The organism is Mesorhizobium sp. WSM4837 (genome assembly GCF_055811435.1).
On record NZ_JBVVQE010000025.1, the window covers coordinates 1 to 94775 of the forward strand.

Here is a 94775-nt window from a genome sequence, read left to right on the forward strand (position 1 = left end):
CCCCGGATATCCACCAGCGCGACCCGCGGCTCGCGCCCGATGCGCTCGGCGATGGCTTTCAACGCCTCGGCGGCAAGACCAGGAGTGTCGAACAGCGGGGTCGGAGCGGGGCGGTTCTGGGCGCTGGCGGGATGCGCGCCGAGAAGAAGGATGAAAAACAGGGCGACAAGCCGATGGAGAAACCTGGCGTGCATCTGCTCCGACATCGGTACTTCCATTGCCTGATCCCAGCGTGGAGCTTAGCGCCGCTGGGGTTTGTTGACAACGACGGTGAGAGTAGCCAGCAGAGCACGATGCTGAATGCCTCCCCCGTATCGCGTCGAGGAGCGACGAGGCAGGCCAGCGGAGTGTGTCAGTTCGTCAGAGTCCTGAGGCACGCGATACCCGTTTGCAGGCGCATACGAGCGTGGGCGAATTCCATCCGGCTTGGATTGGGGCTAGGCTGCACGTTGCGGAAGACACCATCGTCGATGTCGAAGCATCCGGGCTCTGGCCCGGTAAGGTCGTGACCGAGGTGGTGCCGGTCAGCGATTTCTGGGAGGCCTAGCCGGAGCATCAGGACTACCTCGAGCGCTATCCCAATGGCTACACCTGTCATTTCCCAAGACCAAACTGGAAGCTTCCGAAGCGAGAGGAAATTCGCCGCGCGGGGTAGGCCGCTGCACTTTACAACTCCTTCTCGGCCAGTTCGCGGAATCCGTCGGGGACCGAGCACGGACCGTCCAGTGCTGTGGCGGCGTAGCCCATAGCGTCACGTCCAAAGCGGTCGCGAATAATTCACTGACGCTGCCGAGAACATGACAGCCCAAGCCCGCAGGTCGAGAGTCTCGTCTCAAATGCAGTTAATTTGAGAATCAGATCACCTGGATCCCACAATTAAATGCCAAGGCTCAACCAAATCGCCGCATTCTTACAATTAACTGCCAAGCGACAACAATAGCCAATGCTGGGTGATCCGATATACCGCATCGCTAACTATCGGTGCCGCGACTTGGTATCCCGGGAGTTGTCCATGACGATCTGACGCGCAGGCACAGCCGGGGTCCACGGTCATCGTCGCTGGTAGCCCGTCATCTCGAGATAGCCCTTGCCAGGGTGTGTGCCGGCCACCCGCACCGGACCTTCCCAATAGGGGATGCTGAGACCCATCCAAGCCTGAGAGTTGATCGCGCCGACGGTGACGTCGAGCGTACGGTCGGGCAAGACGAGACGCCAGCGCGTAGGAATTTCGCGCCCCTCCACCCAGCTCGTCTCCAGCGGGGTCGCAACGAGCTTGCCGTCGCCGTAGGGCGTCACGGCACCGTCCGCCGCGATCCAGGTGGCGGAGGTGAAGCCGCTGCCAGCGGCATCGCGCAGGCGGAAACCCATCAGCTTCTCGCCTGTGTCAAAGGAAAGCGAGAACCAATCCCAACCGTTTTGGTCGTCCGCCAGCGGCTGCGACGACCATTCGCGATCGAGCCACGCGGTGCCGCGCACCGGGATCTCACCTTCCGGCAGACTAATCTTTCCCTCAACTGAGAAAAAGGGCTGGGAATAGTAGTAGCTCGCCTGCCCTTTCGCCGACTTGACCGAGTAGCCGCCGGCGCCGTGGAAGACGAGCGGGCCTTCGGCATGCATCGCGATGTCGTAGGCGAAGTCATTGCCGGTCGCGCTGAGCTGAAGTCGGTCCAGGCTGTCGCCCTCCATCTGCCAGGCGTCGATCCAGGCCGCGAAGGGCTTGGCAATCACACCCGCCTGGCCGATGCCGCCGCGCGCGAAACGCTCCGTTGAGAGGTGGGTCGCGGCGCTGGTCACAGCGGCATGGCCGAACCACACCTGCGGGCTCTCCCATCCCTCGGCCTCGCCCGGCGCGAGCGCCGAGCGGAACAGCGTCCATTGCAGGCCGTAGTCCGCGCCGTCGGGCCCGGTGAGGTTCGCGGTCAGATACCACCACTCGATCCGGTAGTCCGGATGGGCTCCATGATCCTGCGGGAACTCGAACCGCTTGCCCGGTTCCGGAACGGCGAAGCCTTCGGCGTCTGTGCCGAGCCCGGCAAAGCCCTGGGCGAAGGCATTGCCGACACCCAGCAGCAGGAAAATGAGCGCCCTAGCGTTCATTGGCGAATATCCTCAGCAGCCCGGTCGGCTCCATGCGCGACAGCCGCCACGCTGGCCAGAGCGCGGCGAGCAGCGCGGCGGCGAGCGCGAAGAGCATCAGGCGGATGTATTCGACTGGAAACAGGTACATCGGCAGGCGCCAGCCGAACGCCTCGACATTGACAATGGCAAGCAAGACCCAGGCGAGCGCCAGGCCCAGCGGCAAGGCCAACACGGCCGTGATCGCGGCAAGCAGGACGGTACGCAGGATTTCTAGCCCGGCAAGCCGGCGCTGGGTGGTCCCCATCGCCCATACGGGCGCCATCTGCGGCAGTCGCATCGCCGCCAGCGTGAGCAGGCTCATCAGGATTGCAAACGCGGCAACCGCCAGCGTCAGCACGTTCAGCGCATCAGTCACGGAGAAGGTGCGCTCGAACACCGACAGCGAGAACGCCTTGATCGCCGCCTGGTCGATGATGCGCGCGGGTGGAACGTCGAACGCCTCCGTGAGCGCCCGGCGCAGGCCCTGAGGATTGCCGGTGCGAACGCCATAGCGGCTCGGCTCGATGGCTGGGAACGTCTGGCGAAACAGCGCCTCGCCGACGATGGCCTGGCCGATGGGATTTCCGTAATCGCCGACGACGCCCGCGACCGGCAGCGACAGCCCGGGGCCGAGCGCCAGCGTGTGGCCGACGTGCAGCGCGGCGCGGCGCGAGAGCTGCTCGTTGATTACGACCGCCCTGCCCGCTTCGATCTCGTCCCAGACGGCGGGGATTGCGTCGAGGAAGCGCCAGTTTTCGCGGTAGGTGTAGCCGACACGCACCCCGAAAATCTCCGCCGGCAAGCCGGCGAGCGTCGCTTCGACCGACATGATCGGCAGCACGGCGTCAGCGTGCGCTTCGAGAAAACGTTCCATAGCCGCCCGGTCCGCGACCGCGTCCGCATCGACGTACAGTTCGGCTGACAGGCGCTGGTCGAGGAAGCCGACAAAGGTCAGGCGGAAGCTCGAGACCATGGTGGAAACGCCGACATTCGCAGCCATGGCTAGCAGCAGGGCCATCAGTGCAAGCCCGAGGCCGGGCAGTTGCTGACGCGTATCGGCCCAGAACCATTGCGCCATGGCGCGAACGGCTTGTGCTTCGCCAAGACGAAGGATTGCCGCCAGGCAAGGCGGCAGTGCAAGTGCTGCGCCGAGCAGTAGACAGGCAAGCAGCGCGAAGCCGGCGGCCAGCCCGCCCCCAGTGACGGCCAGCACGCCCGCCGCCGCGAGCAGCACGACCGCGGCTGCAGCCTGGAGCGTTCGCGTCCGTCCCGAGCCCAGCGCCCAGGCGCGGCCGCCGGCGCTCGCAACGACTGGCATCCGCGCCAGCCGCCACAACGCGCTCGCGGCGGCGAGCAATGCGCCGCCGAGCGCCATGCCGATTCCCGAAAGCCACCATGCCCGGCGGATCTGCAGCGTGCCTGCAACGTCGGCGCCATAGAGGCCCCGTATCGTCGCGGCCACGTCCGGCAGCAGGAGCGCTGCGATGAGATAGCCGAGCGTGATGCCGAGCGCGCCGGCAAGCGTCGCCAGCACGACAAGCTCGGCGATCATCAGGACGACCAGGCGGCGGAGCGGCACGCCGAGGGCGCGCAGGGTGCGGATCATGCCACGCCGCTGCTCGAAAGCAAGGCCGATCGCACCGTGGACGATGAAGATGCCTACCGCGAAGCTGAGGAAGCCAAACGCCGTGAGGTTGAGATGGAAGCTGTCGGTGAGCCGGCCGACATCGGTCGCACCGTCCGCACGCTGGAGTAAGAGGTCCGGTGCGATATCCGCCAGCGGCTGTTGCCGTAAGGGCTGCTCCGGCAGGACGATCAGGCGGCTGATGCGCCCGGCGCGGCCAAGCAACTTCTGGACGACGCCGATATCGGCGAGCACGCTGCCCGGCGCGACCGCCTGATCGACCAGAACCGGGTTGGGCATGTTCGCCTCAAGGAGCGCGGCCATTTCCGGGCCGGCGACCAGCGTTTCCGCGCGCAAGTAGCGGTTGAGGTCGGTGCGGGCCAGTGCTTCGCTTGCAGCGGAACTCGGCGGCGCGGTCAGCGGATCGACGCCGACCAGCCTCACGGCGGTGCCGCCGACGCGCAGCCTTCCCTCCACCACCGGACTGACCAGCCAGCCGGCACGGCGCAACGCGACGAAAAGCGCCTGGGGCATGGAATCCCCCTCGCGCGGCATCAGCTGGTGGAACCGGCCTTCGGCCAGCGTAGCGGCAGCTGCATCATAGCTCGCGCGTGCCTCGGCGTTGATCGCCTGCACGCCTGACCAGAGGGCCGTCGCCAGCGCGAGGCCGAGCACCAGCGTCAGCAATTGAAGCCGGTTGCGTCGCCAGTGCGAAGCCAGTGCCTCGAGGACAGCGCCGGTCATGCAAGGCGGCCCTGGCTGAGATGCGCCCGGCGCCCGAGACGTGCCGCAAGACGCGGGGAGTGGGTTACCATCAGGAGCGCTGCGCCGGTCTCCGCCACGAGCGCGAGGAATTGCTCCATCACCCCGTCCGCTGTCGCCTCGTCGAGGTTGCCGGTCGGCTCATCCGCGAGGATCAGCTTCGGCCGCGCCGCGAGCGCGCGGGCGATCGCCACGCGCTGCTGCTGGCCGCCGGACAACTGCTCGGGGTATTTCCGCAGTTGCGGCTCCAGGCCCAGTGCGTGGGCGAGTCGTGAAAGCTCCTGCGGTTCCGGCGTGCCGATCAGACGTGCCTGAAAGGCGATGTTGGCGGCGACGTCCAGGGAGGGGATGAGATTGAACTGCTGGAAGATAATGCCCACCGTGCTTCGCCTGAGCCGGGCGCGACCACTGTCGTCGAGCGCGGTGACCTCCTGCCCATCAAGCCCTACGCGCCCGCCGTCGGCAGCGTCCAGTCCTGCCACGAGGTGGAGCAGCGTGCTCTTGCCCGAACCGGATTCGCCGGTCAGCGCCAGCGTCTCGCCGGCGTCGAGCGAGAGTGTCACGCCCCGCAGGACCGGCACCGGGCCTTCCGGGCCGGAATAGGATTTCAGCAGGTCTTCGATCGAAAGCAGCATGCACCACAGCTACAGTCTGTGGCGAAAAGGAAAAGCGCTGCAGTTGATAATTCCCAGAGGAAGCGCTGGATGGAACAGATCGACGAGGCCGAGCTACCAGCTTTCAGGCGAGCAGCCGTCGAGGGCAACTGGCTGGCGCTGATCAACCATGCTCGGGCCGCTGCAAAGATGCAGCTGGACTTGGGCATCTAAACTTCCCCGGGCGGGGTCAGTCTATGCCCCAAGTTCGTGGCCCTGCCCGGGTTAGAACCGATCATAGCTCTGCGAACGGCGAGCGCCGGATTTGCCATTCGCGTAATTGAGCCTATGATCTGACATCGGCCGTCAATGCTTCGGATGCAGCCGACAGTGAGAGGGTACCTGCTCTTGCCCGTCTGGGAGAGAGCTATGTCCCAAGTCCTCCTGCGCAACCGCGTGTTGAAAGCCCTCTCCCCAGAAGATTTCGCGCTGTTACGGCCGTCAATGCATCGTGTCGAACTTGGTATCAAAGCCCAGTTGGAGATTGCATATCAGCCGATTGAGCAAGTGTATTTTCCAGAGGCGGGTATCGCTTCGGTGGTCGCCACCATGACCGGAGGGCGGCAAAGCGAAGTCGGCATCATCGGCTACGACGGCATGACCGGGGTTGCAGTCATTCTCGGCCAGGACAGGTCTTCCAATGAAACCTATATCCAGATCGCCGGCAATGGCTGGATCCTGCCGGCTGAAAATCTTCGCTCTGCGGTTGCAGAAAGCTCCACCCTTCGCGAGTCACTGCTCCGCTACGCCCACGCGTTCCTTGTCCAGTCGTCCCGGACGGCACTGGTCAACGGTCATTCGAAAATCGAGGAACGGCTGGCGCGCTGGTTGCTGATGGTCCATGACCGCGCTGAAGGCAATAAGGTCTACCTGACACATGAATTTCTGGCGACCATGCTTGGCTCTCGGCGCCCGGGGGTTACCACTGCCCTCCAAATGCTTGAATATCGGGGGCTGGTTCACGCCAAGCGCGGCGAGATCACCATCGTCGACCGTGCCGGAATGATAAAGCTCACGCATGGTGCCTACGGCGACGACGATCACCGTCACTTCGGCCTGGCCTCCGCCTGATTGTCCGGTATCGGACATATGCTTGAACGCCGCCGCATATAGCCCGAATGTCGTACTGGTTGAGCAGGGAGGCACTGTCGATGACCAACACTTTTCACACCGTCACGGTTGAAAGCGCGGCCGAGGCCTATGTCCTCTCCAGAGGCAAGGCCCGGTTCCTCTCCATCGCACAGGCAATCCGCGCCATTCGAACACTCATGCCGGCTTGCAAGGCTACCGACGCCGAATTGGAGGCGATGCTGGCGGCGACATGCATCGTTCACGGTGTTCCCGTCGCTTTCGACGGAACAGCGGTCGACGGCTCAGAAATGCGGCTCCATGCGTAGGCCGGAAATGTCCGCGCTGGAGCAGAAGCCAAATTCAGTGGATGTTCGGAAAGCGATTGTCCAGTACCTGATCGATCATGTTCGAAACCCGAGCGTTTCGATATTCGAAGTGATCAGCGCCGTGAGGAAGATGTTCCCACTTTGCGAACTGACCGATTGGCAAATCGGCGATCTCATTGCGAGAAGCGCCATTGACGCGGGATTTGCCATTGAGTTCGACGCGGCAGACCCCTAGACGGCATAGCATCGTCGTAACGCTGTTCATGACGCTTGACCGAAGATACACCGCTGCTACCCATTGCGATACACTAAGGCGGGCGACGCTTTGAGGAAGTTGTCACATCAAACGCTTGTAAATGATCGCTTTTCTGGCCTTTTTGCACCCGGTTCGATTTGTCGAACTTGTCCGGCCCGGGAGTCACTTCCTTTTCTACGCCAAGGCGCGATACTGCGCGCCGACGTGCGATTTTTCCCCATGCATCGATCCGATTCATTCAGCTGGATTGGTGCAAACAGCAGAGATTCCGATCGAAGTCAGTGGTAAGCTAGCGTAGCACCTCCCCTCGCTTAGGCCTGCAAAGCTCTCATCGTAGAGTCGGCGGCAACATCGTGAACAGACATGCACCCGGCGCCATTGCGCCGAAACGAGCCGTTCAGAGATTTGGCCAACGACCGGTCCCCGCACGCTTCCAGTTCGAGGCCCGGAAGAATTGATCGAAACAGCCTCTCACAGGTCAGAAGGCGGATGACAAGTCTCCCCTCGGTCCCGCTCCCTGAGCGGTGATGTCGATCCTGTCTGGAATGCCGCAAAGGCCGTCGATAGAAGGGCACTACGACGAAAGCTCTCAGCGTCTTAGGCTTGGTGGATCAAATATTGGATGGGAGCGCAGCTGACGCATATGTGATTGGCTACTTCGGCGATCGGGGTTTGCAGGCCGCGCGGAAGTCCCCCCTGTCGCGCACCGCGCAGGCCAGCCGCCAACTTTAACGGTCTCGAGGAACTCGTTTTATCTTATGCTGGACAGGTATGGGCCTGCCGCGACTATGGACGTGCTCCCTTGCCTACTCTTCGGCCGACAGCACATTGCGCGCGGCATAGAGTTCCGCCGTGAAATCGGCAATCAGAGTCGAGTTGATGCCGTCTGGCGGTCGCAGGATCAGCGCTCGGAAATGGACCGCCGGCTCGAATGGTATTGCGATAATGCCAGCGATCATGCGGTCGGCGATAACGGACGGATTGACCAGGCCGATTCCCATGCCTTTTGCAGCAAGAATGGCGATCGTCAGGCCATAGGGGGTCTCGATCAGGATGCGCGGGCGCACGCCCTGCGCGGCGAAAACTTGGTCCATCGCAACCCGCACCGTGTCCTCCGGTGACAATGCCAGGAACGGCTCGTCGGCGAGATCGGTTGGCGTGATCACCGCCTTCTCCGCCAGTCGATGGTTCTTCGGCATCACGCAAACCGCGCGCGGCGTGTTGAAGACGCTGTGGAGCACACCGCTCGTGTCCACCTCGTCAGCGGCGAGCCCGATGTCGAAACTGCCTGACGCCACCAGATCGCGCACCACATTGGAGGTGCGCACCTGATAACTGATGCGCACCTGCGGATGCTTGCGCGAAAAGGCCACGATGGCGCGCGGCACCAGCCCGTGCCCCAGTGCCGACAAGCTGGCGACACGGATCGTCCCCGTGCCCACTTCCTTGATCTGGGCCGCTCGCAGCTTCAGCCGGTCGAGACCGACCAGATTAGCCTTCACTTCGGCATGGAAAAGTTCGCCTTCGCGCGTGGGTACCAGCCTTCCGCGGATGCGGTCGAACAACTTGAAGCCGAGTTCGGCCTCCAACTTCGCGAGCGAGCGGCTGATCGCTGGCTGCGAGGTGTCGAGCAGCGTTGCGGCAGCGCCAGCGCCGCGCGTGATCATGATTGCGTTGAAGACATCGACGTCGTGCAGGTTCATGGATAAGCCATATCAAAAACGGATGAACTTTATCGTTGCGGTCATAGATAGCAATGGGCGAGATGGCTATGGTTGCCTATGACCCAGCGCGACGACACCTCCCATGTCCATCCTCCCAAGCGTTCGCAAGAGCCGTTCCAGTCGCTCGCGATGCCTGTCGAGCGTGCGTCGACCGTCGTCTTCGACGATCTGGAATCCTTCGAACGTCGCGTCGAGCGTCTGTATGACGGCTTCAGCTACGGGCTCTACGGCACGCCGACCAGCCGTCAGTTGGAAGATCATATCGCCATGCTAGAGCACGCGACGCGCGCGCTTGTCGTCCCGTCCGGCATGGCCGCCATCGTGCTGGCGACCATGGCCACCTGCCGTGGCGGCGACCGGGTGCTTATGCCTGAAACACTGTACGGTCCGGCGCGCGACATGATGGCCCGTTTTCTGGGGCCGCTCGGCATCCACGCCGTTTCCTACGATTCCCGGCTCGACGCTGGAATAGCTGCGCTGCTTGACGACACGACACGGCTGGTGTGGGTGGAATCGCCGGGCTCGTCCACCTTGGAGGTGCAGGACGTGCCGGCCATCGTGGCAGTAGCTCACAAGGCAGGCGCATTGGTGGCGGCGGACAATACCTGGGCCTCGCACCTGCTGTTCAAGCCGCTCGACCACAACGTCGACATCTCTATGCAGGCGCTTTCCAAACATGCCGGCGGCCATGGCGATCTGCTGATGGGTTCGCTCGCCGTGCGTGATGAGGCTCTTTTCCGGCGCCTCAAGGATACGGCGCGATTTCTCGGCTATGGCGTTTCGCCAGAGGACTGCGCGCTATGCGAGCGCGGCTTGATGACCATGCCGGTGCGCATGCGACACGCCGACGCCACAGCCCGCAGCATCTTGGAGTGGCTGTCGGTGCGGACCGAAATCGCCCAGCTCCTTCACCCGAGCCTACCGGACCATCCCGGCCACGCCGCCTGGAAACGCGACTTTGCCGGTTCGGCAGGTATGTTTTCCTTCGTACTGCGGCCGGAACTGGCCTCGCTCCAATCAAAGGTTCTCGGTCGCATGCGCCTGTTCAGGCTCGGCGCGAGCTGGGGTGGCGTGCATTCTTTGATCGCCGTTAGCGATCCGCGAAAAAACCGGGCAAGCCTCGACTGGCTGAAGCCAGGTCCCGTCTGGCGCCTGTCGATCGGCCTCGAGGCATTGGACGACCTGCTGGCCGATCTTTCCCAAGCCTTCGACCTTTTTGCCGAAGCCCGGCGGAACGGAGCTGCCTTGGCCGGTGCCAAGGCTGCCGAATAACAAGAACCTCAACAACAAGGGGAATGAAGATGAAACGCAGAAGTTTAAAGTGGCTCGCCAGTGTGGCAATCGGGCTAGCCGGCGTGGTTTCCGGCATCAGTGACGTGGCGGCACAGGCCGTTGTCAACAAGATCAAGGAACGCGGTTATGTCAGCTGCGGCGCTAGCCAGGGCGTTCCGGGCCTCTCCCGACCGGATGAGAAAGGTTATTATCGCGGTTTCGATTCCGACATCTGCCGCACTTTCGCGGTCGCCATCCTCGGCGACAAGGACAAAATCCGCTACGTTCCGCTCAACGCCGGCCAACGTTTCCCGGCACTGCAGACGGGTGAGATCGACATCCTGTCGCGCACATCCACCATCACATTTACCCGGGATACGGTTGTCCGTTTCGTCTGGATCAACCTCTACGACACGGACGGTGTGCTGGTGCGCAAGGCCGACAACATCACTGAGCCGAAACTGCTCGACGGCAAGACCGTCTGCCTGCAGGGCGGCGGCTCCCTGACCGAAAAGGCCATTGAGGAAACCGAGGACGAATTTGGGATTTCCATGAAGAAGGTCTACTACGACTCGACCATTCAGGCGCGCGACGCTTTCTTCGGTGGTCGTTGCGACTCCTACGTAACCGACGGCACCGCCGCGGCAGGCCAGCGTGCCTCGGTGGCCAAGAATCCGGACGACTACGACATCCTCAAGGTCGGCCACGCCGCTGAACCCAATGGCGTGGCTGTCGCGCGCGGCGACGACCAGCTCTTCGACGTGGTGCGCTGGACAATGAACGCCCTGTTCTGGGCCGAAGCGAACGGCATCACCGCGCAGAACGTCGATGAAAAGCTCGCTGCGGGCAATCCGGAGATCAAACGGGTGCTTGGCGAAGAGCCCGGCTTTGGCGCGCCGCTCGGGCTGGACGACAAATGGGCCTACAACGTCATCAAGCAGATGGGCAATTATGCCGAAATCTGGGACCGGAACCTGGGCAAGGACAGCACGCTCAAGGTCGAACGCGGCATGAATGCGCTGTGGAAAGACGGCGGTCTCAACTATCCCTTCCCATGGGATTGAGCCTTGGTCGGGGCGTGCCGAGCGCGCGCCCCTCCCTTCAACTGATGAACCGAGGCCGGTATGCTAAGCGAAGCCAAGACCAGATCGATCATCATTCAAGGCGTGTTGGTGACGACCGTCATCGCTTTCGCTGCGCTGCTGGTCTCGACCACCTTCGCCAATCTAAGGGCGCGCGGTATCCCGATTGGCTTCGATTTCCTGACGATGCCGTCCAGGATCATCATTTCCGAGGCCATCCTCACCTATAAATCGCGCGATCCCTACTATTGGGCGATCGTTGTCGGGCTGGCCAACACGGTCTTCATTTCCGCTCTTGTCATCTTCTTCTCCTCCGCCCTTGGCCTCGTCGTCGGCATCACCCGGCTGAGCAGCAATCCCCTGGCAGCGGGTACCTGCCGGGTCTGGGTTGAAATAGCCCGCAACTCACCGCCGATCGTCCTTTTGATTTTCCTCTATTCGTTGTGGTGGAAGGTGCTGCCGCCGGTCGGCGAAGCACTGAATCCGCTGCCCGGTGTCTACGCATCCATGCGCGGCTTCGTCGTGCCGGCCATCAGCATCGACATCGGCATGACAGGCGCGCTGATCATCCTGTTCGCCCTGACGCTCGCCGCGCTCAGCTACGGTCTCGCCCGGAGTGGTCGCTTGCCGCCCTTGGTTGTGCCGGCGATCCTGGCTGCCGGCGTCGTGGGACTGTGGCTCGCCGATATTCGCTTCGCCGTCGATTTCCCGGTCTTCACGGGTTCGAACTTCCAGGGCGGCGGTGAACTGACGCCCGAGCTCAGCACCATCCTCATCGGCCTCACGATCTACACCACCGGTTTCGTGGCCGAGATCGTACGCGGCGGTGTTTTGTCGGTCGGTCGTGGCCAGTGGGACGCCGGCCATTCTCTCGGCCTGTCACGTGGCAAGATCCTGCGGCTGGTTGTCATCCCGCAGATGCTGCGGGTGATCGTCCCGCCGCTCAACAGCCAGTACATCAATGTCGTCAAGAATTCGACGCTGGCGATCGCCGTCGGCTACCCGGACTTCCTCGCGGTGATGAATACCATCATCAGCAAATCCAGCCACTCGATCGAAGGCGTCTTCATCATCCTCGGCGCCTATCTCGCCCTCAATCTTACCCTGTCGAGCGCGGCCAACTGGTACAACCGCCGCATCGCCATCGTGGAGCGGTGACCATGGCCATGTCTCTTCCCATGTCCTCCGAGGCAACGCCGGACCATTTCCGGTTCGCCGGCCTGCGGCGCCTAGCCAAGCTGTTGTTCGGCACACCGCTCAACGCCGCGCTCACGCTGCTGTTCGGCGCGCTGCTGTTCGTCACCGTGCCGCCCATGCTGCGCTGGCTGGTGATCGATGCGGTGCTCTTCGACCCCGACCCGAATGCCTGCCGAGCGGCCACTGGAGCCTGCTGGAGCTTCATTTATGCCAAATCCGGTCAACTTCTGTTCGGCATCTATCCGTTCGACGAACGCTGGCGCCCAGCCATTGTTTGCCTGCTCATTCTGGCGCTGCTCGGCTGGTCGGTGCGTCCGGCGAGCTGGACGTCACGACTGCTGGCGCTCTGGGTGGCGGCGTTCGCTTTGATCTTCTGGTTGATGGGGGGAGGCTTCGGACTGGCCGAAGTGCCGACTTCATCCTGGGGCGGCCTGCCGGTGACGCTGATTTTGACCGTCGTCGCCATCGGCATCGCCTTTCCGGTCGGCATCCTGCTCGCGCTGGCTAGGCGCTCGACGCTGCCGGCCGTCCGGGTCGGCGCGGTGGTGCTGATCGAATCCGTGCGTGGACTGCCATTGCTGTCCATCCTGTTCGTGGCGTCGATCATGATGCCGCTGTTCCTGCCCGAGGCGCTGCTGCCCGACAAATTCGTGCGCGCGCTTGTCGCGCTCACCATCTTCGCGGCTGCCTATCTCGCCGAAGTGATCCGCGGCGGCCTGCAGGCCATCCCGAACGGGCAGTATGAGGCAGCAGCGTCGCTCGGCCTGCCCTTTTGGCGCACACAACGTCTCGTCATCCTGCCCCAAGCCATCCGGGTGGTGATCCCTGCGCTCGCCAACACCATCATCGTTATGATCAAGAATACGAGCCTTGTCCTGGTCATCGGGCTGTTCGACCTGATCAGTTCAGGCAAGGCTGCACTGGCCGACCCCGAATGGCCGTCGCCGGCCGCCGAGACCTTTCTCTTCATTGGCGCGATCTTCTTTGCGCTGTCCTTCTCCTTCGCCCGCTTCGCCGATTTCCTGGAGCGGCGGGGCCCGGCCGCTCACTAGGAATGCTGCAATGTCGACTTCCGTATCTGCCATCCGGCACGTTCCATCCCTGCCCATGACAAACGATCCCACCGCCGTCGAGATGGTCGGCGTGAACAAGTGGTACGGGGCCTTCCACGTCTTGAAAAATATAAATCTCACCATCCAGCGCGGTGAAAAACTGGTGATCTGCGGACCGTCTGGTTCAGGCAAATCCACCATGATCCGCTGCATCAACAGACTGGAAGAGCACCAGCAGGGCCGCATCGTCGTGGACGGTATTGAACTGACCGGCGACCTGAACAAGATCGATGAAATCCGCCGCGATGTCGGCATGGTGTTCCAGCACTTCAATCTGTTCCCGCACCTGACCATTTTGGAAAACCTGACGCTGGCGCCGATCTGGGTGCGCAATATGCGCCGCAAGGAAGCCGAGCAGGTCGCCATGCACTATCTCGATCGCGTGAAAATCCCGGATCAGGCGCACAAATATCCCGGGCAGCTTTCAGGCGGCCAGCAGCAGCGGGTGGCCATCGCGCGCTCGCTTTGCATGAGCCCGAAGATCATGCTGTTCGACGAGCCCACCTCGGCGCTCGACCCTGAAATGGTCAAGGAAGTGCTCGACACCATGGTTTCGCTGGCCGAAGAGGGCATGACCATGTTGTGTGTTAGCCACGAGATGGGCTTCGCCCGACAGGTGGCCGACCGTGTCGTCTTCATGGACCAGGGTGAAATCGTCGAGATCAACACACCGGCCGAGTTCTTCTCGAGCCCGCACCACGAGCGCAGCAAGCTATTTCTGGCCCAGATCCTGCATTAGCTAACTCCTACGCAATTCCTCGTGCGTATGGTCAGCATGGAGCGCGTGGCGTGAGGCAATGTGATGACGGCTCCACGTTCACCTGTGGCTGGCGCATAGAGGCCGCAACCCGGCCAGAGTGACCGCAACGAGCCGGCGGACCGCTGCTTTGGATGGCAGGTTGCTGGCCGCTGCGAGAGCGTGGAGGCAAAAGATTGCAAGCTCGCCGGGCGCGACATCATCCCGGAAGCCGCCGGTCTTTGCACCCTCAGCGAGCAGGTCCCGGATGAAATTGCTGAGCTGCTGCTGCGCCTGGGCGACGTGCTCGCCTCGATGCAGGCGCGCCGCGAGTTCGGTGCTGTGGTGCTCGTGAGAAATGAACGCGTAGGCCTCGAGCACAGCTTTGAGCTTCTCGCCAGCGGTGCCAGCCTCATCCCCGGATGGCAATCAGATGTTCGAGGTGGCCGGCGACCTGACGTTCATGCCAGGCGACGAGGATCGCTTCAACGTCGGGGTAGTACTTGTACAGCGTCGCACGACCGATTCCCGTCTCCTCGGCGATCTGTGACATCGTCACCGACAGCAGTCCATGCTTGGCCACCAGCGCCGCGGTGGCATCGAGGGTCGCATCGCGCACCGCCCGACGGTGCGCATCGATGGTTTCATTCCATAGCTTCGGCATCACCCCAACATACCTGACGTGGCAGCTTTGTCGAGATAAGAGACATCGTGGCATGATATAGACATTGCGTCTCGATAAAATCGAGCGCCATTATATGTCGATACAGACGATAGAGGAACGGACATGGCCGACCTGCCCCCCTACCCCGGCGCACCGCGCTGGGTGAAAGTGTCGGGGATCGTCGCGATCATTCTGGTCCTGCTGGTTGTCGCTGTGGTCTTCACCGGGTATCGGCGGGCCCCACGGTCCCGGCCGGCACATGCCGTCCTCCGGCGTTACAGAAACCGGCGTGCAACAACGATGATTATGGCACCCGGCGTTCGCAAGTTAGCCCTCACTGCGCATGTCACGTCCTCTGTCGGCACGCTCGGCGCAGTCGCAGGCTTCCTGGCTCTCGCCGTCGCCGGCCTGGCAGCCAAGGATTCGCAGATGGTGCGCGCAGCCTATCTCGCGATAGAGTTGACCGCCTGGTATGTCATCGTCCCGTTGGTTCTCGCCTCATTGGTCACCGGGCTTGTCGTGTCGCTGGGCACCAATTGGGGCCTGTTCCGGCACTACTGGGTCGTGGCGAAGCTTCTGCTGAATATTCTTGTCACCGTCGTCCTGCTGCTTCAGCTGAATCTGATTGGCTATCTGTCAGACATCGCAGCAGAGACGACGTTTTCCAGGGTTGATCTTCGGGAACTGAGGATATCACCTGTGATCCACGCCGCGGGAGGGCTGCTCGTGTTGCTCGTGCCTGCGGCGCTATCGCTATACAAGCCGCGGGGCCTGACCCCGTACGGGTGGCGGAAGCAGCATGAGGGGTCGACGGCTCCGCAGCGTTAGAAGCAGCCGCTCCGTCGACACCCGCGCCCGCCGCATCGGAACAAAGTTTTCGCGCTTCCGTTACGCAGCATGTCATGCATTGCACTCTTGCGGATACTTCGGCGGGCGAAGGCAGCTTTTTTCATCTGCTTCGCTGTCGGTTTGCTTCTGTCTGGAGCGCCAACGCGCTGGACCACGACCATCAATTTCCCAAATCGCCGAGTTCAAGCAGTGGCTTGAGAACCAACGCAAAGTGATCGTTAGGAGGCGCCTGTAGCGCGCTCCTCGAATCGAAGAAAGGACACCCCCATGCATCACCTTAGCCCCGAAATGAAAAGCTGCATCGACGAATGCCTGCGCTGCTATTCCGTGTGCCTTTCGACCGCGATGGGCCACTGCCTGGAACTGGGCGGCCAACACACCGAAAAACAACACTTCACGTTGATGATGGCGTGCGCCGAAATCTGCCGGACATCGGCGCATTTCATGCTCATCGGTTCCGAGCACCACAAGCATACCTGTGACGAATGCGCCGAGATCTGCAACGAATGTGCGGATGACTGCGAGCGCATTGGCGACATGCAGGAATGCGTCGAGGCCTGCCGCAGCTGCGCAGCGAGCTGCCGGAAAATGGCGGCCTAGAAGCCTCGTCTGAGGGCGCCCGGTTCAGACCGCGCGCCTTGGTTGCCGCGATTGTCATCTGAAAAACAGGAACTTGATCAAGGCGGCGATCGCGAGAACGACCAGAGCGAGGAGGATGAAGCCTGCTACGCCCATGCCCCACATGCCGCCCGACATCATCTGGTCCATCATTTTTCGCTCCTATTCCGCGGCCAACTTCAGCCGACCGTCTGCTCTTGGCTCCTCGACCGCACTCCGGCTCGGCAACCGCCAGCCCTTGACGATGCCGTAGACGGCCGGAATCACCACCAGCGTCAGGATCGTTGAAGAAATCATGCCGCCGATCATGGGCACGGCAATCCGCTGCATGACCTCCGATCCGGTGCCCGTGCTCCACAGGATGGGCAGCAAGCCCGCCATAATGGCGACCACCGTCATCATCTTCGGGCGTACGCGCTCGACGGCGCCGAACATGATCGCCTCGTTCAGGTCCATCTTGGTCAAACTCCGCTTCCCGGCCACACATCTGGCCTTCGCCTCGCTCCACGCGTTGTCCAGATAGATCAGCATGATGACCCCGGTTTCGGCGGCCACGCCGGCGAGCGCGATGAAGCCCACCGCGACCGCGACCGACATGTTGAAGCCCAGCCACCACATCATCCAAATGCCGCCGACGATTGCGAATGGCAGCGACAGCATGACGATCAGCGTCTCGGTCAGCGCCCGGAAGTTGAGATAGAGCAGCAGGAAGATCAGCGCGAGCGTCAGCGGCACGACGATTTTCAGCCGTGCCTGGGCACGTTCGAGATATTCGAACTGCCCGCTCCAGGCGACCGAATAACCGGGCGGCAGTTTTACCTCGGCGGCGACGGCCTGTTGCGCCTCGTTGACATAGCCGCCGAGATCACGGCCAGCGATGTCGACGAAGATGTAGACTGCGAGCTGCCCGTTCTCGGTGCGGATCGAGGTCGCGCCGCGCGTGAGTTCGACCTTGGCCACCTCTCCGAGAGGTACGAAGCCGCCGCCAGGCAGTGCGATCTGCACGTCGCGGGCGATCGCACCGGGATCGCTTCTCAGCGCGCGTGGATAGCGCATGGCGACGCCATAGCGTTCGCGGCCTTCGACCGTGGACGTGATCACCTTTGCGCCGAGCGCCATGGAGATCACGTCCTGCACGTCGCCGATCGACAGGCCGTAGCGTCCGAGGGCTGCCCGGTCGGGCACGATGTCGAGATAGTAACCGCCGATCACCCGCTCGGCATAAGCGCTCGACGTGCCCGGCACCGCCCTGAGTACCGCCTCGATCTGGCGCGCGACATTTTCCATCTCGCCGAGGTCGGTGCCGTAGACCTTGACCCCGACGGGCGTGCGTATGCCCGTCGACAGCATGTCGATGCGGGCGCGGATCGGCATCGTCCAGGCATTCGACACACCCGGAAACTGCAGCGCGGTGTCCATCTCGGTTTTCAGACTTTCCGACGTGACCCCTGGCCGCCACTCCGATTTCGGCTTGAGATTGATGATGGTCTCGAACATCTCGGTCGGCGCAGGGTCGGTCGCGGTCTGCGCCCGGCCCGCCTTGCCGAAGACAGACTCTACCTCAGGGAATGACTTGATGATCCGATCCTGCATCTGCATCAGTTCGGCGGCTTTCGTGACGGACAGGCCCGGCAGCGTCGTCGGCATGTACATCAACGTTCCCTCGTCGAGGTTCGGCATGAACTCGCTGCCGAGCTGGCGCGCGGGCCAAACCGTCACTCCAAGGGCGACAATGGCGAGCAGGATCGTGAGCGTCTTTGCCCTCAGCACACTGGCAATGATCGGCCGGTAGAGCCCGATAAGCAGCCTGTTGAGCGGATTTCTGTGCTCCGGCACGATGCGGCCGCGCACCAGCATCACCATCAGAGCGGGCACCAGTGTCACCGAGAGCAGCGCTGCGGCCGCCATGGCGAAGGTTTTGGTGAAGGCGAGCGGACCGAACAGACGGCCTTCCTGGCTTTCAAGCGTGAATATCGGCAGGAACGAGACGGTGATGATGAGCAGGCTGAAGAACAGCGCTGGCCCGACCTCGGCTGCAGCCTTGATCAAAACCTCGATGCGGGGCTTGCCCGGAGGCGCCCGTTCCAGGTGCTTGTGCGCGTTCTCGATCATGACGATCGCCGCGTCGATCATCGCCCCGATGGCGATAGCGATGCCACCGAGGCTCATGATATTGGAGCCGAGGCCAAGCAGCTTCATAGCGGCAAAAGCCATCAGGATGCCGACGGGCAGCATGATGATGGCGACCAATGCGCTCCTCACATGAAGCAGGAACACGATGGTGACGAGGGCTACCACGATGCTCTCCTCCACCAGCGTCGACTTCAGAGTCTCGATCGCAGCCTCGATGAGCTTTGAACGATCGTAGACGGGCACGATCTCGGTACCTTCAGGCAGGCTCCTTTCGATCTCAGCGAGACTTTCCTTGGCGTTCTCGATGACGGTGAGCGCGTTCGCGCCGACCCGCTGCAGCACGATGCCGCTCGCGACCTCGCCCTCGCCGTTCAGTTCGGCGATGCCGCGGCGCTCGTCAGGCACAATCTCGACCTTGGCGACGTCGCCGAGCCTGAGCGGCACGCCGCTGACCGACTTCAACGCGATGCTTTCGATGTCGGACGCACTCTTTAGGTAGCCGCGTCCACGCACCATGAATTCGAACTCGGAGATCTCGACCGTGCGGCCGCCCGTGTCCATGTTGCTGGTACGAACCGCTTCGCCGATTTCCGAAAGCGTCACGCCCTGAGCGCGCATCCGCGAGGGATCGATCACGATCGAGTACTGCTTCACGAAACCGCCGACGCTTGCGACCTCGGACACCCCTTCTGCCTTCGAGACTGCGAAGCGGACCACCCAGTCCTGCAGGGAACGGAGTTCCGCGAGGGACAATTCCTTGGCAACGACGGCGTACTGGTAAACCCAGCCGACGCCTGTCGCGTCCGGTCCGAGTGCTGGAGAAACGCCGTCGGGCAGACGGCTGGCGGCCGCGTTCAGATATTCGAGCACCCGGCTCCGCGCCCAATAGGGATCGGTGCCGTCCTCGAAGATCACGTAGACGAAGGATACGCCGAAGAAGGAGAAACCGCGCACCACCTTCGACCGTGGCACGGTCAGCATAGAGGTCGTCAGCGGATAGGTGACCTGGTCCTCGACGACCTGTGGGGCCTGGCCCGGATAATCGGTGAACACGATGACCTGGACGTCGGAGAGGTCCGGTATGGCATCCAGCGGCAAGGTCTTGACCGCATAGACCCCCGCGGCAGCGGCAAGTGCGGTCGCGAAGAATACGAGGATCAGATTTCGGGCCGACCAGGCAATGAGCTTTGCGATCATGGCTGCGCCTCCGCAGGCGTCAGCGCGCTGAGCGCGGCCTTCAGGTTGCTTTCGGCATCGATCAGGAAGTTAGCCGAGACAACGACCTTTTCGCCTTCGGCAAGGCCCTCCATGATCTCGGCCATACCGTCGCCTCGCATACCGATCTTCACGTCGCGCGGCTCAAAGCTGCCTTCGCCCTTGTCGACGATCACAACCTGGCGGTCCCCCGTGTCGATGACGGCGCTGTCGGGCACGGCCACGACAGGATCAGTGCCGCCCGTCGCGATCTCCACCTCGGCATACATGTTGGCAAGCAGCAGCCCCCCGGGATTGGGGAGTTCTATGCGAATCCTCGCGGTCCGGGTCTGCCCCTGGATTTCAGGGTAGATCAGACCGACCTTGCCTTCGAACACCTTGCCCGGAAGGCTGCGGATGCGGACGGTCGCCTTGTCCCCGATACGAACCGAACTCAACTCGTATTCCGGCACATCGGCCATTACCCAGAGGGTCGAAACATCGGCGATCCGGAACAGGGTCTGGCCTGCCTCCGCCATCATGCCGTCGACGGCCAAGCGCTCCAGGACAACGCCGCTGCGGGGCGCCATCAGCGTAACCGAGATCGGCACCTTCTTCGTCTTCTCGATCTCAGCAATCGCTTCCGCAGGGACGCCGAGATTTTCCAGACGCTGTAGGCTGCCTGCGACCGCGCCTCCACGCGCGTCGCCCTTCAGGTCGGCGGCATAAAGCGCACCTGCCGCGGCGATCTCCTTGGCGTAGAACCGCACCAGCGGCTGGCCTTTTTCAATCGCCGTTCCAGTCGTCACGTCAGCCACTTCCTCAAGGAAAGCCTCGGTGCGAGTCGAGACGACGCTGACGCGGCGCTCGTCCAGCGTGACTGTGCCGGGGACCCGGACCGGACGTTTGATCGCGCCTCTGGTGGCCAGCGCTGTCTTCACGCCTGTCCGTTGCAGCTTTCCTGGCGAGACTTTGACGGTCGAGCCGTCATCCGCTTCACCTTCGAAGACGGGAATGTAGTACATCCCCATGGAATCCTTCTTCGGCACAGGAGACGTGTCCGGCAGGCCCATGGGATTGCGGTAGTAGAGGATCTTCCGGTTGCTCGGCGCCACCGCTTCGCCGCCTACCTTCATCTCGGGGCGAAACTCGAAGCTCACATCCTCGCTTGCCAGAACCGCCACGAAATCCCGGCCATCTTCGGTGCGCTTTGGTGTCGACGAATAGGCGGGATCTCCGTCGGGATGGCGGTAGTAGATGACGTGACCAGAGGGAGCCGGATCGGCAGTCGCCGGCTTCGGTTCCGCGTTGAGCGGGCGCCCGATGGTCGTCTCGATCATTTGCACGATGTCCGAGACGGATAGATCATGTTGTCCGGCCGAGTATCCGCCGGCGCCAGCCCCTGCCGTCAATACGGCGAGGGTCAGGAATGAGCCGAACCTTTTCATTGGACGGCCTTGAATTCCAGGCGGCGCTCGACCGTCTCGGTCTCGCCCTGGACCTTGGCGGCAAGCGAGAATCGCCAGCCGCCCGCCATCGTGAGGTTGGTCTTGAAGCGATAGATGCCGGGCTCCTCGGGCGGCAGCGCCTCGACGGGCGTGCTCATCGCCTCCATTCCGTCCGGAGCCATGTCCATTCTGGTGGCGAACACGACGGCGTTGGCCACCGGAGCGCCTGTCCTCTTGTCGAGGAGCCTAACGGCGACGATGGTGCCGCCCCCTTCCTTGATCTCGTTCTCAACGAGCTGGAATTCGTAGTCCTCTTGCGCTGCTTTGGCCGCTTGGGAAGCGACAGTGACGGATGCAAGCGCAAGCATCGCGGTGCGAAATGCGAGTTTCGACTTCATGATCAATGTTTCCGACTGACAGTGTTCCGCGCTTGCGCACGGCGCGAGCATGACAACGTCATGCGAACGGCCCATGCGGCCTTCCTCTGCACGGGTCGCGGCGCTAAACGCGCCTATTTGCCAGTCAGGCTTTGGGTGGTCGCGGGGGCGGTTCGCCGATAAGCGAGGGTAGGATCAGGTCTTTGCCGTTCAGGAAGTCGTCGCCGACCGGCGCAAGGAGAAAGAAGGAGTGCGCTTCGGCAAGCGGGGCGCTGACCATCCCCGACACGCACAAAACGGCCAACGGGCAATCCTTGCCGCAGTCCGGCACCATTGGCTTGCCATCCGGGCAGCAAGGCATGTTGTCTTGCATGATCGATAAAGCTGGCCCGGCGACAGCGGCACTCGAGGGCGAAGCTCCCAAGGGTGCAAAGGCCAGCCCGAATACGGCCAGCAGTAAGAGCATTCTTCCGAAACCGAACAAGTTCGTCATCGACCACATTTTGGCATAGGGAGCCACCGGACGATAGTGTTTCCGGGATTTGTGACCTTCTTGTGAACGGCGCACAAGCCGTTCGCTACAAACGCGATGTCATGGGCGCGGCCCACTGCCGGAGAGTAGAATCGAATCGAATATCGACGCGAGAGATGATAGCATCGTCTTGGATCCTCGGGAGGAGGAGATGCGCGCCATTGCATTTTTTGCCGGCGTGTTGATGGCTACGCCCTCGATGGCGGCGGAGCAACTGGTCTTTTACACTGCCAATTTTCCGGATGCCACCTCGGTTCAGCTCAGCGTCCTGAACAATAGCGTCTCGCAAGATGGCGACTATGACGTTGCCATCGGTTTAGTCGAAACGGACGCGAGCGGCGCCATCAGGTATGAAGATACCGGCAGGCATCGTGCGCGCGTTCGCTGTAATTATCCGGCGTATGTGAGTGTAGGCACGCGAAAATATCCAATGGTGATGCCTCTGAGCCGAGCCTTACATGACGATTGGAAAGAATATCTCTGGATGACATTTTGTGCGGTCCCCTCGTCTTGATACCCGTGAATGTGAGGTCACCGGATCGTCCGATCTTCAACTGATAATAGCGGCTTATACCCCTGATGCGGCCGACCGGGTTTCTGGCCTAACCGTCGCCGTGACAGGTCGCACGGCGCGCGGCGCATCGGCCGGCCGTGTAGCGTTCCGATCGGGACCCTGCGATTGGTAACTTTGTATCCTTGACGCCTGCGTTGGCAGCAGATGGACGTCGACGGTTTCAGATCGGCCCGGGACGGTTGCAGCCCTCTGCGTTTGCCACTCAGGCGTCCTCCAATGCCGCGGCAGTTTGCAGGCGAGTTCATCCGAGATGACGATGCGAGCGTCCGTTAGCTTGCACATCGCCTGAAGCCTGGCGGCCAGATTTACCGAATCGCCGATAACGGTGTATTCGCTATGATGTTCTCCCGGTATGACGCCCCCGATCACGTGGCCGTAGTGAACGCCGATCGCGAAACTGAGGGGTTCCTCGCCGTCGCGCATCCTGATCTCGCTCCACACATCGAGAAAGTTGGACAACTCGACCGCGCATTCGAACGCTCGGAGCGCAGCGGTCGCGAGCGGCAAAGGAAAGCCGAATACAGCCATGACGCCATCGCCGATGAATTTGTCCACGACCCCATCACATCCCGATACCGCCTGCGTCACCCGCCGCCTGTATTCGGTGAGGAGGGATGCTATCTCCTCCAGCGGCATCGTCTCCGAGAGCCTCGTGAAGCCTCGGATATCGACGAACAGTATCGCCGCTTCCTGGCGGCGAAGACCAAGATTCGCACCCTCCGTTGCCAAGCGCTCAGCCGTCTCGGGAGCAAAGAAGCGGGTCAAGTTCGCCCGCTCGCTAGAACTTGCGACCGCTTCTTGCACCAGCCGCCGGATGTCCAATACCAGAACGATCTGGATCGCCGCGACGACGGTGAAAGCCACAAGCCGAACCCCCGCTGCCTGAGTTTCTTCCGAAGAGAGGCGGAAGACGGCTCCAAAACCGTCCTCCCAAATCGGCATCAAGACAACCGCCGAGGAGCCAAGAATAACGATGAGTGCGAAGGCGGCAACCGGCCCCGCGCGCATGCGCATGCTCGCGTGTGAAAGAAGCACAAACGCGATCGCGAGGCTTGGCGTTGCCAGCGCATCGACCAAGGAAGAGGCGGAGTCAAGGAGGTGCTCGGCGGTCAGATAGATGACGAGCGACGCGTCTACTGCAACATAAATCCAGTTTAGCCATGGGCGGAATAACCTCGTAATCACCAGGCCTACAGCTAGAAAGGTGATCGCGGCATAGGCGCTCAGCAGCGTGAGGTGGATCTCGTGATTGACGATATCCGGTTCAAGCGCGACGGAGAGCGCGAACACGAACAAGGCCACGAACCGCCAAAGCGCGGTGCGCAGTTCGTTGCGCTGCTCGACCTCCGAAATGAGAACATCGATCTCCGTTCGAGCGCGATTGCTGGATGTCATAGGTACTCAGCTCGATTTCGAAATTAGGTGAACCTATCGACGTGGACCGCATCCTTGGTTTCGAGGGCCACAGGGGTCATCGATCGTCCCGATAGAACGATCGTAGCGCGGTCGACAGTGCGGCATCCCCAAAAGGATCTTGGCAGCCACTCGCGATGGCGGGCCGACGTTTTCCGACGGCCTGCCATCCACGCACCTCGCCTACTTGATTTCCGTGACCGTGATGCGCCCGTTCACGCGATCGGCTTTGAACTCTATCGCCTGACCCGTTTTGACTTTATCGAGCATGGCGTCCTCCGCGACGACGAACACCATCGTCATAGCGGGCATGTCGAGATTCGCCAGCGGCTCATGTTTGATTGTCAGCTTCTTCTGCTTAGCGTCGATTTTGACGACTTCGCCTTTAACGTATTCCTGTGCGAGCGCGCTCCCGCCGATGGCGAGCGCGAGGGCCAGGGTCGATAGTGCCTTTACCAATAGTTTCATGGCTGCTTCCTTTGCGGGTTTGAGGGTTAGTGAGCGACGCTGATGTCGCCCTTCATGCCGGAATCGTAGTGACCCGGGATCAGGCAGGCGAAGCCGAATTCGCCGGCGTTGGCGAACGTCCAGATGATCTCGCCTCTGGCGCCGGGCGCCAGCCGGATCGAATTGGGATCGGCGTGCTCCATCTCGGGGAATTTCTCCATCAGCGCCTTGTGCTCCATGATCCCGTCATGGACGTCCATGACGAATTCGTGGTCGACTTGGCCCTTGTTGACGAACTCCAGGCGAACGGTCTCGCCCTTCTTCACCTTGAGCACGGCCGGCTGGAACAACATTTTTCCATCGTCCTTCTCCGACATCGAGATGTTGATGGTCCGCTTTGCCTTGCGAGCCTCGCCAGGGCTGCCGATCGGCATCGTGGCGGCCTTGTCGCCATGGCCTCCGGCATGCGTTCCACCGGCAAGAGCTGTTCCCGAACTGACCGCCATCAAAACGGCCGCTGCGATTAAATGTTTCATGCTGCACTTTCTCTCATGGTTGAGGTTGAGGGGTTTCGGTTCTCATCCCTGTTTGCCGTGACCGCCGTGCGCTGCCGGGGCCATCGTTTTTGCGTCGCCTGATTTCGTCGGAGCGGGGACATCCCCCTTCCATTCGTAAGCCACGGTTCCCTCCGGATGCTGGTACCAGCCCGGATCGGCGTAATCGCTCGAGGCGAGACCCTCCCGAACCTTCACCACCGAGAACATGCCGCCCATCTCGATGGCGCCGAATTGGCCCCAGCCGGTCATCATCGGGATCGTGTTGTCGGGAAGCGGCATCTCCATCTCGCCCATGTCGGCCATGCCGCGGTCACCCATGGCCATGTATTCGGGCTGGACCCGGCGGATTTTGTCGGTGACCTTCGAGTTGTCGACGCCGATAAACGTGGGCACGTCGTGGCCCATGGCGTTCATTGTGTGGTGCGACTTATGGCAATGAATCGCCCAGTCGCCCTCGTATTTGGCTTCGAACTCATATGCCCGCATGGCGCCGACGGGGATGTCGATCGACACCTCCGGCCACCGCGCCTCCGGCCGGACCCAGCCGCCATCGGTGCAGGTCACCTCGAAATCGTAGCCATGCATGTGGATCGGATGATTGGTCATGGTCAGGTTGCCCACCCGGACCCTGACCCGGTCGTTTTTCGCCACTGGAAGATGGCTGATCCCCGGAAAAACGCGGCTGTTCCATGCCCAGAGATTGAAATCCGTCATCTCCATGATGCGCGGGACGTACGACCCCGGTTCGATGTCGAAGGCGTTCAGCAGGAATACGAAATCGCGGTCCACGCGCATAAACTTCGGGTCTTTGGGATGAATGACGAAGAAGCCCATCATGCCCATGGCCATCTGGACCATTTCGTCGGCGTGCGGGTGGTACATGAATGTGCCGCTCTTCACGAGGTCGAACTCGTAGACGAAGGTCTTGCCGGGCGGGATGCCGGGCTGGGTTAGACCGGTCACTCCGTCCATGCCGTTGGGCAGGATCATGCCGTGCCAATGGATCGTCGTGTGCTCCGGCAGTTTGTTTGTTACGAAGATGCGGACTCGATCGCCCTCGACCGCCTCTATGGTCGGGCCGGGAGATTGACCGTTGTAGCCCCAGAGATAGGCAGTCATGCCGGGCGACATCTCGCGCTCGACCGGCTCGGCCACCAGATGGAACTCCTTCACGCCGTTGTTCATGCGCTGCGGAAGGGTCCAGCCGTTGAGCGTCACGACCGGCTGGTAGTCCGGTCCGCTCGTTGGGAAGATCGGAGGCTGCATGTCGGGGGACTCCATGATTGCAGCGTCGGGCAGCCCCATCGCGGACGTTTTGGTCCATGCAGTGGCGCCGGCGAGCAGGGCTCCCGCGCCAAGCAACTGACGTCTTGAAAGCATTTTCTTCTCCTTGAGGTTCAGTGGCCTTCGGCGCCCGCTTCGGCTGCTGCCGGTGCGTCGCCGCCGCCGGGCGAGCCTGCGCCGCCACCGTGGATGGCGGTCCCGAGGCCGACGTCGGCCAGCCAGAAATTGCGCTTGGCGTTGAGGGAAAGCATGATCGAGCTGATTTTCGCGCGTGTGTCCGCCAGCAGCTCGAACGTGTTGGTGATCATGCCGTTGTAGGTGAGGAGCGACTCCGCCTCGATCTTTGTTCGCAGCGGCACGACATTGTTCCGATAGTGCCGAGCAATGTCGTAAGTCGAACGGTAGGCGTCATAGGCGGATCTGGCCTCCGACCGGATGTTGACCGCCTTTTCGGCCATCCGATTTGCGGCTTGCATGTAACCAAGCTCGGCCTTGCGCATGCGTGCCTCGCCGGTGTCAAAAATCGGAATGACGAACTCGAGCTCGAGAGTGGGTGAGACACTCGTTTCCGTCGCACCCTCCTCCGACTCCTCGCGTTCCACCTCCACACCGGATAGTAACTCCAGATCGCTGACGTAGCGCGTCGCCTCGGTCAGACCGTAGGATTTCGCCAGCGCTTCCAGCTCTAGTTTCGCGATCTCAAGGTCGACGCGATTTCTTAGCGCCTCCGCCTCGATTGCGCGTTTGGCCTTGGCGCCTTTGGGCAAGGCTGGAAGCATGTTGGGGACTGAGTAATCGACATCCGGTCCCCATAGACCCATCAGCCGGGTGAGCTCTTCCTTGGCGGTGCGGGCGGCGAGCCGCGCCTCCCCCGCCTGACCGGTGATCTCGGCATAGAAGACGTGTTCGCGGGCTTGGCCGGTCTTTGTGAAGGCGCCCGTCTCTCCAAGTTTTTGAGCGAGTTCGGAGGCAGCATCGGCGGCGGCTTGCGCCTTGCTCAGATAGGAAACGCTCTCCCAGGCCGAGACGGCGTTGATCCAGGCCCGCCGCGTGTCCGCGGCCAGTCGTAACGTTTCTTCGGCGGCGCGGAGCTGGGCCTGACGAAAACGTGCATCCGCGACTGCGATGCGCCGCTTGTGAGTCGCCAGCGCAAGGATGTTGCTGACCACCGCTCCTTCAATCGTCCGCACAGGATCGACGCCGATCATGCCGATCGAGATCGTCGGATTGACGAGCATCGATTCCTGCCACATGTCGGCCGCCGACAGGCCGATCTCGGTGTAGGCGGCCTGCAGGCCCTTGTTGTTGAGCAAGGCGACCTGCACCGCGGTGTCCGGACCGATTGTTTTCTTCTGGACGAGGCTTTTCACGCGCTCTGAAACCGTCCGCGCTTCCTCGCTGGATTGCACCCAGACGGTTTTCTTGCCGGTCACGGATTCGGCACGTGCCGCGACTGTCGTGAAACCAGCCATGGGGGCTGAGATGCCATCAAGGGCCCCGCTTGTCGTGCATCCGGCAGCGATCAGCGGGATGGTTACCATCGCAGCTATGGTCAGGGGCCGGCGCTTCATGATCCGGCTCCCGGGTTCGCAGAGGAGCGTTCTTCATTGAGACGCCGCCAATTCTGCGGGTCGACTGGCTCCCGGTGGCTATAGACGACGACCGGATGGTAGTGCGCATCACGGACGCCCATTGCCGGATCGGCCGGATTGAAGGTGGGAAGGATGTCCGGCGGCGTGGTCGCCGCACATCCGGTAACTAACAGCGATGCGAGCATCGCGGAGCTTGCGATTTTCATTGTAGACCTGAAGCATGACGTATGCGTTTGGCCGCGCGGGAACGGATTCCCGACGCTGCGCGCGAACGCCCGAAGAGGGCGCGTCAGTTCAGATGTGTTTGGGGGGCCTTATCAGCGCTGTGTATTCGCCAAGCGGCAAAGTCACGGCAACGACCGACGCAAAGCAGCGGGAGACAACATGCTCCAAGTCAGGGCATTCGACCGGCACCGCATGTGCCGGTGCACAATGGACTTCGCAGGTTTTGTCAGAGGATTGCTTGTCGCCGTGATGATGCTCCGACGTGTCCGCGTCGTCCGCCGTTGCGCCGTGATGGCCCATATCGTGTGCGGGTGTCTCGGCCTGGAGATCCACCCCGGCCTGAATATCCGCCCCGGCATGAAAACCCGTGGCATTGGCTGCGGCGAACAGACCAGGCTGAAGAGCCGACACGACCAGGAACACGACCGCCAGCATTGCTCGGAGCGGTATGCTTCCTAGGATCGTAGTTCGACCAAGAGTCCTCATCGCACCCTTCCGACAATTGTTCGTCTGATTTGTCAAGGTCGCCGCGGCCGCTTTGTCGCATTGCAACCAAAAAGTGAACGCAACGCCTGCTGCGATGTCCGCGATTTCGGTTTTACATCAGGCCCAGCACCGCTCCGGCGACAACCAGATAACGCGAAACCTTCGCGAGGGCGACGATTAAGACAAAGCTCCATAGCGGCTCGCGCAAAACCCCAGCGACCATGGTCAGTGGATCGCCGACGATCGGCATCCAGCTTAACAGGAGCGACCACCTTCCATAACGGCGATACCAGTTCGTGGCGCGGTTGAGCGTCGCGGGACGCAGCGGAAACCAGGGCCTGTCCCGGAAGCGTTCGATCCCTCGACCAAGACCCCAGTTCACCACAGAACCCAGGACGTTGCCCAGGCTGGCGACAAGAACCAGCATTGCGGGCGAGAACGAATCCATGGCGAGGAGCCCTGCAAGGGCGGCCTCCGACTGCGCCGGGAGGATGGTCGCCGCAGCGAAGGCAAGAGCAAACAGGCCGCCGTAGATGGCAAGGATATCCATCTACGTTTCGCCTTGCGGAGCGGGCTTCAGGGTTGCACATCGATTACGACCATCAGTCCGCCACCGCCCTTCTCTTCGACATTGTTGTTGGTCGTATGATGCCCGATATGGCAATGGATCAGCCATTTTCCGGGCCGACGTGCCCGCCAGACGACATCGTAGCGTTGCCCTGGTCCGACGTTGACTGTGTCGGCAAGGAATCGTGCCGACGCCGGGATGGTCTCGCCGTCGCGGGCGACAACTTCGAAGGGACCGCCGTGGATGTGCATAGGGTGGATAAACCCATTATTGGTGCCGATGAAGCGCACCTTCAGAGTTTCGCCGACCTTCATCCTGATCGTGTCCGTCGACGGATAGGCGCGGCCGTTGATGGTGAAATAATTCGGCTGCCCGCCGTCCATCGGCATCGACGGAAAAGTCAGGCCCTCCCGCATCAGCCATTCCTGAAGCTGGATAACATAGTCGTGGTCTGCCGCAATCTCGTCCTGGGGATTGGCGGGATCGATGATGAGTGCACCGTAGAGTCCGAGCGCCTGCTGGCGATCGACATGGTCATGCGAGTGATAGAAGTAGGTTCCCGATTGGCCTGCCGTAAATTCGTATCGGTAGCTGCCGCCGGGCGGGATCGGCTCCTGCGTGATCTCGGCCGGGCCGTCCATTTCGTTCGGCAGGATCAACCCGTGCCAATGGATGGTCGTACTCTCCGGCAGGCGATTCGTGACGTTGATGCGCACCCGGTCGCCTTGCCGGATATGCAGCCGTGGGCCGGGAACCTGGCCGTTGATCGCATAGGCGTCGACTTTCACGTCCGGCAAGATCGCCCAGCGGATGACCGAGGTTTCCAGGTCGAACACCTTTACCCCGTTCTCCATCCTGGCTTCCAGTTCCCGGTCGCCGCGAACCTCCAAGCCATGGCTGGCCGTGATCAGGCGAGGATGCACGGCGGCCATGTCCAGCATCGCTGCAGCCGGCGTGTCGCGGTCCATGATCATGCCGGGCGGCATGATGGCGCCGCCTACGTCTCGCGCGCTGAGGGTGAGGTTCACCCAGTTGGCCGGAGCGATCATGCCGAGCGCCAGCGCGAGTACGGACACGCCGCCGAAGGCCGCGAGTTGCGGCACAGTTGCATCCGGTTCCATACCGTTGTGACCGCCATGCGAACCACGCAACCCTCCTCCCCCATCGCCGTGGGAGGAGCCATGGCCGGATCCATGATGGCCAGGCCCGGGATTGCCGCCTGGGTTGGCATGTCTGGGCTTGGCATGTTCATCGAGGCGCGCGTAAGCGTGTTGCCCCACCATCCCGGCTTTCGCGCCGCTATGTGCGTGCTCGCGCCTGCCTTCCCTTGCCTTGTCGAGCTCCGGTTCGCGTTCGGTCATCAGCCCGTGCTTCAGTCCACGGGCCACCATCCATATGTTGGCGGGATATGCGGTGACGAATCCAACGATCACGCCGAACGACATCACGCCCCAGAACAGGAGCTCGGTCGGTTCCATGGCCCGCATGTCGCTGCCCATCATCAGGAAGCTCATGATCGGCGCCATGCCCGCCATCATGAAATTCATGCTGATGAATTCCGGCATGAAGCTCTTGCGGACATTCTCCCAGTAGGTGCCGCCCATCATCGATTTCATGAACAGCGACTGGAAGATGAACAGGCCGAATGCGAAACCGGCAACGTACTCGACAACAAGATCGATCCACATCGGCAGCCCGAGAGCGGCGGTGATTGCCGCAGCAAGGATGATCCCGGTGGCGTCTCCGGCGACGCAGTGGATCGTCGAGCCGACGCCTTGCTTCCAGAGCGGTTTGGTGAACGCCTCATGTTCGCCTGGCCGAGGCTCCTTGTCGGCCAGCACGTAGATCAGCAGCCCCAGCGGCCCCATATAAAGCGTGACCAGGATGAAACCCCATTTCATCACCACGGGTTCGGGGTTGTTGCGGAACTGGTCCCACGCAACATAGGCCGTGCTCAGGCCCGCCAGAACGAACCAGACTGCGAGGAAGTAGTCGACGGGCTGTACGAACATTGCAGGATTCCTGTCGATTGTCGTCAATGTCACCTAGTCCGGCATCGGGTGAAGTCGATGCCTTGCCTACTGCCGTTTCTCCCTGAACTTGGCGTGGCAGTTCGTGCAGTTCTGCAGCATCAGATGGAATACGTGTTCGGCTGGGATCTTCGAAGGATCGGAATCGGCCGCGCCGCCAGCCCGTTTTCCGAGCAGGCTGCTGCCCATTGCCATTCCGGGTTTCATCCTCATGGCTTCCGTGATGCCTTCGGGCGCATCGTCAGCCGCATCTGACAGCGCCGCAGCCAGGCTTTCGAGATGGCGAGCGAGCGCGGCGAATTCTTCTTGGGACTGACCGATATCCGCCTTAGCGGCCGAGGGTTCACCAAGCGAGTCCGCTGGAAATGCGTCTACCATGGCACTTCCGGACCGGCGGCGAATGGTCTCGGTTGCCGCCTTGAAGGCTGCGGCATCGTAGGCCACCTTGCCGGCAAAAATTTCGGAGATGGTCTTGGCGGCGCTCGCCATCGCCTTCATCGACGCTTGGCGCTCGGCGACGACTGGGGCGACGGCTGTCTTCGGGAGCGCCGTCCCGGCGGCGATCCCGGCGGTAACAAGGACTGCTGCAATGATGGGGACGCGCCTCACTGAACCGTGCCGTGTCCAGCAAGCCCGTCGATGATCGGGCAATCAGGTCGGTCATCGCCGTTGCATTGGTCGGCGAGATGCCGAAGCATGTCCCGCAGTCCGGCGAGTTCCGCCAGTTTCCGGTCGATTTCAGCGAGCTTGGCTTCCGCTATGGCCTTCACATCCGCGCTCTCGCGCTCCTTGTCGCGGTAGAGCGAAAGGAGTTGTCGGCATTCCTCCACAGAGAAGCCAAGACTTCGGGACCGCTGCAGGAAGCGCAGGCGATGGACGTCGGCCGTCGAATAATCCCGGTACCCGTTGTCGGCACGATCAGGCCTAAGAAGACCGATGTCTTCGTAGTATCGGATGGTCTTTGGCGGCAGGCCGGACTTTTCTGCGGCGGTTCCTATGTTCATGGTCTGACCTCAAAGCTTCAAGGAACGAAGTCGCAGCGCGTTTCCGATCACGGAAACCGACGAAAGGCTCATTGCCGCTGCCGCGATCATCGGTGACAGCAGCGTGCCGAAGATCGGGTAGAGGATGCCCGCCGCTACCGGCACGCCGAGTGCGTTGTAGACGAAGGCGAAGAACAGGTTCTGCTTGATATTGCGGATCGTCGCCTGCGACAGCCGCCGCGCCCGGACGATGCCGTTGAGGTCGCCTTTGACCAACGTGATGCCGGCGCTCTCGACCGCCACGTCGGCGCCGGTTCCCATCGCGATGCCGACATCGGCCGCCGCCAGCGCCGGTGCGTCGTTCACGCCGTCGCCGGCCATCGCGACGCCCGCGCCCTTCGCATGCAGTTCGTCGACCAGCGCCTTCTTGCTCTCCGGCAGCATGTCGGCGCGCACCTCGTCGATGCCGAGCTTCGCCGCCACCGCTTTCGCTGTGCGCTCGTTGTCGCCCGTCGCCATAATGATCCTGAGCCCGCTGTCGTGCAGGGCGCGGATCGCTTCCACCGTCGTCGCCTTGATCGGATCGGCCACGGCGACGAAACCGGCAAGCCTGCCGTCGGCCGCGACGAACATCACCGTCTTGCCGTCGGAACGCAGCGCGTCGGCACGCTCCTTCGCCACCTCCAGGCCGATGCCCAGATCGTCCATCAGCGCCTGATTGCCGAGCGAAACGGCGCGGCCCTTGACCGTTCCCGTGACGCCCTTGCCCGTGACGGCCTCGAAATCCGCTGCGTCTTCGACGGTCGCGCCGCGCTCCCGCGCGCCATCGACGATCGCCTCGGCAAGCGGGTGCTCCGAACCCTTCTCTAGGCTGGCGGCAAGGCCGAGAAGTTCGGCCTCGTCAAAGCCATCGAACCCGACGACGTCGGTCAACTTGGGCTTGCCCTCGGTCAGCGTGCCGGTCTTGTCGACGATCAGCGTGTCGACCTTGGAGAAGCGCTCCAGCGCTTCGGCCTCCTTGATCAGCACGCCAGCCTGCGCGCCGCGTCCCGTGGCGGTCATAATCGACATTGGCGTCGCCAACCCAAGCGCGCAGGGACAGGCGATGATCAGCACCGAGACGGCCGAAACGATGGCGAAGACCATGCTCGGCTGAGGCCCATAGATGGCCCAGACGATGAAGGCGACGATGGCGACCAGAACGACAGTAGGCACGAAGTAATAGGAGACGCGGTCGGCAAGTCCCTGGATGGGCGCTCTGCTGCGCTGCGCCTTGGCAACCATTTCGACGATGCGCGACAGCATCGTATCGGCGCCGACCTTTTCGGCGCGCATGACCAGCGTTCCGTTCTTGTTGAGCGTGCCGCCGGTCACAAAGTCGCCTTGCGTCTTCTCGACGGGGACAGGTTCGCCGCTCAGCATCGATTCGTCGACCGAGGAGCGGCCTTCGAGCACCGTGCCGTCGACCGGCACACTGTCGCCGGGCCGCACGCGGAGCCGCTCGCCGGCCTTGACTTCATCGAGCGGCACGTCTGCCTCCGAACCGTCCGCCGCAATTCGCCTGGCCGTCTTCGGCGCCAAGTCGAGAAGCGCGCGGATCGCCGAGCCGGTGCGCTCCCTTGCCTTCAACTCCAGCACCTGGCCGAGAAAGACCAGCGCGACGATTACTGCGGCTGCCTCGAAATAGACCGGAACCGTGCCACCGTGGCCGCGAAACTGGTGCGGGAAGAGATTGGGGAATAACGTCGCCACGACGCTGTAGACATAGGCCGTGCCGACGCCGATCGAGATCAGCGTCCACATGTTCGGACTGCGGTTGACGATCGACTCCCAGCCGCGATGGAAGAAGGGGATCGCCGCCCAGAGCACCACCGGGGTCGCCAGCGCCAACTCAATCCAGGCTGCCGGATGTTCGCCGAGCCAGTCGCGGAACGGCAGGCCCAGCATCGGTCCCATGGTGATCAGAAGCAGCGGGATCGACAGGACGGCACTTACCCAAAAGCGGCGGGTGAAGTCGACGAGTTCCGGATTGGGACCTTCGTCGCCGGTCGGCACGCCCATCGGCTCCAGCGCCATGCCGCAGATCGGGCAGGAGCCGGGCTTGTCGCGGACAATCTCGGGATGCATCGGGCAAGTATATTGCGTGCCCTTCGGCATCGGCTCCGGCGCTGGCTGGCCGCTCAGATATTTCTGAGGATCGGCCTCGAACTTGGCTTTGCACCCGGCGGAGCAGAAGTAAAAACCCTTGCCCTCATGCCGCACGAAATGCTTCGCCGTGGAGCGCTCGACTTTCATCCCGCAAACCGGATCGGTTGCATTCAGAAAGGCTTCTGGCTCCTTCTGGAACTTGGTCCGGCAGCCTTCCGAACAGAAATGATAGCTGTGGCCGCCCAAGGTCGCTGACGGCTTTCCCGCCGCTGGATCGACTGTCATGCCGCACACTGGATCGCGAGTGACGACGATTGAGGCAGCGGCCGGCGCGTGCGAGGAACAGCACGAGCCATGCGATGCGTCGGTGTGGGTGGCATCATCGTGACAGTCGATCATGGGGCACTCCTAAATGGGCAACTCCCCTTCCACCTACGGTTTCCAGTTACTGGAAGGTCAAGTGGCTTTCTGCAAAATGATCGCTTACTTCCGCCGCGATATGGCCAGCGTGTCCCCCTGTGGGCTGCCGCAGGATGAGATGGGCGCCCCTTCACCTGCCGCCAGGGCCTTGGCCACTATGCCGCCGACAAGAAAAATTGGACGATTGGTGTGCGTTTAATCGCCGGCGCTAGGCGGCGTTCCTGACAGGCTCGAAATCGATATCGAGAACCGCCTCGAGCTGCCGGTCCATGAAACGCTCCGGTATGCTCTTTACCAGCAAGTTGCGTAGCGGGACGACAAGCGGGTTCTGCCACTGCGCCACTTTCGCATAGAGGCGCGATTCAGCCGCGACCCTATGTGCCCTGCTGAGACGGCGCTTGTCATACTCGCGGATGGCCCGGTCGGTCGGAAGCCGCCCGAACAACGCTGCAAGAACGGCCGCGTCTTCGATCGCAAGTCCGGCTCCTTGTCCCAGATCGGGCGTCACCGCATGCGCGGCGTCGCCAAGCAAAACCGCCTTTCCGTGCGTAAACGAGGGCATTGGATCGAGATCGAGTATATCCGTCCAGATCAGCGAGTCCGCCGGTGTCCGATCAAGGACCTCCGGGACTGGCTGGTGAAATCCGGAAAACATCGCCTGCACTTCTGCAAGATCGGCCTGAGCCAGCTTGGGGTCGTCCCGGTGATTCGCGCCACAGCAAGCAAACCAGTAGAGATCCTTTCGCCGGGGATCGCGGCCAGGCCGATGCGTTTTCCGGCCCCCCAGCTTTCGGTAAGACGCGTCGGGTCCATTCCTTGCGGGAAACCGGGCGCGATGGCGCGCCAGCAGGTGTAGCGGGCGAAATGCTCGCGCGACTGCGGAAACAGCGCCCTACGAACCGCGGAGTGAATGCCATCGCAAGCGAGCACCAGCTCGCTTTCCACGATCTCCCCATTTGCGAAGCGCAGGGCAATATTCTCACCAACCTGCCGTGCATCCACGCATTCCATGTCGGTGCGGATGACAGAACGCGGTAGTTCCGAAAGAAGGGCCTTGTGGAGATCGCCACGGTGCAGCACGGCCATGCTGAGGTGACCACATAGCTGACTGAAGCGCTGAAAATCCGTGGATTGGAGAACTTGTCCCTTGTCGTCGAGAAGGTCGAGTCTGTGTATTGGCTGCGCCTCGGCCACAACCGCTTCATATAGGCCGAGCGTACGAAGGGCACGAAGCGCATTGGCGCTGAGACTGAGACCCGCACCCAGAGGTTTCAGTTCGCTCGCCTGCTCGTAAATCTCGGTCTCCCATCCGAGGAGTCGCAGGCCCCTGGCAACTGCAAGTCCGGCGATGCCTGCACCAATGATGACTGCGCGCATGTTCACGCTCCCTTTCGCCTTTGCCACGCGGCAAAACACTTTGCGAGACCAAAGTGTTCCCGAGGAAACAGGCGGCTAACGCCTTCTCCAATTTCACTCGAAGGGAGGTCTGCGGTGTGGCGTACCGACGCCCTGGAGCTCTGACGATCGCGTCCGAGATTCGCGAAACCGTGTTACAGGCGCTAAATAACTTCGCATGGACAGGGATATGAGCCAGACGCAGAGTTCCGTCGGCGCTTCGGCTACGGTGGCATTCATCGATCTTGCGGGCTTTAGCGCCATCGCGGACGTTTATGGAGATGCAGCGGCAATCGATGTGCTCGAGATTTTCGAGAGCATGGTCCGCGAGGCGCTTGCTGGCTACGAGCCTCCGATCAAGTGGATCGGGGATGAAGCGATGCTCTCGTTTCCGGAGCCGGAGTTAGCGATCCAGGCGCTTGGAACGCTGTTGCAGGCATGCCGGGAAGAACCGCGCCTTCCGCTCACCCGGTCGGCGCTGAACCATGGACCGGTCATCCGCAGGGCAGGTGATCTGTTTGGATCGACCGTCAACATAGCGGCACGTATTGCTGCGCTTGCGTCCCCCGGTCAATTGCTTGCGACTCAACCCATTGCCGACGCCGCTGCCGCCAAAGGCATCTTGGTGCGGGATCTTGGAGAGGTGGCGCTGCGGTCGGTAGCTGATGAAATCCCTCTTTACGAGATCGAACTTGCCCCCTCGCCTGACCCGGCCTGGATCGATCCAGTGTGCAAGATGCATGCTCCGTATGCATCCTATCGACGGGCCGCCCCAGAAGGGCCATGGTTTTGTTCGCCGCGTTGTGAAGAGGCATATCGGAAGTCGCCGCAGGCCTATCCACTGGCTCGATGACACGGCTCCCCTAGCTGCCCTGGCGCCCCCTCTCAGTCTATACTCATTGCGCAGGTGAGATATGCTACGGTGCCGGAAGTCGCCTCTGCATGATCCGCTGCCACAAGTGGCACATTGGTGCCGATGAAGCGCCCTTTCAGAGTTTCGCCGACTTTCATCCTGATCGTGTCCCTCGAAGGATAGGCGCGGCCGTTGATGGTGAAATAATTCGGCTGTCCGCCGGCGGAAACCACGCGATAATCCTTCCAGCTGCTGGAAGTTCAAGAGTTGCCGTCCAGCCATGGCCGATCCGTCGTTTGCAAGAAAGTCACGGAGAATGGGTTCCCATCGGCGTTCTCTGCTACTTGACTCTCAGCCTTTTTCGCGGCAGGTTTCGATCAATAGGTCAGACCAATTTACCGATCCGGGATCTGCCAGATGATTCCGTTGAAGTAGAACTGGGTAACAATGCCGATCCAGGCCGTTGAACCGCGTCGACTTTACCGACAGATCGCCGATCAGCTCAGGCAGCTGATCGACGCGGGTGAGTTCGCAGTCGGCGATCGGCTGCCGACCGAGCGCGAGCTGGCCGATCAGCTTGGCATCTCCCGCCCGACCGTCCGTGAAGCGCTGATCGCGCTCGAGGTCGAGGGGCGCATACGCATTCGCGTCGGCTCGGGCATCTACGTCACCGAACCGCCGCGCGCCGAAATTTTGACGGCAGAAATGGATGAAGGCCCGTTCGAGCTGTTGCGGGCGCGCGAGTTCATCGAAGGGGCGATCGCCGCCGAAGCCGCCCTCCATGCCCGGCCGATCGACATCGAACATATGGACGACGTGCTGCGCCGCATGGAGGACATACCTCGCCCGACCAGGATGACGATCGCGCTCGACCGCGAGTTCCATACGATAGTGGCGGGCATTCTCGGAAACGCCGTGCTGGTGCGCTGCATTGGCGAGCTCTTCGACCAGCGCATGAACCCATATTTCGAACGCCTGTCGAGCTATTTCGAGAACAGGGAGTCCTGGCGGGCCGCCGCGGAGGAGCATCGCGCCGTGCGCGACGCGATCGCGGCGCGCGACCCTGAACGGGCCAAGGCCGCCATGCAAGAACATCTGCGTCAGTCGCAACTGAGATTCTCACGCAATTTCGGTGAGAAATCCGCGGCCAGGGAGGTCGCGGGATAGGAGTCAGCCGACCGGGAGGGTCCTGTCGGCACCGTCAATCCATTCACAGGGAGGAATATGATGTTGAGGAAATACGCCGTTCTGCTCGGCACGATCGCCGCAATCGCTCTGCCCATGGCTTCGGCCTCTGCACAAACCGCGCTGAAATGGGCCCATGTCTACGAAACGTCCGAACCCTTCCACACCGAGTCGGTGTGGGCGGCAGAGGAGATCAAGAAGCGCACCGACGGCCGCTATACGATCGACGTCTTCCCGGCTTCGCAACTCGGCAAGGAAGCCGACATCAACCAGGGGCTGACCCTCGGCACGGTCGACATCATCATCTCCGGATCGAGCTTCGCCGCCCGCGAATACCCGCCGATCGGCGTGACCTACTTCCCGTTCACTTTCCGCGACGCGGATCACCTGCTCGCTTACACCAAGAGCGCCAAATACAAGGAGTTGACCGCCGGCTTCGAAGAGGCCTCCGGCCATCACATCACCGCGACCACCTACTACGGCACGCGTCACACGACCTCCAACCGGCCGATCGAGAAATGCGCCGACATGCAGGGCCTGAAGATCCGCGTGCCTGATGTGCCGGCCTATCTCGCCATGCCGCGCGCCTGCGGTGCCAACACCGCGCCGATCGCCTTCGCCGAGGTCTATCTCGCCTTGCAGCAGGGTACGGTGGAAGCGCAGGAAAACCCGCTGACGACGATCGACGCCAAAAAATTCTACGAAGTGCAAAAGCACATTATCCTGACCGGGCACATCGTCGATCATCTCAACACGCTCGTGTCGCAATCGCGCTGGTCGCAATTGTCGGACGAGGACAAGGCGATCTTCACCGAGGTGATGCAGGAAGCCGCCGCGCGAGCGACCAAGATCATCGTCGATCGCGAGAAGGCTTTGGTCGAAACCTTCAAGGAGCGCGGTCTCACCGTCACCGAAGTCGATCGCGCCGATTTCGAAAAGAACGTGATGGAGAAGGTGACGTTCGAGGAGTTCGGCTACCGCAAGGAGGATTGGGAGGCGATCCGCGCCGTCAAGTAAGCCGCATCGATCCGGGCCCGGCGCGACAAGCGCGTCGGGTCTGTCGAGCCCGCTGTCCAACAGTGCCCGGAGCTTGCCGATGACCCAAGAGGTCCACACCCAGGTTACAGCAGAAGAACTGGCGCATGCCTTCGAGGAAGAAGCGCCGCCCATCGATCTGTCGCGATACGCGGTGGAGGACTGGGTCACGCTCGCCGTGTTCTGGGGCATGTCGTTCTGCGTGTTCCTGCAGTTCTTTACGCGCTACGTCATGAACAACAGTTTTGCCTGGACCGAGGAGATCGCCATCAACTGCCTCGTCGTCGTGGTCTTCCTGGGCTCGGTCATGTGCACGCGCACCACGCGCCACATCCACGTCGACGTGCTCTATCACTATCTCCCCGCTGGGGCCGGGCGCTACCTGGCGCTCGCGGTCAATGTGATTACCATTTGCTTCTTCGCCTACATGTCCTGGCTCCTCTGGCGCTATGTCGGGATCGTCCACCGCGAGCGGATGGTCACCATCAACCTGCCGCGCAACGTCGTCTTCTACGCCGTCTTCGCCGGTTTCGTGCTGATGATGCTGCGCGCCATCCAGGTCTTCATCGGCAACATTCGCCGTGGCTACTCGGCGCTGGAGCGCCCCGCCGCGTTCGACGGATTGGGGGAATAGGCCATGCTGCTTCTGATCGGAGCCTTTCTCGTCCTGATGCTGGTCGGCGTGCCTGTCGCTGTGTCGATGGCGGTGTCGTCGCTGCTCTATCTCGTCTTCTATGGCGTGGCGCCTGACATCATCGCCGCGCAGCGCATGATCGCCGGTGTCGAGAGCTTTCCGCTGCTTGCCGTGCCGTTCTTCATCTTTGCCGGCAACCTCATGAACATCGCCGGTGTCACCGGGCGGATCTATTCCTTCGCGCTGGCGCTTGTCGGCTGGATGAAGGGCGGCCTCGCGCAGGTGAACATCATCGGATCGGTGGTCTTCGCCGGCATGTCGGGCGCAGCCCTTGCCGACGCCGCCGGCATCGGCACCATCGAGATCAAGGCGATGAAGGACCACGGCTATCCCGTCGAGGCGGCGGTCGGCGTCACCGCCGCCTCCTCGACGCTCGGCCCGATCTTCCCGCCGTCGCTGCCCTTCGTCATCTACGGCATGATGGCCAACGTCTCGATCGGCGCGCTGTTCATGGCCGGCATCCTGCCCGGCGTCGTCATGACGGCGCTGATGATGGTGACGGTCGCGATCTTCGCCCACCGCCGGGGCTGGGGTTCGGACACACCGTTCAAACTGAACCGGCTCGCCGCCGCCTCGATCGAGGTCGCCGTCGTGTGCTGCTTTCCGCTGGCCGTCTATGTCCTTGTCCAGATGGGACTGTCGCTCAACATCGCCGTTGGCATCGCGCTCGTCGTCCTGATCGCCTGCGACTGGTATTTCGACTTTTCCGCCGTCATGGCGCTGATGACGCCGATCATCCTGATCGGCGGCATGACCATGGGCTGGTTCACCCCGACCGAAGCGGCCATGGCCGCCGTCATCTGGTCGTTGTTTCTCGGGCTTGTGCGTTATCGGACGATGACACTTTCAGCCCTCGCCAAGGCCAGTTTCGACACGATCGAGACGACGGCGTCGGTCCTTTTCATCGTCACCGCAGCGTCGATCTTCGCCTGGTTGCTCACGGTCAGCCAGGCGGCGCAGCTGTTCTCGGTCTTCATCACATCGCTGACCGAAAACAAATGGGTGTTCCTGATCCTGGTCAACATCCTGATGCTGGTCGTAGGTTGTTTTCTCGACACGATCGCCGCCATCACGATCCTTGTGCCGATCCTCCTGCCGATCGTGGTTCTCTACGGCATCGATCCGGTGCATTTCGGTCTGATCATGACGCTCAATCTGATGATCGGTCTGCTCCATCCGCCGCTCGGCATGGTGCTGTTCGTCCTCTCGCGGGTCGCAAAACTGTCGGTCGAGCGTACCACCATGGCAATTCTGCCCTGGCTCGTGCCGCTGATCGTCGCGCTGATCCTGATCACCTTCGTCCCCGCCATCACGCTGTGGCTGCCGACGCAAATGGGGCTGATCCGTTGATCGTCAGTCCAATCGCCGCAACGCTTTTTGGCCCTGAGGATCTGCGCGTCGTCGAGCATCCGCTCGGCCCCCTCGCGCCCGGAATGGTGCGCGTGCGCTTCGGCGCCGGCGGCATCTGCGGTTCCGACCTGCACTATTTCCGCCATGCGCGGACCGGCGATTTTGTCATCACATCGCCGCTCGTGCTCGGTCACGAGGTCGCCGGAGAGATCGTCGAAATCAACGCGGACGCGCCAGGACTTGCCGTCGGTGATCGCGTGGCGGTCAACCCGTCGCGCTGGTGCGGACAATGCGCCCGATGCGCAGAGGGCCGCGCCAATCTCTGTGAAAACATCTATTTCATGGGCTCGGCGTCGAAAACGCCGCACATGCAAGGCGGTTTTGCCAGCGTGTTCGATGCCACGCCGGCGCAATGCATCAAAGTCCCGCATGCTGTTGCCTACCAGGCGGCGGCACTTGCCGAACCGCTCGCCGTCAGCCTGCATGCCGTGGCGCGGGCCGGCGACATCGCCGGCCGCAACGTCATCCTGATCGGCGCCGGCCCCATCGGGCTCCTGACCATGCTCGCCGCCAGGCTCAAGGGTTGTGGCGAGCTCACCGTCGCCGACATAGCCGAGGCGCCGCTCGCCTTCGCCAGCAAACTTGGAGCAAACAGGACGATCAACCTGTTCGGCGGCGATGACGAGCTCAAGGCGCTCGCGGCCGACAAGTTGATCGATGTCGCGTTCGAGATTTCAGGCACCGCCGCGGGTCTCGCAGCTGCGATCGCCAGCGTCCGGCGCGGCGGCACGGTCGTTCAGGTCGGCAATCTGCCGGGTGGTCAGATCCCGGTGGCCGCCAATGCGGTGATGGCCAAAGAAATCAATCTGAACGGCACGTTTCGTTTCGGCGCGGAATTCAACGAGGCGGTCGACCTCATCGTCAGCGGGGATATAGATGTCCTGAAGCTGGTGACCGCCGAACGCCCCCTCTCCTCGGCCTACGATGCGTTTGCCCTGGCCGCCGACCGCTCGCAGAGCGTCAAGGTGGTGCTGACCGCCGACTGAGGCGTTTTTCCCGGCGGAAGGGTCGGTCCCGGTAGGGGCGAAATGACACTCTAAGCGTTCTGCTCCTTCGGCCACGAAGTAAGCGATGTGCTGCTCACACAAGGGCGGAATATTTCCATCGCTCGGTATCAACTACCATCAGCGGCAGAGCGCTATGGCAACTGTGCCGACACCGACTGTCGACTTGGCCGAAAGTGGCTACTCCGCAATGTCCCTTTCGCATCGACACCTCGATCTATTGCCAGGACTCCGGTTCGGTATTGTGTAGCTCAATCAAGCGCTCGCACCCGCCAAGCTCCTTCGATGTGCTCATGGCCCAATCTTTCGCCTGCTGCTCAGTTAGAGACAGGCTTGGGTCTCCGCTCTGCGCCAATAGCGACAAGTTGGCCCCCTCCAACCTACCGATCGACATTTCGACATCCTGATAAATCTCTGTCTCAGGGCCGCAGCCTTGCCTCTTCAAATAGCCGAGAAACTTCGGCCTCATCGGGGCAGGTTCGGCACCACAGTATTTTTCGGCAAGCGCATACATTGTTAGCGCGTAGCCAATGCCCATAAAACGCGTCTCAATCTCTTCCCCAGGCGCATAGCTGTTTCTACAAAACGGTGGCGACTGCCCGTAAGCAACCGTCACCAATAAACAAGACAGAGCGATCGCGCTAATAATGCGAAACATGCAATCTCCTCAAAGAAGAGCATGACTATGCTAAGCCCGAGGTGTCCGCAATCGGCCGTCAGGGTCTTCCAGGACGACAGCAATAAGTCGATGCCGTCTCCCATGTACCTGTCCAATCACCGTTGTATGGCGGAAACCGGCCAATCCCGTCGTGTGAACGTTGCCATGGCGCTTGGGGTGTCATTCGCGCCCTACCGGAATCGACCCCCGCCAGCTGTTGTCAACCGCTCCAGTCTCAGCCTGCCGGCCCGGTTTCCTTCGTGTCGGCCTGCTTGCGCGCCCGCGCAAATTGCAGCCCGGCGACGCCGGCGGTCGCAGCCAGCGCCAAGCCGATCGGAATGAGGCTCGAGGGCTGGTCGGCCTTTCTGAGCACCGCCACCACGTCATACCCGACATCCAGCCCGATGCGCTTGGCGTAGGATCCGAAATCGACATTGCTGATCATCAGCGCGTCGCCCGCTTGCGTGATGGTAAGGCCGATGCCGCGCAGCCGCTCCAGTGGCTCGCCCGGTTCGCCAAGCGGCACGTTGACCGTCTTGCGGACATCTTCGCCCATGAGGTCGACGCCCTCGACGACGAAATTGATGCGGCCATCCGCCGGCGTCTGCCCCACCGCCGACAGGAACTCGCTTGCCGGCAACTCCTCGTAAGGCGGTGACACCTGGTTGAGCCACCAGTCCGGCCGAAACAGCGTGAAGCAGATGAGCAGCAGCGCCGCACTTTCCCAAAGTCGGCTTTTGGTCACGAACCAGTTCATTGTCGCGGCTGAAAACAGCAGGATGGCGATCAACGAGACAGTCGCCACCCAGATCGTCTGCGGCCAGGTGTCGACTCCGATCAGCAGCATCGCCGGGTTGAAGATGAAAACGAACGGCAGGATCGCCGTGCGCAGCGAATAGAGCGCGCCCTGGAAGCCGGTGGCGATCGGATCCTCCTTGGAAATCGCCGCCGCCGCGAACGCGGCCAGCCCAACGGGCGGGGTGATGTCGGCCATGATGCCGAAGTAGAAGACGAACAGGTGGACCGCGATCAGCGGGATCGGCAGTCCGGCCTGGGCGCCGAGATCGACCACGACCGGCGCCATCAGCGTGGCGACCAGGATGTAGTTTGCGGTGGTCGGGATGCCCATGCCGAGCACCAGGCTGATCGCGGCGATGAGGATCAGCATCAGGATGACATTGCCGCCGGAAATGAACTCGACGAGTTCCGTCATCATCAGGCCGAGACCGGTCAGTGTGATCGTGCCGACGACGATGCCGGCGGTGGCCGTGGCGATACCGATGCCGATCATGTTGCGGGCGCCGAGCGCCAGCCCGTCGATCAGGTCGTCCCAGGCAGCCCGCACTGAGGCGGCGAGATTTTCTTTGCGGAACAGCGCCATCAGCGGCTTGCGGGTGGCGACAATAGCGAGGATTGAAACGGTCGCCCAGAACGCCGAAAGGCCGGGCGACATCTGCTCGACCATCAGGCACCACAGAAGCACCGCGATCGGGATGAGGAAATCGAGCCCGGTCCGCGTGACGTCCCAGGCGCGCGGCAGTTCGAGGATCGGCGCGTTCGGATCGTCGAGTGCGAGGTCAGGATAGCGCGAGGAATACCAGACCGAGGCGACGTAGAGAGCGACGCCGGCGAGCGCGAGCAGCGGCGGCGCGGCCCCACCGAAGACAGCCTGGATAGCAACGATGCCGTAATAGACGATACAGACGGCGAGAACGCTGCCGGACAGTCCCAGTCCCATCCGCAGCATCCGTTCTCTTGCCGGCGTCGGACGCTGCGGGATCGTCTTCAGGCCCATCTTGATCGCTTCGAGATGAACCATGTAGAGCAGCGCGATATAAGAGAAGACCGCCGGCAGCAGCGCGTGCTTGACGATCTCCGCATAGGGAATGCCGACATATTCGACCATCAGGAAGGCGGCCGCGCCCATGACCGGCGGCATGATCTGGCCGTTGATCGAGGCTGAAGCCTCAATGGCGCCCGCCTTGACGCCGGAAAGGCCGGTGCGCTTCATCAGCGGGATGGTGAAGATGCCGCCTGAAACCACGTTGGAAACGGATGAGCCGGACACGACGCCGTTGAGGGCCGACGAGACCACGGCGACTTTCGCCGGGCCGCCGCGCAGGTGGCCGAGCAGCGCGATGGAAATCTGCATCATCCAGTTGCCGGCGCCTGCCTTTTCCAGAAGCGTGCCGAACAGGACGAACAGAAAGACGAAGCTCGTCGACACGCCAAGTGCAATCCCGAAGACGCCTTCGGTTGTCAGCCATTGATGGTTGAGAAACTTGGTGAGCGATGCGCCGCGATGCTGAATCACGTCCGGCATGTACTGGCCGGCAAAGGTGTAGAAGATGAAGACACACGCCACGACCACCATCGGAAGGCCGAGCGCACGGCGCGTCGCCTCGAGCAGCAACAGGATGCCAACGGTGCCGGTCACCAGATCGAGCGTGGTCGGCTGGCCCGGCCGTCCGGAAAGCACGACGTAAAAGAGAAAAAGGTAGGCGCCGGCAAATCCGCCGACCACGGCCAGCACCCAGTCGAGCAGCGGCACGTGATCGCGGGGCGAGGATCTCAGCGCCGGATAGGCGAGAAAGGTCAAGAACAGCGCGAAGCCGAGATGGATAGCGCGCGCTTCCGTGTCGTTGAGAATGCCGAAGCCGAACACGAACGGCAACGGCGAAGCGTACCAGAGCTGGAAAAGCGACCACGCGACTGCAACCCAGAGCAGGATTCGCCCGACCGTGCCAACCGGATGCCGGCCACCCGTGTCGGCCTCCGCGACAAGTTGTTCGAGTTCTTCGAGATCGACGCCGGCCGGTTGTGCCTTCACTTCGCTCATGACGTCGTCTCCTGTTGCGGATGGCCCCGGCGGATCAGCTGGACCCGCCGGACCGTCGTCAGGTCACGAAGCCTACTTCAACCAGCCCTTCTCCTTGAAGTATTTTTCAGCGCCCGGATGCAGCGGCGCGGAATTTCCTTCCGCCACCATCTTGGCGGGATCGAGATTGGCGAAGGCCGGATGCAGCGACTTGAACTCGTCGAAGTTCTCGAACACCGCCTTGGTCAATTGATAGACGCTCTCATCGGGAACCTTGGCCGAAGTGACCAGCGTGGCGAGCACGCCGAAAGTCCCGGTATCGTCGGGATTGTTCGCGTAGAGTCCGCCCGGAATGATCGCCTTGGCGTAGTACGGATTCTCGGCGACAAGCTTGTCCACGACTTCTCCAGTCAACGGCACCAGCTTGGCGGCGCAGGTGGTCGTCGGATCCTGGATGTTCGCTGAAGGATGGCCGACGCCGTAGAAGAACCCGTCGATCTTCCCGTCGCAGAGCGCCGGCCCGTGCTCGTCAGCCTTCAGCTCCGATGCGAGCGAAAAGTCGGCCAACGTCCAGCCCATCGCACCGAGCAGACGCTCCATGGAAGCGCGCGTCCCGGAACCGGGATTGCCGACGTTGAAACGCTTGCCCTTAAAATCCTCGAATTTCGTCACGCCGGCATTGGGATGCGCCAGCACCGTGAACGGCTCCGGATGGATCGAGAAGACCGCGCCCAGGTCGGTATGGGGGCCACCGTCCTTGAACGATTCCAGTCCCTTGTAGGCGTTGTACTGGACGTCCGACTGGGCCATGCCGAAGTCGAGTTCGCCTTCCTTGATCGTGTTCACGTTGAATGCCGATCCGCCGGTCGATTCGACCGAGCAGCGGATGCCGTGTGTCTTGCGATCCTTGTTGAGCAACCGGCAGATAGCGCCGCCGGCGGCATAGTAGACGCCGGTGACGCCACCGGTCCCGATGGTAACGAAATTCTGCTGCGCCATTGCGCTGGCCGAAAACAGCAGCGCCGCCGACAAGGCGGCAATCTGCGCTCCGAGGCGTGCAGTCCGGGCATGTTTCATCTGGTTCTCCCTTGGTACTTTGCGTGCCGTCGCGGCCGTCCGGTGTTTTGGTGTCAAGGCACGTCGATGCATGCTACGATTGTTGCGCTTTATCAATCAAGGGAAATGCTTGTTACAATGGACAGTCGGGAGATGGGTTTCGACGCGCTTTTGGCGCGCATACTGACCGAACTCCCAAAATTGAGCTCGGAACTGCGCAAGGCGGCGCGTTTCCTGGTCGATCACCCCGACGAGGTGGCGCTGGTGTCCATGCGGGTGCTGGCCTCGAGATCAGAGGTGACACCGACGACCTTCGTGCGACTGGCGCGGCGACTGGGTTTTGGCGACTGGGCGGCGCTGCGCAAGCCGTTCGAAGACCGGCTGCGCTCCGGCAAGGCGCCTTTCGCGGCAAGGGCCGATGCGCTTGTCAGGCGCAGGTCGGAGACGATCTTCGCCGAATCGCTGCGGACGACGGTGGCCAATCTGGCGACGGCCGAAGCGGTCAACGGCAGCGAAGAAATCGCAAGGGCCTGCGCGATACTGGAGAAGGCTCAGCGCATACGTGTCGCCGGGTTCCGAAGCTGCCGCGCGCCCGCCCACGCGCTTGTCTATCTCTGCCGGATGTTTCGGCGCGAGATCACGCTGCTCGGCGGCGACGGCGGTGCGATCGAGGCGGAACTCGCAGCGCTTGGAAAGAAGGAAGCAGTCGTCGCGATCGGCTTTTCGCCCTATTCGCGTGAACTCGGGCCCGTGGTGGAGGCTGCGCAACGACACAGCGTTCCGATTGTCGCGATCGTCGACAGCATGGCTGCTCCGATCGCGCGGCATGCGCAGGTTGTCTTGCGATTCTCTACCGACAGCCCGTCCTTCTTCCCGTCGGTAGCCGCAGCCATGGCTATCGTGGAAGCGCTGGCCGCAACGATGCTGGCGCGAAGCGGGCCGGCAGCCGCGGCTCGTGTCAGGGAGACGGAACTGGAGTTACAGGCGTTCGGTGCCTATCTGCCGGAATGAAGAGCGCTGGCGCTATGCCACTGCAGCGTCTATCGCGTCGCCGAGCCGTTCGACAACCGCGTCGATTGCCGCGGCGTCTATGATGAAGGGCGGCGCCAGCAGCACATGATCGCCGCGCACGCCGTCGATCGTGCCCCCTGCGGGATAGACCAGCAGGCCGCGCGCCATCGCCTCGCGCCTGATCTTCGCATTGAGCTTCCGCTTCGGTTCGAACGGCGCCTTGGTCGAGCGATCCTCGACCAACTCTACACCCATGAAAAGGCCACGCCCGCGAATGTCGCCGATATGGGCATGGTTGCCGAACCGTTCGCCCAGTCGCCGCGAAAGATGCGCTCCCATCGCCCGGACATTGGCAAGCAGATCGTCGCGAGCAATCACCTCCTGGACGGCGAGCGCCGCCGCGCAGGCCATCGGGTGGCACATATAGGTGTGGCCATGCTGGAAGAAGCCGGAGCCTTCGGCGAAAGCGTCGAAGATGCGGCGCGAAAGCAGCACCGCACCGATGGGTTGGTAGCCGCCACCGAGCCCTTTGGCGATTGTCATCAGGTCGGGCGCGACGCCGTCCTGCTCGCAGGCGTGCAGCGTGCCGGTGCGGCCCATGCCGCACATCACCTCATCGAGGATGAGGAGCACACCGTAGCGGTCGCAGATTTCGCGAACGCGCCTGAAATAGCCGGGAACCGCGGGCACAGCTCCTGCTGTCGCGCCGACCACAGGTTCCGCGACGAAGGCCATGACAGTGTCCGGACCGAGTTCGAGAATTCTATCCTCGAGCGCCTGGGCGGCGCGCAGTGCGTAGGCCGCCTCGCTCTCACCGGCTTTCTGGTAGCGGTAGGCATAGCATGGGTCGATGTGATGCGTGTCGATCAGCAAAGGGCGGAATTGGGCGCGGCGCCACTCATTGCCCCCGGCAGCGAGAGCGCCGAGCGTGTTGCCGTGATAGCTCTGGCGGCGGGCGATGACGTTTCGCCGCTCTGGCCTGCCGGTCTCGACGAAAAACTGGCGGGCCATCTTGAGCGCCGCCTCCACCGCTTCGGAGCCGCCGGACACGAAGTAGGCGTGGCTGATACCTTGTGGCGCGCCGGCGACGAGCTTGTCGGCCAATGTCTCGGCCGGCTCGTTGGTGAAGAAGCTGGTGTGGGCATAGGCGAGCTTGTCGGCCTGCGCATGGAGCGCGGCTGTCACCTCGGGATGGCCGTGGCCGAGGCAGGAAACCGCCGCGCCACCTGACGCGTCGATATAGGCGCGGCCATCGCGGTCGAACAGTTCGATGCCCTTGCCGCCAGCCGCGACGGGCAGGCTCGCGTGGATCTGGCGGTGCAGGATGTGTGTCATGCCTTCCCCGATTGACGATGGCGCGATTTGCAGCGAACCTATCATGCAACATATGTTACACACTGCGCAATACTTGAAACAATTGGACTGAGCTTATGACCGCCGACAGGGACGCGACCGGCCCCGGACTTATCGCACCGACGGCAATCGCCGTTGCACCGAATGGTGGACGGCGTGGCAAGCAAGACCACCCTGCCCTGCCGATCGGCCCCTGGGAATTGGCCCGGACTGCCGCCGCCTGCCTCGAGGCGGGCGCCGCCATGATCCATACCCATGTCCGCGACCGCGACGGCGGCCATTTGCTTGACGCGCACGCCTATCGCGAGACGACGAAAGCGATACGTGATGCGGTGGGCGAGCGGCTGATCATCCAGATCACCAGCGAAGCGATCGGCCGCTACCAGCCGGCCGAGCAGATGGCGGTGGTGCGCGCTGCCCGCCCTGAGGCGGTTTCGCTGGCGCTGCGTGAACTGGTGCCGGACGCTGCCCATGAGACCGATTTCGCGCAGTTCCTGGCGTGGTTGAAGAGCGAGCGGATCGCCCCTCAGATCATCCTTTACACGCCCGAAGAGGCGTCGGCCCTGGCCGCCATGCAGCAGCGCGGGCTGGTGCCTTTCAACGACATCCCGGTGCTCTATGTGCTCGGCCGCTACACGCCGGGACAGGTTTCGCGACCGGCCGATCTGCTGCCCTTCCTTGCGCAGGACCGCCCGCGCTTCGCGCACTGGATGGTCTGCGCCTTCGGTCGGCAGGAAACCGCTTGCGTTACGGCCGGTGCGCTGCTGGGCGGTCATGCCCGCGTCGGCTTCGAGAACAATTTTACCTTGGCCGACGGCACGACTGCCAAGGACAATGCCGCGCTCGTAACAGCGACCAAAGGCGCTCTGACTGGTTGCGGCGTCAGGATCGCCCAAGCCAACGACCTGCGCGCCGCTTGGTCGATCCAGGGCTAACCCTCGCCCGCGCGCCTCGTCGGTTCGTCACATTTGTCGAAAATCTCTTTGCTACGCTGCAACCGAACTTTTTGGCTGACGTTAGGGTTGCAACGGGCGCTGGGGAGGCCTTTATGCAGACGTACCTCGTCGAACAAATGGAGGGCGATGACGTGATCACGGTGCGTGTCATCAACGCGCCGAGCCCCTTCAAAGCCGCCGCCATGTCGACAGATCGACATGTTACGCTGCGAAGGTGGGAAAAGGATTGGATCCGAGTAACCGACGAGAACCGGGGACACATCTTTGCATACAGCTTTGTCTCCGACGCAAACCCGGACAACAGCGGGCTTGTAATAGCACCGAATAAATCAAGAAAAGCCCAAAAAGCCGATCAGGGACGCGAGTAAGCGCCACCTTTTTTGCTTTTTGCTGGAGCGCGCCAGAAGCGTGAACACTGCGAATTGAGCCAGTCGTTGCGGCATGGCTGACGCTCACGGCGTGGTATGTCCCACAACCACCCTTCCCTCGCCGGCTTCGTTCGTGACCGCCCGGATCCCGTGGAAGGACTTGGAGCGCTCCAGCAGACGCATGACCTGCCGGTCCTGGCCGAGACCGACCTCGAAGAGCAGGATGCCTCCGCGCCGCAAGTAGCGCGGCGCGTCCTTGATCACCCGCATATGGATGCTCAGGCCGTAAGGGCCAGCTGCAAACGCTTCACGCGGCTCGAGTTCGGTCAGATGCGCGCGGTCGCCCTCGAGCCGCTTTTCCGAAATGTATGGCGGGTTGCAGACGATCACGTCGATCGTGCTGTCGAGTTGCAAGCCCGAGAAAGCACTGAACAAGTCACCCCTCAGCACCGACACGCGATCTGCCATCTCGTGATGGGCGACGTTGCGGCGCGCGACCTCGACGCATCCATCGGTGAGATCGCTCGCCCAGACTTGCGCGGCAGGAGCGTAATGCGCGATGGCGCAGGCCAGATTGCCGGCCCCGCAGCACATGTCGACGACCCGCGGCGCCGACGGGTTCATTTGCCGCAGAACATCAAGTGCTGTCGTGCCGAGCAACTCCGTCTCCGGCCGGGGAACGAGCGCACCGGGCGCGATGAGCAACTCCAGCCCCATGAAGATGGTTCGGCCTCTGCGGTAGGCTTCGGCGACACTGATCTCTTCGCTCACGACAGCTCCCTCCCTGTCTTGCCGGTCGCAGTGCCCGACAATTGAGTGGAAGTTAAATCACTAAGTTGCCGATCGACAATCGAAAAACACGCCTCGCCATGGGCATTTGCGATCGCGAGTTATCGGCATCGTCTCAAAGGCGTTGGCACATGGTCCTGGAGGATAGGAACGGAAGATTCGACGTGCTCAGCGGCTCCCGTCGACAGGGTTCAAAAAAAGAGGAGCCTTACCCGCCTTTTAGGATTATATTAGCAAGCTGGGCTTGCGGTGTTGGGGCACCGCTGGCGTTGACTGGTGAATTGACGAGTGATTGGCCGCGACTCCAAAGGCCGGTGACCGTTCAATCCATTCAGGTTTCGTTGGGGTAGTTCAATGTATCGAATCGTCATCGCCGACGATCACGGCCTGTATCGTCGTGGCCTGCGCTTGGCTCTGAGCGCAGGCATTCCAGGTGTGGAGATATTTGAGGCGTCGTGTTTCGACGCCGCGCTCAGTCTGCTGGCCGAGCAGGCGTCCGTTGATCTTGCGATCCTGGACCTGAACATGCCGGGATTGTTCAATCAGGAAGTGCTCAGCGGCATTCTATCGGCTTATCCGGATACGCGATTTGCCATCGTTTCCGGAAACGATTCACGCTCGGAGATACTCACGGCTCTGTCGATCGGTCTCCACGGCTATATCGTAAAGTCGCAAAAAGACGAGGAGGTCGTCATGGCCGTCAACGAAATCCTCTCGGGCCGCATCTACGTCCCTGCACTTCTGTCGCGCCCCGGTGCTGCGCAAACAACTCACGTACCTGCTCCCGCCGAGCCTGTCCCGCAGCGACGCACCAACACCGGCAATCTTGGCAGGCTGACCTCGAGGCAAAAGGAGGTCCTCAAGCTGATGGCGGAAGGGTATTCGAACAAGGAAATCGCGCGCGATCTGGAGATCGCCGAAGCGACGACGAAAATCCATGCCGCTGCGGTTTTGCGTGAGCTTGGGGTGCGGAATCGGACGGAGGCTGCCGTTATGCTGAAGACGTGGTTAACGAGGGATATCAATTAACTAGAGCACCACGTTCTTTTGATACGCAAGGGGCTTGGCCCGCTGGCGTCAAGGGCCGATTTCCTTGCGCGACAGCCGCAGCGAATAGCGCAGCCCGTGATCCGTCATTTCCAACTTGGGAGAGTGACCGACAAGCGGCGCCCCATCCACTCCGATTATCATTGAACCGAAACCATGGCGGACAACTTTTGCAGGCCGCCGCCGCCCTGATTCCATCCAATCGAACACGATGTCACCGCCCGCATCTTCCGACGCGAACGTCCAATTTACCTCGACCCGGCCCTTTGAATCGCCAAGGGCTCCATGTTTCAAGGAATTGGTCGCAAGCTCGTGAACAATCATCGCAAAGCTCTCGGCGGCGCCTCCCGACATCGTAACCGAGGGACCGCTGACAGATATTTCGCGTGTCCCCATATACGGTTGCAACTCCTGGGCAACGAGATCGTGAAGCATCCCCGACCCGCTGCTGTTGCCCGAAAGGAGCAGATGCGTTGCCTCGAGCGAACGAATCCTGTCGATGAGCGTCTCCTTGTACCTGGCGAGATTGTTCTCGGGATCATTGACCATGTTCACCAGTGCCGTGATCACCGGGAACAGGTTGATGAACCTGTGGCGTTGCTCGAGCATGATGCGCTCCCGCTTCTTTGCCGCGGCACGCAGCAGCGTGGTTTGCCGTCGCTCGGTCAGGTCGGCGGCCACGCCGAGCCGCTGTAGACGATCATCGTATTTCTCTTCCCTTCCGCGCAGAGCAACCCAGCGGATATGTCCGTCCGGGCGTCGGACGCGAATCTCGACGTCGTAGTTGGTGACCGATGCGAGCTTTCTCGATACGGCCAGCTTTGGCCAGTCCGCCGGATGAACGACGGCCGACAGTTCCTCCAACCGGCGGCTGCCGGCCGGAGGCAGTCCGAGAATGTCCCAGAACGCGCCCGAACCGGTGACGATGCCGTCTTTAAGGTCGATCCGCCACGTGGCCAGGCGTCCAGCAGACAAAGCGAGATCCAGCCACTCCTTCTGAGCCCGAAGCGCTTCGTGCACGGCTCGTCGTCCCGAGATATCGTCGACCACCACGAAAATGGTCTCTGAGAGAACCCCGTCGGGCACGGACAAAGACAGCGTTAGCCGCGCCCAGAATGCCGAACCGTTCTTTCTTGACAGACGCACCTCCGAAGCGAACGAAGCGGAGTCTTTGCCCAGGCCAGCCAGCAATTGCGCCAAGGCATCACGGTCGTCCGGGTGAACGAGTGTCTCCAGCTGCAATTGGGCAAGCTCGTCCTCCTCGTAGCCTGTCATCTCGCTGAGGCGTCTGTTGGATTGCAGCAGCTCACCTTTCTCGTTGATGTTTGCGAACCCCATGGCGGCGCGCTCGAAAGCCCAACGATAGCGGCTTTCGGTTGCTTCGACGGCAGCGAGCCTGGCTTCGGCTACCTCCAGCAGCTCACGCACGTCCTGCCGCAGCCGATGGAATGTCATGGCAATCACGCCACCGGAAATCAGAAGCAGGATGGCGCGCGCCCAATCTTCTCCGGAGATCTGACCATGCAGGGTGCTTCGTGTCCACAAGCCGGCAGCCACCATCAGGACCGTCGCCGCAAGCGCAGGACCACGGTCTTCAAGGTAGGAAATGATAATAATAGCTGGAATAAATTCCAGGAAACTCGACCCTTCTCCGATGTATGCTGACGCTTTTGTTTCAAATATCAGCGTAGCAGCCAGCACCGATGCGGAGGCAATGTGAGTTAGCAGTCTGCCTGTTGGGTTCAAATCCGACCTGCGCGACTGCCAGTTCATCGACATAGACTACTACCTTTTGACTAGGCCATCGAGACTAGAGCAAAAAACGTACAACCTAGTCCGACTGCGGGATTGCCATACCACTATCACAGCGCGCATTTTATCAAACAGGGGCGAACAGAACTCATCAGAATATAACGAGTTTCAAGACAGTAGGGAGCGCATTTTTTGCGAGCCCTGCGCAAGAAGACTGTTCGTAAATCCCGGGCAAGTTACTACGGGCTGATGGACCTTTGGGGAGGTTGGAAAATGGCTATGATCGATAGATACAGTGATGCCGTTGTGGGCGACCGGTACATCACGACAGGAACCAAGTATAACCCTGACGCGCAGGTGACGCGGCCCTCCTATGCTTATCCTTCAGCTCATGCATCCGATCGGCCGGAGACAGAGGGCGACGAACCAAGGAGACGCAGCCTGGAATCCGTCACCGGCATGCTTGATCGCCTCGGCTGTGGCTATCTCGTACTAGACCGCGATAGAAAAGTAATCGAATGGAACGCGGCCGCTCTAACCACGCTGGAGCGCCCCACGCCGGAGCGCCCCACTCTGGAGCACAAAGGCGAAGCGGCTGATACAGCCAGTGTGCTTTCGGCAGCCCTAAGGCGGCTGGTCGCAAACGTCCCGGCGCCTTTCCTGCCCGGCTCCCTTTCCTGGGTGGTGATCCGCAGCACAGGTGACAGGCCGGTGGTACTGAAAGAGAACGGTCTTATCGCCCCCGATGGAACCAGCATCGTGGCATTGCTTGGCCGTGTGAACAGGTCGGGGCCAAATCCTCAGACACTGCAAAGGATGTTTGGCTTGACGAGCGCGGAAACGCATCTGGCTCTGCGTTTGGCTCAGGGCGATGCGCCTTTGGAGATCGCCCGCAGTTGGCGGCTCAGCCGCACCACGATCCGCTCACAGCTTGCCTCGCTGTTCGCAAAGACCGAAACGAGACGTCAGGCGGAACTGGTGGCTCTTCTGGGGCGCATTTCGGTCTTGCCATGATTTTGGGGTCGGCCGGGATCCAGGCGCCCGGGCATCCTGCGCACCGACGCAGATCGCCGCTGTCGCGGTGACGCTGCTCGCCAACTGGGCTGGTCGGCAAACTGGCACCTGGGAGCGCTGGCGTCTATCGCCGAGGCGTGTATGCGCTGTCCATCTTTTTGCCGCGTATCGGCAGCGCTATGTCATCGTCCAGGAGCCGGGTGATCCGGGCAAAGCCCTTAAAAGCCTTTCTTGCTTCCTCGGCAGACATCTGACCTGCCAGTGCCGCAGCGCAGCAGTTCAGCGCGCATTGATACACCGGGCCGCGCCTACCCTTCGGCCAGTGGCGCAAAAACGTCATCGCTTCGCTGACATTGTCGATTTCTTCCACAGGCTCTCCGTGCCCGCGCGCAATTCGCACCGGCGTAAAGAATTCTAGGCGATTCATCTTTTCCTCCCGTCGATCGCGATGCGTTCGATCGAACCTTATTAAATTCACGGCCAGCCAATTGGTTCCCGAAAAACGCGAGAAATGGCAGCGGGCCGGCTGGCTGAATCGCCACTCATTGCCCGAGTTCTTGCCCCCGACTTCTTGGCCGTCGCGGGAACGTTCGGGGGAGTGGTGCATTTCGACATCAGCGACGATCTTTCAGGGAAATGCCAGCCTATGAAAATAGCCCATGTGGCGCCGCTCCACGAATCCGTGCCGCCTCGGCTCTATGGAGGCACGGAACGCATTGTCTCCTATCTGACCGAAGGGTTGGTCGAGCTAGGCCATCACGTGACATTGTTCGCCAGTGGCGATACAAGGACCTCGGCAAAATTAGTGCCATGTCGCGAGCGTGCGCTGCGTCTTGACCCAAGCCCGCTGAAATCCGAGACAGCCGCGCACCTTTCGATGCTTTCCGAGGTGAGGAAACGAGCTCAAGAATTTGATATCATTCACTTTCACCTCAGCCATTTCCTGCATTTTTCCTTCTTCGAGCACATCCATGAGCGGACGGTGACGACGCCGCATGGCAGGCTCGACTACGTCGATCTGGCACCGGCCTATAAGCGTTTTCCGCGCTTTCCGATGATCTCCGTGTCCGGCAGCCAAAGGGCGGGGCTGGCCGACGCCAACTGGCTGGCGACGATCCATCACGGGCTGCCGACCGAACTCTACAAACCAGTTTTCGAGCCGGGCCCAGGGCAGCCCTACCTCGCCTTCCTTGGCCGGATGTCGCGCGACAAGCGTCCGGATCGTGCCATCGAGATCGCGCTGCGCTCTGGGCTGAGACTGAAGCTTGCAGCAAAGATCGGCGACGACGACCGGGCTTATTTCCGCAAAATGGTCGAGCCGCTGGTCGATGGTGATCGTGTCGACTATGTTGGTGAGATCGAGGAAGACAAGAAGGCGGAATTCCTCGGCAAGGCGGCCGGCCTGGTATTCCCGATCGACTGGCCGGAGCCGTTCGGTCTTGCCGTCATAGAAGCGATGGCCTGCGGCACGCCGGTGCTCGCCTGGAAATCTGGCGCCATGCCGGAAATCGTCGATCAAGGCGTGACCGGTTTTATCGTGGATTCCATGCAAGGCGCGGTTGCCTCGGTACCCGACTTGCTGCGGCTCGACAGGCGGAAGGTGCGGGCTGTCTTCGAAAGGCGGTTTTCTGCCAAAAGAATGACCCGCGACTATTTTTCCGCCTATGCGCGCCTGATCGGCGCCTCGGCCGAAGCAAGAGCGTCGTGAGCGGCATTACCTCGGGGAGGCGAAACGAGGGAGATATGAGAGAATGGCCCAACTCGACGAGCCCAGGCTTGATCCCGCGGTAGCACTTGCGTCCCTGGACGCCACCGCACCTCGAGAGCCGCATCGGCTGTTCGCCCTCAAGCAGGGCGATTGTTTTGCCGTGGCCGACGCCTACGGCGATATCCGCGGCGCCGGCGACGGTTTCTTCCGTGACGACACGCGGGTGCTTTCCGAATTCCGGCTGACCGTCGGCGACCGGCAGACATCGCTGCTCGGTGCGTCGCTCAGCCAGGACAATGTGCTCTTCACCTCCAACCTGACCAATCTGCCGATGCAGAGCGTCCGCGGCCGGGACATTCCGCAGGGCGCGATCCATATCGAACGCGTCAGGCTGCTTTGGCAGGACCGGCTGTTTGAACGCATCACCCTTTCCAACTACAGCCAGGAACACTCCACCATCCGCGTTTCGCTGTATTTTGCCGCCGATTTCCGCGACATGTTCGAAGTGCGCGGCTCGACAAGGCCGAAGCGCGGCATGGCCCATGCTGCCAAGACGGATGCGACCTGCGTGCTGCTTCGCTACGACGGGTTGGATGGGCTGGCGCGGATGTCGGCGATGTCGTTCTCGCAGGCGCCAGACCAGCTGACTGGCGACCGTGCGGATTTCCTGATTGCCGTGACGAGGCGCAGCCGCAAGATGCTGTATGTCGAAGTCGGTCCCGAAATGGCGGAAACGCCGAACCGCGATCGTTTCCGCGCCGCCGCGGCCCGGGCTCGCTTCGGCATGCGGGCCAAGCGCCGCCACGGTGCTACGGTGTACAGTTCCGGGCGCGTCTTCAACGATTGGGTCGAGCGTGCCCGCGCCGATGTGGCGCTGCTGACCACCGAGCTTTCGACCGGACCCTACCCCTATGCGGGCATCCCCTGGTTTTCGACGGCGTTCGGCCGCGACGGCGTGATCTCCGCTTTGCAGATGCTGTGGCTCAACCCGGGCCTGGCGCGAGGCGTGCTGGCCTTCCTTGCCCAGCACCAGGCGACTGAGACATCGCCGTTCAGCGATTCGCAGCCGGGCAAGATCATGCACGAGACCCGCAAAGGCGAAATGGCGGCGCTGCGGGAGCTCCCCTTCGGCCGTTACTATGGCGGTGTCGACACAACGCCACTCTATATCCATCTCGCCTGCGCCTATGCGGACCGTACCGGTGACATGGCATTCGTCGACAGCCTGTGGCCGTCGCTCTGCGCTGCGGCTGAATGGACCGAGGAGGCAAGCCGGCCGACCGGCTTCGTCACCTATCAGCGTGCCGCCGAGTCCGGCCTCGCCAACCAGGGATGGAAGGACAGCCACGATTCCGTCTTCCATGCCGACGGCCGAACCCCCAGGGGACCGATCGCCCTGGTGGAGGTGCAAGGCTATGCCTTTGCCGCGTTCCGGGGGTTGGCGGCGCTCGCCCGCCGCCGCGGCGAGATCGACAGGGCCGATCATTGGGAGAGCAGCGCCGAAGCCATGCGCGCCGCTGTGGAGCGCCATTTCTGGCTGGACGATCTCGGCTTCTATGCCTTGGCGATCGACGGCGCCGGCGAGCCCTGCAAGGTGCGGACGTCTAATGTCGGGCACCTTCTCTATGTCGGCCTCCCCGCGCCGGCACGGGCGCAGATGGTCGCCGACCAGCTGCTTTCGGCGTCCTTCCATTCGGGCTGGGGGCTGAGGACGCTCGCCGACGATGCTGTGTTCTTCAACCCGATGTCATACCACAACGGCTCGATCTGGCCGCATGACACCGCCATTTGCGGCGCCGGTCTGCCACGCTTTGGCGAGCGTGAACACGTGATCCGGCTGATGAGCAGCACCTTCGAATCGGCGGTCCACTTCAACATGCGGTTGCCCGAACTGTTCTGCGGCTTTACCCGCGCGCCGGGCGAGGCGCCGATCGCCTATCCCGTCGCCTGCCTGCCGCAGGCATGGTCGGCTGGGTCTGCCTTCATGCTGATGCAGGCCTGCCTCGGCCTTGAGATCGATGGCTGGGACGGCGAAATCCACGTCACCCGTCCCAGGCTGCCGATCGGCATCGACACGCTGACGCTGAGGCATCTTGGCGTTGGCACCAGGAAGGTGGATCTGACATTCCAGCGTGTCGGCGACAGGGTGGTCGCCTTTCTCGCCGACCGGCACGAGGGATTGGTGCCGCTCATCGTGCGGACCTAGTTTGGCTTTTCGCATGGAACCAGCCGCCGGGCTGCAATTAGCGGAACCGATGGCCCGTCCGAGCGTTCCGACGCACGGCAGCTGATTGGCGGCTGCGAGTTTCGAAAAACAATCAAAAGGGCCACCGACCGGCCGGAGAAGATCGTTGTTCCCATGTCAGACTTTGGCACAGAGGTACTCTGGGTTCTAATCATTGCAAGCCTTGGCCTTTCCGCTGTTGCCCTGGTGTTCTCGATATCCCGCCGGCGCCACATACCTGCGGCCGCATCCTCCTCAGGCGATGACCTGGCTTCGGAAGCGGCTCGCACGGTGCTGCGGGAGTTTGAAAAGAATGGCCACTCGGCCGATGCAGCGCTGATCACATGGTCGCCCGACACCTTGCGCAAGATCCTGGCCGACGATCTGCCGGAGACGCAGGTGATCGTCGTATCCAACCGCGAGCCCTACATCCACAACACCAGGAATGATGGCATCGAGCTCCTGGTGCCGGCCAGCGGGCTGGTTTCGGCACTTGAGCCGATCACCCGCGCCTGTGCCGGCACCTGGATTGCGTATGGCGGCGGAACAGCGGACCGTCTTACCGTCAATGAGAACGACCGGGTTGAAGTCCCGCCCGGCAATCCGTCCTACACGCTGCGCAGGGTCTGGCTGAGCGAGGAAGAATACCAGGCCTATTATCTAGGCTTCGCCAATGAAGGCCTGTGGCCGCTTTGTCATATCGCCTTCACCCGCCCGATTTTTCGGGCGTCGGACTGGCAGGCCTATGAAGCCGTCAACCGGAAGTTCGCCGACACGGTGGTTGCCGAAGCGCGCAACGAGCGGCCGATCGTGCTGGTCCAGGACTACCATTTCGCGCTCTTGCCGCGCATGATCCGTGAGCGCCTGCCCGAGGCGATCATCATTACTTTCTGGCATATCCCATGGCCGAACTCGGAAGTGTACAGCATCTGTCCATGGCGTGAACGGATCCTGGAAGGTTTGCTCGGCAGCTCCATCATCGGCTTCCATACGCAGTTTCATGCCAATAATTTCACCGAGAGCGTCGATCGCATCCTGGAAAGCCGGATAGAACGGGCGGACGCGGCGATCTCCTATGGCGGGCAAACGACTCTGGTCCACGCTTACCCCATCTCCATAGAATGGCCGGCCGAACTGCTGGCAAGATTGCCGGCCGTCGAGGAATGCCGTGCCCGTGTGCGCCAAAGATTCGGGCTGCCTGCGAACGTCAAACTGTGCGTCGGCGTCGAGCGCCTCGACTACACCAAAGGTATTCCCGATCGCTTTCACGCCTTGGACGAATTGTTCACGCGATATCCCGAATGGGTAGGCAAAGTGGTTTTCCTGCAGGTCGCGGCGCCGAGCCGGGGCACATTGCCGGCCTACCAGCAACTTCATGACGAATGCCATCGCTCTGCCGAAGAGCTCAACCAGCGCTACGGCAGCGACAACTACAGTCCCGTCCTGATGCTCGCCGAACATCATTCGCAGGAGCAGGTCTACGAGATCTATCGCGCCGCCGACATATGCATGGTCACCAGCCTGCATGACGGCATGAACCTGGTGGCCAAGGAATTCGTCGCGGCGCGCGACGACGAACAGGGCGTGCTGCTGCTCAGCACCTTTGCCGGCGCTTCGCGCGAACTGCTGGAGGCACTGATCGTCAACCCCTATGATGCGACCATGATGGGCGAGGCGCTGCTGCAGGCGCTGACCATGACGCCGGACGAGCAGCGCGAGCGCATGTGGCCCATGCGCGAGATGATCCGCGACAATAATGTGTATCGCTGGGCCGGCAGCATGCTCTTGGACGCTGCGCGCCTTCGCAAACGCGGGGTGACCGGCAACGGCGAGCGGCCATCCAACAGCAACAACGTCGTTTCCATCTTCGAGCGGGCACGAAAGGCGGCGTCGTGACGGACCTTCGACTGCCGCTGGCCCCCGACCTGCCGGAAGGGCAATGGGCGCTTTTTCTCGATATCGACGGCACCTTGCTGGAACATGCCGCTCATCCCGACGCTGTCTTCGTCGGTGATGAACTGCGTCAGCTTCTCGGAAATATCGAGCGAAGGCTGGGCGGCGCCCTCGCCTTCATCACCGGGCGTTCGGTCTCTGCCGTCGACAGATTGTTTCATCCCCTGAAGCTGCGCGTTGCGGGGCTGTACGGGCTCGAGCATCGGTTGATGGCGGACGGTCAAGTCGACATTGCCGACGCTCCAGCGGATATCGCGGCTCTTGCCGACGAGATTGAGGCCGAACTGGGTGGAGGCAAGGTCTATGTCGAGCGCAAGGGACCGGTCTTGGCCATCCATACCCGCGCTGCGCCGCAACTGCTTGCCCGGGCAACGCAGCTTGTCGAACAGGCACTGACGCAACTTCCGCCTGGGTACCGCGTGATTGCGGGAAACGCGGGCGTGGAACTCATGCCGCTGGAAGCCGTCAAAGGAGCTGCCATCCGGCGTTTCATGGAAATCCAGCCCTTTGCCGGCCGGCGCCCCGTATTCCTCGGAGATGACACCTCGGACGAAAACGGTTTCGAGGCAATAAACGAGGCCAGCGGCATCTCTATCCGCGTGAAGCCGCGCGGGCCTACGGTTGCAAGCTATGGTCTCGACGACGTGACCGAGGCAATAGCCTGGCTCGAGGCCAATTTCGGCGCGGCATGGGTGTCCTGATCGCGATCCCGGTGATCATCAGACAGGCTCGCGCCATGGCTAATCCCATCAACGCCGATTGGTTCCGGTTCAGCCGATCTTCCCGTCCACGATGTGAATGCGGCGATCCATGCGCGCCGCCATGTCGAGATCATGCGTAACTGCCACGACGGTCTTGCCGCGCTCGCGCACCAGATTCTCAAGAATTGCGAAGACTTGCTCCGAGCTCTTGCTGTCGAGGCTCCCCGTCGGCTCATCGGCGAGGATAAGCGGCGGGTCGTTGGCGAGCGAGCGTGCCACCGCGACGCGCTGACGCTGGCCGCCCGAGAGTTGGTCAGGCCGCTTGTCGAGATGTTCGCCGAGCCCCAGGGATGAAAGCAGCTCACCGGCCCGTTCGCGCATCTGAGGCCGCGCCAGCCGGCCAAGCTTGCGCATTGGTATTTCGACATTTTCGCGGGCCGTGAACTCCGGCAGCAGAAAATGAAACTGGAACACGAAGCCCAGCATCGAAAGCCTGGTCCGCGCGCGCTCCCTTTCATTCATCGGCTCGGCGTCGCGGCCGCCTATTGTCAACGTCCCGGCGGTCGGCCGGTCGAGCAGCCCGAGCAGGTAGAGCAATGACGATTTTCCGGAGCCGGAGGGACCGGTGACGGCGACGAATTCCCTTTCGTTGATCGCCAGCGTGATGTCCTTGACCAGCGTGACGGGAACCGTCTCGGGCAACACGCGGGTGAGTTTCTCGGTCTCGATGAGTGCGCTCATGACGCGCCTCTGATGATCTCGACGGGGTTCAGGCGCGCCGCATGACGCGCCGGCAGGTAGCCGGCCACTGCCGCCGAGCCCAGCGCGAAAGCCGACGCGATGACGTAGTGCATCAAGCTCCAGGCGATCGGCAGCCGGGTCATCTCCTGGCCGGTCGCGGCGATCTCGAAACGCACCAGCGACAGCGCATAGGTCATGGAGATGCCGAGCAGCCCGCCGAGCACGGAGCCGGCAGCGCCGATCGCGACGCCTTCCAGCAGAAAGAGCCGGCGCATGTCGGACTCCGGGAAGCCCAGCGACTTCATGATGGCGATGTCGCGCGCCTTTTCGTGCGTGATGGTGGAGATGATGTTGTAGATGCCGAAGCCAGCGACCAGCATGATCGCGCCGACAACGGTGTACATGATGACGTTGCGTACGACGAGCGCTTCGAGGATCGATTCATTGGCCTCCTGCCACGCCACCGCCTTGTAGCCCAGTTCGGCCTCGGCACGCTGCGCCACCGCCGGAGCGCGGTCAGGATCGTCGAGCTTGATGCGGATCTCGTTGATGGCGTTCGGACGCGCCGAGAGGATCTGCGCGTTTTTCAGAAGCACATAGGCCTCGCCTTCGTCGCGCGCGGTGGTGCCGGTGTGGAACAGGCCGGCGATCTTGAAGTTGCGCGACAGTCCCTCGGCAGAAACCGCCGTTATCGTGTCGCCGAACCCGGCGCCGAGCCGGCTCGCCATCGTGTCGCCGATGAGCACGGTATTGCCGCCCGCGGCAAGCGCCGAAAAGCTGCCTTCGACGAAGTTTCCGACAATCGGCGACACGCCGGACTCGCGCTCCGGTTCGATGCCAATGATCGCCGCGCCGACTTCGCGGCTGGAAAAGCGGATCACACCCTGCGTTTTGAGGCTTGCCGCGAACCGACCGGGAATCCAGCTCTCCAGCCAGGAGGTCGCGGCGGTCGGGTTGATGATGCCGCGGCGATCGTCGCCCGGCCTGAGCCCGGAAATCGCCACAGTCGCAAAAGCATCCTCGGCCGGTTGACGGCGGGCTGTGCGCTGCTCGTCGGTGATGTCGACATGCGGCATCGTGTCGACGAGTTGCCTGACGAAATCGTCCTGCCCACCCTGCATCAGCGCCGCCATGGCAATGGAGAATCCGACACCGACCGCAACGCCGATCACGGCAACCAGCGTCTGGCGACCGCGGCCGGCAATGTGCGTGAGGGCGATGTCGAAGATGAGCGGCATCCTGCTTCATCGCTCCTGGGCGCCAGTGATGTTGGCGCGCGCGCCGTCGGTGAGGTCGGCGGGATAGGGCGAGACGACGCGAGCCTTCTCATCGAGCCCCGACAGAACCTCGATGCCATTGGTGCCGCGAATGCCGGTTCGGATTTCACGTCGCCAGGCCTTGTCGCCTTCGACGACGAACACCTTATTCCCGTCCACAGCAACGGATGGGATCAACAGCGCGTTTTTCGAAACGCGGATGACGATGTTCACGTCGGTCGACATGCCGATACGAAGCGGCGTATCGTCCGGCAGGCGGAAACGGACGCGATAGGTCTTCGTCACCGGATCGCCCTTGGGTGTGATGCTGTCGACCACCGCTTCCAGGTTCTGCTGGCGGAACGCGTCGGATTTAAGCAACGCGCGCTGGCCGACCTCGACCCGGGGTATGTCCTCCTCGTTGACCTCGGCGACCACCAGGAGCGGCTTCGGCTCGCCGACCCAGAATAACACCGTGCCGAGTTCGGCGACCTCACCCACCTCGCCGTCCTGCCTGAGCACGACGCCGGCGCTCGGCGCGCGTAACACGTAGGAGTCAAGTCGCGCCTTCTGTCCGGCGACCAGCGCTTCGATCTGGCCGAGCTCGCTCTGCGCACGATCGAGAGCCTGCTGGCTCGCCGCACGCCTTTCGGCAAGCACCGTCAGCCGCCGGAGCTCTTCCTGGGCAAGCGCTTGACGGGCCTCGAGTTCGCCAAGCACGGCCCGGGCCTCGCTGTCGTCGAGCCTGGCGAGCACGTCGCCTTGTGCAACCCTCGATCCCTCGCAATTGCATTGCTCGACGATCCTTTCGCGAACCACCGGAGTTACCTTGGCCCAGGTTCGCGGCTCGACGGAGCCACTCGCGTAAACGATTTCCGCCGCGTCGCCGCGTTGTGGCGTCACCAGCGAAACCTTGGCCGGTTGCCACAAATACCAGGCGCCGAAAGCAGCCGCGGCCGCGACAACAACGATGCTGGCCGTCCAGCGTATCCGTCGCAAGAGACTCTCCTTCATGATCGAATCCGAATGTCCTGCGGTGACAGATAATAGCACTAGACCGACCGTCGGTCTATAAAAGTTGCATAAAGCTCCGGTTCGTGCTCCTCTTGCTCCACCTGCACTTTGTGAGGTTCGATTTGCCCCGAGTGATAAAGCCGCCGGAGATACGATCCGCCGAGCTCCTCGACTGCGCCCAGCGGCTTTTCTTCGAGCGCGGCTACGACAACACGACGGTGAACGACATCATCCGCGAGGCCGGCCTGTCGAAGGGCGCGTTCTACCACTATTTCGCATCGAAAGAGGCCCTGCTGGAGGCGCTCGCCACACGTCTCGCCCGCGACAGCTTCGCCGAGTTGCAGCCGGTGCTCAACGATCCTTCACTCGATGGGCTTGGCCGGCTCAATGCCCTGTTTGCCGGCTCGCGGCGGCTGAACGTCGAGCTTGCCCCGCAAATGCGCAAGACATTTTTCGTCCTGTTCCGGCCCGAGAACCTTGCCCTCTTCCATCGGGTCGACCAGGCGGCCAGGGAATTGGCCATGCCGATAATCACCGATCTGCTCAGGAAAGGCAGCGACGAAGGCATCTTCGATGTGCCCGACCCGGAAGCCTTCGCCGAGATGTTCTTGCAGCTGCGGCTGATCTTTCGGGATGTAATGCACCGCGCCCTGCTGAAGGCCGAGCAGGGCAATATCGACGAGGCGGCGCGACTGCTCGACGATCGGCTGCGGCTCTACGGCATCGCAATCGACCGGCTTTTGAAGCTGCCCGATGGAACGATAGAAGCAGCGCAACCCGGGTTTGCCCGGGCTTTCCTCGAAGCAGGCCCGTGAGCCGCAGAGTCCGCAAGGCCGCGGAGCAGCAATTCACCGCGCCTCGTATACCGGTGCAGTCCAAATCAGGGGGTCAGTGACCGCCAGCAGGAGTCACGACGAAGAGGTGTTTGACCGCAGTATCGATGTGCAGATATTGCGACTGCGCCGCAAGCTCGAGGTCAACCCGAGCGAGCCGAAACTCATTGTCACCGAGCGGGGCGCCGGCTACGTCTTCGCTACCCGGGTCGAGGTGCAGTGACCTTTCGAGGTGCCGTGACTTTGCCGAGTTCTTGGCAGGGTCAAGTTACTGGCAGGGGTCAAACAGGAATGTTCATCGCCTCAGCGCATGCACGCTATCAACATTGCCGCCGCCTATCGGCAGAGCCATGTCTTCGTCGAGCAAGCGCGTGATGCGGGCGAAGCCGGTAAAAGCCTTCCTTGCTTCCTCTGCCGACATCCCGCCCGCCAGAGCCGCGGAGCAGCAATTCACCGCGCATTGGTAGACTGGCCCACGCCGGCCGACTGGCCATCTACGCAAGAACTCCATCGCTTCGGCTACGCTATCAATTTCTTCGGCAGGACTTTCCTGCCCGCGCGAAATACGCACAGGCGTAAAGAATTGCAGGCGATCCATTGTTTCCTCCCGGTCGATCGCTATGTGCCTGATCGAACCTTTAAACTCACTGTTGACCATGTGGTTTCCGGCAAACAGGGCCCGATGGTGAAAAAAGTCGGGCCAAAAACGAAGTCTTTCACATCACGCGACCGAAATCGAATCACCAAACGTGACAAGCATGTGACGAACCGTTGCCCGCCGCCGCATTGGGACTTCAATTATCCCGAGACGGAGCCTGGACGCGCTCATCCCGCATTTGAGGTATGCGGATTACGCAGCCGGATTTGGCTAGCCGCAGCAGACCCCTTTGGGATCTCTTCTCCGTCAAAGCGTCAGTGGATCGAGGCAAGGAACTCCTAAGGGCTGGAAGTGTCTCAGGTTCCCAGTCAGGAGCGTCAAGGAGTTCGCTTTAGCGGTCGCGGCGATGAGAATGTCAGCCAGCCCTGGATGACTCCCTGCGGCTGTGGCGGCGTCTTCCATGAGGCCTGCCTCCAACGCCACCGCCGCATCGATCGGCAAGATTTCCGCGCTGTAGTCCGTCATGATGCCCTGCAGCCACGCCATTAGCGTCAGAGCCTTCGCTGTTGCTCCCGAGCGGCCGAGCTTGGCGATGCCTCTCCGAAGTTCGTGGAGGGCAAAGGCAGGCACAAACAAGTTGCCCGTCTGCTGCAATAGCCAAGCTGCCGCATTCGGGGGCAGCGGAGGCTTTCCCGGCGCGGTCGCCGACAGCACCGAGGTGTCGAAAAGGTATGAGGTCAAAGGTTAACCTCGCGGCTTTGCTGGGTGCGGTCGCGCTCCGGTTCGAAGCCCTCGGGCCAACCGGGGAACGACAGCAGGTATTCCGCAAGGCTGGGCTTCTCGGGGTAAATCTTCCTCGCCTCTTCGATCGGAACGATAGCGGCCACTGGCTTGCCGTGCCTCGTGATCGTGATCGGTTCGCCGGCCTCGGCGGCATCGACGAGAGCCGTCAAAGTGGCCTTGGCTTCGCGAATGTTGATGTGTTTCACTGCTGTTGCCTCCATTGTGGTTGCACGCAACTACATTTAGCAAATCCATCGTCTATTACAAGTGGACACTTCCCGGAGAACAGGCCATTCCGAAACGCGATCATTGGCGAAATCTTTTGTGAAGGCGTCTTTCTCCCCGTCTCTATACGGGGAGAAATGCCCGCCGGCACCTTCTCCTCGTATCGTGACGGGGAGAAGGGGGCTGGCCGCAACATCGGCGCCCCTTTCTGCAGCGCTGCAGATTGGCGAAATCTTTGGCGAAGGCGTCTTTCTCCCCGTCGCTATACTCTCCCTGGGAGAAGGGGAAGCCCTATCCGCCGACCATCTCGGCCAGCCTGCGCACGGTGTTCCAATTGCGCGAGGTGCCGATGCCGAGCCGTTTATGGCTTATCGCCGCCACAAGCCGCGAGCTTGGCGTCTCGCGCGAAAAGAAGATCCAGATGTCGCCGCCGACGGCCTGCATCCGCTCATCCTTGCCGATATAGGCCTCCAGCGCCGCGACGGCCTCAGCGGGAACGGGCTTGCGCATCACGCGCACCGCTACCTGATCCGCGGCGGCAGCCGATTCGGCGGGAAACGGATTGCCGGCCGCAAGCTTCAACCAGTCATCCGCGCGGCGCACGATGATGTCGACATGGCGGCCGAAGGTCTTTTGGAACGCCGTCTCCAATCGGCGCTCCAGCACGGCAATCTCTGTTTCTTTCGTCTCGAAAACCAGATTGCCGGTCGCCACCAGCGTGCGCGGGTTGTTCAGGCCCAGGCCTTCTGTCATGGCCCTGAGATCGGACATGACGACACGCCGCCCCTCGCCCAGGACGATGCTGTAAAGCAGAGCGACGTACGTTTGCATGCTAGCCCGGATATCTCACGATAGCCTGTCGATTTAGACCAAGCGGCTCTGCTCCACCGCTGCCTCGATGAAGCTGGCAAACAGCGGGTGCGGGTCAAGCGGCCGGCTTTTCAGCTCGGGATGATATTGCACGCCGATGAACCAGGGATGGTCGGGATATTCGACCGTTTCCGGCAGCACGCCGTCCGGCGACATGCCGGCAAAAACCAGCCCGCAATCCTCGAGCCGCTCCTTGTAGTCGACATTGACCTCGTAGCGGTGGCGGTGGCGCTCGGAAATCTGCGTGTCGCCATAGATCTCGGCGATCTTCGAGCCCCTGGCGAGGTCCGCCTGATAGGCACCGAGCCGCATGGTGCCGCCGAGATCGCCGGTTTCCCTGCGCTTCTCCAGCATGTTGCCTTTCAGCCATTCCGTCATCAGGCCGACGACCGGTTCCTCGGTCGGACCGAATTCGGTCGACGAGGCATGATTGACGCCGGCCAGCGAACGCGCTGCCTCGATGCAGGCCATCTGCATGCCGAAGCAGATGCCGAAATACGGCACTTTTCGCTCGCGGGCGAACTTCGCTGCAAGGATCTTGCCTTCCGCGCCGCGCTCGCCAAAACCGCCGGGGACCAGAATGCCGTGGACCTTTTCCAGCCACGGCGCCGGGTCTTCTTTCTCGAATATCTCGCTCTCGATCCAGTCGAGCTTGACCTTGACGCGGTTGGCGAGACCGCCATGCGACAGCGCCTCGATCAGCGATTTGTAGGCGTCCTTGAGGCCGGTATATTTGCCGACGACGGCGATGGTCACCTCGCCCTCCGGGTTGTGGATGCGTTTGGACACCGCTTGCCACGGCTCCATCCGCGGCTTCGGCGCCGGATCGATGCCGAAAGCGGCGAGCACTTCCGAATCCAGCCCTTCATTGTGATAGGCCATCGGCACGTCGTAGATGTGCGGCACGTCGAGCGCCTGGATGACCGCGCTCTCGCGCACATTGCAGAACAGCGACAGTTTGCGGCGCTCTTCCCTGGGGATGGGGCGGTCGGCGCGGACCAGCAGGATGTCGGGCGCGATGCCGATGCCGCGCAATTCCTTGACCGAATGCTGGGTCGGCTTGGTCTTCAATTCGCCCGCCGTTGGAATATAGGGCATCAGCGTCAGGTGCACGTAGACGGCGTTGTTGCGCGGCAGGTCGTTGCCAAGTTGGCGGATCGCCTCCAGAAACGGCATCGCCTCGATGTCGCCGACGGTGCCGCCGATCTCGCACAGGACGAAGTCATAGTCGTCATTGCCGTTGAGAATGAAATTCTTGATCTCGTCGGTGACATGCGGAATGACCTGCACGGTGGCGCCAAGATAGTCGCCGCGTCGCTCCCGCTCGATGATATTCTTGTAGATGCGGCCCGTGGTGATGTTGTCCTGCTGGTTGGCCGAGCGGCCGGTGAACCGCTCATAATGGCCAAGATCGAGATCGGTCTCGGCGCCGTCATCCGTCACGAAGACTTCGCCATGCTGGTATGGCGACATCGTGCCGGGATCGACATTGAGATAGGGATCAAGCTTCTTGATGCGCGCGCGATAGCCTCGCGCCTGCAAGAGAGCCCCAAGGGCCGCTGCAGCGATGCCTTTTCCGAGTGAGGAAACCACGCCGCCTGTGATGAATACATATCGCGCCATGGGAGTCATCGCTTAACGCGGCCGAATTGATTCCGCCAGAGAAAAAACCGCCGCGAAGGCTTTTTCCCAAGAAGGCGCCCTGATGATGCTCGAACCAAAACAAAAGGGCCGGCGAGGCCGGCCCTTTTGTTTGACCCGCCAAGGCGTCAGATGATGACGACCTTGGTGCCCACTTTCACCCTGCGATAAAGGTCCATGACGTGCTCGTTGATCATGCGGAAACAGCCGTTGGAGGAGCTCGTCCCGATCGACTGCGGCGCAATGGTGCCGTGAATGCGCAGATGGGTGTCCTTCCTGCCGTCGTAGAGATAGATGGCGCGCGCGCCGAGCGGGTTATCGCCGCCGCCGGGCATGCCGTCCTTGTACCGGCCGTAATTCTTCGGCTCACGCTTCTGCATATCGAGCGTCGGGATCCAGCGGGGCCATTCCTGCTTGTCGCCGACGGCGACCGTGCCCTTGAACTGCAGGCCGTCACGACCGACCGCAATCGCATAGCGGCGGGCGGTCCAGGAGGATTCGACGAGATAGAGACGGCGCGCACTCGTATCGATGACGATGGTGCCGGGGCTGTAGCCGGTGAATTCGACCTCTTGCGGCACGAACTCCGGGTTCACCTTGAACTGCTTCCTGGCTTCCTTGCTGGCGAGCGCGGCATCGAGGGCGCGGGTCTCGGGGAGCAGCGACATCGACGAGGACGTGCCGCCGAACAGGCCGGCGAACAGCCCGACGCGCTGGGGCTTCTGTCCGACCGGCTCGCTGCGCAATTCGCCGTTGTTGCCGGTCAGCGCGACGTTCATGGCCTCGGCGGGAATTGCCTCGGCCGACTGGATTGCTGCGATGGGTTGAATCGGGTCGATGATCTTGACCGGCCTGGCATCGGCCAGCCTGGCCTTGCCAGCGGACTTATCCTTCTTGGCGAGGCCCTTCCTGGCAAGAAACGCCTGCCGTTCCGCGTCCGACTTGGCTTTGGCCGCCTCGCGCATCGCCAGCTTCCTTGCCTCGATCGCCTTTACTCGAGCAGCCTGCTTGTCAGCCGCGATCTTGGCTTCGATCTTCCTGATCTGGGCAAGATCTGCCGCGCTTGGGTCTTTTTTCTTCTTGAGGAGCTTGAGTTGCGCCGTGTCGCTTTTGGCGGCGACGTTGACGACGTCAGTTGTGACTGCGGATTTAGGGGCCGAATTGCCCGCCGGCATGGCCGCGTAAGCGGGCGCACCAAGGCTGAGCACGGCCCAAAGGCCGGCTAAAATGAAGCTGCGAAGCTGCATGGCGAAGATCCGATCGTTCAATGCTTGTTGCCACGGCGTTGCCCGGCGTCCCCCAAGGACCCCGAATGTGCCGCGCGCAATCTATAATCGATTAATCGGAGACGCCTCAAGCGCCCTGGCGTGCCGCGCCCGGTCGAATCCTCGCGATCGTGCGGCATTTGCCGCGACTGTGTTCAAACAACAACAGATCGCGGCGCCGGACGTCTGCTGATTACTGGTTTGGAACCTGCGGCGTTACTGGCTGGGTGGCGCCGTTTGTGGCCGGCGGCGTGGTCGCTCCCGCCGCTGGCGGTGCAGCGGGGGCCGGGGCTGCGGCATCATTGCCGGAAGGCGGCGTTGGCGCCGTATTGCCGGACGGCGGTGTCGGCGTCGTGGTGCCAGGCAACTGGTTGAGCACGCCGCCCCCGCCGTTCGTCACAGGCACGCGATCGAGAATGTCGATCGGCTTCTCGCCGTAACGGGCGACGATCGACAAGGTCAGCGAGGTGGCGAAGAACGCCGCCGCCAGGATCGCCGTCGCCCGCGTCAGCGCGTTGGCGGCACCGCGCGCGGTCATGAAGCCCGATCCGCCGCCGATGCCGAGGCCGCCGCCTTCGGAGCGCTGCAGCAGCACCACGCCGACAAGAGCGAGCACGACCATGAGGTGAACGACGATCAGTACGGTTTCCATAATTTATCCTGGCAAGGCCTTACGCGGCCGCAGATACGACCGGTGATTTGGAGGCGGCTCAATACAATGCTTTGACGGCAATTCCAAGCCCGTGGCCGGAATATGGGAAGCAATGCGGCCGTTGCAACATTTTCCGCTGCGGCACAGTATCCGAAGTGCCCGACAGCCTTTCGATGCCAAAGCATGTCGCGCAAAAGCATGCCCTTGGGCCTGACCCGAGGGTGTGCAGCGGTTTTGCGATAACGACATGCGTAAAAACAACAACCTAAAGCGCGTCGCATTAGGCCGGCCAAACGCGACGCGCTTTAGGAGATGTTTCGATAGGCTTCGGCAATGCCGAGAAAGTCCGCCGCCTTCAGGCTGGCGCCGCCGACCAGCGCGCCGTCGACATTTTTTACGCCCAGCAGTTCGACCGCGTTCGACGGCTTGACCGAGCCGCCATAGAGGATACGCATCTTTGCCGCTGCGCTGCCAAGCTTTTCCGACAGTTTTTCGCGAATATGCGCATGCGCCTCAGCAACGTCGGCGGCAGTCGGCGTCAGCCCCGTGCCGATCGCCCATACCGGCTCGTAGGCGATGACGGTATTCGATGCCGTTGCATTCGGCGGCACCGAGCCGGCGACCTGGCGCGACAACACGTCGAGCGTGGCGCCCGCCTCGCGCTCGGCTCTCGTCTCGCCGATGCAGATGATGGAAACCAGCCCGGCGCGCCACGCGGCGGACGCCTTTGCCTGGACAATGGCGTCGTCCTCGTTTTGATCGGCGCGGCGTTCGGAATGGCCGACGATGACGTGACTGGCGCCCGCATCTTTCAGCATCTCGGCCGAAATACAGCCGGTATGGGCGCCGCTCTCCTTGCTGTGGCAATCCTCGCCCCCGGCCCGGACCGGCGTGCGCGACAAGATCTCCGCGGCATGCGCAAGCAGCGTCGCCGGAACGCAGACCAGCGCTTCGGTCTCGGCATCGAGCCCGCTCATGAAGCCGTTGCCGATCATCCTGAGTTCGTTGAGTGAGGCGCTGGTGCCGTTCATTTTCCAGTTGCCGGCGACCAGCGGGCGGATTCCAGGCGTCATGGGATTTGCTTCTCCGGGCAATATTCGGCTGCGTCCTCACTACCAAACTCAGCCCACAAAGCAATCGACAGTGGGCCGGAAGGACGCTATTGCGCTTGTTTCAGACTCGGCGCATGCGAAAATGCGCGAAAAAATCGGAAGTGACCATGCTTGGTATCTTGAGAAGCGCGGCTGGGACCTGGATCGCGAAAGCGCTGCTGATATTGTTGGTGTTGAGCTTCGCCGTCTGGGGCATTTCCGGACAGATGGTCGGTGGTTTTGCAGGCCACGACGCCGTTGTCACGGCCGGCGGCACCAAAGTGTCGATCAACGAGTATCGGCTGGCCTATGACCGGCAGATCAGCGTGATGACGCAGCAATTCGGCCAGCGCATCAGCCGCGAGCAGGCGACGGCGCTCGGCCTCGACAACCAGGTGCTGGCGCAACTCGTGTCGGGCGCGGTCCTCGATGAGCAGGCCCGCAAGCTCGGGCTTGGGCTGTCCAAGGACCGGCTGGCCCAACTCACGCATGAAGACCCGGCCTTCAAGGGTCCCGGCGGCAACTTCGATAGAAGGACTTTCGAATACATACTGCAGCAGGTCGGCATGCGGCCGGAAGACTATCTCAGGAATCGCGCCCAGGTGGCTGTGCGCCAGCAGATCGTCGAGGCGGTTTCGGACGGCCTCAAGGCCCCGAATACGTTCTTGAGGGCGGTGGCGCTTTATCGTGGCGAAGACCGCACCATCGACTATTTGACCTTGCCGAAATCGCTGGTCGAGCCGATCGAAGCGCCATCCGACACTACGCTTTCGGCCTATTTCGAGGAAAACAAGAAGACCTATGCGGCGCCCGAATACCGCAAATTCTCCTATGTCAGGCTCGAGCCGGAAGACATCATGGACGTGAGTGCCGTGACCGACCAGCAGGTCAGCGACGACTACAACAAGAACAAGGGGCGCTACACCACGCCGGAAACGCGCACCATCGAACAGCTCGTGTTCAAAACGCCCGATGCCGCGAAGGCCGCGCTCGATTCACTCAAGACCGGCGCGACCTTCGACAAACTCGTCGCCGCCGAGGGCAAGACGCAGGCCGACACGCTGCTCGGCACGCTGTCCAAGGACAAGATCGCCGACAAGGCGGTGGCGGATGCGGCCTTTGCGCTCAACGTCAACGAAGTCAGCCCGGTCGTTCAGGGCGCCTTCGGTCCGGTGCTGCTGCGCGTCACCGAGATCAAGCCCGAAGTGGTGAAGCCGCTGGCCGAAGTGGCCGCCGACATCCGCAAGGACCTAGCGCTGGGCGAGGCAAGCCGCATTCTGCTCGACGTGCATGACAGTTACGAAGACAGCCGCGCTTCGGGCAGCACGCTCGAGCAAGCGGCCGAAAAACTGAAGCTGAAGGTCGTCACCGTCGACGCGATCGATCGCACCGGCCTGAGGCCGGACGGCGCCATCGTCAAGGATCTGCCGGAATCGCCGGAGCTGATCAAGGCGGTGTTCGATGCCGAACCCGGCACCGAGAATCCCGACCTCACCACTGCCAACAACGGCTTCGTGTTCTACGAGGTGGATTCGGTCACGCCGGCCCGCGACCGCACGCTGGATGAAGTCCGCCAGAAGGTGGTGGCCGACTGGACGGCGGCGGAAACGACCAAGCGGCTCACCGCAAAAGCGCAGGAGCTCGAAAAGCGTCTCGAGGCCGGCACTACGCTCGACGTGATCGCGAGCGAGCTCAAGCTTGAGAAGCAGACCAAGCGCGGCGTCAAGCGCGGGGCGGACGACGCCGATTTCGGCAAGGAAGGGGCGGCTGCGATGTTCGGCGAAGGCGAAGGCGGGACCGGATTGATCCCCTCGCCCACCGGCGACGGACAGATCCTGTTCAGGATTGCCGAAGTGTTCGAGCCTGCCGGAGCCGACGCCAGCTCGGTGCCGGACGACGAGCAGAAATCGTTCACCGCCGGCATGTCCGACGACCTGCTCGACCAGTTGGTGGCGCAGCTGCAGACGCAATATGACGTTCGCATCGACCAAACCGCCGTTGCCCAAGCCCTGACCAGATGAGCGCGCTCAAGACCCATATCGCCAAGGTCGCCGCTGGTAGCTCCCTTTCCTTCGAGGAAGCGCGCGATGCCTTCGACATCATCATGTCGGGCGACGCTACGCCCGGCCAGATCGGCGGCTTCCTGATGGCGCTGCGCGTGCGCGGCGAGACTGTGAGCGAGATTTCCGGCGCCGTCGCCACCATGCGCGCCAAGATGCTGCGCGTCGACGCGCCGGCTGGCGCCATCGACATCGTCGGCACCGGCGGCGACAATTCGCACAGCGTCAACATCTCGACCGCATCCGCGTTCGTCATCGCCGCCTGCGGCGTGCCGGTGGCCAAGCACGGCAATCGCGGACTGTCCTCGCAGACCGGCGCCGCCGACGTGCTGACCGCGCTTGGCGTCAAGCTCGACATCCCGCCGGAAACGATCGGCCGCTGCATCCACGACGCAGGCGTCGGCTTCATGTTCGCACCGGCGCATCATCCGGCGATGAAGCATGTCGGCCCGATCCGCGCCGAGCTCGGCACCCGCACAATCTTCAACCTGCTTGGCCCGCTCTCCAATCCGGCTGGTGTCGTCAGGCAGATGGTTGGCGTCTTCTTGCCGGAATGGATCATGCCGGTGGCCGAGACGTTGAAGGCACTGGGCGCCGACCACGCCTGGGTCGCCCATGGCGACGGCTATGACGAGATCACCACCACCGGCGAAACCCAAGTCGCCGAACTGGTCGGCGGCGAGATCCGCAGCTTTACGCTGACCCCGGAAGCGGTCGGGCTGAAGCGGCATACCAAGGACGAATTGCGCGGCGGCGATGCCGCCTACAACGCCCAGGCGCTGCGCGACATGCTGGGCGGCGCTGCCGGTGCCTTTCGCGATACGGTGCTGATGAACGCCGGCGCCGGACTGGTGGTGGCGGGAAAGGCGACGACGCTTGCCGATGGCATGGCGACGGCGGCGCAAGCCATCGACAGCGGCCGGGCGCTAAAGGTGCTTGACCGGCTGGTCGAGATTTCGAACGGATAGCGCCGTGTCTGATATCCTGCGCAAGATCGAAGCCTACAAGCGCGACGAGATCGCGGCGGCGAAGGCGCGGGTGCCGCTTGCCCAAATCAAGGCGCGGGCAAAGGATGCCGACGCACCACGCGGCTTTCTCTCGGCCCTTGAAGCCAAACGCAAATCCGGCAGTTTCGCGCTGATCGCCGAGATCAAGAAGGCGAGCCCGTCCAAGGGCCTGATCCGCGCCGATTTCGATCCGCCGGCGCTGGCCACGGCCTATGCCAAAGGTGGGGCTGCCTGCCTCTCGGTGCTGACCGATGCGCCGTCTTTCCAGGGGGCGCCTGAATTCCTCACCGATGCGCGCAGCGCCGTGACATTGCCGGCTTTGCGCAAGGATTTTCTGTTCGAGCCCTATCAGGTGTTCGAGGCCCGTGCGTGGGGCGCGGACGCCATCCTGATCATCATGGCGAGCGTCGATGACGCCGTGGCCAGGGAACTCGAAACGACGGCGTTCGAGCTCGGCATGGACGCGCTGGTCGAGGTGCATGACGAGGCCGAGACGGAACGCGCGCTGAAACTGTCGTCGCGGCTGATCGGCATCAACAACCGCAATCTGCGGACGTTCGAAACCAGCATCGAGACATCGGAGCGGCTCGCGGCGATGGTGCCGGCCGACCGGCTGCTGGTCAGCGAGAGCGGTATTTTCTCGCACCAGGACTGCCGCAGGCTGGAACGGAGCGACATTGGCACTTTCCTCGTCGGCGAGAGCCTGATGCGGCAACAGGACGTGGCCACTGCGACGCACCTGCTTTTGACGGGCAAGGCGCCCGCCAATGCATCTGCCCGAAAATCGCAATCGATGTTCGGAGAGCATGATGCATAAATACAAAGCGTCAGAGTGTAGTTTGTGCGTCCAAACGGACGCACGTCGCTCCAGGGTGACCTGACGATGTCGGCCGCCCTCACCCATCTTGGCGCGGAAGGCGAAGCCAATATGGTCGATGTCGGCGACAAGGCGGAGACGACCCGCACGGCAATCGCCGAAGGTCTTGTCTCGATGCGGCCCGAAACGCTGAAAATGATTCTCGACGGCGATGCCAAGAAGGGCGACGTGCTGGGCACGGCGCGCATCGCCGGCATCATGGCGGCCAAGAGGACGCATGAGCTGATCCCGCTCTGCCATCCGCTGCTGTTGACCAAGATATCGGTAGACATCGAACCTGACGCGAAGCTGCCCGGCCTGAAGGTCACGGCGCTGGCCCGTGTCACCGGCAAGACCGGCGTCGAGATGGAAGCGCTGACCGCCGTCTCGGTCGCCTGCCTGACCATCTATGATATGGCCAAGGCGGTCGATCGCGGCATGGCGATCTCCGGCATCAGGCTGGTGGAAAAGACCGGCGGCAAATCCGGCGACTACAAGGCGGATGCCCAGGGGGCAGGCCAATAATGGCGCTGCTTGCGGTCGCCGAGGCGCTCGAGCACCTGCTTGCGGATGCTGCGCCCTTGCCGGCTGAAAGCGTCGCCCTGATGGATGCCGCCGACCGCGTGCTGGCGGAGCCGCTCATGGCGCTCCGCACCCAGCCGCCATTCAACGCGTCGGCCATGGACGGCTATGCCGTGCGGGCCGACGATGTCGCGTCCGTGCCCGCGAGACTTTCGGTGATCGGCATGGCGCCGGCCGGACGAGGCTTTGCCGGAACAGTCGGCGCGGCGCAGGCCGTGCGCATCTTCACCGGCGCGCCGCTTCCCGGAGGCGCCGACACCATCGTCATCCAGGAGAATGTCCGCGACCTCGGCGGCGGCATGGTCGAAGTGACCGCGCCGACGGTTGAAGGCCGCAACATCCGCCGCCTCGGGCTCGATTTCTTGCAGGGCGACATGCTGCTGGAGAAGGGCCGCCTGCTTGATCCCGCGGCATTGTCGCTGGCGGCGTCGGCCAACCACCAGCAGGTCCGCGTGGTGAAACGGCCGCTGGTCGCCATCATCGCCACCGGCGACGAATTGCTGCCGCCGGGCAGCGACCTTGGCCCCGACCAGATCATCTCCTCCAATGCCTATGGCGTCGCCGCCGCGGCCCGCTCGGTCGGCGCCTGCGCACTCGATCTCGGCATCGCCCCCGACCGCAAGGAGGCGATCGCCGCGCTGGTGAAAAAAGCCGTCGCCGCAGGCGCGGACGTCATCGTTACGCTGGGCGGCGCCTCGGTCGGCGACCACGACCTCGTCCATGACGTGCTGACCGGCGAAGGCATGGCGCTCGATTTCTGGAAAATCGCCATGCGGCCCGGCAAGCCACTGATGTTCGGGCGGCTGGGCGCCATCCGCTGCATCGGCCTGCCTGGCAATCCGGTGGCCAGCCTGGTCGGCACGCAGCTCTTTCTGAAGCCGCTGCTGGCGCGGCTCGGCGGCCGCGCGTTCCGCCAGGACATGCGTCAGGCGCGGCTCGGCGCCGCCATGCCGGCCAACGATCTCAGGCAGGACTATGTACGCGCGGTGGTGAAGGAAGAAGCTGGCACGCTTGAGGCAACGCCGTTCAGTGTCCAGGATTCCTCGATGCTCAGAATGCTGGCCGACGCCAACGGACTGGTCGTGCGCGAGCCATTCGCTCCCGCGGCCGCAGCGGGCGCCGCCTGCAGCGTGCTGATGCTACGCTGAACAAAACGTCAACACATTCATTAAACTTTAAATGGTTGCGGAACACAACTGGAACAGATAGTGTTTGTTCTGGGTTTGTTTTTCTGATTCTGTTGGGGGTCGCGATGCTGACACGCAAACAACATGAACTGCTGATGTTCATTCACGAGCGGCTGAAGGAAAGCGGCATTCCGCCCTCGTTCGACGAGATGAAGGAAGCGCTCGACCTCGCCTCCAAATCGGGGATCCACCGGCTGATCACGGCGCTGGAGGAACGCGGTTTCATTCGCCGCCTGCCCAACCGCGCCCGCGCGCTGGAGGTGCTGCGCCTGCCCGATTCAATCGCGCCGGGCCTCAATGCGGCGCGCAAATTCTCGCCGAGCGTCATTCAAGGCTCCCTTGGGCAGGGCGGCCTCGGACGCCAGATCAAGCCGGCGCCTTCGCGCATGCGTGCGGCCGGCAATGACGACGACGTCGCTGCCACCGTTTCCATACCGGTGATGGGCCGCATCGCTGCCGGTGTGCCGATCGACGCCATCCAGCACCAGACGCATTCGATCTCGGTGCCACCGGACATGATCACCGGCGGCACGCACTACGCGCTGGAGGTCAAGGGTGATTCGATGATCGAGGCCGGCATCTTCGACGGCGACACGGTCATCATCCGCAACGCCGACACCGCCCAGCCTGGCGAGATCATTGTCGCTCTGGTCGACGAGGAGGAAGCGACGCTGAAGCGATTTCGCCGCAAAGGTGCCTCTATCGCACTGGAAGCCGCCAATCCGGCCTACGAGACGCGCATCTTCGGGCCGGACCGGGTCAAGGTGCAGGGCAAGCTCGTCGGATTGATCCGGCGTTACTGAACGGCGGGCTTCCTGGGTTTCTCGGCCCTGCGGTATGGCGGCAGGCCCCTCGCCTCGCGCGAAAATCGCCGCTGCTCATGCCAGGGCCTATATGGCTGTCTGACGGCAAAACGGATTTCTGCGCGCGTCGTCGCCGATAGCGGATCGAAGAAGACGGCGGCACTGCCCATGCGAGCGAGCTGCCGTTTGGTGACGACGAGAACCAGCGGGTTGCGGCAGGGTTTGTAATAGGCTGTGGCATCGTCGATGACGATCAAATCCGCAAAGGCACAGGCCGGCCGCGCGGTTTCACGGTTGTCGGCGAGCGCGATGAGCGCGCCGGACGGATGCCGGGCCAGGCACAGGCCGGCAGTGCAGGTGAAAGGCGCTCCCGGCGGCAGGTCGGCCGGATCGGCGATGTCGAACCGCACATCTCCTTTTTCGAATGTCTCCGGCTCGACGATCGTTGTTGAAACCAGCGCATGTTTCCAGTTGTCGGTGGTGAATTCGTTCGAACGCACCCGGTTGACGGCAAGTTCGCCGCCGCCGATCGGCAGTGCCACCAGATGCGCATCCTCCGAGATCAGCACGTCGGGGGTGCGCGTCTCGGAAATCGTCAGCAGGCCGGCGAGCGCAAAGGGAAGTGCCGCAACCCGCAGCCACGTCGTGGCCATCGTGGCGATGACCAGGGCGACCGTCACCAGCAGAACCGATTGCAACGAAATCAGGCCGACTGCATCGACCGGCGAACGCTCCGAGATCCATCCCGAAATTGCAATCATCGCCGTCAGGCCCTTGCCCATCATGTAGAGGAAAGGGCCGTCGAGGCCGAAAGGCATTGCCAAGGCGCTGAGGACGGCCAGGAACATGACGATCGTGACGATCGGCATGACCGCCAGATTGGCGAACAGGCTGAGCGGCGAGACGCGCTGGAAGTGCCAGATGGCGAAGAGCGCGGTGGCGCTGCCGGCAATGATGGAGGTCATTGCGATGGTGCCTGCCCCAGCGACGAGCTTGCGCGTGACGAAAGCGGCCGGTGACCGTCGCTGTCGCGGCGCCTTGGCCTTGTCGGCACGAAAGTCGGACCAACTGGCATAGGCGCCCACGAGAGCCGCAGTCGCAGCGAAGGACATCTGGAAGCTTGGGCCGACCACCTCGTGCGGCGACACGACGATGACGGCGATGGCCGAAATCGCCAGGTTGCGCATGGTGAGTGCCGCCCGGTCGAACAGCACGGCGACAAGCATTACCGCCAGCATGATGAAGCTGCGTTCAGCCGCGACCACGATACCGGAGAAAATCAGATAGGCAGCGATGGAGACGAGTGCGGCAGCAGCCGCATATTTCTTGACCGGCCGGCGCGACGAAAAGTCGGGAAACAGCGCAAAGGCGCTGCGCAGCAATCCCATGACGGTGCCGGCGACAAGCGCCATGTGCAGGCCGGAAATGGAGATGATGTGGTAGATGCCGGTGCGCCGCATCGATTCGTTTATCTCTTCGGGGATGCCGGCACGCACGCCGACGATCAGCGCAGCGGCAATCTCCCCCTCGGCACCACCGATGCTGTCCCTGATATGGTCGGCGATGGTTTCGCGCGCCTTCTCGATCGACGAAGAAAGGCGTGCGGTTAACGGTGCATCTTCGGAGACGACGATCTTTGGACTGCCGAGGAAAAAGCCACTGGCACCGATACCGGCGAAATAGCTGTCAAAGGAAAAGTCAAAGCTGTCCGGTCTGACCGGGCCAGTCGGAGGCAGAAGCCTCACATAGCCGGTTGCCACCGAGCCTGCGGTCATCTCAGCGGGAATCTTGCGTGCCGACACCCTGACACGTTCGGGTGCATAACGCAGTGTCGGCCGGGCGGTCGACATCACATCGATGGTCAGCCTGATCCGGCCGTTCGCCATTTGGTCGAGCCTGACGACACGGCCGGTCAGCCGGGTCTGGATTTCCGAACCGAGCATCTTCGTTCCGGCGCGCCAGGTTTCAACCTTGGCGGCGAGCACACCAAGCGCGCACAGCAACGCTGCCATGAAGCACAGGTGCGTTTTGCGGCGTGAGCGCGTGACGGCCGCACACAATGCCGTAAGGACCACGACGGCGATGGGCTGGGCAAAGTCCGGTTCGACGGCAAGCGAAAAATAGACGATCACCCCGCATGCCAGGAAAACCGGCACCAGCAGGAAGGCGACGCCCCGGTCGAGTTCCAGGCCGGCTGCCGCGGCCACGCTGTTGCGGACACCGGATGGTGAAAGATGGCTGAGCTGTCGGCGAAAACGAATGACAGGGCCGGGTGCTGAAGCCGGTATCGGCGCCGGGCGATCCGGCGAAAGAGGTTGGATGCTCAGCGGCGACGCAGGCAGCGAAACGGGTAGCGACTCAGTGTGAGGAACGTCGGCAAACAGCGATCGTTCGCTGACGCTTGCGGTCGCGCCCTCGCTCTCGTCCACGCCGCGGCCTGGTCCAGCCATAGGGTTCGCCCCTTGCGCCCTTGACCTCCTATGCTACATGAACGCGCGACGCGCGAAAGTCCGCGCACCACATCCGTTTTCTGCGCTTGCCCAGGAGTTCCATGTCGGACAAGGTCGTCACCCGTTTTGCCCCTTCGCCCACCGGATTCCTGCATATTGGCGGGGCGCGCACGGCGCTGTTCAATTGGCTGTATGCGAAACACACTGGCGGCAAGATGCTGCTGCGCATCGAGGACACCGATCGCGAGCGTTCGACCGATGCGGCAACCGCTGCCATCCTCGATGGGCTCTCCTGGCTCGGCCTCACCTGGGACGGCGAACCGGTATCCCAGTTCGAGCGCGCGCCGCGCCACCGCGCGGTTGCCGAGGAGCTGGTGCGCCTCGGCAAAGCCTATTACTGCTATGCGACGCCGGCCGAGCTGGAGGCGATGCGCGAGAGTGCGCGGGCCAACGGCTTGCCTCCCCGCTATGACGGCCGCTGGCGCGACCGCGACCCGTCAGAGGCACCGGTTGGCGCCAGGGGCGCGATCCGCATCAAGGCGCCGGCCGAAGGCGAGACGGTGGTACATGACCGCGTGCAGGGCGAAGTCCGCTTCCCCAACAAGGACCTCGACGATTTCATCATCCTGCGCTCGGACGGCAACCCGACCTATATGCATGCCGTCGTCGTCGACGACCACGACATGGGCATCACCCACATCATCCGCGGCGACGACCATCTGACCAATGCCGCCCGCCAAATGGTGATCTATCGAGCCTTGGGCTGGGAGGTGCCGTCAATGGCGCATATCCCGCTGATCCATGGCGCCGACGGCGCCAAGCTGTCGAAGCGGCACGGCGCCCTCGGCGTTGAAGCCTATCGCGCCATGGGCTATCTGCCCGAGGCACTGCTCAACTACCTGGCGCGGCTCGGCTGGAGCCACGGCGACGACGAGGTCATATCGATCACCGACATGATTGCGTGGTTCGACATCGGCGATGTCAACAAGGGGGCCGCCCGCTTCGACTTCGCCAAGCTCGAGGCGCTGAACGGCGTGCATATGCGGCGCATGAACGAGCCCGAATTGCTCGATATCTTCATCAACACCTTGCCCTATCTCGAAGGCGGCCCGGCGATCGCAGCGCGCCTCGACGACACACGCAAGGCGCAGTTGCTGGCCGCCCTGCCCGGCTTGAAGGAGCGCGCCAAGACGCTGGTCGAGCTGGTCGACGGTGCCGCCTTCCTGTTTGCCGAGCGGCCGCTGCCGATCGACGAGAAGGCGGCGGCGCTGCTCGGCGGCGAGGCGCGCGAGATCCTGCGGGGCGCCCATGCGGCGCTGAAGGCGATTTCAGGGGATTGGACGGCCGCAGCGGCGGAAGCGGCGATCCGCGAATATGCGCTCGCCGGCGGCCATAAACTTGGCGCAGTGGCCCAACCTTTGCGCGCCGCGCTAACCGGCAAAAGCACCTCGCCCGGCGTGTTCGACGTGCTTGCCGTGCTTGGCCGCGAGGAAAGCCTGGCACGCGTCGCGGATCAAATCGATTAGCAAAACTGGCCCAAGAAGATTGGCATTGAAAGGTGGGTTTCGCAGTGCAACATTAGGTCTTGGCCCAATTTGGCACGCCATCCAATTGCGGGCGCAAACGCGCGAACTCCGATACTTTCGACGTGTTGCGTTGCAGAAATTTTGCCTTTGCCGACATGAGAAAACAAAAAGGAGTTTGCAATGTCCGAAGCTGCGACAAAAATGGAATTTGGCGGCAAAACCCACGCGTCGACCGCGAAACTTGAATTCGGCGGCAAAACTCACGAACTCAAGGTGCGAAGCGGCTCGGTCGGACCTGACGTCATCGATATCGGCGCGCTTTACAGCACCACCGGGGCCTTCACCTACGATCCCGGCTTCACCTCGACGGCAAGTTGCGAGTCGGAAATCACCTTCATCGATGGCGATGCCGGCATCCTTTTGCATCGCGGTTATCCGATCGACCAGTTGGCCGAGCACGGCGACTTCCTCGAAGTCTGTTATCTCCTGCTCTACGGCGAACTGCCGACCAAGGCGCAGAAGGACGATTTCGACTACCGGGTCACGCGCCACACCATGGTGCACGAGCAGATGTCGCGCTTCTTCACCGGCTTTCGCCGCGACGCCCACCCGATGGCGGTGATGTGCGGCGTGGTCGGTGCGCTGTCAGCTTTCTATCACGATTCCACCGACATCTCGGACCCCTACCAGCGCATGGTCGCATCGATGCGGCTGATCGCCAAGATGCCGACGATCGCGGCGATGGCTTACAAATACCACATCGGCCAGCCCTTCATTTACCCCAAGAACGAGCTGAATTTCGCGGCCAACTTCCTGCATATGTGCTTTGCCGTGCCGTGCGAGGAATACAAGATCAACCCGGTGCTGGCGCGTGCGATGGAGCGCATTTTCATCCTGCACGCCGATCACGAGCAGAACGCCTCGACCTCGACCGTTCGCCTCGCCGGCTCGTCCGGCGCCAATCCGTTCGCCTGCATCGCCGCCGGCATCGCCTGCCTGTGGGGACCGGCCCATGGCGGCGCCAACGAGGCAGCCTTGAACATGCTGGGCGAGATCGGCCAAGTCGACCACATCCCGGAATTTATCGCCCGCGCCAAGGATAAGAACGATCCGTTCCGATTGATGGGCTTTGGCCATCGCGTCTACAAAAACTACGATCCACGCGCCAAGATCATGCAGAAGACCGCACATGAGGTTTTGGGCGAACTCGGCATCAAGGACGATCCGCTGCTCGACATCGCCATGGAACTGGAAAGGATTGCTCTGACCGATTCCTATTTCATCGAGAAGAAGCTTTATCCGAACGTCGATTTCTATTCCGGCATCACGCTGAAGGCGCTGGGCTTCCCCACCACCATGTTCACCGTGCTGTTCGCGGTCGCCCGCACCGTCGGCTGGATCGCGCAGTGGAAGGAGATGATCGAGGATCCGCACCAGAAGATAGGCCGCCCGCGCCAGCTCTATACAGGTGCGCCGGAACGCGACTACGTGCCGATTGCTAAACGGTGAATAGCGAATTGTGAATAGTGAATAGTGAATAGTGAATAGTGAATAGTGAATAGTGAATAGTGAAGCAGGGTCTCTTTGTGGCCTATGGTCAAGCACGATTTTGACCATTCACCATTCACTATTCACCACTTCACCATTCACCGCTTGATACACCTCATCACGACCCCTGCAGCGATGTCGCCAGACGGTCTGTCGACAGCCATGCGTCTGGCCACCTCGGCAAAACCGTCCTTCTGCCATGCGCGATAGGCGGTATCGGAAAACAGCGCCTCCAACTGCCGCGCCAGGTAGTGCGGTCGCACATATTCGTTGTAGCTTTCCGGCACGATCGGGCGGTCGGCGATGAGATTGGGCAAGGAGGCGCTCCATACGGTGACCAGGCGTTGGGCCATCCGCATGACCGGATCGAGCCGGTAGCAGGAGATCATCGGCACACCCGACAGCGCCAGTTCCAGCGACACCGTTCCCGATGCGATCAGCGCTGCGTCGGCCTTGCCGAAGGCCTGCCATTTGCGCTCGGGATCAAGGATGATCTCCGGCTTCTCGTCCCAGCTTGCCACCGAAGCCCTGACCAGGTCGGCGACATGCGGCACCGTCGGCAACAGCAGGCGCAAGCGGTGTCCGCGCGCACGCAGGATCGAGATCGTCTTGCCGAACGGGCCGGCCAGCCGTCGCACCTCGCCGCGACGCGAGCCGGGCAGCACAAGCAGTGTCTTCACACGATCGTCGGACAGGTCGCGCGGCAGGCTTTGCGCCTTGGCGGCGCCGAGCACGCCCGGATCGTGGGTAAGGCGATGGCCGACATAGGTGCCGGTCGGACCGCCGAGGCGGGCGAGTTCCCTCACTTCGAAAGGCAGGATGCAGAGGATGTGGTCGACATACGGTTTCATCGCCACCGCCCTGCCCGGCCGCCATGCCCAGACGCTCGGGCAGACATAGTGGACGATCGGGATTGCCGGATCGGCGGCACGCACCTTTTTCGCCACGCGCAGCGAAAAATCCGGGCTGTCTATGGTGATGAGGCAGTCCGGCTTTTCATTGGCGACCGCACCGGCCGTCTGGCTGATCCGTCGTATCAGGCGCGGCAGATCGCGCAGGATGGCGCTCAATCCCATCAGCGCGATCTCGCCGCCGTCGAACAGCGGCATGAGGCCGAGCGCCTGCAAATGCCGGCCGCCGATGCCGACGAGCCGGACCTCGCGGCCGGTCACGCGCTTGAGCGCCTCTACGATGTCGGCGCCAAGCAGGTCGCCGGATTCCTCGCCGGCGACGATGGCGATCTTCAGCGGTCGCTCAGTCGCCATGCACCGGCTCCGCAGCAGGCAGGCCGATCACGAACAGGCCGAGCGCGTTGGCGCGAGCGACGACTGTCGGGCCTTCGAGAACCAGCGAGCGGCCGGCTTCGACGGCAATGCCGGCAAGTCCGGCGGCATGCGCCGCCTCGATCGTCTGCGGGCCGATGGAGGGCAGATCGGCGCGCAACTCCTGGCCAGGCTTGGCGCATTTGACCAGGACGCCGCGCGTTCTGCCGGCCAGCCTGCCATGGCCGCGCAACTGCCGTGTTCGATCGAGCAATCCGTCGGTACCCTCGATGCCTTCCAGCGCGATGGCGCGGCCGCCGATCGCAACAGCCGCCTGGCCGATATCCAGCGCGCCGATGGCCATTGCCGCTGCGTGGGCCGCTTTGATGTCGCGCCAGTCGGATTTCCGCGGCGCTGCCTTGGTCAGCGCGCCTTCGGCGGCGACCAGTTCCGGCACGATCTCATGGGCGCCGACCACCTTGATGCCGCTGCGCTCGACCCTTCGCACGAACAGTTTCAACACGGTGTCGTCGCCTTGGGTTACGCCGACAAGAAGGCTGGGCACCCAGGCGAGCAGGCCGAGATTGAGGCGCATGGCGCTCAGCCTGGGGCGGCGTGTGATATGGCCCGCTGTCACCAAATGGGTAACATGACTATTTTTGAGCGTCGGCAGCAGTGAGCCGACATCCTCCAGCCTCAACGTCGCCTGCTCATAGGCGTCGAAGTCGGCTATCCGGTCGACCTCGCCCGCCACTATTACCACGAAGGGAGACTTGCCTTGCCCAGCAAGCGCCTTGGCGACTTCGACCGGCAAACTGCCGCCGCCGGCGATGATGCCGACCCTGGCGTCTGGCGCGAGATCAAGGCCCGTCCGGGTGCCCTCAATCTTCGTCATCTGCATCGTCGCCGCCGCCAGCCTTGAGCGACGGGACGGCATAGTGCCGCTTACCGCGACTGACGATGAAATCGATGATCTTCATGGCGGTCGGTGACGAGGCGAATTCCGCCTTGGCGAACTCGATGTTTTCGCCGACGGTTCGGGAGCGATCGAAGATCGTCTTGTAGGCCTTGCGCAGCGTGTGGATCTCGGAGCGCGGCAGGCCGGCGCGCTTCAGGCCGATGATGTTGAGGCCGCGAAGGCTGGCGCGATTGCCGACCGCGATGGCGTAGGGAATGACATCGCCGACGAATGCCGAGCAACCGCCGAGAAAGGCGTTGTCGCCGACGCGGACAAACTGATGAACGGCGCTGAGACCACCGATATAGACGTTGTCGCCGATCTCGCAATGGCCGCCCAACGTCGCCTGATTGGCGAAGGTGGCGTTCTTGCCGACGATGCAATCATGGGCGATGTGGGCGTAGGCAAGGAAGTTGCCGTTGTCACCGATCGTCGTCTCGCCGCGGCTGGAATCGGTGCCGAGGTGCATGGTCACGCCTTCGCGGATCGTGCAGTTCTCGCCGACGACCAGCGTGGTGCGGCCGCCCTTGTGCTTGTTATTCTGCGGCGGCGCGCCCAGTGTCGCCATCGGATACACCTTGGTCGACGCACCGATGGTGGTCGCGCCCATCACCGAGATGTGGCTGACCAGTTCGACGCGGTCGCCGAGCACCGCGTCGGCGCTGATGTGGCAGAATGGCCCGATGCGGACGCCTTCGCCGATTTTTGCGCCGGCCTCGATGACCGACGATGGATGGATGACTGTCTGGATTTTCATAAGCATTCGATCGTCAGTCGCTCGCGACCATCATCGCCGAGATCTCGGCTTCCGCGGCCTTGACGCCGTCGACGAGAGCCTCGCAGGCGAATTTGAGAAGGTTGCCGCGTTTCTTGATTTTCTTCACATGGATCTTCAACTGGTCGCCGGGAACGACCGGTTTACGGAATTTGGCGTTGTCGATGGTCAGGAAATAGACCAGCGACGGTTTTTCGGTGCCTAGGCTGCGGATGCAGATGGCGCCGGCCGTCTGCGCCATCGCCTCGACGATCAGCACGCCGGGCATGACCGGCTGATCCGGGAAATGACCTTGGAAATGCGGCTCGTTTATGGTCACGTTCTTGATGCCGGTGGCGGACTCGTCGCCATCGATATCGATGATGCGGTCGATCATCAGGAACGGATAGCGATGCGGCAGGAGCTTCATCAGCCCCAATATGTCGACCGCCTCGAGCGTTGTCGCCGCAACCATCTCAGCTCTTCCCTCCGTCGCCCGATTTGCGCGCCCTGGCCAGTCTTCGCAGAGCTGCGATCTCCCGCATGGCTTCCGCCATCGGCTGCGCCGGGTACCCTCCCCAAATCTCGCCTGCGGGGACGTTGCTCATGAACCCGCTTCTTGCAGCAAGCTTGGCCCCTGTCCCTACCGTCAGGTGATCCGCAAGACCGACACCGCCACCCATGGTGACGTTGTCGCCCACCGTTACGGAACCGGAAATACCCGAAAGGCCGGCGATTATGCAATTGCGGCCGATGCGGACGTTATGAGCGATCTGGACCAGATTGTCGATCTTGGTGCCTTGACCGATAATCGTGTCGGACATGGCGCCGCGATCGACCGTGGTATTGGAGCCGATCTCGACGTCGTCCTGGATGACGACCCGGCCGATTTGCGGCACGCGCTCCGGGCCCTTGGCGCCGGCCACGAAGCCAAAACCGTCCTGGCCGATGCGGGCGCCGCCATGAATGATGACGCGGTTGCCGATCAGCGCGTACTGGATGCTGGCGCCTGGGCCGACATAGCCGTCGCGGCCGAACTGACAGGAGGGACCGATAACGGCATGAGGAGCAATGACGGTTCCGCTGCCGATAGAAGCGCGAGGGCCGATGATCGCGCCGGCCTCGACGATCGCGCCGGCCTCGACGCGCGCCGATGGATCGATATGGGCATGTGGCGAGATACCGGTTTCGCCGGTCATCGGCGCCGGTGTCGCAGCCGCCGGGAAAAGCAGGCGGCCGACCATCGCGAACGCCTGTTGCGGGCGCGGATGGATCAGAACCGCGATACCCGCCGGCGCCTTGCCGGCAAATTCGGCGGGGCATAGAACCGCCGCTGCTCGCAGCGATTGCATCAGCGCGAAGTTGCGTCTGCCATCGACAAAGACAAGCGCGTGCTCGCCGCCTTCGCTTGCCGGCGCCAAGGCTTCGATCGATCTTTCGGAGAGGTCGGAATCGACAAGCACCGAGCCGGTCAGATTCGCGACTTCGCCAGCCGTATACCGGCGTGATGGCGCGAAGAACACCGGATCGGTCATTCCAGAAGCTATATCCAGCTAGCGCATGACCCCGAAAATCGGAATCGATTTTCGGAAAGGATAATGCGCAAAATCAAAGTCCTGCAGCGTCCTTTGCGCGTCCAGGAGGACACTCGGCGCCGTAGTGTCGCATTACTTTCTTCCGGACCGCTACGGCCCGGACGTATCGTTGCCCGCCGATCAGAACCGGGACGATATGCCGAAGTTGAATTCCTGCACGTCGTCGGTGTCCTCCTTGAGGACCGGGATCGCATAGTCGATGCGGATCGGGCCAAAAGGCGACGCCCACATCAAGCCGACGCCGGCCGAGGCACGCCATTCCATGCTGGTTGTCGATGGATCAACACCCGCCACATCGTTGCCATAAAGTGTCGCCGCATCGGCAAAGACCGCGCCGCGCAGGCCGAAGCTCTCCGGAATGATCGGCATCGGAAACTGAGCTTCCGCCGAGGCGTTGAAATAGGTGGTGCCGCCGAGATGGTCGTCAAAGCCCTGGTTGTCGACAGGACCGATGCCGCCATAGGCGAAGCCGCGGATCATGCGGTCGCTGCTCTGGAAATGATCGAAGATGCGCAGGTCGTCGTTGCCGAAGCCCTGGATATGGCCAGCCCCGCCCGAAATCAAACCAACCAGATCAAGCTGCTCCGACAACGTCTGATAGACGCTGCCGCGCGTTGTCACCTTGACGAATTTGGCGTCGCCGCCGAGGCCGGCGAATTCCGTGGTGACATTGGCGAAGATGCCTTCATGCGGGTTCTTCATGTCGTCGATGGTGTTGTAGACCAGGCCGAGACTGACCGACGACTTGAGCCACGGGCTTTCCGCAATGCCATTTAGGATAGCCGTAGAGACGGTGCAGCCAGGGAGATCGCAATCATCGTCGAGCTTGTACTTCTCCTGCGAGATATTATACGCCAGCTGCGTCGAGATGTCGTCGGTGATCGGCAGGCCGAAACGCACTGTCGCGCCTAGCGTCTCGCTCTTGTAGTCGTCGTATTCCCTGGTCCGGTTGAAGACATCGAAACCGGCGGCAATGCGCCGCCCGAGGAAATAGGGCTCGGTGAAGGAGAAGCTGTAGTCGCGCGAATTCTTGCCGCCGCCCGCCGAAAGCCTGATGAACTGGCCGCGTCCGAGGAAGTTGCGTTCGCTGATCGATCCTTCGACGGTTGGGCCTTCGGTGTCGCCACCGCTCGAATAGCCAGCGCCGACCGAGAACTCGCCGGTCGACTTCTCGACCACGTCGACCACCAGCACCACCTGGTCAGGCTCAGAGCCGGGCACGGTCGAAACCTCGACTTTCTCAAAAAAATCGAGCGCTTCCAGCCGTTTCTTCGCGCGCTGGATGAGAACCTGGTTGAAGGCATCGCCCTCACTCACGTCGAATTCTCGGCGAATGACATAGTCGCGTGTCCGGTCGTTGCCGCGAATCTCGATGCGCTCGACATAGGCCTTGGTGCCCTGGTCGATCGTATAGACCACTGAAATGGTGTGGTTCTCGAAATTGCGATCGCCGCGCGGCGTGACCTGGGCGAAGGGATAGCCGGAACCGGCGACCCTCTCGGTCAATGCAATGATGGTGTCTTCGACGTTCTCGGCGTTGTAGACATCGCCCTTGTGGGTTTCGACCACCGACTGCAGCGATGCGCCGTCGACCTCGGGAATCGTGCTCTCGACGCTGATGTCGCCGAAGGTGTAGCGCTCGCCCTCCTGCACGGTGATGGTTACCGTGTATTTATTGGTGGTTTCGTCGAGCTCGCCGACCGCGGAAATCACCTGGAAGTCGGCATAGCCGTGATTGTAGTAAAAACGGCGCAGCAACTCCTGGTCAGCGTTGAGCTTGTCTTCGTCATAGACGTCGTCGCGCAGCACGAACGAAAGGATGGTCGAGCGCTTGGTCGAAATGACATCGGACAGGCGACGGCTCGAATAGGCGCTGTTGCCGACGAAATTGATCGCCGCGATCTGTGTGCGGCCGCCTTCGTTGATGTTGAACACCACGTTCACGCGGTTGTCGCCGAGATCCATGATCTGGGTGGTCACGGCGGCGTCGTCGCGGCCGATACGCCTGTAGGCAGCCTTGACCGCCTCGACATCGGCATCGAGCGCCTGCTGCGAGAACGTTCCACGCGGCTTCAACTGGACCGCGGCCGCCAGCGCGTTGTCCTTGAGCTTCTTGTTGCCCTGGAACAGCACCTGGTTCACGACCTGATATTCGGAAACCTTGATGACCAGCGTCGAACCGACCTGGTTGATCTGGACGTCCGAGAACAGCCCGGTGCCGAACAGCGCCTTGACCGCCTCGTCGATATCGGCGCTGGAAAACGGCCTGCCGGGCTTGATCGTGACGTAGTTGCGGATCGTCTCGGCGTCGACACGCTGATTGCCGCTGACTTCAACTCTTGAAACAACTGCGGCCTCGGCCGCCGATGTGGCAACGAACTGCACTGCGAGCGCACCTGGTACGACCAGGGCGGCGGACAGGGCCACCGCGGACGCGGCGCTCAGAAACTTGGATGCTGCCTTCATCGGGCTTTTGTACCTTTTCTCGAAGTCCCCACGGCGAGAAAACCGGACGTGCGGTAATTTCCCCTACCGTATTAACCGGATTTTCCCTACACGCAAGGCTCCTGGTTAATTTGTATTTACTTAACCCAATTGCGTGGCTTTCGCGTCACGCATATCCCCACGCATGGTAAACGGCGTCTCAACATTGGCTGTGCTGAAGCCAAATTTCTTCATGATTTCAGCATCCAAACAGGTCGTTCCAGAAAACAAACCCCATGAAGCCCAAGACGAGAAGCAGGCCAGCCCTGTAGCCCAACTCCATCATCCGTTCCGACACCGGTCGCCGAATGACGGCCTCCACGCCGTAGAACAGGAGATGGCCTCCGTCGAGCGGAGGAATCGGCAAAAGGTTCAGAATACCGATCCCGACCGACAGCAGCGCGACAAGTTGCACAAGCCAGTCGAAGCCGAGTTTTGCCGCCTGCCCCGACATCTTTGCGATCTTGATTGGGCCGCCCAGCTGGCATTTGTCTTCGCGACCGACAACGAAACGCTGCAGGAACTGACCGGTGCGCTGAATGATGTATCCGGTCTCCTCGACCGCCGCCCCTACCGCTCCGACCGGGCTGTAAGTGATCAGCCGGGGCTGGCCGAATTCCTGGTTGTTGACGACGCCGATCACCGCCACCTTGACCTTGTTGCCCAGCCCGTCTTGCTGCTCCATCAATTCCGGCGTCGCCGTAACGGTGATCTCCTTGCCGTCGCGCAGCATGACGAAGGTGATGGGGTCGCCACCGCGGCCCGAGACCCGGCGCTGGACGTCGGCGAAGGTCTGGACCTTGCTGCCGTCGACGCTGACGAAGCGGTCTCCGGGCAGGATGCCGGCCCTGGCCGCTGGGCTGCCCGCGGTGACTTCAGCCACCATTGGCTCCAGCACGGGCCGGCCATAGGCGGAAAACAGCACCGCGAAGACGGCGATCGTCAGCAGAAAATTGAACAGCGGGCCAGCCACCACAGTTGCCGCGCGCTTCCAGACCGGCTGCGTGTGAAAAGCGATCTTGCGTTCGGCAGCCGTCAGCGTTTCGATCTCCTCCGAACTGGGCTGGCTCGAGGTGGCATTCATGTCGCCGACGAATTTGACGTAGCCGCCGAGTGGAATGGCGCAGAGTTTCCAGCGCGTGCCATGGCTGTCATTAAAGCCGAAGAGTTCCGGGCCGAAGCCGATCGAAAAGACCTTCACGCCGATGCCGCACCAGCGGCCGACGAGATAATGGCCCATCTCGTGAACGAACACGACGACGGTCAGCACGAACAGGAAAGGCACCAGCGTGCCGAGGACAAAGCCCTCCGTGCTGAAAACCGCGTGAAGAATCTCGTTCAATTCATGTCCTCAAAATTCGTCCGCAGCACGGTGGTACCGCGACTGTGGCATCAATCCAGGCGAATCCATGGCGCATCCTGCGCAGGTCAAGAAACCAGGCCCCCGAATCAATGCCGATAAAGAGCCAATGCCGATCAAGCTGGAAACAGCCACTGTGCCGGATGGTCGGCGGTCGCCGAAATCCAGCCGATGACGTACAGGGCGAAAGCCGCCGCGACAAGCCCGTCGACCCGGTCCATGACGCCGCCATGGCCGGGTATCAGCGTGCCCGAATCCTTGCGGTTGTGGCGCCGCTTCACCCATGATTCGAAAAGGTCGCCGGCCTGGGAGACGAGCGAAAGCACCAGCGCGACGACGCCGAGCACTGCGAGATTGCCGGCTCCGGCCGCAGCGGCCAGAAGCAGCCCGGCAACCACGCCGCCGACGGCGCCGCCGAGCGCACCGCTCTGCGTCTTGCCGGGCGAGATCGATGGCGCCAGCTTCGGCCCGCCGACAGCGCGGCCGACGAAATAAGCTGCTATGTCGGTCGCCCAAACCACCGCGAACAGGAAGAGAATGGCGACGAGGCCGGAATGGTCGCCGTCACGCAAAAGAGCAAGTGACAGTCCGGAAATGGCGGCATAGGCAAGGCCGGACGCGTCCCACTGTCCCGTTTGATGCATCGAAGTCTGGTGCATCGAAGCCACGACCACGGTGACAACGACCATCACCGCCACAAGAAGCAGCAGCCAGGACGCCGGCAGGCCGGCGACCAAGGCGCCGACGAAAACCAGAAGCAGCGCTTCCGGCAGAAGACCAAGACCCGTGGCGGCGACCGGGCGGCACATTCGCGTCCATTCGTAGAAGATCAGGATCGTCATGGCGGCGCAAAGCATTCGGAAGGGCAGTCCGCCGAGCCAGGTCAGGCCGAGCGTGACGACCGCAAGCACGACGCCAGAAATAACGCGAAGCTGGAGGTTGCTCATCCCTTGGCTGTCACGGCGACGCCTTCAGCGCCAAGCCCGCCGAAACGGCGCTCGCGACCGGCAAAGTCGCGCAATGCGTCAGCCAAATGCTCGCGGCTGAAATCGGGCCAGTAGCAAGGCAGGAAGACAAGTTCGCTGTAAGCCGCTTGCCACAGAAGGAAATTCGACAGCCTGAGCTCACCGCTGGTGCGGATGACCAGTTCCGGATCCGGAATACCCTGGGTGTCGAGAGAGCCGGCAAAGGATTCGGCCGTAATCTCCTCGCTGTCGAGCTCGCCGCGCGCCACCGCCCAGGCAAGCTTGCGCGCGGTGCGCACGATCTCGTCGCGTCCGCCATAGTTGAAAGCGATGACCAGGGTCAGAGCGTCGTTGCGGACGGTCAGCGTTTCGGCCTCTTCAAGCAGGCTCCTGATGTCAGGTTGCAGCCCTGCCCTGTCGCCGATGATCCTGACCCGCACGCCATTTTGGTGCAGTTCGGCGAGGTCGCGGCGGATGAAGATTTTCAACAGGCCCATCAGGTCGCTGACTTCGGACTTCGGCCGCGACCAGTTTTCCGACGAGAAGGCGTAGACGGTGAGGAACGAGATGCCAAGGCCAGGAGCGGCGCGCACCGTGTTGCGCAGCGCCTCGACGCCGGCACGATGCCCAGCAAGCCGTGGCAAGCCACGCGCCTTGGCCCAGCGTCCGTTTCCGTCCATGATGATTGCGACATGCGCGGGGCTTGTCATGTTCTCGCTTTCGAGCCAGCAGTGGCCAGACCCTAAACCTGCATGATTTCAGCTTCCTTATCGGAAAGCAGATGGTCGATGGTGCCGATCATCTCGTCGGTGAGCTTCTGGACCTGGTCGGACCGCTTGCGATGATCGTCCTCGCTGATATCGCCGTCCTTTTCCGCCTTTTTGAGGAATTCCATGCCGTCCCGGCGCACGTGGCGCACGGCGATGCGCGCATTCTCGGCATAACCATGC

At 62.3% G+C, this 94775-nt stretch carries 91 protein-coding genes and 2 pseudogenes; 39 read left to right on the forward strand and 54 right to left on the reverse strand.

What is annotated here, in order from left to right; translation table 11 throughout:
* A partial coding sequence (locus AC0L3D_RS16480; RefSeq protein WP_473645067.1) for a hypothetical protein occupies positions 1-206 on the reverse strand: 206 nt, incomplete at its 3' end.
* A 242-nt stretch (positions 207-448) separates the two neighbouring features.
* On the opposite strand from AC0L3D_RS16480, the pseudogene AC0L3D_RS16485 reads away from it, so the two are divergent.
* Positions 449-655, forward strand: a pseudogene (locus tag AC0L3D_RS16485) (peptide-methionine (S)-S-oxide reductase); the annotation flags it as partial.
* Between the two features lie 395 nt (positions 656-1050).
* On the opposite strand, the gene AC0L3D_RS16490 reads toward AC0L3D_RS16485, so the two are convergent.
* From AC0L3D_RS16490 to AC0L3D_RS16500, 3 genes are read right to left on the reverse strand one after another with little or no spacing between them, the layout of a single operon-like run.
* Positions 1051-2097: a lipocalin-like domain-containing protein gene (locus AC0L3D_RS16490; protein ID WP_473629679.1), complete on the reverse strand. Its 1047-nt coding sequence runs from the start codon at positions 2095-2097 to the stop codon at positions 1051-1053.
* Positions 2087-4486 (reverse strand): FtsX-like permease family protein, encoded by a 2400-nt coding sequence (locus tag AC0L3D_RS16495; RefSeq protein ID WP_473645069.1) that lies wholly within the window; start codon positions 4484-4486, stop codon positions 2087-2089. The genes AC0L3D_RS16490 and AC0L3D_RS16495 overlap by 11 nt, the downstream gene beginning before the upstream one ends.
* Positions 4483-5139: an ABC transporter ATP-binding protein gene (locus AC0L3D_RS16500; RefSeq protein ID WP_287239568.1), complete on the reverse strand. Its 657-nt coding sequence runs from the start codon at positions 5137-5139 to the stop codon at positions 4483-4485. The genes AC0L3D_RS16495 and AC0L3D_RS16500 overlap by 4 nt, the downstream gene beginning before the upstream one ends.
* Positions 5140-5208: 69 nt before the next feature.
* Here AC0L3D_RS16500 and AC0L3D_RS16505 point away from each other — a divergent pair, with 69 nt between their 5' ends.
* From AC0L3D_RS16505 to AC0L3D_RS16520, 4 genes are all read left to right on the forward strand, one after another.
* Positions 5209-5331 (forward strand): hypothetical protein, encoded by a 123-nt coding sequence (locus AC0L3D_RS16505; RefSeq protein ID WP_288141874.1) that lies wholly within the window; start codon positions 5209-5211, stop codon positions 5329-5331.
* Positions 5332-5526: 195 nt separating this feature from the next.
* Positions 5527-6228, forward strand: coding sequence for a Crp/Fnr family transcriptional regulator (locus AC0L3D_RS16510; RefSeq protein ID WP_473645071.1), 702 nt, complete (start codon positions 5527-5529; stop codon positions 6226-6228).
* Positions 6229-6308: 80 nt separating this feature from the next.
* On the forward strand, positions 6309-6554 hold the full coding sequence (locus tag AC0L3D_RS16515; protein WP_473523206.1) for a hypothetical protein: 246 nt from the start codon (positions 6309-6311) through the stop codon (positions 6552-6554).
* 7 nt (positions 6555-6561) lie between these two features.
* Entirely contained in the window at positions 6562-6789 is a 228-nt protein-coding gene (locus AC0L3D_RS16520; protein ID WP_128244948.1) for a hypothetical protein, read from the forward strand.
* A gap of 827 nt (positions 6790-7616) precedes the next feature.
* Here the strand turns inward: AC0L3D_RS16520 and AC0L3D_RS16525 are convergent.
* On the reverse strand, positions 7617-8513 hold the full coding sequence (locus tag AC0L3D_RS16525; RefSeq protein ID WP_473629548.1) for a LysR family transcriptional regulator: 897 nt from the start codon (positions 8511-8513) through the stop codon (positions 7617-7619).
* 78 nt (positions 8514-8591) lie between these two features.
* On the opposite strand from AC0L3D_RS16525, the gene AC0L3D_RS16530 reads away from it, so the two are divergent.
* The 5 genes from AC0L3D_RS16530 to AC0L3D_RS16550 are packed head-to-tail and all read left to right on the forward strand — an operon-like array spanning position 8592 to position 13936.
* A complete protein-coding gene (locus AC0L3D_RS16530) occupies positions 8592-9806 on the forward strand; it encodes a trans-sulfuration enzyme family protein (RefSeq protein WP_128168205.1) in 1215 nt (404 codons plus the stop codon).
* A gap of 29 nt (positions 9807-9835) precedes the next feature.
* A complete protein-coding gene (locus tag AC0L3D_RS16535) occupies positions 9836-10870 on the forward strand; it encodes a transporter substrate-binding domain-containing protein (protein WP_128244946.1) in 1035 nt (344 codons plus the stop codon).
* A 60-nt stretch (positions 10871-10930) separates the two neighbouring features.
* Positions 10931-12046 (forward strand): amino acid ABC transporter permease, encoded by a 1116-nt coding sequence (locus AC0L3D_RS16540; RefSeq protein ID WP_128244945.1) that lies wholly within the window; start codon positions 10931-10933, stop codon positions 12044-12046.
* A 2-nt stretch (positions 12047-12048) separates the two neighbouring features.
* Complete coding sequence (locus tag AC0L3D_RS16545; RefSeq protein ID WP_287260334.1) at positions 12049-13137, forward strand: amino acid ABC transporter permease; 1089 nt, start codon at positions 12049-12051, stop codon at positions 13135-13137.
* Between the two features lie 55 nt (positions 13138-13192).
* Positions 13193-13936, forward strand: a complete 744-nt coding sequence (locus tag AC0L3D_RS16550) for an amino acid ABC transporter ATP-binding protein (protein WP_287363498.1) — start codon at positions 13193-13195, stop codon at positions 13934-13936.
* A 78-nt stretch (positions 13937-14014) separates the two neighbouring features.
* Here the strand turns inward: AC0L3D_RS16550 and AC0L3D_RS16555 are convergent, their stop codons facing one another.
* The gene (locus AC0L3D_RS16555; protein ID WP_473645073.1) at positions 14015-14362 is read right to left on the reverse strand and encodes an SbtR family transcriptional regulator; all 348 of its coding nucleotides are present in this window, start codon (positions 14360-14362) and stop codon (positions 14015-14017) included.
* On the reverse strand, positions 14346-14597 hold the full coding sequence (locus AC0L3D_RS16560) for a TetR/AcrR family transcriptional regulator (RefSeq protein WP_473645130.1): 252 nt from the start codon (positions 14595-14597) through the stop codon (positions 14346-14348). The genes AC0L3D_RS16555 and AC0L3D_RS16560 overlap by 17 nt, the downstream gene beginning before the upstream one ends.
* Before the next feature lie 123 nt (positions 14598-14720).
* On the opposite strand from AC0L3D_RS16560, the gene AC0L3D_RS16565 reads away from it, so the two are divergent.
* Together AC0L3D_RS16565 and AC0L3D_RS16570 are read left to right on the forward strand one after the other, a co-directional pair.
* Positions 14721-15425 carry a hypothetical protein gene (locus tag AC0L3D_RS16565; RefSeq protein ID WP_473645075.1) on the forward strand — a complete coding sequence of 235 codons (705 nt, stop codon included), beginning with the start codon at positions 14721-14723 and terminating at the stop codon, positions 15423-15425.
* Between the two features lie 288 nt (positions 15426-15713).
* Positions 15714-16046, forward strand: a complete 333-nt coding sequence (locus tag AC0L3D_RS16570; protein WP_473629550.1) for a four-helix bundle copper-binding protein — start codon at positions 15714-15716, stop codon at positions 16044-16046.
* 180 nt (positions 16047-16226) lie between these two features.
* Here AC0L3D_RS16570 and AC0L3D_RS16575 read toward each other — a convergent pair whose 3' ends face one another.
* From AC0L3D_RS16575 to AC0L3D_RS16585, 3 genes are read right to left on the reverse strand one after another with little or no spacing between them, the layout of a single operon-like run.
* Positions 16227-19394, reverse strand: a complete 3168-nt coding sequence (locus tag AC0L3D_RS16575) for an efflux RND transporter permease subunit (RefSeq protein ID WP_473645077.1) — start codon at positions 19392-19394, stop codon at positions 16227-16229.
* Entirely contained in the window at positions 19391-20839 is a 1449-nt protein-coding gene (locus tag AC0L3D_RS16580; RefSeq protein ID WP_473523199.1) for an efflux RND transporter periplasmic adaptor subunit, read from the reverse strand. Before AC0L3D_RS16580 ends, AC0L3D_RS16575 begins: the two co-directional genes overlap by 4 nt.
* Complete coding sequence (locus AC0L3D_RS16585; RefSeq protein ID WP_473645078.1) at positions 20836-21237, reverse strand: FixH family protein; 402 nt, start codon at positions 21235-21237, stop codon at positions 20836-20838. Before AC0L3D_RS16585 ends, AC0L3D_RS16580 begins: the two co-directional genes overlap by 4 nt.
* A gap of 182 nt (positions 21238-21419) precedes the next feature.
* Between AC0L3D_RS16585 and AC0L3D_RS16590 the strand changes: the two genes are divergently transcribed.
* Together AC0L3D_RS16590 and AC0L3D_RS16595 are read left to right on the forward strand one after the other, a co-directional pair.
* The gene (locus AC0L3D_RS16590; RefSeq protein ID WP_287064511.1) at positions 21420-21728 is read left to right on the forward strand and encodes a hypothetical protein; all 309 of its coding nucleotides are present in this window, start codon (positions 21420-21422) and stop codon (positions 21726-21728) included.
* Between the two features lie 171 nt (positions 21729-21899).
* Positions 21900-22262 (forward strand): hypothetical protein, encoded by a 363-nt coding sequence (locus AC0L3D_RS16595; protein WP_473523198.1) that lies wholly within the window; start codon positions 21900-21902, stop codon positions 22260-22262.
* 54 nt (positions 22263-22316) lie between these two features.
* Here the strand turns inward: AC0L3D_RS16595 and AC0L3D_RS16600 are convergent, their stop codons facing one another.
* From AC0L3D_RS16600 to AC0L3D_RS16665, 14 genes are all read right to left on the reverse strand, one after another.
* Positions 22317-23717: an adenylate/guanylate cyclase domain-containing protein gene (locus AC0L3D_RS16600; RefSeq protein ID WP_473523197.1), complete on the reverse strand. Its 1401-nt coding sequence runs from the start codon at positions 23715-23717 to the stop codon at positions 22317-22319.
* A 201-nt stretch (positions 23718-23918) separates the two neighbouring features.
* Positions 23919-24203 (reverse strand): copper-binding protein, encoded by a 285-nt coding sequence (locus tag AC0L3D_RS16605; RefSeq protein WP_473645080.1) that lies wholly within the window; start codon positions 24201-24203, stop codon positions 23919-23921.
* Between the two features lie 26 nt (positions 24204-24229).
* Positions 24230-24718, reverse strand: a complete 489-nt coding sequence (locus AC0L3D_RS16610) for a cupredoxin domain-containing protein (protein WP_473645082.1) — start codon at positions 24716-24718, stop codon at positions 24230-24232.
* A gap of 42 nt (positions 24719-24760) precedes the next feature.
* A complete protein-coding gene (locus tag AC0L3D_RS16615; protein ID WP_023798541.1) occupies positions 24761-26119 on the reverse strand; it encodes a multicopper oxidase family protein in 1359 nt (452 codons plus the stop codon).
* Between the two features lie 17 nt (positions 26120-26136).
* A complete protein-coding gene (locus AC0L3D_RS16620) occupies positions 26137-27594 on the reverse strand; it encodes a TolC family protein (protein ID WP_473645085.1) in 1458 nt (485 codons plus the stop codon).
* A complete protein-coding gene (locus tag AC0L3D_RS16625) occupies positions 27591-27821 on the reverse strand; it encodes a hypothetical protein (protein WP_023798543.1) in 231 nt (76 codons plus the stop codon). Before AC0L3D_RS16625 ends, AC0L3D_RS16620 begins: the two co-directional genes overlap by 4 nt.
* An 88-nt stretch (positions 27822-27909) precedes the next feature.
* Entirely contained in the window at positions 27910-28275 is a 366-nt protein-coding gene (locus AC0L3D_RS16630; RefSeq protein WP_473645087.1) for a hypothetical protein, read from the reverse strand.
* A 163-nt stretch (positions 28276-28438) separates the two neighbouring features.
* Positions 28439-28876, reverse strand: a complete 438-nt coding sequence (locus AC0L3D_RS16635) for a YqaA family protein (RefSeq protein ID WP_287260320.1) — start codon at positions 28874-28876, stop codon at positions 28439-28441.
* Between the two features lie 26 nt (positions 28877-28902).
* Complete coding sequence (locus AC0L3D_RS16640) at positions 28903-30906, reverse strand: multicopper oxidase domain-containing protein (RefSeq protein ID WP_287376507.1); 2004 nt, start codon at positions 30904-30906, stop codon at positions 28903-28905.
* 66 nt (positions 30907-30972) lie between these two features.
* Positions 30973-31533, reverse strand: a complete 561-nt coding sequence (locus AC0L3D_RS16645) for a cytochrome c (RefSeq protein ID WP_287064503.1) — start codon at positions 31531-31533, stop codon at positions 30973-30975.
* The gene (gene cueR, locus AC0L3D_RS16650; RefSeq protein WP_287260317.1) at positions 31530-31928 is read right to left on the reverse strand and encodes a Cu(I)-responsive transcriptional regulator; all 399 of its coding nucleotides are present in this window, start codon (positions 31926-31928) and stop codon (positions 31530-31532) included. Before cueR ends, AC0L3D_RS16645 begins: the two co-directional genes overlap by 4 nt.
* Positions 31929-31937: 9 nt before the next feature.
* On the reverse strand, positions 31938-34454 hold the full coding sequence (locus AC0L3D_RS16655) for a heavy metal translocating P-type ATPase (RefSeq protein ID WP_473645089.1): 2517 nt from the start codon (positions 34452-34454) through the stop codon (positions 31938-31940).
* Between the two features lie 229 nt (positions 34455-34683).
* Complete coding sequence (locus AC0L3D_RS16660; RefSeq protein WP_287260313.1) at positions 34684-35007, reverse strand: FAD-dependent monooxygenase; 324 nt, start codon at positions 35005-35007, stop codon at positions 34684-34686.
* A 59-nt stretch (positions 35008-35066) separates the two neighbouring features.
* Positions 35067-35852, reverse strand: a complete 786-nt coding sequence (locus AC0L3D_RS16665; protein ID WP_473645092.1) for an FAD-dependent monooxygenase — start codon at positions 35850-35852, stop codon at positions 35067-35069.
* Between the two features lie 208 nt (positions 35853-36060).
* Between AC0L3D_RS16665 and AC0L3D_RS16670 the strand changes: the two genes are divergently transcribed.
* On the forward strand, positions 36061-36723 hold the full coding sequence (locus tag AC0L3D_RS16670; RefSeq protein ID WP_236391751.1) for a hypothetical protein: 663 nt from the start codon (positions 36061-36063) through the stop codon (positions 36721-36723).
* A 32-nt stretch (positions 36724-36755) separates the two neighbouring features.
* On the opposite strand, the gene AC0L3D_RS16675 is transcribed toward AC0L3D_RS16670, so the two are convergent.
* Entirely contained in the window at positions 36756-36956 is a 201-nt protein-coding gene (locus AC0L3D_RS16675) for a hypothetical protein (protein WP_473645094.1), read from the reverse strand.
* Between the two features lie 214 nt (positions 36957-37170).
* Here AC0L3D_RS16675 and AC0L3D_RS16680 point away from each other — a divergent pair, with 214 nt between their 5' ends.
* The 5 genes from AC0L3D_RS16680 (at position 37171) to AC0L3D_RS16700 (ending at position 42033) form a co-directional block, all read left to right on the forward strand.
* A complete protein-coding gene (locus tag AC0L3D_RS16680; RefSeq protein WP_023798553.1) occupies positions 37171-37890 on the forward strand; it encodes a FadR/GntR family transcriptional regulator in 720 nt (239 codons plus the stop codon).
* Positions 37891-37950: 60 nt separating this feature from the next.
* Positions 37951-38925, forward strand: a complete 975-nt coding sequence (locus tag AC0L3D_RS16685) for a sialic acid TRAP transporter substrate-binding protein SiaP (RefSeq protein ID WP_023798554.1) — start codon at positions 37951-37953, stop codon at positions 38923-38925.
* Positions 38926-39004: 79 nt separating this feature from the next.
* Entirely contained in the window at positions 39005-39577 is a 573-nt protein-coding gene (locus AC0L3D_RS16690; protein WP_023798555.1) for a TRAP transporter small permease, read from the forward strand.
* Between the two features lie 3 nt (positions 39578-39580).
* A complete protein-coding gene (locus tag AC0L3D_RS16695; protein ID WP_287260309.1) occupies positions 39581-40987 on the forward strand; it encodes a TRAP transporter large permease in 1407 nt (468 codons plus the stop codon).
* Positions 40984-42033, forward strand: coding sequence for an L-idonate 5-dehydrogenase (locus tag AC0L3D_RS16700; RefSeq protein WP_473645096.1), 1050 nt, complete (start codon positions 40984-40986; stop codon positions 42031-42033). The genes AC0L3D_RS16695 and AC0L3D_RS16700 overlap by 4 nt, the downstream gene beginning before the upstream one ends.
* A 235-nt stretch (positions 42034-42268) precedes the next feature.
* On the opposite strand, the gene AC0L3D_RS16705 is transcribed toward AC0L3D_RS16700, so the two are convergent.
* The 3 genes from AC0L3D_RS16705 to AC0L3D_RS16715 form a co-directional block, all read right to left on the reverse strand.
* Positions 42269-42709: a hypothetical protein gene (locus AC0L3D_RS16705; protein WP_287260306.1), complete on the reverse strand. Its 441-nt coding sequence runs from the start codon at positions 42707-42709 to the stop codon at positions 42269-42271.
* Positions 42710-42944: 235 nt separating this feature from the next.
* Positions 42945-45548: a TRAP transporter permease gene (locus tag AC0L3D_RS16710; RefSeq protein WP_287260305.1), complete on the reverse strand. Its 2604-nt coding sequence runs from the start codon at positions 45546-45548 to the stop codon at positions 42945-42947.
* A gap of 72 nt (positions 45549-45620) precedes the next feature.
* Positions 45621-46604, reverse strand: a complete 984-nt coding sequence (locus tag AC0L3D_RS16715) for a TAXI family TRAP transporter solute-binding subunit (protein WP_473645099.1) — start codon at positions 46602-46604, stop codon at positions 45621-45623.
* Between the two features lie 117 nt (positions 46605-46721).
* Between AC0L3D_RS16715 and AC0L3D_RS16720 the strand changes: the two genes are divergently transcribed.
* Positions 46722-47594 (forward strand): MurR/RpiR family transcriptional regulator, encoded by an 873-nt coding sequence (locus AC0L3D_RS16720; RefSeq protein ID WP_198032801.1) that lies wholly within the window; start codon positions 46722-46724, stop codon positions 47592-47594.
* Between the two features lie 12 nt (positions 47595-47606).
* Here the strand turns inward: AC0L3D_RS16720 and AC0L3D_RS16725 are convergent, their stop codons facing one another.
* Complete coding sequence (locus AC0L3D_RS16725; protein WP_473645100.1) at positions 47607-48929, reverse strand: aspartate aminotransferase family protein; 1323 nt, start codon at positions 48927-48929, stop codon at positions 47607-47609.
* 95 nt (positions 48930-49024) lie between these two features.
* Here AC0L3D_RS16725 and AC0L3D_RS16730 point away from each other — a divergent pair, with 95 nt between their 5' ends.
* Both AC0L3D_RS16730 and AC0L3D_RS16735 read left to right on the forward strand, forming a co-directional pair.
* Positions 49025-49882, forward strand: a complete 858-nt coding sequence (locus AC0L3D_RS16730) for a beta-keto acid cleavage family enzyme (protein ID WP_287173715.1) — start codon at positions 49025-49027, stop codon at positions 49880-49882.
* Positions 49883-49995: 113 nt separating this feature from the next.
* Positions 49996-50271, forward strand: a complete 276-nt coding sequence (locus AC0L3D_RS16735; protein ID WP_198032602.1) for a hypothetical protein — start codon at positions 49996-49998, stop codon at positions 50269-50271.
* A gap of 84 nt (positions 50272-50355) precedes the next feature.
* Here the strand turns inward: AC0L3D_RS16735 and AC0L3D_RS16740 are convergent, their stop codons facing one another.
* Positions 50356-51042: a N5-glutamine methyltransferase family protein gene (locus AC0L3D_RS16740; RefSeq protein WP_287173716.1), complete on the reverse strand. Its 687-nt coding sequence runs from the start codon at positions 51040-51042 to the stop codon at positions 50356-50358.
* Between the two features lie 372 nt (positions 51043-51414).
* Between AC0L3D_RS16740 and AC0L3D_RS16745 the strand changes: the two genes are divergently transcribed.
* Positions 51415-52089, forward strand: coding sequence for a LuxR C-terminal-related transcriptional regulator (locus tag AC0L3D_RS16745; RefSeq protein ID WP_128168176.1), 675 nt, complete (start codon positions 51415-51417; stop codon positions 52087-52089).
* A gap of 48 nt (positions 52090-52137) precedes the next feature.
* Here AC0L3D_RS16745 and AC0L3D_RS16750 read toward each other — a convergent pair whose 3' ends face one another.
* Positions 52138-53886, reverse strand: coding sequence for a PAS domain S-box protein (locus AC0L3D_RS16750; protein WP_287260299.1), 1749 nt, complete (start codon positions 53884-53886; stop codon positions 52138-52140).
* Between the two features lie 246 nt (positions 53887-54132).
* Between AC0L3D_RS16750 and AC0L3D_RS16755 the strand changes: the two genes are divergently transcribed.
* A complete protein-coding gene (locus AC0L3D_RS16755; RefSeq protein ID WP_473645102.1) occupies positions 54133-54873 on the forward strand; it encodes a helix-turn-helix transcriptional regulator in 741 nt (246 codons plus the stop codon).
* Between the two features lie 124 nt (positions 54874-54997).
* Here AC0L3D_RS16755 and AC0L3D_RS16760 read toward each other — a convergent pair whose 3' ends face one another.
* Positions 54998-55480: a DUF982 domain-containing protein gene (locus AC0L3D_RS16760; protein WP_473645104.1), complete on the reverse strand. Its 483-nt coding sequence runs from the start codon at positions 55478-55480 to the stop codon at positions 54998-55000.
* A gap of 39 nt (positions 55481-55519) precedes the next feature.
* Here AC0L3D_RS16760 and AC0L3D_RS16765 point away from each other — a divergent pair, with 39 nt between their 5' ends.
* From AC0L3D_RS16765 to otsB, 4 genes are all read left to right on the forward strand, one after another.
* Entirely contained in the window at positions 55520-56581 is a 1062-nt protein-coding gene (locus tag AC0L3D_RS16765; protein WP_473645106.1) for a glycosyltransferase family 4 protein, read from the forward strand.
* Positions 56582-56624: 43 nt separating this feature from the next.
* Positions 56625-58787 (forward strand): amylo-alpha-1,6-glucosidase, encoded by a 2163-nt coding sequence (locus tag AC0L3D_RS16770; protein ID WP_473645108.1) that lies wholly within the window; start codon positions 56625-56627, stop codon positions 58785-58787.
* A 153-nt stretch (positions 58788-58940) separates the two neighbouring features.
* Positions 58941-60701 (forward strand): alpha,alpha-trehalose-phosphate synthase (UDP-forming), encoded by a 1761-nt coding sequence (locus AC0L3D_RS16775; RefSeq protein ID WP_473645110.1) that lies wholly within the window; start codon positions 58941-58943, stop codon positions 60699-60701.
* A complete protein-coding gene (gene otsB, locus AC0L3D_RS16780) occupies positions 60698-61459 on the forward strand; it encodes a trehalose-phosphatase (protein ID WP_473645111.1) in 762 nt (253 codons plus the stop codon). The genes AC0L3D_RS16775 and otsB overlap by 4 nt, the downstream gene beginning before the upstream one ends.
* Before the next feature lie 69 nt (positions 61460-61528).
* Here the strand turns inward: otsB and AC0L3D_RS16785 are convergent, their stop codons facing one another.
* Genes AC0L3D_RS16785 through AC0L3D_RS16795 form a run of 3 tightly spaced genes read right to left on the reverse strand, consistent with a single transcriptional unit; the run spans position 61529 to position 64470 of the window.
* Positions 61529-62200, reverse strand: a complete 672-nt coding sequence (locus AC0L3D_RS16785) for an ABC transporter ATP-binding protein (protein ID WP_473536601.1) — start codon at positions 62198-62200, stop codon at positions 61529-61531.
* Complete coding sequence (locus tag AC0L3D_RS16790) at positions 62197-63438, reverse strand: ABC transporter permease (RefSeq protein WP_473645113.1); 1242 nt, start codon at positions 63436-63438, stop codon at positions 62197-62199. The genes AC0L3D_RS16785 and AC0L3D_RS16790 overlap by 4 nt, the downstream gene beginning before the upstream one ends.
* Before the next feature lie 6 nt (positions 63439-63444).
* Entirely contained in the window at positions 63445-64470 is a 1026-nt protein-coding gene (locus tag AC0L3D_RS16795) for an efflux RND transporter periplasmic adaptor subunit (RefSeq protein WP_473645115.1), read from the reverse strand.
* Positions 64471-64601: 131 nt separating this feature from the next.
* On the opposite strand from AC0L3D_RS16795, the gene AC0L3D_RS16800 reads away from it, so the two are divergent.
* Both AC0L3D_RS16800 and AC0L3D_RS16805 read left to right on the forward strand, forming a co-directional pair.
* A complete protein-coding gene (locus tag AC0L3D_RS16800) occupies positions 64602-65285 on the forward strand; it encodes a TetR/AcrR family transcriptional regulator (RefSeq protein ID WP_473645132.1) in 684 nt (227 codons plus the stop codon).
* Positions 65286-65367: 82 nt separating this feature from the next.
* Positions 65368-65526, forward strand: a pseudogene (locus AC0L3D_RS16805) (winged helix-turn-helix domain-containing protein); the annotation flags it as partial.
* A gap of 72 nt (positions 65527-65598) precedes the next feature.
* Here the strand turns inward: AC0L3D_RS16805 and AC0L3D_RS16810 are convergent.
* The 8 genes from AC0L3D_RS16810 to tpiA form a co-directional block, all read right to left on the reverse strand.
* Positions 65599-65901: a DUF982 domain-containing protein gene (locus AC0L3D_RS16810; protein ID WP_128172574.1), complete on the reverse strand. Its 303-nt coding sequence runs from the start codon at positions 65899-65901 to the stop codon at positions 65599-65601.
* Positions 65902-66207: 306 nt separating this feature from the next.
* Positions 66208-66642, reverse strand: a complete 435-nt coding sequence (locus AC0L3D_RS16815) for a PIN domain-containing protein (protein WP_473645117.1) — start codon at positions 66640-66642, stop codon at positions 66208-66210.
* Positions 66639-66890, reverse strand: coding sequence for a type II toxin-antitoxin system Phd/YefM family antitoxin (locus tag AC0L3D_RS16820; protein ID WP_023798583.1), 252 nt, complete (start codon positions 66888-66890; stop codon positions 66639-66641). Before AC0L3D_RS16820 ends, AC0L3D_RS16815 begins: the two co-directional genes overlap by 4 nt.
* Before the next feature lie 310 nt (positions 66891-67200).
* The gene (locus AC0L3D_RS16825) at positions 67201-67740 is read right to left on the reverse strand and encodes a DUF1697 domain-containing protein (protein WP_128172422.1); all 540 of its coding nucleotides are present in this window, start codon (positions 67738-67740) and stop codon (positions 67201-67203) included.
* A 33-nt stretch (positions 67741-67773) separates the two neighbouring features.
* The gene (locus tag AC0L3D_RS16830) at positions 67774-69411 is read right to left on the reverse strand and encodes a CTP synthase (protein ID WP_084833810.1); all 1638 of its coding nucleotides are present in this window, start codon (positions 69409-69411) and stop codon (positions 67774-67776) included.
* Between the two features lie 137 nt (positions 69412-69548).
* Positions 69549-70667 (reverse strand): L,D-transpeptidase, encoded by a 1119-nt coding sequence (locus AC0L3D_RS16835; protein WP_473645134.1) that lies wholly within the window; start codon positions 70665-70667, stop codon positions 69549-69551.
* Between the two features lie 211 nt (positions 70668-70878).
* Positions 70879-71337 (reverse strand): preprotein translocase subunit SecG, encoded by a 459-nt coding sequence (gene secG / locus AC0L3D_RS16840; RefSeq protein WP_023801242.1) that lies wholly within the window; start codon positions 71335-71337, stop codon positions 70879-70881.
* A 305-nt stretch (positions 71338-71642) separates the two neighbouring features.
* Positions 71643-72410: a triose-phosphate isomerase gene (gene tpiA / locus AC0L3D_RS16845; RefSeq protein ID WP_473645119.1), complete on the reverse strand. Its 768-nt coding sequence runs from the start codon at positions 72408-72410 to the stop codon at positions 71643-71645.
* 146 nt (positions 72411-72556) lie between these two features.
* Between tpiA and AC0L3D_RS16850 the strand changes: the two genes are divergently transcribed.
* The 6 genes from AC0L3D_RS16850 (at position 72557) to lexA (ending at position 78923) form a co-directional block, all read left to right on the forward strand.
* Entirely contained in the window at positions 72557-74449 is a 1893-nt protein-coding gene (locus AC0L3D_RS16850) for a peptidyl-prolyl cis-trans isomerase (RefSeq protein ID WP_473645121.1), read from the forward strand.
* Positions 74446-75456 carry an anthranilate phosphoribosyltransferase gene (trpD, locus tag AC0L3D_RS16855; RefSeq protein WP_023801239.1) on the forward strand — a complete coding sequence of 337 codons (1011 nt, stop codon included), beginning with the start codon at positions 74446-74448 and terminating at the stop codon, positions 75454-75456. The genes AC0L3D_RS16850 and trpD overlap by 4 nt, the downstream gene beginning before the upstream one ends.
* A 4-nt stretch (positions 75457-75460) precedes the next feature.
* Positions 75461-76312 carry an indole-3-glycerol phosphate synthase TrpC gene (gene trpC, locus AC0L3D_RS16860; RefSeq protein WP_287238164.1) on the forward strand — a complete coding sequence of 284 codons (852 nt, stop codon included), beginning with the start codon at positions 75461-75463 and terminating at the stop codon, positions 76310-76312.
* 66 nt (positions 76313-76378) lie between these two features.
* Positions 76379-76876 (forward strand): cyclic pyranopterin monophosphate synthase MoaC, encoded by a 498-nt coding sequence (gene moaC / locus AC0L3D_RS16865; protein WP_287238163.1) that lies wholly within the window; start codon positions 76379-76381, stop codon positions 76874-76876.
* A complete protein-coding gene (locus AC0L3D_RS16870; RefSeq protein WP_473645122.1) occupies positions 76876-78081 on the forward strand; it encodes a molybdopterin molybdotransferase MoeA in 1206 nt (401 codons plus the stop codon). The genes moaC and AC0L3D_RS16870 overlap by 1 nt, the downstream gene beginning before the upstream one ends.
* Before the next feature lie 104 nt (positions 78082-78185).
* Positions 78186-78923, forward strand: coding sequence for a transcriptional repressor LexA (lexA, locus tag AC0L3D_RS16875; protein WP_473645123.1), 738 nt, complete (start codon positions 78186-78188; stop codon positions 78921-78923).
* Here lexA and AC0L3D_RS16880 read toward each other — a convergent pair.
* Complete coding sequence (locus tag AC0L3D_RS16880) at positions 78917-81373, reverse strand: ComEC/Rec2 family competence protein (RefSeq protein WP_473645124.1); 2457 nt, start codon at positions 81371-81373, stop codon at positions 78917-78919. The two genes, lexA and AC0L3D_RS16880, sit on opposite strands and share 7 nt — an antisense overlap.
* A 101-nt stretch (positions 81374-81474) precedes the next feature.
* Between AC0L3D_RS16880 and gltX the strand changes: the two genes are divergently transcribed.
* Both gltX and gltA read left to right on the forward strand, forming a co-directional pair.
* Positions 81475-82899, forward strand: coding sequence for a glutamate--tRNA ligase (gene gltX / locus AC0L3D_RS16885; protein ID WP_473645126.1), 1425 nt, complete (start codon positions 81475-81477; stop codon positions 82897-82899).
* A gap of 180 nt (positions 82900-83079) precedes the next feature.
* Positions 83080-84408 (forward strand): citrate synthase, encoded by a 1329-nt coding sequence (gltA, locus tag AC0L3D_RS16890; protein ID WP_031255684.1) that lies wholly within the window; start codon positions 83080-83082, stop codon positions 84406-84408.
* 137 nt (positions 84409-84545) lie between these two features.
* On the opposite strand, the gene lpxB is transcribed toward gltA, so the two are convergent.
* The 10 genes from lpxB to AC0L3D_RS16940 all read right to left on the reverse strand — a co-directional run.
* On the reverse strand, positions 84546-85712 hold the full coding sequence (gene lpxB, locus AC0L3D_RS16895) for a lipid-A-disaccharide synthase (RefSeq protein ID WP_473627743.1): 1167 nt from the start codon (positions 85710-85712) through the stop codon (positions 84546-84548).
* On the reverse strand, positions 85702-86604 hold the full coding sequence (locus AC0L3D_RS16900) for an LpxI family protein (protein WP_128244898.1): 903 nt from the start codon (positions 86602-86604) through the stop codon (positions 85702-85704). The genes lpxB and AC0L3D_RS16900 overlap by 11 nt, the downstream gene beginning before the upstream one ends.
* Positions 86591-87424, reverse strand: a complete 834-nt coding sequence (lpxA, locus tag AC0L3D_RS16905; RefSeq protein WP_473627857.1) for an acyl-ACP--UDP-N-acetylglucosamine O-acyltransferase — start codon at positions 87422-87424, stop codon at positions 86591-86593. The genes AC0L3D_RS16900 and lpxA overlap by 14 nt, the downstream gene beginning before the upstream one ends.
* A 13-nt stretch (positions 87425-87437) precedes the next feature.
* A complete protein-coding gene (gene fabZ / locus AC0L3D_RS16910) occupies positions 87438-87896 on the reverse strand; it encodes a 3-hydroxyacyl-ACP dehydratase FabZ (protein ID WP_023801228.1) in 459 nt (152 codons plus the stop codon).
* 1 nt (position 87897) lies between these two features.
* On the reverse strand, positions 87898-88956 hold the full coding sequence (gene lpxD / locus AC0L3D_RS16915; protein ID WP_287138617.1) for a UDP-3-O-(3-hydroxymyristoyl)glucosamine N-acyltransferase: 1059 nt from the start codon (positions 88954-88956) through the stop codon (positions 87898-87900).
* A 180-nt stretch (positions 88957-89136) separates the two neighbouring features.
* Complete coding sequence (bamA, locus tag AC0L3D_RS16920; RefSeq protein ID WP_473615921.1) at positions 89137-91482, reverse strand: outer membrane protein assembly factor BamA; 2346 nt, start codon at positions 91480-91482, stop codon at positions 89137-89139.
* Between the two features lie 217 nt (positions 91483-91699).
* Positions 91700-92842, reverse strand: a complete 1143-nt coding sequence (rseP, locus tag AC0L3D_RS16925; RefSeq protein WP_473516748.1) for an RIP metalloprotease RseP — start codon at positions 92840-92842, stop codon at positions 91700-91702.
* A 134-nt stretch (positions 92843-92976) separates the two neighbouring features.
* On the reverse strand, positions 92977-93807 hold the full coding sequence (locus tag AC0L3D_RS16930) for a phosphatidate cytidylyltransferase (protein ID WP_473627746.1): 831 nt from the start codon (positions 93805-93807) through the stop codon (positions 92977-92979).
* Positions 93804-94535: an isoprenyl transferase gene (locus tag AC0L3D_RS16935; protein WP_473627747.1), complete on the reverse strand. Its 732-nt coding sequence runs from the start codon at positions 94533-94535 to the stop codon at positions 93804-93806. The genes AC0L3D_RS16930 and AC0L3D_RS16935 overlap by 4 nt, the downstream gene beginning before the upstream one ends.
* Before the next feature lie 32 nt (positions 94536-94567).
* On the reverse strand, positions 94568-94775 hold a 208-nt coding region (locus AC0L3D_RS16940; RefSeq protein ID WP_473645128.1), incomplete at its 5' end, for a ribosome recycling factor.

Excerpts from the sequence above, each read along its gene's own strand:
- AC0L3D_RS16490 (WP_473629679.1), bottom strand. The coding sequence starts at position 2,097 with ATGAACGCTAGGGCGCTCATTTTCCTGCTGCTGGGTGTCGGCAATGCC.
- AC0L3D_RS16495 (WP_473645069.1), bottom strand. The coding sequence starts at position 4,486 with ATGACCGGCGCTGTCCTCGAGGCACTGGCTTCGCACTGGCGACGCAAC.
- AC0L3D_RS16500 (WP_287239568.1), bottom strand. The coding sequence starts at position 5,139 with ATGCTGCTTTCGATCGAAGACCTGCTGAAATCCTATTCCGGCCCGGAA.
- AC0L3D_RS16505 (WP_288141874.1), top strand. The coding sequence starts at position 5,209 with ATGGAACAGATCGACGAGGCCGAGCTACCAGCTTTCAGGCGAGCAGCC.
- AC0L3D_RS16510 (WP_473645071.1), top strand. The coding sequence starts at position 5,527 with ATGTCCCAAGTCCTCCTGCGCAACCGCGTGTTGAAAGCCCTCTCCCCA.
- AC0L3D_RS16515 (WP_473523206.1), top strand. The coding sequence starts at position 6,309 with ATGACCAACACTTTTCACACCGTCACGGTTGAAAGCGCGGCCGAGGCC.
- AC0L3D_RS16520 (WP_128244948.1), top strand. The coding sequence starts at position 6,562 with ATGTCCGCGCTGGAGCAGAAGCCAAATTCAGTGGATGTTCGGAAAGCG.
- AC0L3D_RS16525 (WP_473629548.1), bottom strand. The coding sequence starts at position 8,513 with ATGAACCTGCACGACGTCGATGTCTTCAACGCAATCATGATCACGCGC.
- AC0L3D_RS16530 (WP_128168205.1), top strand. The coding sequence starts at position 8,592 with ATGACCCAGCGCGACGACACCTCCCATGTCCATCCTCCCAAGCGTTCG.
- AC0L3D_RS16535 (WP_128244946.1), top strand. The coding sequence starts at position 9,836 with ATGAAACGCAGAAGTTTAAAGTGGCTCGCCAGTGTGGCAATCGGGCTA.
- AC0L3D_RS16540 (WP_128244945.1), top strand. The coding sequence starts at position 10,931 with ATGCTAAGCGAAGCCAAGACCAGATCGATCATCATTCAAGGCGTGTTG.
- AC0L3D_RS16545 (WP_287260334.1), top strand. The coding sequence starts at position 12,049 with ATGGCCATGTCTCTTCCCATGTCCTCCGAGGCAACGCCGGACCATTTC.
- AC0L3D_RS16550 (WP_287363498.1), top strand. The coding sequence starts at position 13,193 with ATGACAAACGATCCCACCGCCGTCGAGATGGTCGGCGTGAACAAGTGG.
- AC0L3D_RS16560 (WP_473645130.1), bottom strand. The coding sequence starts at position 14,597 with ATGCCGAAGCTATGGAATGAAACCATCGATGCGCACCGTCGGGCGGTG.
- AC0L3D_RS16565 (WP_473645075.1), top strand. The coding sequence starts at position 14,721 with ATGGCCGACCTGCCCCCCTACCCCGGCGCACCGCGCTGGGTGAAAGTG.
- AC0L3D_RS16570 (WP_473629550.1), top strand. The coding sequence starts at position 15,714 with ATGCATCACCTTAGCCCCGAAATGAAAAGCTGCATCGACGAATGCCTG.
- AC0L3D_RS16575 (WP_473645077.1), bottom strand. The coding sequence starts at position 19,394 with ATGATCGCAAAGCTCATTGCCTGGTCGGCCCGAAATCTGATCCTCGTA.
- AC0L3D_RS16580 (WP_473523199.1), bottom strand. The coding sequence starts at position 20,839 with ATGAAAAGGTTCGGCTCATTCCTGACCCTCGCCGTATTGACGGCAGGG.
- AC0L3D_RS16585 (WP_473645078.1), bottom strand. The coding sequence starts at position 21,237 with ATGAAGTCGAAACTCGCATTTCGCACCGCGATGCTTGCGCTTGCATCC.
- AC0L3D_RS16595 (WP_473523198.1), top strand. The coding sequence starts at position 21,900 with ATGCGCGCCATTGCATTTTTTGCCGGCGTGTTGATGGCTACGCCCTCG.
- AC0L3D_RS16600 (WP_473523197.1), bottom strand. The coding sequence starts at position 23,717 with ATGACATCCAGCAATCGCGCTCGAACGGAGATCGATGTTCTCATTTCG.
- AC0L3D_RS16605 (WP_473645080.1), bottom strand. The coding sequence starts at position 24,203 with ATGAAACTATTGGTAAAGGCACTATCGACCCTGGCCCTCGCGCTCGCC.
- AC0L3D_RS16610 (WP_473645082.1), bottom strand. The coding sequence starts at position 24,718 with ATGAAACATTTAATCGCAGCGGCCGTTTTGATGGCGGTCAGTTCGGGA.
- AC0L3D_RS16615 (WP_023798541.1), bottom strand. The coding sequence starts at position 26,119 with ATGCTTTCAAGACGTCAGTTGCTTGGCGCGGGAGCCCTGCTCGCCGGC.
- AC0L3D_RS16620 (WP_473645085.1), bottom strand. The coding sequence starts at position 27,594 with ATGAAGCGCCGGCCCCTGACCATAGCTGCGATGGTAACCATCCCGCTG.
- AC0L3D_RS16625 (WP_023798543.1), bottom strand. The coding sequence starts at position 27,821 with ATGAAAATCGCAAGCTCCGCGATGCTCGCATCGCTGTTAGTTACCGGA.
- AC0L3D_RS16630 (WP_473645087.1), bottom strand. The coding sequence starts at position 28,275 with ATGCTGGCGGTCGTGTTCCTGGTCGTGTCGGCTCTTCAGCCTGGTCTG.
- AC0L3D_RS16635 (WP_287260320.1), bottom strand. The coding sequence starts at position 28,876 with ATGGATATCCTTGCCATCTACGGCGGCCTGTTTGCTCTTGCCTTCGCT.
- AC0L3D_RS16640 (WP_287376507.1), bottom strand. The coding sequence starts at position 30,906 with ATGTTCGTACAGCCCGTCGACTACTTCCTCGCAGTCTGGTTCGTTCTG.
- cueR (WP_287260317.1), bottom strand. The coding sequence starts at position 31,928 with ATGAACATAGGAACCGCCGCAGAAAAGTCCGGCCTGCCGCCAAAGACC.
- AC0L3D_RS16655 (WP_473645089.1), bottom strand. The coding sequence starts at position 34,454 with ATGATCGACTGTCACGATGATGCCACCCACACCGACGCATCGCATGGC.
- AC0L3D_RS16665 (WP_473645092.1), bottom strand. The coding sequence starts at position 35,852 with ATGCGCGCAGTCATCATTGGTGCAGGCATCGCCGGACTTGCAGTTGCC.
- AC0L3D_RS16670 (WP_236391751.1), top strand. The coding sequence starts at position 36,061 with ATGAGCCAGACGCAGAGTTCCGTCGGCGCTTCGGCTACGGTGGCATTC.
- AC0L3D_RS16680 (WP_023798553.1), top strand. The coding sequence starts at position 37,171 with ATGCCGATCCAGGCCGTTGAACCGCGTCGACTTTACCGACAGATCGCC.
- AC0L3D_RS16685 (WP_023798554.1), top strand. The coding sequence starts at position 37,951 with ATGTTGAGGAAATACGCCGTTCTGCTCGGCACGATCGCCGCAATCGCT.
- AC0L3D_RS16690 (WP_023798555.1), top strand. The coding sequence starts at position 39,005 with ATGACCCAAGAGGTCCACACCCAGGTTACAGCAGAAGAACTGGCGCAT.
- AC0L3D_RS16695 (WP_287260309.1), top strand. The coding sequence starts at position 39,581 with ATGCTGCTTCTGATCGGAGCCTTTCTCGTCCTGATGCTGGTCGGCGTG.
- AC0L3D_RS16705 (WP_287260306.1), bottom strand. The coding sequence starts at position 42,709 with ATGTTTCGCATTATTAGCGCGATCGCTCTGTCTTGTTTATTGGTGACG.
- AC0L3D_RS16710 (WP_287260305.1), bottom strand. The coding sequence starts at position 45,548 with ATGAGCGAAGTGAAGGCACAACCGGCCGGCGTCGATCTCGAAGAACTC.
- AC0L3D_RS16715 (WP_473645099.1), bottom strand. The coding sequence starts at position 46,604 with ATGAAACATGCCCGGACTGCACGCCTCGGAGCGCAGATTGCCGCCTTG.
- AC0L3D_RS16720 (WP_198032801.1), top strand. The coding sequence starts at position 46,722 with ATGGACAGTCGGGAGATGGGTTTCGACGCGCTTTTGGCGCGCATACTG.
- AC0L3D_RS16725 (WP_473645100.1), bottom strand. The coding sequence starts at position 48,929 with ATGACACACATCCTGCACCGCCAGATCCACGCGAGCCTGCCCGTCGCG.
- AC0L3D_RS16730 (WP_287173715.1), top strand. The coding sequence starts at position 49,025 with ATGACCGCCGACAGGGACGCGACCGGCCCCGGACTTATCGCACCGACG.
- AC0L3D_RS16735 (WP_198032602.1), top strand. The coding sequence starts at position 49,996 with ATGCAGACGTACCTCGTCGAACAAATGGAGGGCGATGACGTGATCACG.
- AC0L3D_RS16745 (WP_128168176.1), top strand. The coding sequence starts at position 51,415 with ATGTATCGAATCGTCATCGCCGACGATCACGGCCTGTATCGTCGTGGC.
- AC0L3D_RS16750 (WP_287260299.1), bottom strand. The coding sequence starts at position 53,886 with ATGTCGATGAACTGGCAGTCGCGCAGGTCGGATTTGAACCCAACAGGC.
- AC0L3D_RS16755 (WP_473645102.1), top strand. The coding sequence starts at position 54,133 with ATGGCTATGATCGATAGATACAGTGATGCCGTTGTGGGCGACCGGTAC.
- AC0L3D_RS16760 (WP_473645104.1), bottom strand. The coding sequence starts at position 55,480 with ATGCACCACTCCCCCGAACGTTCCCGCGACGGCCAAGAAGTCGGGGGC.
- AC0L3D_RS16765 (WP_473645106.1), top strand. The coding sequence starts at position 55,520 with ATGAAAATAGCCCATGTGGCGCCGCTCCACGAATCCGTGCCGCCTCGG.
- AC0L3D_RS16770 (WP_473645108.1), top strand. The coding sequence starts at position 56,625 with ATGGCCCAACTCGACGAGCCCAGGCTTGATCCCGCGGTAGCACTTGCG.
- AC0L3D_RS16775 (WP_473645110.1), top strand. The coding sequence starts at position 58,941 with ATGTCAGACTTTGGCACAGAGGTACTCTGGGTTCTAATCATTGCAAGC.
- AC0L3D_RS16785 (WP_473536601.1), bottom strand. The coding sequence starts at position 62,200 with ATGAGCGCACTCATCGAGACCGAGAAACTCACCCGCGTGTTGCCCGAG.
- AC0L3D_RS16790 (WP_473645113.1), bottom strand. The coding sequence starts at position 63,438 with ATGCCGCTCATCTTCGACATCGCCCTCACGCACATTGCCGGCCGCGGT.
- AC0L3D_RS16795 (WP_473645115.1), bottom strand. The coding sequence starts at position 64,470 with ATGAAGGAGAGTCTCTTGCGACGGATACGCTGGACGGCCAGCATCGTT.
- AC0L3D_RS16810 (WP_128172574.1), bottom strand. The coding sequence starts at position 65,901 with ATGGATCGCCTGCAATTCTTTACGCCTGTGCGTATTTCGCGCGGGCAG.
- AC0L3D_RS16825 (WP_128172422.1), bottom strand. The coding sequence starts at position 67,740 with ATGCAAACGTACGTCGCTCTGCTTTACAGCATCGTCCTGGGCGAGGGG.
- AC0L3D_RS16830 (WP_084833810.1), bottom strand. The coding sequence starts at position 69,411 with ATGACTCCCATGGCGCGATATGTATTCATCACAGGCGGCGTGGTTTCC.
- AC0L3D_RS16835 (WP_473645134.1), bottom strand. The coding sequence starts at position 70,667 with ATGCAGCTTCGCAGCTTCATTTTAGCCGGCCTTTGGGCCGTGCTCAGC.
- secG (WP_023801242.1), bottom strand. The coding sequence starts at position 71,337 with ATGGAAACCGTACTGATCGTCGTTCACCTCATGGTCGTGCTCGCTCTT.
- tpiA (WP_473645119.1), bottom strand. The coding sequence starts at position 72,410 with ATGACGCCTGGAATCCGCCCGCTGGTCGCCGGCAACTGGAAAATGAAC.
- AC0L3D_RS16850 (WP_473645121.1), top strand. The coding sequence starts at position 72,557 with ATGCTTGGTATCTTGAGAAGCGCGGCTGGGACCTGGATCGCGAAAGCG.
- trpD (WP_023801239.1), top strand. The coding sequence starts at position 74,446 with ATGAGCGCGCTCAAGACCCATATCGCCAAGGTCGCCGCTGGTAGCTCC.
- moaC (WP_287238163.1), top strand. The coding sequence starts at position 76,379 with ATGTCGGCCGCCCTCACCCATCTTGGCGCGGAAGGCGAAGCCAATATG.
- AC0L3D_RS16870 (WP_473645122.1), top strand. The coding sequence starts at position 76,876 with ATGGCGCTGCTTGCGGTCGCCGAGGCGCTCGAGCACCTGCTTGCGGAT.
- lexA (WP_473645123.1), top strand. The coding sequence starts at position 78,186 with ATGCTGACACGCAAACAACATGAACTGCTGATGTTCATTCACGAGCGG.
- AC0L3D_RS16880 (WP_473645124.1), bottom strand. The coding sequence starts at position 81,373 with ATGGCTGGACCAGGCCGCGGCGTGGACGAGAGCGAGGGCGCGACCGCA.
- gltX (WP_473645126.1), top strand. The coding sequence starts at position 81,475 with ATGTCGGACAAGGTCGTCACCCGTTTTGCCCCTTCGCCCACCGGATTC.
- gltA (WP_031255684.1), top strand. The coding sequence starts at position 83,080 with ATGTCCGAAGCTGCGACAAAAATGGAATTTGGCGGCAAAACCCACGCG.
- lpxB (WP_473627743.1), bottom strand. The coding sequence starts at position 85,712 with ATGGCGACTGAGCGACCGCTGAAGATCGCCATCGTCGCCGGCGAGGAA.
- AC0L3D_RS16900 (WP_128244898.1), bottom strand. The coding sequence starts at position 86,604 with ATGACGAAGATTGAGGGCACCCGGACGGGCCTTGATCTCGCGCCAGAC.
- lpxA (WP_473627857.1), bottom strand. The coding sequence starts at position 87,424 with ATGAAAATCCAGACAGTCATCCATCCATCGTCGGTCATCGAGGCCGGC.
- fabZ (WP_023801228.1), bottom strand. The coding sequence starts at position 87,896 with ATGGTTGCGGCGACAACGCTCGAGGCGGTCGACATATTGGGGCTGATG.
- lpxD (WP_287138617.1), bottom strand. The coding sequence starts at position 88,956 with ATGACCGATCCGGTGTTCTTCGCGCCATCACGCCGGTATACGGCTGGC.
- bamA (WP_473615921.1), bottom strand. The coding sequence starts at position 91,482 with ATGAAGGCAGCATCCAAGTTTCTGAGCGCCGCGTCCGCGGTGGCCCTG.
- AC0L3D_RS16930 (WP_473627746.1), bottom strand. The coding sequence starts at position 93,807 with ATGAGCAACCTCCAGCTTCGCGTTATTTCTGGCGTCGTGCTTGCGGTC.
- AC0L3D_RS16935 (WP_473627747.1), bottom strand. The coding sequence starts at position 94,535 with ATGACAAGCCCCGCGCATGTCGCAATCATCATGGACGGAAACGGACGC.